75 protein-coding genes, 1 pseudogene and 1 riboswitch are annotated in these 83102 nt (G+C 71.3%); of the genes and pseudogenes, 40 read left to right on the top strand and 36 right to left on the bottom strand.

Annotated elements, in window-relative coordinates; genetic code table 11:
• Positions 1 to 1282, bottom strand: a 1282-nt coding sequence (locus ABZ857_RS36975) for an MFS transporter (protein ID WP_357053091.1), incomplete at its 3' end; no start/stop codon positions are given.
• Positions 1283 to 1510: 228 nt separating this feature from the next.
• Between ABZ857_RS36975 and ABZ857_RS36970 the strand changes: the two genes are divergently transcribed.
• The 3 genes from ABZ857_RS36970 to ABZ857_RS36960 all read left to right on the top strand — a co-directional run bounded on the left by ABZ857_RS36970 (position 1511) and on the right by ABZ857_RS36960 (position 7755).
• Entirely contained in the window at positions 1511 to 5125 is a 3615-nt protein-coding gene (locus tag ABZ857_RS36970; RefSeq protein WP_357053088.1) for a hydantoinase B/oxoprolinase family protein, read from the top strand.
• Positions 5126 to 5610: 485 nt separating this feature from the next.
• Positions 5611 to 6126 (top strand): WYL domain-containing protein, encoded by a 516-nt coding sequence (locus ABZ857_RS36965; protein WP_357053085.1) that lies wholly within the window; start codon positions 5611 to 5613, stop codon positions 6124 to 6126.
• A gap of 186 nt (positions 6127 to 6312) precedes the next feature.
• Positions 6313 to 7755: a hypothetical protein gene (locus tag ABZ857_RS36960; protein WP_357053082.1), complete on the top strand. Its 1443-nt coding sequence runs from the start codon at positions 6313 to 6315 to the stop codon at positions 7753 to 7755.
• An 869-nt stretch (positions 7756 to 8624) separates the two neighbouring features.
• On the opposite strand, the gene ABZ857_RS36955 is transcribed toward ABZ857_RS36960, so the two are convergent.
• The gene (locus tag ABZ857_RS36955) at positions 8625 to 9470 is read right to left on the bottom strand and encodes an HD domain-containing protein (RefSeq protein WP_357053080.1); all 846 of its coding nucleotides are present in this window, start codon (positions 9468 to 9470) and stop codon (positions 8625 to 8627) included.
• Between the two features lie 158 nt (positions 9471 to 9628).
• Complete coding sequence (locus tag ABZ857_RS36950) at positions 9629 to 10810, bottom strand: FAD-dependent monooxygenase (protein ID WP_357053077.1); 1182 nt, start codon at positions 10808 to 10810, stop codon at positions 9629 to 9631.
• A gap of 263 nt (positions 10811 to 11073) precedes the next feature.
• Between ABZ857_RS36950 and ABZ857_RS36945 the strand changes: the two are divergent.
• A pseudogene (locus tag ABZ857_RS36945) lies at positions 11074 to 12276 on the top strand (RNA-guided endonuclease TnpB family protein).
• A gap of 13 nt (positions 12277 to 12289) precedes the next feature.
• Here the strand turns inward: ABZ857_RS36945 and lpdA are convergent.
• Positions 12290 to 13690 (bottom strand): dihydrolipoyl dehydrogenase, encoded by a 1401-nt coding sequence (gene lpdA, locus ABZ857_RS36940; RefSeq protein ID WP_357053074.1) that lies wholly within the window; start codon positions 13688 to 13690, stop codon positions 12290 to 12292.
• A gap of 139 nt (positions 13691 to 13829) precedes the next feature.
• Here lpdA and ABZ857_RS36935 point away from each other — a divergent pair, with 139 nt between their 5' ends.
• Positions 13830 to 14228: an SRPBCC family protein gene (locus ABZ857_RS36935; RefSeq protein ID WP_357053071.1), complete on the top strand. Its 399-nt coding sequence runs from the start codon at positions 13830 to 13832 to the stop codon at positions 14226 to 14228.
• Positions 14229 to 14263: 35 nt separating this feature from the next.
• On the opposite strand, the gene ABZ857_RS36930 is transcribed toward ABZ857_RS36935, so the two are convergent.
• Both ABZ857_RS36930 and ABZ857_RS36925 read right to left on the bottom strand, forming a co-directional pair.
• Positions 14264 to 14548 carry a hypothetical protein gene (locus ABZ857_RS36930; protein ID WP_357053068.1) on the bottom strand — a complete coding sequence of 95 codons (285 nt, stop codon included), beginning with the start codon at positions 14546 to 14548 and terminating at the stop codon, positions 14264 to 14266.
• Between the two features lie 4 nt (positions 14549 to 14552).
• Positions 14553 to 15491: a TIGR03620 family F420-dependent LLM class oxidoreductase gene (locus ABZ857_RS36925; RefSeq protein WP_357053065.1), complete on the bottom strand. Its 939-nt coding sequence runs from the start codon at positions 15489 to 15491 to the stop codon at positions 14553 to 14555.
• 384 nt (positions 15492 to 15875) lie between these two features.
• On the opposite strand from ABZ857_RS36925, the gene ABZ857_RS36920 reads away from it, so the two are divergent.
• Positions 15876 to 16448: a hypothetical protein gene (locus ABZ857_RS36920; RefSeq protein ID WP_357053062.1), complete on the top strand. Its 573-nt coding sequence runs from the start codon at positions 15876 to 15878 to the stop codon at positions 16446 to 16448.
• A gap of 4 nt (positions 16449 to 16452) precedes the next feature.
• Here the strand turns inward: ABZ857_RS36920 and ABZ857_RS36915 are convergent, their stop codons facing one another.
• Positions 16453 to 16725, bottom strand: a complete 273-nt coding sequence (locus ABZ857_RS36915; protein ID WP_357053059.1) for a hypothetical protein — start codon at positions 16723 to 16725, stop codon at positions 16453 to 16455.
• 136 nt (positions 16726 to 16861) lie between these two features.
• Between ABZ857_RS36915 and ABZ857_RS36910 the strand changes: the two genes are divergently transcribed.
• The 7 genes from ABZ857_RS36910 to ABZ857_RS36880 all read left to right on the top strand — a co-directional run bounded on the left by ABZ857_RS36910 (position 16862) and on the right by ABZ857_RS36880 (position 21759).
• Positions 16862 to 17335 carry a GAF domain-containing protein gene (locus tag ABZ857_RS36910; RefSeq protein ID WP_357053055.1) on the top strand — a complete coding sequence of 158 codons (474 nt, stop codon included), beginning with the start codon at positions 16862 to 16864 and terminating at the stop codon, positions 17333 to 17335.
• Positions 17336 to 17401: 66 nt separating this feature from the next.
• Entirely contained in the window at positions 17402 to 18130 is a 729-nt protein-coding gene (locus ABZ857_RS36905) for a GAF and ANTAR domain-containing protein (RefSeq protein ID WP_357053053.1), read from the top strand.
• Positions 18102 to 18467: an STAS domain-containing protein gene (locus ABZ857_RS36900; RefSeq protein WP_357053050.1), complete on the top strand. Its 366-nt coding sequence runs from the start codon at positions 18102 to 18104 to the stop codon at positions 18465 to 18467. Before ABZ857_RS36905 ends, ABZ857_RS36900 begins: the two co-directional genes overlap by 29 nt.
• A 56-nt stretch (positions 18468 to 18523) precedes the next feature.
• Positions 18524 to 19576: a quinone-dependent dihydroorotate dehydrogenase gene (locus ABZ857_RS36895; protein ID WP_357053047.1), complete on the top strand. Its 1053-nt coding sequence runs from the start codon at positions 18524 to 18526 to the stop codon at positions 19574 to 19576.
• 29 nt (positions 19577 to 19605) lie between these two features.
• Positions 19606 to 19803 carry a cation transporter gene (locus ABZ857_RS36890; protein ID WP_142561071.1) on the top strand — a complete coding sequence of 66 codons (198 nt, stop codon included), beginning with the start codon at positions 19606 to 19608 and terminating at the stop codon, positions 19801 to 19803.
• 263 nt (positions 19804 to 20066) lie between these two features.
• Positions 20067 to 20537 (top strand): hypothetical protein, encoded by a 471-nt coding sequence (locus ABZ857_RS36885; RefSeq protein ID WP_357053044.1) that lies wholly within the window; start codon positions 20067 to 20069, stop codon positions 20535 to 20537.
• 94 nt (positions 20538 to 20631) lie between these two features.
• Positions 20632 to 21759, top strand: coding sequence for a DUF4037 domain-containing protein (locus ABZ857_RS36880; protein WP_357053041.1), 1128 nt, complete (start codon positions 20632 to 20634; stop codon positions 21757 to 21759).
• Here the strand turns inward: ABZ857_RS36880 and ABZ857_RS36875 are convergent.
• From ABZ857_RS36875 to ABZ857_RS36860, 4 genes are all read right to left on the bottom strand, one after another.
• On the bottom strand, positions 21722 to 23362 hold the full coding sequence (locus ABZ857_RS36875) for a beta-N-acetylhexosaminidase (RefSeq protein WP_357053038.1): 1641 nt from the start codon (positions 23360 to 23362) through the stop codon (positions 21722 to 21724). The genes ABZ857_RS36880 and ABZ857_RS36875 overlap by 38 nt on opposite strands.
• Positions 23363 to 23428: 66 nt before the next feature.
• On the bottom strand, positions 23429 to 24334 hold the full coding sequence (locus ABZ857_RS36870) for an N-acetylmuramoyl-L-alanine amidase (RefSeq protein WP_357053035.1): 906 nt from the start codon (positions 24332 to 24334) through the stop codon (positions 23429 to 23431).
• A gap of 66 nt (positions 24335 to 24400) precedes the next feature.
• Complete coding sequence (locus ABZ857_RS36865) at positions 24401 to 24667, bottom strand: hypothetical protein (RefSeq protein WP_357053032.1); 267 nt, start codon at positions 24665 to 24667, stop codon at positions 24401 to 24403.
• 115 nt (positions 24668 to 24782) lie between these two features.
• Positions 24783 to 25886, bottom strand: coding sequence for a LacI family DNA-binding transcriptional regulator (locus tag ABZ857_RS36860; RefSeq protein WP_357053029.1), 1104 nt, complete (start codon positions 25884 to 25886; stop codon positions 24783 to 24785).
• 221 nt (positions 25887 to 26107) lie between these two features.
• On the opposite strand from ABZ857_RS36860, the gene ABZ857_RS36855 reads away from it, so the two are divergent.
• Entirely contained in the window at positions 26108 to 26815 is a 708-nt protein-coding gene (locus tag ABZ857_RS36855) for a TetR/AcrR family transcriptional regulator (RefSeq protein ID WP_357053026.1), read from the top strand.
• A gap of 235 nt (positions 26816 to 27050) precedes the next feature.
• On the opposite strand, the gene bldC is transcribed toward ABZ857_RS36855, so the two are convergent.
• Entirely contained in the window at positions 27051 to 27254 is a 204-nt protein-coding gene (gene bldC, locus ABZ857_RS36850) for a developmental transcriptional regulator BldC (RefSeq protein WP_013133571.1), read from the bottom strand.
• A 529-nt stretch (positions 27255 to 27783) separates the two neighbouring features.
• Positions 27784 to 28650, bottom strand: a complete 867-nt coding sequence (locus ABZ857_RS36845) for a hypothetical protein (RefSeq protein WP_357053023.1) — start codon at positions 28648 to 28650, stop codon at positions 27784 to 27786.
• 134 nt (positions 28651 to 28784) lie between these two features.
• On the opposite strand from ABZ857_RS36845, the gene ABZ857_RS36840 reads away from it, so the two are divergent.
• On the top strand, positions 28785 to 29903 hold the full coding sequence (locus ABZ857_RS36840; protein WP_357053020.1) for a Glu/Leu/Phe/Val dehydrogenase dimerization domain-containing protein: 1119 nt from the start codon (positions 28785 to 28787) through the stop codon (positions 29901 to 29903).
• 151 nt (positions 29904 to 30054) lie between these two features.
• Positions 30055 to 30285, top strand: coding sequence for a DUF3073 domain-containing protein (locus ABZ857_RS36835; protein ID WP_079315184.1), 231 nt, complete (start codon positions 30055 to 30057; stop codon positions 30283 to 30285).
• A gap of 541 nt (positions 30286 to 30826) precedes the next feature.
• Here ABZ857_RS36835 and purM read toward each other — a convergent pair.
• On the bottom strand, positions 30827 to 31855 hold the full coding sequence (gene purM / locus ABZ857_RS36830) for a phosphoribosylformylglycinamidine cyclo-ligase (protein WP_357053017.1): 1029 nt from the start codon (positions 31853 to 31855) through the stop codon (positions 30827 to 30829).
• A complete protein-coding gene (gene purF, locus ABZ857_RS36825) occupies positions 31852 to 33288 on the bottom strand; it encodes an amidophosphoribosyltransferase (protein WP_357053014.1) in 1437 nt (478 codons plus the stop codon). Before purF ends, purM begins: the two co-directional genes overlap by 4 nt.
• Before the next feature lie 570 nt (positions 33289 to 33858).
• Between purF and ABZ857_RS36820 the strand changes: the two genes are divergently transcribed.
• Positions 33859 to 34152, top strand: coding sequence for a hypothetical protein (locus tag ABZ857_RS36820; protein ID WP_357053011.1), 294 nt, complete (start codon positions 33859 to 33861; stop codon positions 34150 to 34152).
• A 12-nt stretch (positions 34153 to 34164) separates the two neighbouring features.
• Here ABZ857_RS36820 and ABZ857_RS36815 read toward each other — a convergent pair whose 3' ends face one another.
• Entirely contained in the window at positions 34165 to 34605 is a 441-nt protein-coding gene (locus tag ABZ857_RS36815; protein WP_357053008.1) for a sterol carrier family protein, read from the bottom strand.
• Between the two features lie 119 nt (positions 34606 to 34724).
• Here ABZ857_RS36815 and ABZ857_RS36810 point away from each other — a divergent pair, with 119 nt between their 5' ends.
• A complete protein-coding gene (locus tag ABZ857_RS36810) occupies positions 34725 to 35273 on the top strand; it encodes a sigma-70 family RNA polymerase sigma factor (protein ID WP_357053006.1) in 549 nt (182 codons plus the stop codon).
• On the top strand, positions 35270 to 36250 hold the full coding sequence (locus tag ABZ857_RS36805) for a hypothetical protein (protein WP_357053003.1): 981 nt from the start codon (positions 35270 to 35272) through the stop codon (positions 36248 to 36250). The genes ABZ857_RS36810 and ABZ857_RS36805 overlap by 4 nt, the downstream gene beginning before the upstream one ends.
• Before the next feature lie 308 nt (positions 36251 to 36558).
• On the opposite strand, the gene ABZ857_RS36800 is transcribed toward ABZ857_RS36805, so the two are convergent.
• Entirely contained in the window at positions 36559 to 37644 is a 1086-nt protein-coding gene (locus ABZ857_RS36800) for an FAD-dependent monooxygenase (protein ID WP_357053000.1), read from the bottom strand.
• The gene (locus ABZ857_RS36795; protein ID WP_357052997.1) at positions 37641 to 37796 is read right to left on the bottom strand and encodes a hypothetical protein; all 156 of its coding nucleotides are present in this window, start codon (positions 37794 to 37796) and stop codon (positions 37641 to 37643) included. Before ABZ857_RS36795 ends, ABZ857_RS36800 begins: the two co-directional genes overlap by 4 nt.
• Positions 37797 to 37877: 81 nt before the next feature.
• Here ABZ857_RS36795 and ABZ857_RS36790 point away from each other — a divergent pair, with 81 nt between their 5' ends.
• On the top strand, positions 37878 to 38828 hold the full coding sequence (locus tag ABZ857_RS36790) for an AsnC family transcriptional regulator (protein ID WP_357052994.1): 951 nt from the start codon (positions 37878 to 37880) through the stop codon (positions 38826 to 38828).
• A 98-nt stretch (positions 38829 to 38926) separates the two neighbouring features.
• Here ABZ857_RS36790 and ABZ857_RS36785 read toward each other — a convergent pair whose 3' ends face one another.
• Positions 38927 to 40351: an MFS transporter gene (locus tag ABZ857_RS36785; protein WP_357052991.1), complete on the bottom strand. Its 1425-nt coding sequence runs from the start codon at positions 40349 to 40351 to the stop codon at positions 38927 to 38929.
• Between the two features lie 109 nt (positions 40352 to 40460).
• Between ABZ857_RS36785 and ABZ857_RS36780 the strand changes: the two genes are divergently transcribed.
• The gene (locus ABZ857_RS36780) at positions 40461 to 41156 is read left to right on the top strand and encodes a TetR/AcrR family transcriptional regulator C-terminal domain-containing protein (RefSeq protein ID WP_357052988.1); all 696 of its coding nucleotides are present in this window, start codon (positions 40461 to 40463) and stop codon (positions 41154 to 41156) included.
• Here the strand turns inward: ABZ857_RS36780 and ABZ857_RS36775 are convergent.
• The gene (locus ABZ857_RS36775) at positions 41063 to 42514 is read right to left on the bottom strand and encodes an MFS transporter (protein ID WP_357052985.1); all 1452 of its coding nucleotides are present in this window, start codon (positions 42512 to 42514) and stop codon (positions 41063 to 41065) included. The two genes, ABZ857_RS36780 and ABZ857_RS36775, sit on opposite strands and share 94 nt — an antisense overlap.
• Positions 42515 to 42770: 256 nt before the next feature.
• Here ABZ857_RS36775 and ABZ857_RS36770 point away from each other — a divergent pair, with 256 nt between their 5' ends.
• The 3 genes from ABZ857_RS36770 to ABZ857_RS36760 all read left to right on the top strand — a co-directional run bounded on the left by ABZ857_RS36770 (position 42771) and on the right by ABZ857_RS36760 (position 44988).
• Complete coding sequence (locus tag ABZ857_RS36770; protein WP_357052983.1) at positions 42771 to 43712, top strand: hypothetical protein; 942 nt, start codon at positions 42771 to 42773, stop codon at positions 43710 to 43712.
• 217 nt (positions 43713 to 43929) lie between these two features.
• Positions 43930 to 44586 (top strand): class I SAM-dependent methyltransferase, encoded by a 657-nt coding sequence (locus tag ABZ857_RS36765; RefSeq protein WP_357052980.1) that lies wholly within the window; start codon positions 43930 to 43932, stop codon positions 44584 to 44586.
• A 147-nt stretch (positions 44587 to 44733) separates the two neighbouring features.
• Complete coding sequence (locus tag ABZ857_RS36760) at positions 44734 to 44988, top strand: hypothetical protein (protein ID WP_357052977.1); 255 nt, start codon at positions 44734 to 44736, stop codon at positions 44986 to 44988.
• Here ABZ857_RS36760 and ABZ857_RS36755 read toward each other — a convergent pair.
• Together ABZ857_RS36755 and ABZ857_RS36750 are read right to left on the bottom strand one after the other, a co-directional pair.
• The gene (locus tag ABZ857_RS36755; RefSeq protein WP_357052974.1) at positions 44971 to 45153 is read right to left on the bottom strand and encodes a hypothetical protein; all 183 of its coding nucleotides are present in this window, start codon (positions 45151 to 45153) and stop codon (positions 44971 to 44973) included. The two genes, ABZ857_RS36760 and ABZ857_RS36755, sit on opposite strands and share 18 nt — an antisense overlap.
• 33 nt (positions 45154 to 45186) lie before the next feature.
• Positions 45187 to 46359, bottom strand: a complete 1173-nt coding sequence (locus tag ABZ857_RS36750) for a helix-turn-helix domain-containing protein (protein ID WP_357052971.1) — start codon at positions 46357 to 46359, stop codon at positions 45187 to 45189.
• Between the two features lie 105 nt (positions 46360 to 46464).
• Between ABZ857_RS36750 and ABZ857_RS36745 the strand changes: the two genes are divergently transcribed.
• Positions 46465 to 48573: a M6 family metalloprotease domain-containing protein gene (locus ABZ857_RS36745; protein WP_357052969.1), complete on the top strand. Its 2109-nt coding sequence runs from the start codon at positions 46465 to 46467 to the stop codon at positions 48571 to 48573.
• 86 nt (positions 48574 to 48659) lie between these two features.
• Here the strand turns inward: ABZ857_RS36745 and purL are convergent, their stop codons facing one another.
• The 5 genes from purL to ABZ857_RS36720 all read right to left on the bottom strand — a co-directional run bounded on the left by purL (position 48660) and on the right by ABZ857_RS36720 (position 54594).
• Complete coding sequence (purL, locus tag ABZ857_RS36740) at positions 48660 to 50915, bottom strand: phosphoribosylformylglycinamidine synthase subunit PurL (protein ID WP_357052966.1); 2256 nt, start codon at positions 50913 to 50915, stop codon at positions 48660 to 48662.
• Positions 50916 to 50946: 31 nt separating this feature from the next.
• Complete coding sequence (gene purQ, locus ABZ857_RS36735; protein WP_357052963.1) at positions 50947 to 51630, bottom strand: phosphoribosylformylglycinamidine synthase subunit PurQ; 684 nt, start codon at positions 51628 to 51630, stop codon at positions 50947 to 50949.
• Between the two features lie 173 nt (positions 51631 to 51803).
• Entirely contained in the window at positions 51804 to 52253 is a 450-nt protein-coding gene (locus ABZ857_RS36730) for an ATP-binding protein (RefSeq protein WP_357052960.1), read from the bottom strand.
• Between the two features lie 174 nt (positions 52254 to 52427).
• Positions 52428 to 52673, bottom strand: coding sequence for a phosphoribosylformylglycinamidine synthase subunit PurS (purS, locus tag ABZ857_RS36725; RefSeq protein WP_036324087.1), 246 nt, complete (start codon positions 52671 to 52673; stop codon positions 52428 to 52430).
• A 319-nt stretch (positions 52674 to 52992) separates the two neighbouring features.
• Positions 52993 to 54594 carry a PucR family transcriptional regulator gene (locus ABZ857_RS36720; RefSeq protein WP_357052957.1) on the bottom strand — a complete coding sequence of 534 codons (1602 nt, stop codon included), beginning with the start codon at positions 54592 to 54594 and terminating at the stop codon, positions 52993 to 52995.
• 118 nt (positions 54595 to 54712) lie between these two features.
• Here ABZ857_RS36720 and ABZ857_RS36715 point away from each other — a divergent pair, with 118 nt between their 5' ends.
• The 8 genes from ABZ857_RS36715 to ABZ857_RS36680 all read left to right on the top strand — a co-directional run bounded on the left by ABZ857_RS36715 (position 54713) and on the right by ABZ857_RS36680 (position 63175).
• The gene (locus tag ABZ857_RS36715; protein WP_357052954.1) at positions 54713 to 56029 is read left to right on the top strand and encodes an MFS transporter; all 1317 of its coding nucleotides are present in this window, start codon (positions 54713 to 54715) and stop codon (positions 56027 to 56029) included.
• Positions 56030 to 56048: 19 nt separating this feature from the next.
• A complete protein-coding gene (locus ABZ857_RS36710) occupies positions 56049 to 57662 on the top strand; it encodes an amidohydrolase (RefSeq protein WP_357052952.1) in 1614 nt (537 codons plus the stop codon).
• Between the two features lie 208 nt (positions 57663 to 57870).
• On the top strand, positions 57871 to 58962 hold the full coding sequence (gene pdhA / locus ABZ857_RS36705; protein ID WP_357052948.1) for a pyruvate dehydrogenase (acetyl-transferring) E1 component subunit alpha: 1092 nt from the start codon (positions 57871 to 57873) through the stop codon (positions 58960 to 58962).
• Positions 58959 to 59933, top strand: a complete 975-nt coding sequence (locus tag ABZ857_RS36700; RefSeq protein ID WP_357052946.1) for an alpha-ketoacid dehydrogenase subunit beta — start codon at positions 58959 to 58961, stop codon at positions 59931 to 59933. Before pdhA ends, ABZ857_RS36700 begins: the two co-directional genes overlap by 4 nt.
• A gap of 16 nt (positions 59934 to 59949) precedes the next feature.
• Complete coding sequence (locus ABZ857_RS36695) at positions 59950 to 61374, top strand: dihydrolipoamide acetyltransferase family protein (RefSeq protein ID WP_357052943.1); 1425 nt, start codon at positions 59950 to 59952, stop codon at positions 61372 to 61374.
• 161 nt (positions 61375 to 61535) lie between these two features.
• A complete protein-coding gene (locus tag ABZ857_RS36690) occupies positions 61536 to 61736 on the top strand; it encodes a hypothetical protein (protein ID WP_357052940.1) in 201 nt (66 codons plus the stop codon).
• Positions 61733 to 62752 carry a TIGR04500 family putative peptide maturation system protein gene (locus tag ABZ857_RS36685; RefSeq protein ID WP_357052937.1) on the top strand — a complete coding sequence of 340 codons (1020 nt, stop codon included), beginning with the start codon at positions 61733 to 61735 and terminating at the stop codon, positions 62750 to 62752. The genes ABZ857_RS36690 and ABZ857_RS36685 overlap by 4 nt, the downstream gene beginning before the upstream one ends.
• 69 nt (positions 62753 to 62821) lie before the next feature.
• A complete protein-coding gene (locus ABZ857_RS36680; RefSeq protein ID WP_357052934.1) occupies positions 62822 to 63175 on the top strand; it encodes a Dabb family protein in 354 nt (117 codons plus the stop codon).
• Here ABZ857_RS36680 and ABZ857_RS36675 read toward each other — a convergent pair.
• Entirely contained in the window at positions 63172 to 63627 is a 456-nt protein-coding gene (locus ABZ857_RS36675) for a MarR family transcriptional regulator (RefSeq protein ID WP_357052931.1), read from the bottom strand. The two genes, ABZ857_RS36680 and ABZ857_RS36675, sit on opposite strands and share 4 nt — an antisense overlap.
• A 136-nt stretch (positions 63628 to 63763) precedes the next feature.
• Between ABZ857_RS36675 and ABZ857_RS36670 the strand changes: the two genes are divergently transcribed.
• Positions 63764 to 64927, top strand: coding sequence for an MFS transporter (locus ABZ857_RS36670; RefSeq protein ID WP_357052928.1), 1164 nt, complete (start codon positions 63764 to 63766; stop codon positions 64925 to 64927).
• A gap of 392 nt (positions 64928 to 65319) precedes the next feature.
• Complete coding sequence (locus ABZ857_RS36665) at positions 65320 to 66831, top strand: sodium:solute symporter family protein (RefSeq protein ID WP_357052925.1); 1512 nt, start codon at positions 65320 to 65322, stop codon at positions 66829 to 66831.
• A 136-nt stretch (positions 66832 to 66967) separates the two neighbouring features.
• On the opposite strand, the gene ABZ857_RS36660 is transcribed toward ABZ857_RS36665, so the two are convergent.
• Positions 66968 to 68791, bottom strand: a complete 1824-nt coding sequence (locus ABZ857_RS36660) for an acyl-CoA dehydrogenase (protein WP_357052922.1) — start codon at positions 68789 to 68791, stop codon at positions 66968 to 66970.
• Positions 68792 to 68967: 176 nt separating this feature from the next.
• Positions 68968 to 69031: riboswitch (guanidine-III (ykkC-III) riboswitch) on the top strand.
• Positions 69032 to 69071: 40 nt separating this feature from the next.
• Between ABZ857_RS36660 and ABZ857_RS36655 the strand changes: the two genes are divergently transcribed.
• Both ABZ857_RS36655 and ABZ857_RS36650 read left to right on the top strand, forming a co-directional pair.
• Positions 69072 to 69398, top strand: coding sequence for a multidrug efflux SMR transporter (locus tag ABZ857_RS36655; RefSeq protein ID WP_357052919.1), 327 nt, complete (start codon positions 69072 to 69074; stop codon positions 69396 to 69398).
• A 64-nt stretch (positions 69399 to 69462) separates the two neighbouring features.
• Complete coding sequence (locus ABZ857_RS36650; RefSeq protein ID WP_357052916.1) at positions 69463 to 69840, top strand: VOC family protein; 378 nt, start codon at positions 69463 to 69465, stop codon at positions 69838 to 69840.
• A 2-nt stretch (positions 69841 to 69842) separates the two neighbouring features.
• Here ABZ857_RS36650 and ABZ857_RS36645 read toward each other — a convergent pair whose 3' ends face one another.
• A complete protein-coding gene (locus ABZ857_RS36645) occupies positions 69843 to 70292 on the bottom strand; it encodes a hypothetical protein (protein ID WP_357052913.1) in 450 nt (149 codons plus the stop codon).
• Positions 70293 to 70378: 86 nt separating this feature from the next.
• Here ABZ857_RS36645 and ABZ857_RS36640 point away from each other — a divergent pair, with 86 nt between their 5' ends.
• On the top strand, positions 70379 to 70840 hold the full coding sequence (locus ABZ857_RS36640; protein WP_357052911.1) for a GNAT family N-acetyltransferase: 462 nt from the start codon (positions 70379 to 70381) through the stop codon (positions 70838 to 70840).
• A 124-nt stretch (positions 70841 to 70964) separates the two neighbouring features.
• Positions 70965 to 72179: a lipase gene (locus ABZ857_RS36635; RefSeq protein ID WP_357052908.1), complete on the top strand. Its 1215-nt coding sequence runs from the start codon at positions 70965 to 70967 to the stop codon at positions 72177 to 72179.
• A gap of 48 nt (positions 72180 to 72227) precedes the next feature.
• Here the strand turns inward: ABZ857_RS36635 and ABZ857_RS36630 are convergent, their stop codons facing one another.
• The 4 genes from ABZ857_RS36630 to ABZ857_RS36615 form a co-directional block, all read right to left on the bottom strand.
• A complete protein-coding gene (locus tag ABZ857_RS36630) occupies positions 72228 to 72884 on the bottom strand; it encodes a response regulator transcription factor (protein ID WP_357052905.1) in 657 nt (218 codons plus the stop codon).
• On the bottom strand, positions 72881 to 74104 hold the full coding sequence (locus ABZ857_RS36625; RefSeq protein ID WP_357052902.1) for a sensor histidine kinase: 1224 nt from the start codon (positions 74102 to 74104) through the stop codon (positions 72881 to 72883). Before ABZ857_RS36625 ends, ABZ857_RS36630 begins: the two co-directional genes overlap by 4 nt.
• 72 nt (positions 74105 to 74176) lie before the next feature.
• Positions 74177 to 76198: a molybdopterin-dependent oxidoreductase gene (locus ABZ857_RS36620; protein WP_357052899.1), complete on the bottom strand. Its 2022-nt coding sequence runs from the start codon at positions 76196 to 76198 to the stop codon at positions 74177 to 74179.
• Positions 76199 to 76233: 35 nt separating this feature from the next.
• A complete protein-coding gene (locus ABZ857_RS36615; protein ID WP_357052896.1) occupies positions 76234 to 76671 on the bottom strand; it encodes an RpiB/LacA/LacB family sugar-phosphate isomerase in 438 nt (145 codons plus the stop codon).
• Positions 76672 to 76720: 49 nt separating this feature from the next.
• Between ABZ857_RS36615 and ABZ857_RS36610 the strand changes: the two genes are divergently transcribed.
• A complete protein-coding gene (locus ABZ857_RS36610; protein WP_357052893.1) occupies positions 76721 to 79126 on the top strand; it encodes a lysylphosphatidylglycerol synthase transmembrane domain-containing protein in 2406 nt (801 codons plus the stop codon).
• Positions 79127 to 79446: 320 nt separating this feature from the next.
• Here the strand turns inward: ABZ857_RS36610 and mgrA are convergent, their stop codons facing one another.
• Together mgrA and ABZ857_RS36600 are read right to left on the bottom strand one after the other, a co-directional pair.
• Entirely contained in the window at positions 79447 to 80472 is a 1026-nt protein-coding gene (gene mgrA / locus ABZ857_RS36605) for an L-glyceraldehyde 3-phosphate reductase (protein ID WP_357052890.1), read from the bottom strand.
• A complete protein-coding gene (locus ABZ857_RS36600) occupies positions 80469 to 82514 on the bottom strand; it encodes a S9 family peptidase (RefSeq protein WP_357053094.1) in 2046 nt (681 codons plus the stop codon). The genes mgrA and ABZ857_RS36600 overlap by 4 nt, the downstream gene beginning before the upstream one ends.
• Positions 82515 to 83102: the final 588 nt, after the last annotated feature.

The following is an 83102-nucleotide window of genomic DNA, read 5'->3' as shown; positions in this document are numbered from 1 at the left end:
ACCCCATTCTTTTGATGGGGCCAACATTGGGGGCTGGGTCCCCCCCCCGGGGCCTGGGCAGCGGTTTGGCCCCCGTTTTATTAACCGCGGCGAGGATCGGCCCGGCCAGCGCGGCCGCCGCGGCGCCCGCGTAGTTCATGCCGGCGTCGGTGGCGCCCTGCAGCGGCACCCGGACGTGGTCCGCGGCGGTGCCGGCGAGGAGCGCCGACGCGGAGATCATCGACGCCGACCAGCCGACGCCGAGCACGATCAGCGCGAGCGCGGTGAGGGTGCTGCCCTCCGAGGCGGACGCGGCCACGAAGCCCAGCACGACGGCCGCCCCGAGCATCAGCATCCCGGCGCACGCCGTGCGGACCGCGCCGATCCGGTCGGCCAGCCACCCGAAGACCGGGCTGAGGGCGTACATGCCGAGCACGTGCAGGCTGATCACCACGCCCACGAGCTGCAGCGACATGCCGTGGTGCTGCATGTGCAGCGGCGTCATCACCATGACCATGACCATCATCGCGTGCGCCACCGCGATGAGCACGACCGCGAACCGCGCCGCCGGGTCGGCCGCCGCCCAGCGCAGCGCCGCCACCGCCCCCACCGCCTGGATGCTCCTGCCCGCCTCGTCTGTGCCTGCCTCGTCTGTGCCTGCCTCGTTTGGGGCCGCCTCGTTCGGGGCCGGCGCGGACGACCGTACGGCGGGCCGGAGGAACACCGCCACCACCGCGCCCGCCAGGGCGAAGGACACGACCGAGAACACGTAGGGACCGGCGAGGCCGGGCAACCCGAGCCACCGGCCGAACCGGTCGGCGACCTCGCTGAGGTTGGGGCCCGCCACGGAACCGATCGTGGTCGCCCAGATGACGATCGACATCGCCCTCGCCCGGGCGCCGGGGGCCGCGCCGTCCGCGGCGGCGTACCGGGACTGGAGGTTCACCGCCTGCCCGACGCCGAACATGGCCAGCCCGGCCAGCAGCACGGCGAGCTGCGCGACGACGGCGGCCGTGACGATCAGCACGCCGCCGAGCACGGCGATCGCGTACCCGAGGGCGAGCGAACGGCGCCGCCCGTGCCGGGCCGCGACCCCGGCCAGCGGCACCGCGGCGACCGCCGCGCCGAGCACGCTCGCGGCCCTGCCGAGCCCCGCGACGGACGTGCCGCCCAGCCGCTCCAGGAGCAGCCCGCCGACCGCGATGCCGGAGGCGACCGCGACGCCGCCGAGCAGGTTTCCGGTGACGAGGACCCCGATGCGGCGGGCGCCGGACCGCGACCCGTCCGAATGGTCCCGGCTCATCGTCCGAACCCGCCGCGCGTCGTCGCCCGGCGTCTCGCGACGCCCTCACTGAGCTCCACACTCGGCACGGACAGCACTGCCGGAACCACCCTTCCCCCACGCCCGGTCCGGTGTGATCCGGAAAGCGACACCTGATGATATGTCCGTCATCCGGTGTCAATGGGTGCAGTGACTCGGCGGCGTGCGGCCTTGATAAAAGGGACGTACGGGCGTGCGGAGGGGGGTCCGATGCCTGGAGGCCGGTGGCAGTTCTGGGTGGACCGCGGCGGGACGTTCACCGACGTCGTCGCCCGGCGCCCGGACGGGCGGCTGGTGACGCGCAAGCTCCTGTCGGAGAACCCGGCGCGCTACCCCGACGCGGCGGTGGCGGGCATCCGCGCCCTGCTGGACGTCCCCGCGGGCGAGCCGATCCCGGTCGAGCGGATCGAGTCGGTGCGGATGGGCACCACGGTCGCCACCAACGCCCTGCTGGAACGCCGGGGCGAGCGCACCGCTCTAGTGATCACCAAGGGGTTCGGCGACGCGCTGCGCATCGGCTACCAGAACCGTCCGCGCATCTTCGACCGGCGGATCGTGCTGCCGGAGACGCTGTACGAGCGCGTGGTGGAGGTGGACGAGCGCATCACCGCGGACGGCGTGGTGCTGCGGCCGCCCGACCTCGAAGGGCTCGCGCCGCGACTGCGGCGGCTCCGCGAGGAGGGCGTCCGCGCGGTCGCGGTGGTCTGCCTGCACAGCCACCTGCACCCGGCGCACGAACGCGCGATCGGGAGCCTGGCCAGGCGCACGGGCTTCGCCCAGGTGTCGTGCTCCAGCGAGGTCAGCCCGCTGATGAAGCTGGTGCCGCGCGGCGACACCACCGTGGTCGACGCCTACCTCTCGCCCGTCCTGCGCCGGTACGTCGAGGCGGTGGCGCGGCAACTGCCCGGCGTACGGCTGATGTTCATGCAGTCGAACGGCGGGCTGGCGGAGGCCGGGCACTTCCGCGGCAAGGACGCGATACTGTCCGGCCCGGCAGGCGGCATCGTGGGCATGGCGCGCATGTCCCGGCTGGCCGGTCTCGACAAGGTGATCGGCTTCGACATGGGCGGCACCTCGACCGACGTGTCCCACTACGCGGGCGCGTACGAGCGGGTGGTCCAGACCCAGGTGGCCGGCGTACGGCTGTCCGCGCCGATGATCGCCATTCACACGGTGGCGGCGGGCGGCGGGTCCGTCCTGCGCTTCGACGGCGGGCGCTACCGGGTCGGACCGGACTCCGCCGGGGCCGACCCCGGCCCGGCCTGCTACCGCAACGGAGGCCCGCTGTGCCTCACCGACGCCAACGTGATGCTCGGCCGCATCCAGCCCGGCCACTTCCCCGAGGTCTTCGGCCCGGACGGCGACCTGCCGCTGGACGTGGACGAGGTGCGGCGGCGGTTCGCGGAGACCGCGGCGGACATCCGTGCGCGGACCGGCGACGAGCGCGACCCCGAGCAGGTCGCCGAGGGCTACCTGCGGGTCGCGGTCGAGAACATCGCCGGCGCGATCAAACAGATCTCCGTGCGGAAGGGCCGCGACGTCACCGAATACGCCCTCACCACGTTCGGCGGCGCCGGAGGGCAGCACGCCTGCGCGGTGGCCGACGCGCTCGGCGTCCGCACCGTGCTGGTGCCGCCGATGGCGGGGGTGCTGTCCGCCCTGGGCATCGGACTGGCCGACACGACCGTGATGCGGGAGCAGTCGGCCGAGGCCCGGCTGGAGCCCGCCGCGGCGCGGCGCCTGACCGGCCTCGCCGACGCCCTGGAGGCGACGGCCCGCCGCGAACTGTGGGACGAGGGGGTGCCGGACCGGCGGATCCGGGTGACCCGGCGGGTGCGGCTGCGCTACGACGGCACCGACACGTCGCTGCCGGTGGACCTGGCGGGGACGGACGCCATGGTGACCGCGTTCGAAGCCGCCCACCTGCGGACGTACTCCTTCCTCATGGACCGGCCGCTGGTCGCGGAGGCGGTCTCCGTCGAGGCGGTGGGCCTGACCGAGCAGCCCGACCTTTCGGACCTCGCCACCGGATCCGGTGCGGCTGAGGCGGGGCCGGTGGACACCGTGCGGATGTACACGGGCGGCGCGTGGCGTGAGGTGCCGCTCTACCGGCGGGAACGGCTGCGCCCCGGCGACACGCTCAGCGGCCCGGCGATCGTGGCCGAGGCCGACGCGACCACGGTGGTCGACGACGGCTGGCGGGCCGGGGTGACGCCGTACGGGCACCTGCTCCTTGAGCGGGTGGGGGCGCGCCCCCGCGCCGCCGGCGTGAGCACCGAGGCCGACCCCGTGATGCTGGAGGTCTTCAACAACCTCTTCATGTCCGTCGCCGAGCAGATGGGCGCCCGGCTGGGGGCCACCGCGCAGTCGGTGAACATCCGGGAGCGGCTCGACTTCTCCTGCGCGCTGTTCGACTCCGGCGGCGACCTGATCGCCAACGCGCCGCACATCCCGGTGCACCTCGGGTCGATGGGCGCGAGCGTCAAGGAGGTGGTCCGCCGCCGGGGCGACGGGATGCGGCCCGGGGACGTGTACGCGATCAACGACCCCTACCACGGCGGCACCCACCTGCCGGACATCACGGTCGTCACCCCCGTCTTCGACGAGGCGGGCCGGGAGATCCTGTTCTTCGTGGCCTCCCGCGGCCATCACGCGGAGATCGGCGGGCTGACCCCCGGCTCGATGCCCGCGAGCAGCAGGAGCGTGCACGAGGAGGGCGTGCTGTTCGACTGCCGGCTGCTCGCGGACCGGGACGGCTTACGCGAGAAGGAGACGTGGCGGCTGCTCACCGGGGGGCCGTACCCGTCCAGGGACCCCGCGACCAACCTGGCCGACCTGCGCGCGCAGATCGCCGCGAACGTCAAGGGCGTCGAGGAGGTCGGCGCGATGATCGGCCACTTCGGCCTCGACGTCGTGCGGGCCTACATGCGGCACGTGCAGGACAACGCCGAGAGCGCGGTCCGCGCGGTGATCGACGCCCTCAGCGAGGGCCGGTGCCGCTACGAGACGGACTGCGGCGCCGTGATCTCGGTGCGTGTCTCGGTGGACCGCGCCCGCCGTACCGCCACGATCGACTTCACCGGCACCTCGCCCCAGCTCGACGGCAACCTCAACGCGCCGTCGGCCGTGGTCACCGCCGCCGTGCTGTACGTCTTCCGCACCCTGGTGGCCGACGACATCCCGCTCAACGACGGCTGCCTGCGGCCCCTGCGCATCGTCGTGCCGGAGGGGTCGATGCTGGCCCCGGCGTACCCCGCGGCCGTGGTCGCGGGCAACGTCGAGACCTCGCAGGCGGTCACCGGGGCGATCTACGCCGCGCTGGGCGTCCAGGCCGAAGGGTCGGGGACGATGAACAACGTCAGCTTCGGCGACGAACGGCACCAGTACTACGAGACCGTCGCCTCGGGGTCCGGAGCGGGGGACGGGTTCGACGGGGCCCCGGCGGTGCAGACCCACATGACGAACTCCCGGCTGACCGACCCCGAGGTGCTGGAGTGGCGGTTCCCCGTGCTGCTGGAGGAGTTCGCGATCCGGCGCGGCAGCGGCGGCGCCGGACGGTGGCGCGGCGGGGACGGGGCGGTGCGCCGCATCCGGTTCCGTGCGCCGATGACGGTGAGCGTGCTGTCCGGCCACCGCCGGGTGCCGCCGTACGGCATGGCCGGCGGCGCCTCCGGCGCCCTGGGCGCCAACCGGGTGCGGCGCGCGGACGGAAGCGTCGTCCACCTGGCGGGGTGCGACTCGGTCCGGGTGGAGCCGGGCGACGTGCTGGAGATCGAGACGCCCGGCGGCGGTGGATACGGCCCCCCGGACGGCGGTCCCTTCTGAGCCGTGCTCTCTTCTGAACCGTGCTGCCCCTGAACGGTGCTCCCTCCGGCAACCGCGCTTCCTCGATGGAGGCTCCGCCCTCCTCGGCCCTTGGCGGCGAGGAGGGCGGGCTTCCAACGGTTTCGCCGTTACCACACCGGGCGGCTTTTATCTGGCGATGAGCCGCGGGGTTTGCACCTGACACGGCAGGCGCTTGCTGAGAAGTCTCTCATTCGGCCCCCAAACGCCGGATTCTGCCGCGTGCAAGACAGTGCCATGGTCGCTTCAAGGATCCGGCGTCATCGGCGGTCTCCCGTCGTGCCCTCGGGCAGCGTGTCGGCGAGGTAGGCGTCGAGGTAGGCGTCGAGGTCGGGGTGGTCGGGGGCGAGCATGTGCCGATCTCCGGGTCGATGCCGGCCGGGTCGGCGGTGACGTGGTAGCGCTTGACGTGGTAGCCGCTCACCTCGATCGGAGGCGGCACGAACAACAGTTTCTCCGCGAAGGCCATGACGGGTCGGCGCTCTGCTGGCCGCGGCGGAGTTGAAGATCGAGGCCGCGGCGTCCTGAAGGCGGGGAAGTGGTATCTCGTGGCGCGATGCGACGGCGCGTTGCGGACCTACCGCGTCGGCCAGATCCTCGCGCTCACGGTGACCGGTGAGACGTTCGAGCGCCCGGAGGGCTTCGATCTGGCGGGACACTGGCGCGAGCACCTGGCCGGCTTCCGGTCGCGGCTGTTCCAAGGGCACGCGGTGATCCGGCTGTCGTCGCGGGGCCGGGAGCGGTTCACGGAGGTCATGAGCTCGGCCGTCGCCCGCGCCGTGGACGAGACGGCGGGCCCGCCGGACGAGCGGGGATGGATCACCGCCACCGTGCCCATCGAGTCGCTCACACACGCGCGGACGGAGTTCCTCAAGCTCGGGGCCGAGGTGGAAGTCCTGGAACCGGTCGAGCTGCGGCGCGAGATGGCGGCGGCCGCGCACGACCTCGCGGCCCTCTATCCGCCGCCTTCGCGGCTCCAATGAAAAGCAGCCGCAATTGCGGCGGGTCCGATAAAAGCGATACCAACTCGGCGAGCGCCCTGACAGGGTGCGCTTCGAGTTCTATCCTTGACGGCGTCACTGACAAGATTCTCGCGGATTGCGGGAGAAGAAGTGCCCAGAACCACGCGTACGCCGCGAAGGGAGAAAGCGCGAAGCGAGGGCGCGCGAGTGGACGGGCTTCGTGATCCGGATGTCGAGACCTTCGTCGGCGCGATGGGGACGCGCATCCGCGCGGACGCCGAGACGGTCGGAGTCGACCTCCGGACCCTGGAGATCCAGGTAAGACTGCACCTGCCCCGGTTGAGCAGGCCGGCCATCGCCGGCTGGTCTCCGGACAAGGTGTACGAGGAGATACGGCTGCAGGCGGTCGTCCGGGCGGCCCAGGTGCGCCAGTCCGCCGAGGACGCGGCGTACCAGGCCCATGCCTCCGTCCTCCTCAACGTGAACAAGGCGCACCGCGACCTGAGCCTGTCGTTCGGCGACGGCTACCGCACCCGCCTGCGCTTCGCCGAGGTCAGGCCCGGCGTCGGTCATCTGGTCCAGTCGAGACTGCACTACCTGCACAGTGAGAGGGCCGACACCGTCCTCCAGTTCGGGCTCTTCCTGCCGGGCGCGACGATGCCGATCACGTACGTCGCCTTCTCGCGGTGCGACCGCCAGTACGTCCTGGACGCGCTCACCGGGCACGGGCTGGACGTGAATCCGGACCGGATAATGGTCCTGACAAGAATGCACGGGCTGGCGGGAATTCCGGCGAACCTGATGAGCCTGACGATCGCCCGCGCGGTCCGGGAGATCAGGGCGGAAAACGCCGGGGATTATGTCATCACGGCATACAATCCCATGCTCGGTTTCGGCGGCACCTCGTTCCTCGCGTCGGGATTCACGCCGATCGCCCTGTCGCCCGTGGCCTATCGCTACGACGACAAAGGATTTTTCCAGACGCGCCGGATGTCCGGGGATTCGGTGCCCCAACTCCTGGACACGCCGGACAACGTGCTCATGGTCCTCGGCGCCACCGCGGCGGCGAAGCGGAGCGTCGGCGGGATCGGGGGCCTGATCAGGGTGTCGCGCCGGACCCACTCCGGCGGTGACCATGTGAGACCCGTCAATGCGGACTTCACCTCGCCGGAGTGGGCGGAGCGCCTGCTCGGCTACCGCCGGATGCTGGAGTCCTGCTGGTCGGACCGCACGGTCCATCCGCGGTATCAGGAGTCGCCGGTGGCGGCGGGCGACCCCCGGGGCCAGTGCGGCGTCACCTCCGTCTGGCTCGCCCGCAGGCTCCGCGCCGACCTGCTGCTCGAACCCGTCTACTGCTACGGGCGCCTGCGGGTCGGCCGCGACGACGCCGAGGACGTGAGCCACCACTGCTGGGTGGAGATCGGCCCGTCCCACGATCCGCGGCGGTTCGTCATCGACCTGACCGGCGACCAGTCGGACGGCGTACACGAGCCGATCATCCTGGGCGAGCACCGGGCGCTGGCGAACCGGGGGCTGCGGTACGAGACCGCGGCCGGCCTGCGCCTCGACGAACTGCCGAGGGACCGGGTGTGGCCGCGCTTCCTCGCCCTGGAGGACCGCCTGAGCGGCGTGGAAGGGGGACGGACATGACCGCGGACATGAGCGGGGTCCGGCCCTCGATGCTGCTGCTGTCCTCCAACAGCAGGCGGAGGTACGCGGAGGACGTCCTGACGGCGCTGGCGCTGCCCAGAGGAGCGATCATCCAGTTCCGCTACGAGACCGACTACGTGGCGGGCGCCCTGCAGCAGGCGATCGCGAACGGCTCCGCCGTCGGCCGCCGGTGCCTCGTGGCCTTCCTGGCCGACCGGGAGTCGCCCGAAATGGAGCCGTTCGTCGTGCCCGTGCGCTTCGCCACGGTCGTGACGACCGCCTGCGTGGCCGACATGGCCGTGTTCCGGCTGCGGGTGGACGACTACGCGAACCTGGAGGAGTTTCCGCTGACCGAGGCCGAGATCAGGGCCAAGGGCGGCTGGTTCGTGGACAGGCTCGCGGAGGCCAACGGCGGGCGCTGGTATCCGGCCACCACCCGCTTCCCCGACCTCCACCTGCATGAGCGGCCGGGTGACGACCCGGACGCGTGGCTCGGGGTGGCCCGGCGGCTCGCCCGGCACCCCACCTACAGGTCCTCCTACTTCGTGCGCACCGAGGAACCGCTGCTGGGCAGGGACAGGACGGGCACGCTCGACGCCGAGGGCCGGCTGCACCTGAGCGACGGCGACTCGGTGAAGATGCGGGTCAGCTTCTACTCCGACGGTTACACGCCGACCGCGAAGCGGCTCGTCTGCGCGACCGACGGCACCTTCCTGAAGATCGCGTCTGACGACTCCTACGACGTGGCGTCGCGGTACGACACCGTGGAGTTCTGGCTGCGGCCCGAGATGCTGGGCTTCGACGCGCTCGCGCGGGTCGGGATCACGCTGGCCGTCGACACCCGGGCGGGCCCGCTGCCGGGAGGCGACTCACTGACGACGAGCGCCGGGTTTCCCGTGGTCGTGCGCCGCTCGCGGTCGCGCCTCCTCACGCGGGTGTCGGCCAGCGCGGCCGGGGCCTTCCTCGTCGCCCTGCCCGCCGTGCTCGGGCCGGGCGTCGACCTGCCCCTGAGGGTGCTGTGCGCCGTCTGCGGAGCGGCCCTGCTCGCCGTCGCGAACATCGTCATCTCCCACGCCAGGTGACACCCCACCGGAGAACAGGTGCGGGCGCCGCGCGAACTCCCGGCACAGCTCGTCGAACAACGGCAGCAGTGCCGGGAAGCTCATGCGTATCTTCCGCCTGGCCGCGATCTCGGTGCGCCTGTACGCCGCCCAGGTCGGCCGCAGCGGGTGGTGGTCGGCCAGCAGCACGTTGACGTGGGGGAGCAGCTTGTCCAGCGCGTAGACGAACCTGCTCTCCGGGTCACGCTGCGCCTTGTAGCCGTACAGGTCCTCGACGAGCCAGGGGAACGTCCCGCCGAAGTCCCGGGTGATGATCTCCCGTGCCTCCTCCTCGCGTACGGCCTTCTTCTCCCGTTCCGCCGGGTCGGCGTAGACCGACACGTCCCCCGCGTGGATCTCCGGCAGGTCGTGGACCAGCGCGTACCTGGCGATCCGGCCCGGGTCGAGGGTCTCGTCGACCAGCGGGGCGAGGCAGACCGCGGCCAGGCCCAGGGCGAAGGAGTGCTCCGCGTCGTTCTCGTGCCGGGTGACGTCCTGCGGCACGACCGAGGACCGCTCGATCACGCACGGTGGGAAGACCAGTTCGCGCATGAGGGCCATCAGAGTGCTCGCCCCGGCCCGGGAGCCGGTGTTTTTCGCGTCGTCCCTCGCCATCGGGCCGCCCTCGCATTGTTCGCCCGTACGCGGCCACGGCGTTTCGCGCACGGCCGGATTTCCAGCGTAGCCGACCATTCATTGACGCCGTGGGAAGTGTTTCCTAGTGAATAGTCGCGCAAGCCGAATGCCTGTTCGGTAATCGGCATTTCCGCATTTCAGGCCGCATAGTCCTTGAGTGTTATCGAGGTGGCCGCCTTGGTGCTCATCTTGTCGAGCACGCGCATCAGCGGCCCGGCCGTGAGCACCCGGTAGGCCAGATCGCGCCGCCGGATCGCGCCCCGCGTCGCCGGGGCGAGGAAGGAGCCCGCGTTGCCCGCGACCCGCTGGCACGCCTTGGCGAACCCTCTGATGAGCTGCTCGTACTCGGGGAACGCGGCGCGGTGGTCGCCGCGGGCGGCGGCCAGTTCGCCCGCCAGCACGTACGCGGCCACGACGGCCATGCCGGCCCCCATGCCGCCGCAGGTGGCGCCGTAGCCGGCGTCGCCCAGCAGGGCGATCCGCCCGCGGGTGTAGTGGTCCATGTGGACGAGGCTGATCGAGTCGAAGTAGAAGTCGGACGCGTCCGGGACGGCTTCCAGCAGGCGGGAGACCTCCCAGCCCGCTCCGGCGTACTCGTCCAGGACGATCTTCTTCTGCTGCGCCACGTCGCGGTGGTCGAACTCCAGCCCCGGGGCCCGGAAGACGCACATCACCCCGGCGGTCGCCCCGTCCCTGGCGCCCGCGGCCGCCACTCCGCGGCCGGGCTCGTTGTAGAGCAGCGTGTCGCGGCCGAGCCCCAGGTGGTCGGGCGCGCTGAAGATCGCGACGTGGTGGCCGGACGGCCGCACGAACCGCGACTCGGGGCCGAAGGCCAGCCGCCGCACGTTCGAGTGCAGGCCGTCCGCGCCGATCACGAGGTCGAACGTCCGGGGCGCGCCACGCTCGAAGGTCACCTCCACCCCGTCCGGGGTCTCGGTCATGGACGCGATGGAGTCGCCGAAGACGTACTCCACGTTGTCCCTGGTGAGGTTGTACAGCACGCGGGCGAGGTCGCCGCGCAGGATTTCCACCTCGCCGCCGGTGAACTCGGCGGGCAGCGCGACGACCTGCTCGCCGCGCCAGTCGACCACCCGCAGCGGGCCGGGATCGGTGCGCAGGCGGCGGATCTCGTCCAGGACCCCCATCCGCCGCAGCACGTTCATGTGGACCGCCCCCCGGAAGTCGACCGCCTGGCCGCCCTCGCGCAGGGCCGGGGCCCGCTCGACCACTGTGGGGGCGAAGCCGTGCCGACGCAGCCAGTAGGCGACGGCGGGCCCGGCGATGCTCGCGCCGGAGATCAGGACGGACGGGGTCGTCATGTGCGCTCCTCTGGATCCGAGACCGCGTGCTGTCGCGGCCACGGGAAGAGCGTCGGCCCCGGCGCTGACGGACCGCCCACCGGCGGCTGACCGGCGCTTACCAGATCATCGAATCCTCCGGAGAAAACCCGGTCCTTCAGGGCCGGGAGGAATCCGGATCGCCCAAGGGGTGGCCCGCCGTAGGCGGGACAGCCCAGAGCGCGAAGCGCTCATGACCTTCTCTTTTCGCTTACAGATCAGGCAATGGGTTAGTAAATGCGAACATGCGTACGGGCTACAAGGTGCGGGTCTACCCCACCCCCGAACAGGCCGCGGTCCTGAACCGCACCTTCGGCTGCGTACGCCTGGTCTGGAACACGGTCCTGGCGTGGCGGCACGCCCGCTACCACACCGAGCGCGCGAAAACCTCCTACGCACAGACCGACCGGTACCTGACCGAGCTGAAACGCGACGGAGACCACGACTTCCTGTACGAGGTGTCCTCCGTGCCGTTGCAGCAAGCTTTGCGGCACCAGTACACGGCGTTCGTGAACTTCTTCGCAGGACGCGCCAAATACCCCAGGTTCAAGTCCCGGCGCAGCCGCCAGTCCGCGACCTACACCCGCTCGGCATTCCGCTGACGCGACGGGCGACTGTGGCTGGCGAAGATGGATGGCCCGATCGCGTTCGTGTGGTCCTGGCCCGAGGTCGACCCCGCCACGATCAACCCGACCACGGTAACCATCTCCCGCGACAGCGATGGCCGCTGGTACGCATCCCTGTCCGTGGAGGAGACCACCGGGCCCGAGCCGCTGCCCGCCACCGGATCGCAGGTCGGCATCGACCTCGGGGTGAGCGACTTCGCCGTCCTGTCCACCGGCGAGAAGATCCCCAACCCGCGCCATCTGGAGCGCAAGGCCAGGAACCTGGCCCGCTACCAGCGGCGCATGGCCCGCAAACAGCGCGGATCGGCCAACCAAACCAAGGCCAAGGCGAAGGTCGCCCGCGCCCACACCACAGTGCGGGACACCCGCGCCGACTTCCTGCACCGCACCTCCACCCGGCTGGTCCGGGAAAACGACATGATCGTGATCGAAGACCTCAACGTCAAAGGCATGGTGCGGAACCGGTCCCTGGCACGGGTCATCTCCGACTGCGGGTGGGGCGAGTTCCGCCGCCAGCTGGAGTACAAGACCGCGCGGTACGGGCGGCGCCTGGTCGTGATCGACCGCTGGTATCCCAGATCGAAGACGTGCAGCGCGTGCGGGCACCTGCTCGCCGCGTTGCCTCTCGGGACACGTCGCTGGACGTGCCCCGGCTGCGGCACCCTGCACGACAGGGACGTGAACGCCGCGATGAACATCCTGGCCGCTGGTCGAGCGGTGTCGGCCTGTGGAGCTGACGTGAGTCCGCAAGGGTCCTCCTTTCGGCGGTCGGCGGTGAAGCAGGAAGCCCAGCCCGTGAGGGCGGGAATCCCCCGCCTTTAGGCGGGGGAGGAAGTCAAATGTTGATCATGTGTCCGGCCAGGCCGTGGATCGCCTCCTTCACCGCCTCGCCCAGGGTCGGGTGGGCGTGGACGTTGCGCGCCACCTCGTGCACCGTGAGGTCCCACTGCTGGGCCAGGGTCAGCTCGGGCAGCAGCTCGGTCACCTCGGGCCCGATGAGGTGGGCGCCGAGGATCTCGCCGTACTTCGCGTCGCTCAGGACCTTGACGAACCCGCTGGGGTCGCCCAGGCCGTGCGCCTTGCCGTTGGCCGTGAACGGGAACTTGACCACCTTCACGTCGAAGCCCTGCTCGCGCGCCTGGGCCTCGGTGTAGCCGAAGCTCGCGATCTGCGGCTGGCAGTAGGTGGCCCGGGGGATCATCACGTAGTCGAGCTCCATCGTCTCCGCGCCCGCGATCGTCTCGGCGGCGATGATGCCCATCGACTCGGCGGCGTGGGCCAGCATGAGCTTCGCGGTGACGTCCCCGATGGCGAAGATGTGCGGCACGCTGGTGCGGCAGCGGCCGTCGACGGCGATCGCGCCCCGCTCGGTCAGCCGTACGCCGGTGTTCTCCAGGCCGTATCCCTCGACGCGCGGCTGGAAGCCGATGGCCTGCAGCACCTTGTCGGCCTCCAGCACGGAGGTCTCGCCGTTCCTGGAGACCGTGACCCGCACCTTCTCGCCGCTGTCGTCGATCGACTCGACCCGGGTGGAGGTCAGCACGTCGATGCCGAGCCGCCGGTAGCGCCGCGCCAGCTCCGCCGACACCTCCTGGTCCTCCAGCGGGACCATCCGGTCGAGGAACTCGACGATCGTGACCTTCACGCCGTAGTTGTGCAGCACGTACGCGAACTCGACGCCGATCGCCCCGGCGCCCGCGATGATCACGCTCCCGGGCAGCGTCTCGCTGAGGATCTGCTCCTCGTACGTCACCACCCGCTCGGACAGGGACGTCCCCGGCAGCAGGCGGGTCGTCGCCCCGGCCGCGATGATGCAGTGGTCGAACGTCACCGTGCGCACCGAGCCGTCCGCGCCGCGCACCTCCATGGCGTCCGGGCCGGTGAAGGTGCCCCGGCCGTCATACTCGGTGATGCCGTTCTTCTTCATCAGGTAGTGGACGCCCTTGACCCGCCCGTCCGCGACCTGGCGGCTGCGGCGGAAGGCCGCGCCGTAGTCGAGGGTGATCGGGCCGTCCGCCTGGATGCCGAACGTCTTGGTCTCGTTTGTCAGGATGTGAGCGAGTTCGGCGTTGCGCAGCAGGGCCTTGGAGGGGATGCAGCCCACGTTGAGGCAGACACCGCCCCAGTAGCGCTCCTCGACGACCGCCGTGCTGAGCCCGAGCTGGGCCGAACGGACCGCGGCGGTGTAGCCGCCGGGTCCGGCGCCGAGGACCACGACATCGTAATGATCGGTCATGCACCGGACCCTACGCCGCCGTGCGCACCCCGCCGGGGAGGGGGTGCCCGCTGGACGGCCTCGCCTGGTGAGACGGAGGATGGACCGGACCGCGGCGGGTAGGGGCTCCCTACGTCGACAGTGGGAGGAGTGACGGACCATGACCGAGTTCGAGCGGTCCCGCCGGATGCCCGCACCGGCCGACCAGGTGTTCCGCCAGGCGTGCGACGTCGGAAAACTCGATCTCTGGATGCCCCGCGACCTGCACGTACGCGCGGAGGAGCCGCCGGCGGTCACCGTCCACGAGGACGAGACGGGCCAGGACGAACGCGCGCTGCTGCGGGCCGAGCAGGACCAGCTGCGGATGGAGTGGGGCACCCGCGACGTGGACCGGTACGCCGGATGGCTGCAGGTCGCCGGCATCGACGACGACAGCAGCGACGTGACGGTCCACCTGTCCTTCTTCGACGAGCGGCACGCGCCCCCGGCAGAGGCGGTGGAGCAGGCGCTGGACGAGAGCCTCGAACGGCTGGCCGAGCAGGTGCGTCAGGCCGCCTGACGCACCTGACCGCCCGGCCTCCCTCCCGGCCCGGCCTAGAGCTGGTCGGCCGTCCCGCCCGTGTCCTGGCCGTCCGCGTCCTCCGCGTGGCCCCGGCCGGCGGACGGAGCGGGAGGCAGGGGCGGGGTGAACGCGGAGGCACGGGCGCCGGCCAGGCCGAGAACCTGGCGTATCCACGCCTCCAGGCCCGTCGGGTCCGGCGGGGCAAGAGGAGGGTCCTGCCCGCCCTGCACGCTCTGCCCGCCCTGCACGCTCTGCCCGCCCTGCACGCTCTGCCCGCCCTGCTCCCTGCGCCCCCGCCCGGGAGCCGCCGCGGTCACGCCGTCACCCCAGGAGGGCGGGGGCCAGCAGCCGCAGGTGCTCGATCTGCGTGCCGACCGAGTCCGCGAGCGGCTGGACGCACACGTGGTCGGCGCCCGCGTCGTGGTGGGCGCGCACCCGCTCGGCGATCGTCTCCGGCTCGCCCCAGACCACGATCGCGTCGATGAGCCGGTCGCTTCCCCCGCCCGCGAAGTCGTCGTCGGAGAATCCCAGCTCACGGAGGTTGTTCACGTAGTTGGGCAGGGCCAGGTAGAGGGCGGCGTACCGGCGGGCGGTCTCCCGCGCGCGGTCCGCGTCCTTCTCGACCACCACGGCCTGCTCCGGGGCGAGGACCGGGTCCGGGCCGAGGATCTCGCGGGCCCTCGCGGTGTGCTCGGGCGGCACGAAGTAGGTGTGCGCTCCCTGGGTGCGCCGCGCCGCCAGTTCGAGCATCCGGCGCCGGAGCGCCGCGAGCACCCGGGGCGGCGTCTCCGCCTGCGGCACCTGGATCGAAGCCCTGTCCATACCGTCGAGATAGTCCCGCATGTACTCGAGCGGCGCGGAGTAGTCGTGACCGCGAGGGGTGACCAGCGGCTTGTGGCTGACGCCGAGGCCGAGCACGAACCGCTGGTCCCACGCCTCCGCGAGGGTCGCGGCGCCGTTGGCCGCGGCGACGGGGTCACGGCCGTAGACGTTGGCGATGCCCGTCGCCACCCGCAGCCGCCGGGTCGCCGACAGCAACAGCGCGGCATGCGTGAACGCCTCCCGCCCGGCCGGGCTCTCCCCGATCCACAGCGCCGGGTATCCGAGCTCCTCGATCTCCGCCGCGGCCTTCCTGGCCTCTGCCGCCGGGGTCGCCGCCAGAGAGGAGAGCCATACTCCCGTACGGCCGAGGCGGCGCCTCAGCTCGGCCGGTTCCACGATGGGCGGTTCCACAGTGGACGATTGCGTGCGCTCGGCCATCCGGACGCTCCTTGTCTGTCGCGAGATCGGGCGAAGGGGGTGGTTCGCCAGGGACGTCGCCCCCACGAGGCCGGACGGCTTCGCCGGCGGGACGTCGCAGCCTCAGCATCGCATCGCACGTGCGGGGGACCTCGGCACCTCCCTCCCGCGATCGGTTCGCGTGTCGGCGCGCACCGCCGCGGCCGTACGGCTTACCCCCGATTTCCCCGAATCTGACGGTTCATCCGCAGAGGTCCCTGATTCGCCGGAGGGCGGCGAGTGGTCCGTGAGGCGGAACCCAGGAAACGGCAAAGCCCTGTCCCGGATCTTCGCGTCCGGGCGGCGGTGCCACCGTCGCCGCGTGTCTCCTGGGAGCCGACTCGCTCACTTCCCAGGAGGCCGAACATGAGGAAACTGCTGTATGCCGGCGCGGTCGCGATCAGCCTGCTGGCCGCCGGATGCGGCGGTGCCGGCGACGAGGACGCCAGCCGCGTCGCCAACGACCAGCTCAACGAGTCGCAGACGCCCGAGCCCTCCGAGCATCCCTCGGGGACGACGCCGTCCGCCACCGGATACTCGGCGTCGCCGACGTCCCCCGTCCAGGCGTCCCCCACGGGGCCCGCGCGCATCGACGCGGCGCCCACCTCGCTCGGCAGCGTGCTGGTCGGCGTGGACGGCCGCACGGTGTACCTGTTCACCAAGGACAAGGGCGGCGCCTCCGCCTGCACCCAGGCGTGCGCCGCCGCGTGGCCGCCCGTGCTCACCGCGGGCGCGCCCCAGGCCGGCACGGGCGCGCACGCGAACCTGCTCGGGACGCTGCACCGGGAGGACGGCACCACGCAGGTGACCTACAACAAGCACCCGCTCTACTACTACGCGAAGGACCAGAAGGCCGGGGACGTGCTCGGCCAGGACCTGAAGGACTTCGGCGGCGAGTGGTACGCCGTCACCCCCGAGGGCAAGAAGGCCAAGCGCTGACCCCTCACGCGTCTCGGAGCGCGGCCATGCTGTGCGGCAGCCGGGCGAGCAGGGCCGGCAACTGCTCCCGCTCGTCCGGCGACGGCAGCGCCGGGAGCGACTCCAGCCCCCCGCACGTGGTCCTCGGCACCGCGTTCGGGCGCGCCCGCCGGCATCCCCTCCCCGCCGGGGTAGAGAGCGTGGCCGGCACGTCGAACTCCCCGCGGTTGAGCCCGTTCGCCCCTTCCCTCGCCCATTCCTGATCCGCCTTCCCCGTACGGGAGGGCGGATTTGTCATGTCCTCTCCAGCCCAGTCGGCGTGCGCGCGGGTCAACCCCGGGGATCACCTGGCTTCCACTGCTCAGGGACCACTAGGCTTAGGGGCACTCCGCCCTGTGTCCGCGGCCGCTTGATCGTTTGAAAGTGGGCTCGCGATGGCATCGGACGCGTCGTCTCTTCTCGAGAACGTCCTCACCGGCATGGCCGACCTCTTCGGGGTCGACGGCGCCGCGTTGATGCTGCTCGACGGCCAGGACCGCCTCCGCGCGATCGGGGCGACCGACGACGACGGCGTACTGCTGGAGTCCGCCCAGGAGTCCGTGGGCGACGGTCCCGCCATCGAGAGCGCCGCCAGCGGCGGCCTCGTCGCGATCCACGATCTGCACGCCGCGAGGCCCATGGGGTTCCCGCACGTGGCCGTCCACGCCCCGCCGGTCCGGGCCGTCCTCTCCGTACCCCTCATCGAGGACTGCGAGCTCATCGGCGTCCTGGACTTCTACGCCCGGGACGGGCGCGTCTGGGACCGCGGGGAGGCGGAGGCCGGTTCCCGCCTCGGCGAGCTGATGGTCATCGTTCTTCAGGTCCTGGCAGAGAGCAGGACTGATCGAGCCCCTGACGGGCAGTTGTGATGGCCGAATCGGCGCCTCTCCCACAGGCCACGGTGGTGCGAGGTGAGGTTCACGAGAGGATACGGAATGACCCATATCGATCCTGAGGCTCTTGTCGCCAGCCTGCGACGTCTGCAGAAGGACAGGTCGGCGACCGGGATCGTGCACCACCTTGAGCGCATCGTCCAAGTGGTCGACCGGCTTTTCGGATACTCCGGCGCCGGCCTGATGTTCGCCGAGGAGGACCGCACACTCCGCTACCTCTTCGCCACGGACGAGCGTGGCCGTAGCCTTGAGCGTGCCCAGGCGGTGACGGGCCAGGGCCCGTGCGTGGCGGCGTACGCGGGCGACACCGCGGTGACGACCGTCGACGTGCGGACCGACCGGCGGTGGCCGGCCCTGCGTGAACTGCTGCACCCCGAGGTGCGCGGGGTGGCGGGAGTGCCGATCCGGCTCGGCGGCGTGCCGGTGGGCACCCTGAACGTCTACCAGGACGCGCCCCACGAGTGGCAGGAGAGCGACACCCAGGCCCTCCACGCGTACGCCCACGTGATCGAGCAGGTCCTCGTGGCGTCGATGGAGGCGGACGAGAAGGCGGTGCTCGCCGACCAGCTCCAGTACGCCCTGGACTACCGCGTCGTGATCGAGCGGGCCATCGGCTATCTCATGGGCAAGCACGACCTGACGGCCTCGCAGGCGTTCACCGGACTGCGCAAGCAGGCCAGGGACAGCAGACGGAAGGTGTCCGAGCTCGCGGCGGAACTGCTGGGCGAGCAGGGCCAGAGGAATGTTGCGAATCCAGACCACGTCGTCTGAGACCGGCATCCGGATGGCCCTGAACGGCGACCTCGACGTGTCGGGGGCGCCGGAGTTCCGTGCCTGCCTGCGGCAGGTGCTGGCGACCTACCGGCCCGGACACGTCGAGGTCGACCTGGCCGGGGTCGGCTTCCTCGACTGCGCGGGCGCGCGGAGCCTCCTGTGGGCCGACGCGCGGGTGCGGGAGTGGGGCGGCGGCGTGACCTTCGTCCGCCCCGCCCCGCTGGTGCTGCGGCTGCTGCGGCTGCTGGGCTTCGACTCCGGGCTGTCCATCCGTACGGCGTCGCACGTGCCGCTGCCCCAGCCCACGGCCGAGGCCCGCCCCCGGCCCAACTGACCGGACGTACGGCGGTGGGCCGAGGTGGGGCGTGACCGGGCGATAGTCTTGCCGTGATGTATCGACTCGTGTTCACGCAGGTCCTGAGCCGCCTCGACGCGGAGGCCGTCCACCACCTCACGATCAGGCTGCTCCGCCTGCTCGGGATGTTCCCGCCCCTCGTGCGGCTGCTGCACCGGCTGCTCGCGCCGAGGGCGGAGTCGCTGCGCGTCCAGGCGTTCGGCGTCCACTTCGCCTCGCCGTTCGGGCTCGCCGCCGGGTTCGACAAGGACGCCGGGTGCGCCGAGCCGCTGTCGGCGCTCGGGTTCGGGTACGTCGAGGTCGGCACGATCACCGCGCACGCCCAGCCCGGCAACCCCCGGCCGCGGCTGTTCCGCCTGCCCGAGAGCCGGGCGATCGTCAACCGGATGGGCTTCAACAACGCCGGGGCGGCGGCCGCGGCCAAGCGGCTGAGCAGGGTGCGGCACATCCCGGCCGTGGTCGGCGTCAACATCGGCAAGACCAAGGTCGTGCCCGAGTCCGAGGCGGTGCGCGACTACGTCGACAGCGCCCGCAGGCTCGCGCCGCTCGCCGACTACCTCGTGGTCAACGTGAGCTCGCCCAACACCCCGGGCCTGCGCGACCTGCAGGCCGTGGACCGCCTGCGGCCGCTGCTGTCGGCGGTGAAGGAGGCGGCCGGGCGCACGCCGCTCCTCGTGAAGATCGCGCCGGACCTGGCGGACGAGGACGTGGACGCCGTGGCCGAGCTCGCCGCCGAGCTCGGGCTGGCGGGCGTCATCGCGACCAACACCACGATCAGCCGTGAGGGCGTCGCGAGCACCGAGGCGGGCGGCCTGTCCGGACGGCCGCTCAAGGCCCGCTCGCTGGAGGTGCTGCGCCGCCTGCGCCAGAAGGCCGGCGACCGGCTCACGCTCGTCTCCGTCGGCGGCGTGGAGGACGTCGACGACGTCTGGGAGCGGCTGCTGGCCGGCGCCACCCTCGTGCAGGGATACACCGGCCTGATCTACGAGGGCCCCCTGTGGCCGTCCCGGATCAACCGCCAGCTCGCCCGCAGGTTGCGGCGGCACGGCTACGGCTCGGTCCGCGAGATCGTCGGCCGCACCGCATGAATCCCCGTCTCCCGGAATTGGAGAGCGTCATGAGCGTCAAGACCTACACCGTGCAGGGCATGACCTGCGGCCACTGCGTGAGCTCGGTCAAGGAGGAGGTCGGCGAGATCCCCGGCGTCACGGGCGTCGAGGTCGACCTGGACAGCGGCCGCCTCGATGTCTCGGGCGACGTCGCCGACGACGCCGTGCGCAAGGCCGTCGAGGAGGCCGGCTACACCCTCGTGTGACCCCCGGACGGCGAGGGGCCGGTCATGGAGCGCATGGCGTCCGAGACCGCCGCGGCGCTCCGCCACGCACCCGCCCGTGTCGCCGCCGCTCCTCCGGGCTCGGCCGGAGGCCGAACCTGCCGGACGTGCTCACGCCGGCCGTCCGCCGTGGCCCTTGCCCGGGAAAAGGCGGATCACGATCATTCGCTCCGAAAGTACGAGATCATGCATGGGCGGAGTCTCGCAGCCCGCCCCGACGAATCTCCTAAGCGAGCGACCCCCCCATGAGCGCCATCTACGACCAGGCCGACGGCGAGCGGATCGCCGTGGCCGACAGCGGTGATTCCGTGAGCATCATCAACCGCTCCGGGAGGATCGTCGTCGCCAAGAAGGACGTCCGCAGGCTCGCCGAGCGGGTCCTCGCGGCGGCGGGCAGGATGGCCGTCGTCCTGTTCCCGCCGGCCCTGCGGAAGGACACCCTGTCGGCCTCGGGCCCGTCAGGACGGTGGAAGGTCCGCGTCTCGCCGAAGAACGGCGCTCGCGTCCTCGTCGAGGTCGATCCGCAGGGTCTCGGGCCGGCCGAGGCCTACGAGCTCGCCGCCGCCGTCGCGGTGGCCGGGCGCCACATCGGCGACGCCGCACAGGCCGACCTGCGCCTGACCGCGAGGATCCGCGAGGTGATCGACGCCCACCAGGGCCTGGACGCGGAGAAGATCGCCGCCGCCATCGTCGCCGAGGTCCTCGACGGAACGTGACACCCGGTCCCGCCGCATCTCCACCGGCACCTGCGCGTGACGGGTGGTGGCGCGGGGAAAAGCCGGTTGCCCCGCGCCGCGGGGCCCGCGGAGGATGTCGGCTGTGGGAGACGGGCACGTACGCGGGCTGGAGCTGTCGCGGCGGTTCTACCAGGAGGCGGTGGCACCGCTGCTGGCGCGGCGCTTCGGCGGCCTCACGCACACGGCGGCCCTCGTCGGTCCCGGCTCCGAGGTGCTCGGATACGACACCGAGCGGTCCACCGACCACGACTGGGGGCCGCGGCTGCAACTGTTCCTCCGCCCTGAGGACGCCGTCCACGCCGAGGCCGTGGACGGCGTGCTCGCCGTGAGCCTGCCGCCGCGGTTCCTCGGTTATCCCACGAACTTCGGCCCGTCAGGGGCCGACGGCACCCGGCGCATGGAGACGACGGACGGGCCGCTCCGGCACGGGGTGGTGGTGGCCGACCTGACCGCATGGCTCACCGGGCACCTCGGGTTCGACCCGATCGCGGGCGTGGGTCTGTCCGACTGGCTGGCGACGCCCACCCAGACCCTCGCGGAGATCACGGCGGGAGAGGTCTTCCACGACGGCCTGGGCCTGCTCCTGCCGGTCCGCCGGCGCCTCGCCTGGTATCCCGACGACGTCTGGCGCTACGTCCTGGCCTGCCAGTGGCGGCGGATATGCCAGGAGGAGGCGCTCACAGGCCGGGCCGGCGAGGCCGGTGACGAACTGGGCTCCGCCGTCACCTGCGCCCGTCTGGTGCGGGACCTCATCCGGCTCGCCCTGCTCATGCACCGCCGCTATCCGCCGTACGGCAAGTGGCTGGGCAGCGCCTTCGCCGCCCTGCCGTGCGGGCCGGATCTGGCGCCCGTGTTCAGGGCGGCGGTGTCGGCCGCGGACTGGCGGGACCGCGAGCGCCACCTCGCCACCGCCTACGAGGCTCTCGGGGCCCTGCACAACGACCTCGGCCTCACCGCGCCCGTCGATCCGCGCACCCGCCCGTACCACACCCGGCCCTACCGGGTGCTGCGCGCCGAGCGCTTCACCGAGGCGCTGCTGGAGACCATCGCCGACCCGCGGGTGCGGCGGCTGCCCCTCACCGGCGCGGTGGACCAGTACGTCGACAGCACCGACGTGCTGTGCGACCGCGCCCGCGTGCGGCGCGTCGCCGAGGCGACACGACCTAAAGGCTGGGCCGGGTGGAGTCGGCCGACAGGCTGAGCTCGTGCAGGTGGCGCATCACGTCGTGCACCGCGACGACGCCCGGACGGTGGCGACGCCAGCCGGTGCCGCCCCGCTGCCAGGGCCGGGGCCCGGACAGCGGGCGATACTCCACGCCGAACGCGTCCAGCCGCGCCAGGTGGGCGTCGAGGCGGCGGAAGAAGTCCTCGGGCCCGGCCGGGCCGCCGGTCCACGCGACCTCGGCCGCCGCACAGCCCCGGGGCCAGGCGCGGTAGTCGAGCGTCCGGCCGTCCGGGATGCGCTCGCTCCACAGCTGGAACTGGACGCCGATCACCCGGGCACGCTCCTCCTCGGGCCACTCGGACGGCGCGGGCGCGAAGGCCGCCACGTCGGCCACGGTGATCGCGTCCCCCAGGCCGACCGGCTCCTCGGGCGAGGCCGCCTCGGCGTAGTCGAAGTACATCGGGAAGACCGGCGTCGCCACCACCTCGTGCCCCGCCGCGGCGGCCCGGCGGGCGACGTGCTCGCCGCGCCACGGCATCACGATCGTGTCCGGCCTCAGCCTGCCGCTGACGAACGCCTCGTCCCACACCACCGTGCGGCTGCCGCGTTCGGCCAGCGCGTCGGCGAGCCGCCGCAGGAACCACGCGTGCAGGTCACCCGTGCTCTCCAGGCCCAGCGAGGCCTGGTACGCCGAGATCTCGGCCGACGCCGCCCAGTCGTCCAGCACGCACTCGTCGCCGCCGATGTGGAAGTACGGCACCTCGCCCAGCGCGTCGGCGATCTCGGCGAACACGGTGGTCAGGAAGTCGACGGTCGCCGGGAGCGGGGACAGGATCGCCGACGAGATGCCCCACCGGTCCAGCACCTCGTAGCGCTCCTGCGGCCGGGACGCCAGCGCGGGATAGGCCGCGAGCACGGCGGAGGCGTGTCCCGGCACGTCGATCTCCGGCACGACGACGACCGCCCGCGCCCGGGCGTACGCCGCGATCTCGGTCAGGTCGGCGAGCGTGTAGTGGCCGCCGTGGGGGACGCCGTCGAAGGCGAGGTCCTCGCCCTTGTGGCTGGTGACCGTCCGCGGGCGGTGCGAACCCACCTCGTGCAGCAGCGGGAACGCCCTGCTCTCCACCCGCCAGCCCTGGTCGTCGGCCAGGTGGAGGTGCAGCCGGTTCAGCTTGTGCAGCGCCATCAGGTCGATCATCCGCAGCACCTCCCGCTTCGGCAGGAAGCTGCGCGCCACGTCGAGGTGCGCGCCGCGCCAGGAGAACCCCGGCGCGTCCTCCACCCGTCCGCAGGGGATTGTCCAGGACGCCCCGGGCAGGAGGGCCGACCGGAACGCCTCGGCCGGCAGGAGCTGCCGCAGCGTCTGCCCGGCGTAGAAGGCGCCCGCCCGGCCCCCGGCCGTGATCCGCACGCCGTCGCCCGCGATCGTCATCGCGTACGCCTCCGGCCCGAGCCGGGGGTCCTCCTCCACCCGCACGGCCGCCGTGCCGGCGTCTCCGGGCCTCAGGTCGAGAACGGGGAGCGCGAGCCGTACGGCGTCGGTGAGCGGGGCCGGGCCCGACACGACGGAGCCGGGCGCGATCTCGGCCGGCTCCGAGCCCGTCTCGACGAACCTCGGCAGGGGAAGGAGATGGTCCATGCCGCCGATGATGCCAAACCTCACCGACAGCCCGGCACCCCGTCCACAGTCCCCTGAGAGCCGCCGTCAGCGGGCGGCGGTGAGATACGTCTCCAGGCCCTTCGCGAGGGAGTCCGCGATGCGCTGGCGGAACGCCGGGTCCTTGAACTCGGCGGCCTCCTTGGCGTTGCGCATGTTGCCGCACTCGATGAAGATCTTCGGCACCGTCGACAGGTTGAGCCCGCCGAGGTCGCTGCGGAAGTTCAGCGCCTTGCTGCCGATGTAGGTCGAGTACGGCAGGCCTGTGCCGCTGTGGAAGGCGTCGCGGACCGCGACGCCCAGCTTCCTGGACTCGCCGACGACCGGGTCGACCGGCCCGCCGATCTTCTTCGGCATGATGACGTGGAACCCGTGGGCGCTCGGCGCGGCCCCGTCGGCGTGGACGGAGATCGCCGCGTCCGCCTTGGCCCTGTTCCCGATGGCGGCCCGCTGGTTGATGCACGGCCCGGTGCCCTTGTTGTCGGGGCGGGTGAGCTTGACCGTCGCCCCCTGGGCCCGCAGCAGCCGTACGAGCCGGGTGGACACGTCCCAGGTGAAGGCCGCCTCGCTGTAGCCGTCGTTCGTCGAGGTGCCGGTGGTGTCGCAGGCCTTCTTCTGGTTGGAGATGTTGACCTGCCTGTTGATGATCTCCGGGTGCTTCCAGTTGCCCCCGTTGTGGCCGGGGTCGATCACGATGACCCGCCCGGCCAGCGGTCGTGCCTGCGTCTCGGAGGCGGTCGCCGTACGCGTGGTCGGGACGCCCGTCTCGGATGACGCCGTCTCGGACGATGACGCCGCGTCGGCCGCCCGGTCCTGGCTCGCGGCAGGCTGTCCGAGCCGGGGCGAGGCGGCGGGGGCGGAGGCCCCCGTGTCGGAGACCTCAGCGCCGCCGCAGGCGACGGCTCCGACCCCGCACAGGGCCAGGGCTGCGGCGGCGAGTGGTCGTCTGATCACGGTCGAGATCCCTTCCCGGAAGTGTGGTCTCCCCAACCTAACCGGAACGGAGTCGTGATCAGACCGTTATGCCGGAAACCTGCCCACCCACGCCGGCTCGGGAACCTCCTGCCGATGCAGGAGAGCGGCCAGCTCACGGGCGTCCTCGGCGTCGAGGCCGAGCACCACGCGGGGCCGTCCCCACGGATGGTCGATCGAGTGGGCGACGTAGCTCGCCACCGACTCGGCGATGTCCTCGCTGCCCAGCCCCCGGCTCTCCCTCCAGTGCGCCCAGGCCCGTTCCAGTTCGCCGGCGGCCCGCTGAGCGCAGGAGACCAACTCAGGATCACGCATGAATCCCCCCGATGTCCCGGTCGCCGGCCCGCGGGCAGCCCTTCCGCGACCCGCCGGGGGCCGGCGCCACGGCTGAAGTCAACACCGGCCGCGAGGGGACACGTCGGTGATTGACCTAGCTTTTGGCACCACTTGGAGCGGGCCCGGTGCTGCGCCGTACGACGAGCTGCGGGCTCACCTGCCGCAGCCGGGCGGTCTTGCCCGGCTCGGTGATGCGGTCGCTCAGCAGCGCCGCCGCCGAGCGGCCCATGGCCCGCCGGGGCTGGTCCACGCTGGTCAGCGAGATGTGGGTGACGGCCGCGAGATGCGTGTTGTCGTATCCGACGACCGACAGGTCCTCGGGCACCCGCAGCCCCAGCTCGCTCGCCGCGGTCAGCACGCCCATGGCCACGATGTCGTTCGCCGCGAAGATCGCCGTCGGCCGGGGTTCGCGCTTGAGCAGCGCCAGCGCCGCGCGCCGGCCGCCCTCCTCGCTGAAGTCGCCGTGCTCGACCATGATGTACGGCGCCAGCGCGTGGCGGCGCATCGCCACCAGGTAGCCCTCGCAGCGGCAGCGGGCGGCCGACGACGGGGCGCCCTCGATGTGGGCGATGCGCCGGTGGCCCAGTTCCACGAGGTGATCGACGGCGAAGCGGGCGCCGAGCTGGTCGTCGTCGACGACGATGTCCACGCCCTCGAGTTCGACGTCGCGCTCGCCGACCACCACGGTCGGCGTGTAGGCCGCGGCCTCGGCCAGCGTGTCGCTGGACGGTGCGACCCCGAGCAGGACCAGTCCGTCCACCCGCAGCTCCAGGAAGGCCTCGACGGCCTCGTCCTCGAACGCCGGGTCCCAGCGGCCGCTGCCGATCAGCAGCCGCAGCCCGTCACCGTGCAGGCTCTCCTGCAGGCCGTCGAGGAACTCCGCGTAGAAAGGGTTGTGCAGGTCGGCCACGAGCGCGCCCACCAGGTGGGTCCGCCCCTCGACCAGGCTGCGGGCGACCGCGTTCGGGCGGTAGCCGAGCTCCCGGGCGGCCTGGAGGACCGCCTCCCTGCGGTGCTCGCTCACGTGCGGGGAGCCCCGCAGCACGAGAGACACCAGCGACTTGGAGACTCCTGCCCGCTCGGCCACGTTGCGGATAGTCGGGCGTGGCCGCGGGCTGAACCCGTCGGGCAGTCCGCCGGTGGGGATCGCGACCCCGACGTCTTTCCGGGCAGTGGTCTGCATGGACGGTCCTGACATGGTTCTCCCCACGATGCGTGGACGTGCACCTGACACACCAAACGATCGAGTTGCCCAGAGGGTACGGGTTGATCGCGGTAAGACAGGATCCTTCCTTCAATCGGGCGTTGGGAAGGTTAGCCGGACCACGGGTAGGGCGGCGGAGCCGGGAGGGGGGTTCGGGGGAACCCTTGATCCTGCCGATCCTCCTCTCAGGGGGCCGATTCGCTAGGGTGCGGGGTGTGGGTGCCACACGCCAAGCGGAAGAAGGCGCACGGCCGGCGCGCCGCAGGCTCAGCGTGGACCGGCGGCGGGAAGAGCTCATCGCCGCCGCGCTCGAGCTGTTCAGCAGGCACGATGCCGAGGACGTCTCGATCGACGACGTGGCGGCTTCCGCGGGCGCGTCCAGGGCGCTCGTCTACCACTACTTCGGCGGCAAGCAGGAGCTCTACGTGGCGGCCCTGCGCAGCGCGGCGGCGGAACTGCAGGCGCGGTTACAGTCGCAGGGCGAGGGCGGGCCGCTGGAGCAGCTCAGTTCGGGCCTGACGCGTTACTTCGACTTCGTCGAGGAGCACGCGGCCGGTTTCGCCGCGTTGCTCAGGGGAGGCCCGGCCAACCGCGCCGGGGAGATCGGCGAGATCGTCGACGGGGTGCGGCAGCGCATGCTGCGCATGATCGTTCATCAGATGGGGGTCGACGCGCCCGGTCCGGCGTTGCGCGTCACGTTGAGGTCGTGGGTCGCCTCGGTGGAGACGGCCGGCCTCGACTGGCTGGAGCACCGCGACATGGAGCGGGCCGAACTGGAGCGCCTTCTGGTGGACCAGATGGTCGCGCTCCTGCGGGCGGCGGGCGGGCATGATCCCGGGGTGCGGGTGCTGCTGGAGACCCTGCTGCCCGTGCACCCTGCAAGTGAGAACCTTGCGTCTGAGAACCGTGAGGTCGTTCCCTGAACCCCTCACTGCGTTCGCGAGACGCTCCAAGGCGCGAAGACCAAGGCGTACGCATGGGGGGACGGGGGAACCGCCGGGGGTGGACGGACCTGGCGTTCACGCGGGGAGGCGCCGGGCGGGCGGCGCCGACCCCAGATCCCTCCCGTGACCCGTAGTGGTCACGGGAGCTTGGTGGACGCGCTCACATCCCCGACGCGAGCGCGCCGTTGCTCCCCCGTGGCGTGACGGTCACGTCCTACTCGGACCGCTGCTGCGGAATCCCCGCGAGCAGTGCCCGGACCTCGGTCTCCCGATACCGCCGGTGACCGCCGAGGGTGCGGATGGACGTCAACTTGCCCGCCTTCGCCCACCGGGTGACGGTCTTGGGGTCGACACGGAACATCGTGGCGACCTCCGCCGGGGTGAGCAGTGGCTCGGCCTCGGGTGTACGAGCTGACATTTGTGCGGCCTCTCCTCCGTGTGGACCGCCGGCAGCGATCCTGCGACTTGTCTGGCGCAAGTGCCCCTCCCGCCAATCCTTGCCCCGTCGCGTCGGCCAGAGGGCGCCTCGCGGCGTTGTCGCCTCACCCGCGAGAACTCCTCGCAGGCTCGGGCTTCCCGCCGGGCCCGGAGTCGTCGCCGATAGCGCTTTATCGGCTCCTCCTCCGCCGTGCGATGCACCACTCTGGACACCGCTTCGTTCGGGCAAATCCTGTCGGTCGCGGCACTGTCACGGATGTCCTTCAATGATCCAAAACGTGCGGTTTCTAGGACCATTTACGGCATCACCCGATGTGACCATACAGCCACGTAGCGCGATTGGCGAGCCCTCTGGGCACAACGTCTCGACCACGGGTTGATGTCACGCTCGGTGATTCTAGCGACACGTTTCGTGGTATCGCAGTGAAAACGGCAAACTACTCAGTTCGTAGATGTGAGATCGACTATGCCATGACCAGAATCGGCAGGTCACGGCATGTTCATGACCGTCAGTTTGCCGATTCGAGGGCGCGGACAGACCTCCAGCGGACGATCACGCGCTGATACATCGCGAAGGCAAGTTCTTCCTGACCGTTGTCCAAACCCGCGAGGGCCGTCGCCACCTCGGCGACGGACTGGTCGCCCTGGAGGGTCCGGTCGTCCATCAGATGGACGAGGCCGCCGTAGTCGAGCTCCACCAGCGAGTGGGGGTGGAACTCCTCCAGCCAGCGGCCCACCTCCTCGACCTCGGTGAGGGCCGCCACCTGCCCGACGTGCCTGCGGATCACCACCAGCGCCCGGGCCACCCGGCGCCGGGCCTGTGCCATCGAGGTGACGTACAGCATGTTCCTGGGCGGGGCGGCGGTGGTCTGCGCGCCCGGCTCGGCCGGCTGCTCCGAGCCCAGCACGAGCCAGCGCTCGGCCGAGTCGAACGGCACGAACCACGCGATCGGCACGTGCCAGGTGCTCGTGCGGATGTGGGTGCGCAGGGACTGCTCCCCGCGCTTGAACCGGTCGAAGTCGTCGGCGGTCTGCTCCGCGATGGCCTGGGGCACGAACCGGGAGGCGAGCTTGACCGGGACGCTCCCCCGGAACGACGCGAACGCCAGCCACGACCGCAGCCTGCTCTGCCAGGGGCAGACGTACAGCGTCTCCTCCACCCGGCGCAGGTACGCGTTGGGGCTCTCCCGCTCGGGCGCCGGCAGCGGCGGGACCGACAGCAGGCGGCGGACCGCCTCGCCGTGTTCGACCTCGAGTGCGCCCGCCCGGCGCGGTCGGTCGCGCGAGTCGGCGTACCGGGCCCACCGAGCCTGATCCTCGGGGGCGAAAGCGGTCAGCGGCTCGTACACACGGAGATAGGCGGCGTAGGGGAGCACACCAGAATCGTGCCATGTCGCCGGACACATGTGCAGCACCGTCCCACGTTTTCATGATCGTTTCGTGGGTGCATCGGATAAGCTGAAGGCCGATCGCCGCAACGAGGCGGCGTACACGATCAGGAGTCACCACCGTGACCGACGTTTTCGGGCTGTCCCACAAGGATTCCGGCTCCGGCGACGACGCGAACCCCGTCCAGCCGGTGCGGCATGAACAGGTCGTCTTCTGCTCCGACGAGCGCAGCGGCCTGTACGCGATCATCGCGATCTACAGCACCGCCCTCGGACCGGGGCTCGGCGGCACCCGGTTCTATCCCTACCAGAGCGAGCAGGCCGCGCTCGCCGACGTGCTCAATCTCTCCCGGGCCATGGCGTACAAGAACGCGCTGGCCGGACTCGACCTCGGCGGCGCCAAGGCCGTCATCATCGGCGACCCCGCGACCGACAAGAGCGAGGCCCTGCTGCGGGCCTACGGCAGGTTCGTCCAGTCGCTCGGCGGGCGCTACTACACGGCCTGTGACGTGGGCACCTACAGCGAGGACATGGACGTGGTGGCGCGCGAGTGCTCCTACGTCACCGGCCGCACCCCGGCGCACGGCGGCGCCGGGGACTCCTCCATCCTCACCGCCTTCGGCGTGTTCCAGGGCATGCGGGCCGCCGCCGACCACGTGTACGGCACCTCCTCCCTGAGCGGCAGGCGGGTCGGGGTCGAGGGGGTCGGCAAGGTCGGCCACCGCCTGGTCGACCACCTGATCGAGGACGGGGCCGAGGTCGTGGTCTGCGACGTCGACGAGCAGGCCGTCGAACGGGTGCGGCAGCGCCACCCCGCCGTCGAGGTCGTGCCCGACGCCGCCACGCTCGCGGCCTCCGACATCGACGTGTACGCGCCCTGCGCCCTCGGCGGCGCGCTGGACGACGAGACCGTCCCCCGGCTCAAGGCGAGGATCGTCTGCGGCGGGGCCAACAACCAGCTCGCCCATCCCGGCGTCGAGAAGCAGCTCGCCGAGCGGGGCGTCCTGTACGCCCCGGACTACGTGGTGAACTCCGGCGGGGTCATCCAGGTGGCCGACGAGATCGAGGGCTTCGACATGGACCGCGCCCGGGCGCGGGCGGCCAAGATCTTCGACACGACCTTGAAGATCTTCAGGTCGGCCGAGGAGGAAGGCGTCCCTCCCGCCGTCGCAGCGGATAGGCTGGCAGAGCGGAGAATGTCAGAAATCGGTCGGCTAAGGGGTATTTGGCTCCGGCGCTGACCGCCGCCGCTCGTACGACGTACCGAGCGGCGCACAAACCAGGTACGGTAATAGGCGAACGAGAGACTGACGCCTGAAGTCAGGTGGCGTCGGTGCGCGGTGCGTTAGTGACGAGGGGTCGGGCACGGCCCCGCATGAGGGGGTCGAGCCAATGGGGCGCGGCCGAGCCAAGGCCAAGCAGGTCAAGGTCGCCCGTCAGCTGAAGTACAACAGCGGCGGTACGGATCTTGAGCGCCTGCGCGCGGAGCTCGGAGTCGTGGACGCCGACGATTCCGGCCACAGTGACGAGCATGACCCTTACGACGAGTTGGCTGATCGCTACGCCGATTACGCGGCCGTCGACGACGACGACGGCGACGACGACCGCCGTGGGCGGCGTTGACCCGGTTCTGATCGCCAGGTGAGTGACCCGGCGGGGGACGTTCCCGCCGGGTTCTCTCACATGTCCGGGGGAGTCGCTCCCCGTGAGTTTCGCCTCCGGCACGGAGACGGGCGCGCGGGTGAGAGCCGGCCGACAGCCGGCAGGGGTGACAGCAGCCATGTGGCGTCGGCGTGTTCCACCGCCGTCGAGCGGGCCAGGCCGGGACCATCGGGCCGAGGCCCCCGCGAGCCGGGTGACCGCCGTCGCACGGGGTGCCATGGCCGAGCCGTCGTGATCGCCATGACGGGATGATGTCGCTCGCGCGCTCGCAGCGGTGAACCCGGGAGAGGCCGCCGACCGCGGTCGCCATGGCCGCATCCCGTGCATGTCACGGGACGGGGCGCGCTTCAGGCGACGACGCGCGTTCGGAGACCGGACACGCCCGGCCCTCGGCGAGGGAACGGGCGGGCCACCGCGGCGCGACCGCCCGGCCGCCGGAGCTCCGGGCGACCGGCGGCGGCCGTCACGCCACGACCTTCCATCCGGCCCTGCGGCCCGACCCTCACTGACGGAAACGGGCTCGCCCCTCGCCCGGGACGACCTCGCCCAGCACCCAGGCGGGCAGGCCGCGACCGGCCAGCAACGCGAGTGCCTTGTCCGCATCCGCCGCCGGGACGATCGCGCACATGCCCACGCCGAGGTTGAACGTCTTGTCCATCTCCTCCTGGGGCACGCCGCCGTGCCCGGCCAGCACCTCGAAGATCGCGGGCGGGGTCCAGGAGTTCCGGTCGAGAAGGGCGTCCACCGTGCCGGGAAGGGATCTGGCCAGGTTGGCCGCCAGCCCGCCACCGGTGATGTGAGCCAGGGCGTGCACCTCGGTCTCCCGGATGAGCGCGAGGCAGTCGAGCGAATAGACGCGGGTGGGCTCCAGCAGTTCCTCGCCGAGCGTGCGGCCCAGCTCGGGCAGCTCCTGCTCCAGGCCCAGCCCGGCGGTCCTGATCACATGCCTGACCAGCGAGTAGCCGTTGGAGTGCACGCCGCTGGAGGCCAGCCCGAGCACCACGTCTCCCGGCGCGACCCGGTCGGGACCGAGCATCTCGTCCGCCTCGACGACCCCGGTGCCGGCGCCCGCGAGGTCGTACTCGTCGGGGCCCATCGCCCCGGGGTGCTCGGCGGTCTCCCCGCCGATCAGCGCGCAGCCCGCGAGCCTGCAGCCCTCGGCCACGCCGCCCACGATGTCGGCGATCCGCTCGGGCACGACCTTGCCGCACGCGATGTAGTCGGTCATGAACAGCGGCTCGGCCCCGCAGACCACGAGGTCGTCCACGACCATGCCGACGAGGTCGATGCCGATCGTGTCGTGCTTGCCGAGTCGCTGGGCCAGCATGACCTTGGTGCCCACGCCGTCGGTGGACGTGGCCAGCAGCGGCCTGCGGTAGCGCAGGAACGCCGAGGCGTCGAAGAGCCCGGCGAATCCGCTGGCGTCGTCCACGACCTCCGGGCGCCGGGAGCGCGCCACCCGCGACTTCATCAGCTCGACCGCGCGGTCGCCGGCCTCGATGTCGACGCCTGCCTCGGCGTAGCTGGTCATCGCTGAGCCTCCAGCACGAACTTGCCCACCCTGTCGTCCTCGATCGGAATGGGGTACTCACCGGTGAAGCACGCGCGGCAGAGCCGGTCGGCCGGCAGCGTCGTCGCCCGGGTGAGCCCCTCAAGAGAGATGTACCCGAGGGAGTCGGCGCCGAGCGAGGAGCGGATCTCCTCGACCGACAGCGACCCCGCGATCAGCTCCGCGCGGGTGGCGAAGTCGATGCCGTAGAAGCACGGCCAGGCGACCGGGGGCGAGGAGATCCGGACGTGCACCTCGGTGGCACCGGCCTCGCGCAGCATCTTCACGATGGCCCGCTGGGTGTTGCCGCGGACGATCGAGTCGTCCACGACCACTAGGCGCTTGCCCTCGATGACCTCGCGCAGCGGGTTGAGCTTGAGGCGGATGCCGAGCTGGCGGATGGTCTGCGACGGCTGGATGAACGTCCGGCCGACGTAGGAGTTCTTCACCAGGCCCTGGCCGTACGGGATGCCGCTCTGCTCGGCGTAGCCGATCGCGGCGGGGGTGCCGGACTCGGGTGTGGGGATCACGAGGTCGGCGTCCACCGGGTGCTCGCGGGCCAGCACGCGGCCGACCTCGACCCGGGTGGACTGCACGCCGCGCCCGGCGATCGTGGTGTCGGGCCGGGCGAGGTAGACGTACTCGAACAGGCAGCCCTTGGGCTCGGCCGGCGCGAAGCGGCGCGAGCGGACCCCGCGCTCGTCGATGGTCAGCATTTCGCCGGGCTCGATCTCGCGGATGAACGACGCGCCGACGATGTCGAGGGCGGCGGTCTCGGACGCGACCACCCAGCCGCGCTCCAGCCGGCCCAGCACGAGCGGGCGGATGCCCTGCGGGTCGCGGGCGGCGAACAGCGTCGTCTCGTTCATCCAGACGAGCGAGTAGGCGCCCTTGACCTCCGGGAGCAGCTCGGCCGCCACGTCATCGACGGGTCGCGAGGAGTCCTGTGCCAGGAGAGCGGTGAGCACCTCGGTGTCGGTCGTCGCCCGGGTGGAGCCCGGCGCGAGCCGCTCGGCGAGGTGGGCGGTGTTGATCAGGTTGCCGTTGTGGGCGAGCGCCAGCCCGCCGCCGTCGCTGGAGTTGAGCGTGGGCTGCGCGTTCTCCCATACGCTCGATCCGGTCGTGGAGTAACGGCAGTGCCCGATGGACAGGTGCCCCCGCAGGGTGCCGAGGATCGACTCGTCGAAGACCTGGGCCACCAGGCCCATGTCCTTGTAGACGAGGATGCGGCTGCCCTCGCTGACCGCGATGCCCGCGGACTCCTGCCCGCGGTGCTGCAGCGCGTAGAGGCCGTAGTAGGTGAGTTTGGAGACGTCCTCCCCGGGCGCCCATACGCCGAAGACGCCACAGGCGTCCTTCGGAGCGCGGTCCTGGGGGTCGAGGTCATGGCCCAGCCGGCCGTCGCCCTTCAACACGTACTTGAGTCTATTTGGGCGTTGGTGCTGCTCAAACCGGGGCATGCCCGTCAGGCGTCCGAAGCATCACCCGCCCTTTGCCGTGTCGCCCCTGCTCACATGCGGAATTCGGGGGAGCCTGGGCTTTCGGACAGGCCCCAAGAATCGGATATGGGCCAGACCGGTACGGGAGGGATGATCGTGGCGACACCCGACGACCCCGGGCGCCCGCGGGAGTCGTACGGCCCGGGGACGCCGGAGGAGCGGGAGCCGCCGGCGGGGGCGCCTGAAGGACCCGCCGGAGCGCCCCGCCGGCCTCACGAGCCCCCGGAGCATGGAGAACCGGCCAGGGGACCGTACGGCGAGCCTCCGATCCCGGGAACGCCGGCCGAGGGCCCGTACGGAGGGGCGCCGGGAGGACCCGCGGGCCCGCCCTACGGAGGCCCGCCCTACGATCGGCCTCCTTATGGACAGCCTCCCTGCGGCCAGCCGCCGTACGGGGGGCCGCTGCCGCCGCCTCCGGGACCTGGTGGACCTCCCGGCGGGCCCTGGGGGCCGCAGCCGGGCGGTGGGCTCGGGACCGCCGCGCTGGTGCTCGGGATCTGCTCGATCGTCCTGCTGCTGGTCTGCGGCGTCGGCACGCTCGTGGCGGTCGTCGGGCTCGTCCTCGGCATCGTGGCGATCGCCAGGAACTCCAACAGGCGCAGGGCGGCCGGGGGAGTGGTGCTGAGCACGCTGACCCTGCTGCTCGCCCTGATCATGAGCGTGGTGTTCTACAACTGGTTCCAGAGCAGGCATGTCGGCGAGTGCTTCGACCGCCGGCTCTACCCCACGCAGGAGGACGCCCAGCGCTGCGTGCAGAACAAGCTCGCCGGGTTCCGGTAACCGGGGCGAAGGTCACCAGAGAGGCAGCAGCGCGGACAGGTCGGCCCGGGAGCCACTGGCCGCGATCTTTCCGGCGCCGGAGGCGTCGGCCCAGGACAGGCGGCCGGTGGCCAGTTCGAGCCAGGTGCGGGGGTCGGTCTCGATGACGTTGGGCGGGGTGCCCCGCGTGTGCCGGGGCCCCTCCACGCACTGCACCGCGGCGTACGGGGGGACCCGCACCTCCACCGACCGTCCCGGCGCCCGCGTGGCCAGCTCCTCCAGCAGGTGCCGTACGGCGACGCGGGCGGCGGCCCTGACGGGCGTGAGCCCGGTCTCGTAGGCGTCCAGCACGGCCAGCACGCACGCGTTCCCGGCGGCGTTCCCGGGACCGTCGAACGGCGGCCGTCCGAGATCGGCGAGCTGGGCGTCGAGCGCCTCTCTGATCTTCCCTGGGTCGAGTCTGCGTGCCGGCACCGGCCCATTGTCCCGGATCCCGATCCCGCTCGATCTCTCGGGAAATGATGGGCGGTCTCCGTACATGAGAGGGGTGTCCGCAGGAGCACCGACAAGGGGAACGATCATGAGGACCGCCCGTGGATGACGAACCGTCGGCCAGGTTCGAGGCCGTCTACCGGGAGACGTACGGCCGGATCACCGCGTACGCCGCGCGCCGCTGCGACTCGCCCCAGGACGCGGCCGACGTGGTGGCCGAGGTCTTCACCGTCGCCTGGCGGCGGATGGACGACTTACCGGCGGGAGACGAGGCCGTCCTGTGGCTGTACGGCGTGGCCCGCAACGTGGTGGCCAACCACCGCCGGGGCGAGGCACGCCGCCGGGCGCGCATCGCCGAGTTGGACGCCGAGCTGGCCGACCTGTACGGAGACTCCGCCGAGAGCGGGGTCGAGCTGGCCGCGATCAGCGAGGCGTTCCTGAGCCTGTCCGACGACGACCGCGAGTTGCTGTCGCTGGTCGCCTGGGAGGGGCTGGGCCGCGAGGAGATCGCCACGGCGCTCGGCCTGTCGCGCAACGCCGTACGCATCCGGCTCTACCGCGCCCGAAGGCGTTTTTCCCGGGCGCTCGCCGAGGCGGGCGTCCATCTCAGGTCGCACAACCGGCTGGCGCCGGCGGGGAGGTCGCTGTGAAGGACATCGAGAAGATGATCGGGCCGCTGGCCCGGGTCGAACCCGGCACGCCGGGTGGCCGCCCGTCCGGCGCGGGGGCGCGGGCGTTGCTGGCCTCCATCACGGCCGAGCCGCCCGGCGGCGGCGCGGCCCTACCGGCCCGTTCCAGGCGTCGTGGCCCGAAGCGACTGGCACTGGGCCTGGCTGCCGCCGCCGTGGCCGCCGCGGGCATCGTCGTCGGCCCGAGCCTGCTCGACGACGGAACCCTCACCACGCCCTCCTACGCCGTGACCAAGGACTCCAACGGGGTCGTATGGGTCAAGGTCCGCGACTTCCGCGACATCGCGGGGCTGACGAAGCAGCTGCGCGACCTGGGGGTCCCCGCCATCGTCGACTACGCGCCCGTGGGAAAGAAGTGCCGGGAGCCGCGCGCCGCCTATGTGAAGGACATCCCGCAGGGCCTCTACGACCCGCCGACGAGCATCCCCGGGGAGAAGGAGGGCTGGCAGATGCGGATCGACACCAGGCTGTTCAGGCCCGGCGAGACCTTCGTCTGGACCCTCACGGCCCTGCCCGGCGGGCAGACCGGCACCAGCACGATCCTCATGGAGGACCCGGTGGCGCCCTGCGTGCTCGTGCCCGACGACACGAAGAGTGTGATCGTCGAGAACCCTCCGTATCGCGTCGCGACTCTCAAGGGCCGTTCGCTCGCCGGATACCGGGTGGACGGGAAGACGGTGGGCGAGGTCGTGCCGGAGATCGAGAAGCGCGGCCTGAAGGTCACCTTCACGATCATCGAGCCGAACCCCCGGAACCTCGGCGGCTTCGCCATTGATCCGCACAAACAGGACATTCCGGTCGGGAAGGACTGGACCGTCTGGGAGGCGGAGGAGTCCACCCGGAAGCCCAAGCTGATCCGCCTGCTCGTCACCAAGGAACACCTCGACTGGAATCCGCTCTACGCGGGCGGTACGCGGGACGCCGTCGTCGAGGAGTAGGTCCCCTCAGAACCTGCGGGGCCGTCGTGGGCGCACAGAGCCCGTCGCCAGGTGGCACAGAGCCCGTCGCCAGGTGGCACAGAGCCCATCGCCGGGTGGCACAGAGCCCATCGCCGGGTGGCACAGGGCCCATCGCCAGGTGGCACAGGGCCCATCGCCGCGTCCATCACCCGGCGGCCACCCGTCACGGCATCCGGATAACCGGAGTCGCCGGCCGAAGCAGGCGCGTTGCTCCACCCGGCGTGCTTGCGGCGACTGGCCGACGGGGACTTCGCCAGGAGTCCTCAGGCGCGGAGCCGTACGGGGACTCAGGCGATCGGCTCGCCCTCGTGACCGGCTGGGAGCGGGTCCTGGCCGAGGATCCGGGCGCCGTTGGCGGCGGAGGCGCGGACCGCGGCGAAGCCGGAGTCGATCATCTCGCGTTCGTACGAACGCAGTCGCGGGATCAGGGGACGGCCACCGGCGAGGGCGGCGGCGAGGCTCGCGGCGTCCCGGAGGGCGAGGTTGGCCCCGGCTCCCCCCGCCGGGCTCATCGCGTGGGCCGCGTCGCCGAGCAGCGTGACGCGGGTGGTGTCCCACGGGGCGACCGGGACGCTGGTGCGCAGTGCGAGCGGGAAGATCTCCCGCCAGTCGGCGAGCATCCGCCGGATGCGGGGATGCCAGCCGGACGTCATCTCCATGACCAGGGATTTGAGCTGCCTCTCGGTCATGAGGTGCGGCTCCGGCGGCAGGTCCTCGGTGCGGGCGCCGAAGGAGAAGGTGGCGTAGTCGCGGGTGTGGGCGACGCCCACCACACGGTGGCGGGGCCCGGTGACCGCGCTGAAGACGTGGTCCAGATCCTCGGCCGACTCTCGCGGGATCTTGCCGTAGAGCTGGGTGAGACCGGTGCCGACGACGCGGGCGTGCGGCAGGTGCTGCCGGCGGACGGCGGAGCCGACGCCGTCGGCGCCCACCAGCACGTCGCCGGTGGCCGTGGTGCCGTCGTCGAAACGCGCGGTCACATACCCGGCCTCCGCCTGGAAGGCGGTGAGGCGCTTGCCGTAGGCGACCAGCCCCTTCACGTCGGCCAGCAGCGTGTCGCGCAGCTCCTGCCGGTCGACCGACAGGTGCCGGCCGCCGAAATCGTGCTCTTCCAGCACCCGCAGTGCCGGGTCGAGACGGACGAACCGCGCCTCGGGCGTGTGGGCGGCGGCCAGGAACGCGGCCGAGCGCTCCGGCGCGAGCACGGATGCCAGCGCGTCGATGCCCACGTCGCCGAGATGGAGGCGGTATCCCTGCCCACGGATCACGGGCGAGGCGTCGCGTTCGTAGACGGCCACGTCGACGCCGGTCCCGCGCAGTCCGTTGGCCAGGGCCAGGCCACCCAGGCCGGCTCCGATCACGATGACCCTCATCGGGGCTCACCGCCGAAGTCGGCCGAGTGCTGCTCGGGGGCCACCCCGGGGCGTGCGCCGCCACCCGTCATGAAGACGACCCGGCGGGCGAGCCGCTCCACCACCCGCCGGCCGACGTTTCCCGTGCCGCCGTAAACCAGGTAAGTGCTCATGCCCCCACGATCGCCGCGGACCGGCGGCACCCGCAGGTCGGCGACTTATCGGCGGTGGAAAATCGCATGAGATCCTGAAATATGGCGCAAATCAGCGTGCTGGACGACATCGATCGTGCTCTCGTGCACGCGCTCCAGATCGACGGCCGGGCCTCCTTCCGCCGGATCGCCGAGGTCGTCGGCGCCTCCGAGCACACCATCGCGCGCCGCTACCGCAGGCTGCGCTCTCAGGGGCTCCTGCGGGTGGTCGGCATGCTCGACGGCACCCGCTTCGGGCAGACCTCCTGGGCCGTGCGTCTGGTCTGCACGCCCGACGCCGCCGGGCCGGTGGCCGAGGCGCTGGCCCGGCGCGAGGACACCGTCTGGGTGCGCCTGCTGTCCGGCGGCACCGAGATCGCCTGCGGCGTCCAGGCCGGCGGGGAGGGAGACGACCTGCTGCTGAAGAAGCTCCCCAGAACGCCGCGCGTCGTCTCGATGTCGGCGCACGCCACGCTGCACATGTTCGCCGGATGGCGCAGCCGGGCAGCCGTGCTCTCGGACGAGCAGGCCGCACGCCTGCGCCCGGATCACGTGGACGAGCACGAGATCAGCCTGGACGACGAGGACCGTGCCCTGCTGCGGGTGCTGGCTCGGGACGGCCGGGCCGGCTTCGGCGAACTGGCGGCGGCGGCCGGGTGTTCGCAGACCACGGCCCGCCGGCGGCTGGAGCAGCTGCGCGCCGGCGGCGCGCTGCGCTTCGACGTCGAGATCCCCGCCCGGGCGCTCGGCTACCACGCGGAGGCCTGGTTGTGGATGAAGGTCGAGCCGCGGGCCCTGACCGCGGTCGGCGCGGCCATGGCCGGGCACCCCGAGGCCGACGTGGTGGCCGCCACCACCGGCCCCACCAACCTGATGGCAGGGGTGACCTGCCGTGACACCCGGGCCCTCTACCGCTACCTGACAGAGCGGGTGGCGACGCTGGACGGAGTGCGCGAGGTGGAGACCGCCCCGGTGATCCGCACCGTCAAGCGGGCGGGCGCGCTGCTGCTCTGAAGTCCGGGACTCAGGGCCCCGCTGCGCTGGGCTCCCTTGCGCTGGGCCCTTTGCGCTGGGCCCCTTGCGCTGGGCTCCCTTGCCCTGGGTCCCGGGATTCAGGCGACGGGCTCGGCCACGGCGGACTCGGCGGGCTCGGCGGAGGCGGCGGCGGCCCGGGTGCGGCGCAGGGAGTACACGCTGACCGGGACGCCGACCAGCACGATCGCCGCCGCGATCACCAGCGTGAACCGGTACGCCTCCAGGAAGGCGTGCAGCGGAGCGCCGCCGACCGCGCTCTGCCTGGCGCTGAGGATCGCGCCCAGGATCGTGATGCCCAGCAGGCCGAAGACCTCGCGGGAGACGTTGAGCACGCCCGAGGCCACGCCCGCCCTCGTCGGGGGCATCGCGTTCAGCACGACGTTCGTCAGCGGGACGAGCAGGCCGGCGCCCGCGCCGTACAGCAGGAACCAGGGGAGCAGGTCGCCGTAGTGGGAGCCCTCGCCCGCGCTCGACAGGCCGCCGATGGCCACCGCCATCAGGCCGAGGCCGGCGGCGACCGTGCCCGCACTGCCGAAACGCTCGGCGATCCGCGGCGAGACGCTCGCGATCACGGCCATGAGCAGCGCCATCGGCACGAAGCCCGCGCCCGCCTCGGTCGGGGAGAACCCGAGCGCGCTCTGCAGGTAGAGCGCGGTGAAGAAGTAGATGCCGAAGACGCCGAACGACCACAAACCCATCGACAGCAGGCCGCCGCTGAAGACCCGCTCCCGGAACAGCGTGAGGTCGATCATCGGCTGCGCCGTACGGGACTCGACGACCAGGAACGCGGCGGCGGCCACCGCGAAGACCGCGAACGCGCCGAGGATCGGCGCCGAGGTCCACCCACGCGACTCGCCCTCGATGAGCGCGTAGGTGAGGGCGAACAGCGCCACGGCCGAGGTGGCCAGGCCCGGCAGGTCGAGGGACACCCGCCCGGACGCGGCCCGCTCGACCCTGATCGAACGCAGGCCGATCACGGCCGCGACCACGCCGATCGGCAGGTTGATCAGGAAGATCCAGCCCCAGTCGGCGTTCTCGCTGAGGAACCCGCCGGTGAGCGGGCCGATCGCGAGGGCCAGCGCGCCGACCGCGCTCCAGATGCCCACGGCCGTCGCCCGCTCGCGCGGATCGGGGAAGATCCGCGGCAGCAGGGCCAGCGTCGACGGTGTCACCATGGCCGCGCCGAGCCCCTGCACCGCACGCGCCGCGATCAGCGTCTCCTGGCTCCCGGCGAGGCCCGCCGCCACCGATGCGAGCGTGAAGACCGCCAGGCCGCCGAAGAACGCCGTGCGTGGGCCGAAGACGTCCGCCAGGCGCCCGCCGGCGAGCAGCAGGCCCGCGAACACCAGGATGTACGCGCTCACGATCCACTCCAGGCCGGAGATCGTCAGCGCCAGGTCCCGCTGGATCGTCGGCAGCGCCACGTTGACCACGTTGTTGTCCAAATAGGTCATGAAAGTCGCGAGCGCCACCGCGACGAGCGCCCACCACCGTCCGGACATGTGTCCTCCTCTTGTACGGAGTACATGTACGGCGTACATGTACGATGCATAGGAGACCTTGTACGGCGTATAGTTGTCAAGTGCCGAGGAGGTAGGGAGGCTGCGGGCCATGGCGAACGCGGAGCGGCTGAGCCGCCGGAGTTTGGTCGAGAAGGCCGTCGAGCTGGCCGACGCCGAGAACCTGGAGTCGGTCACGGTGCGGCGGCTCGCCCAGGAGCTCGGCGTCACACCGATGGCCCTCTACTGGCACGTCAAGAGCAAGGACCAGTTGCTCGTCTGCCTCGCCGACCACCTGCTCGCCGAGGTCACTCCCGAGTTCGACCCCGCCGCGCCGTGGAACCTGCGGCTGCGGGCGATGGCCGAGGCGCTGATCGGAGTGATGCGGCGGCACCGATACATGCCGGGGCTGTTCGCGATGGTCGAGAAGCGGGAGCTTCCGAGCTTCAGCCGCGCGACCGACACCGCGCTCGACCTGCTCTCCCAGGCGGGTTTCACGCTGAGCGAGGGCTACGCCGTCTCCACATACCTGCTGCACGGCGCGATGGCTCTGGTCGACAACGAGCCCGGCTGCCCCGGCGCGTTCACCGCCGCCGAGGCGGCCGAGTTGCGCCGGCAGAGGCGGCTGGCCCTGGAACGGCTCCCTGCCGACGAGTTCCCCCGCATCGTCGAGTACGCCAAGACGATGGAGGAGGAGCCCGATCTCGACGCCTACTACGCGTTCGGCCTGGATCTCCTGATGTCCGGGGTCGAGGCCATCGCCGCGAAGAGGACGCCGAGCAGCGCGACGCAGGACAACACGAGGTAGGTGCTGCGGAATCCCGCCATGAGCTGCCGCAGCGCGACCGGGGACACCTGTGACAACGTCCCCGCGTAGACCTGGTCGCGCAGCTCCGGCGCTACCGAGGCGGTCAGCACGCTCAGCGTCGTCGCGACACTGAGCACGACGCCGACGTTCATGATCATCATGCGGAAACCGTTCACCACTCCGCGGCTCTCCTCCGGCAGCGCGCTCATGACCTGCGTCGTGTTGCCGGTGAGAAAGGCTCCACTGCCGCACCCGCACACGAAGAGCCCGATCCCGATCACCCAGTACGGCGTGGCCGGGCCGGCCGAGAGCGTGAGGACGAGCAGCCCCGACGCCGTGAGCACGCACCCGCCGACCGACAGCGCGTACGGGCTCACCCTGCGGCCAAGCGCGCCCGCCAGGGGAGAGGCGATGGTCATGCCCACGGGGACCGGCAGCACGCCCACGCCGGCGGCCAGCGCGTCGGCCCCGCGCGCGGCCTGGAAGTAGAGTCCGGCGAGCAGGATCAGCGACGAGCGCGCCAGCGCGTTGGCGAACGACGCCAGATTGGCGCACAGCAGCATCCGGCCGCCGAACAACGTGAGGTTAAGCACCGGGTTGCGCGCCCTGCGCTCCACCGCGAACAGCGCGGGGACGAGCGCGGCGGCGGCCACGCCGGGCAACGGCTCGCCCTGGCTGATCGCGATCAGTACGGCCGACAGCGCGGCGAACACGATCAGGTTGCCCAGCGCGTCCACGGACTGCCGGGGACCGGCAGGGACCTTCCGCAGCACGGCCGCGCCCCAGACGAGCGCGACCACCCCCGCCGGGACGTTGATCCAGAAGATCCACCGCCAGCCGAGCGTGTCCGCGATCAGGCCGCCGAGGGTGGGCCCCGCGAGCTGGGCCACCGAGAACGTGGCCATGTAGACGCCCATCCCCTGGCTGAGCCGGTCGGGCGGGAAGGCGGCCGTGACGATCACCGTGCCGTTGGCCAGGATCATGGCCGCAGCGAGCCCCTGGACCGACCGCAGGGCGATGAGCACGCCGACGTCCGGCGCGATCCCGGCGAGCAGCGACGCGCCGGTGAAGAGGGCGAACCCGACGAGGTAGACCTCCCGCCTGCCGAGCAGGTCCGCGACGCGGCCGAAGAACACCAGCGTCGCGGTGCTGATCAGCAGGTGCGCGAGCAGGATCCAGCTCGACGCCAGGGGCCCGGCGTCGAAATGCCGTACGACCGCGGGGAGGGCGACGTTCAGTGTGCTGGAGCTGAGCCCGATGAGCACGAGACCGAGCCCGGTGACGGAGCAGACCCTCCAGGCGTACCGGAGGGCCTTCGCATGCTCGGGGGAGCCAGGCTCTCGGGGGGTGTCGGCCATGCCGTCGATTCTGACGTACGCCGTACGTCTGAATTGCGGCGGAACCACTCAGTGGGTGGGAAAGAGCGGCTCGGTGCCGGAATGCCCGTCCGACGACGCCGTCGAATGGGACCCTTTTTGACCATCGGTGCTTACTGGTAGCGGAGATGCACATACGTGATGTGTAGCGTGCCAACCGGAATATCTCCCGGCGCGTGACTCACATGTACAACTTCTGCGCTCACGGCGCTTCGTGCGCCTCAGAAAGGGAAGTCCCGTGGCTATCAAGTTGCCGGGCGGACGCACCATCGGCCTGATGACGGCTGGTGCTCTGGCTGGATCGGTCCTGGTCCTGGGTGGCGCGGCCACCGCTTCGTCGGCGAGTGACGCCGTTTTCTACGCGTGTGTGAACAAGAGCACGCGGTATATGCGCCTGGTCAACGCCACGACGACGTGTAAGGCGACCGAGACCAAGGTGTCGTGGAACAAGACCGGTCCGCAGGGCCCGGCGGGGGTCGGTTCCCTCGGCCAGCAGGGGCCGGCCGGTCCGCAGGGCCCGCGTGGCCTTCAAGGCGCCCGCGGCCTCCAGGGCCTGAAGGGCGACAAGGGCGACACCGGCCCCAAGGGTGACAAGGGCGACACCGGCCCGCAGGGCCCCAAGGGCGCCGACGGCAACGACGGTAAGGACGGTAAGGACGGTAAGGACGGCGCCACCGGTCCGCAGGGTCCGAAGGGTGACGACGGCCCGCGCGGCCCCGAAGGCCCGAAGGGCGACACCGGTCCTCGTGGCCTGCCCGGCGAAAACGGCAGGCCCGGCAAGGACGGCGAGGACGGCAAGAGCGCCTGCGACATCTGGAAGAAGCGCACCTGCTCCCCCAAGGACGAGGCCGACTTCGTCGAGTGGCTCAAGAACCAGGGCGGCTCGGGCGGCAGCGGCGGAGTTGCCCTGGCTACGCGGACCGTGACTGCGACCTTCTCGGCGAGCGGCGGCTCCGCCTCCTGCGGCAATGGGGAGAAGGTCACGGGCGGCGGTTACAAGATCAGCTCGGTCAAGAACTACGTGGTGACCGGCAGTTACCCGAGCGGTAACGGATGGGCCGTGGACGTGGAGAAGCAGAACAACGGGCAGGACGAGAGGGCGGTTGCCGCTCAGGGGGGTAACCAGGGTAGCGGCTCGATCAGCGGCACCGTTTACGCCATCTGCGCGAAGGTGGCGTAACCCGGCTTCCTGGCGTGGGCCGATGGAGTCCGTGGGGGCTCCACCAAAGCCCGCCGCCCATGCTTGCCGTATGCGATGAGGCGTTGGCGTACGGCACTGCGAAGGCCCTTCCGGAGGGGTTACCGGAAGGGCCTTCGTCGGTTCTTCGGGAACCGCCGGCTCCGGAGCCGGCGGTTCCCGGTGGAATCGTCGGTTCCGGGGGCTAGGGTGCCGGGTCATGACCGAGCCCTCCTACATCCGGGTCGCCCGGGCGGCCTACGACGCCGTCGCCGCGGATTACGCCGATCGCCTCCGGCGCCGACTGGACGACGAGCCGTTCGAGCGCGCGATGCTCGCCGCGTACGCCGAACTCGTGCGAGCGTCGGGCGTCCCCGGCCCGGTGGCCGACGTCGGCTGCGGGCCCGGCCGGATCACGGCGCACCTGCACTCGCTCGGCCTGGACGTCTTCGGCGTCGACCTGTCGCCGGGAATGATCGCGGTGGCCCGGCGCGACCATCCGGGCCTGCGGTTCGAGGAGGGGTCGATGGGGGCCCTGGACATCGCCGACGAGGCACTCGGCGGCGTCGTCGCCTGGTACTCGATCATTCACACCCCGCCCGAGCGGCAACCGGCGGTGCTGGCCGAGTTCCATCGGGTGCTGGCCCCGGGCGGGCATCTGCTGCTCGCCTTCCAGGTCGGTGACGAGCCGTTCCACGCGACGGAGGTGTTCGGCCGCCAGGTCGGGCTCGACTTCCATCGCCTGTCGCCGGACCGTGCGGCGACGATGCTGGCAGAGGTGGGACTGCCGATGGTCGCGCAACTGAAGACCGAACGCCGCGAGTTCGAGCGAACCCCCCAGGCGTACCTCATCGCCCGCAAACCAGCGACCATCTGAGCGCAGGCTCAGGGGAGCAACGTCAGCGCGGCGCAATGGCGAGGGCGGATGACGTGTCGCCGCGATGAGCGGCGGCCACGAGTGGGCCGGTATCAAGCAGGGTTGTCACACTGGTCTAGTAAAGTGCTCGCGAAGATAGTCCTCAGCATGTTCAGCCAGATCCGCTGGGCCGTCGTCGAGAATTCCGGCGAATGCAATGCGTCGGCGAGATTCCCGGCCCGGTACAGGCCTTTCCTCGCCATGGGGCTTGAGCGTCTCGGGCATATAGTCGGCCAACTCGGGATCGGTCTCGACCAGACGAAGAAGGCGACGCGCCTGGTCGGGCGGGAGCTGGTCGACCAGGTGATGCAGTTCGTTGTGCGCAGGAGTCGCCACCCCCTGAGTTTACGGCAGAAGCTGTGACACACCGAGGCGCTTGCGCATCTCCGCGAGTTGGGCCCCGCGCAGCTCTGCCCGTAGTTGCTCCCGGCTGGCTTCCCGGGCGGCGGCGCGTTCCGGCGAGTCCCAGTCAGGATCGATCTCCCTGACGCGGGCCTTGGTGTCGGACGACTTCACGAACTCGCTCACCCCAGTTCCTCCTTCTCGGCACGCTACCTGGCATCAGTGGCCGGGGCTTTCGGCCTCGACGGGGAGAGGGGAAGGGCGGTAGCGGCCGGAGAGGCGGGCGAGTTTGAGGCTGAGATGCAGGCTCAGCCGCTCCTCGCCGTCCCTGAGGTCGGTCTCCGCCAGTTCCTCGACGCGGCGGAGCCGGTAGTAGAGCGACGTACGGTGCAGGCGGAGCCGGCGGGAGACGGCCTGGGCGTTGCCGGCCAGGTCCAGGTAGATCTCCAGGGTCTCCAGCAGCGGCCGGTGCTGGGCCTCGTCCAGCAGCCGTGCCAGCCCCGGATGGAGGTTGCCGTGCGGCATTCCGGACAGCATGCGGTAGACGCCGAGGCGGTTCCACTCCGCCGATCGCCCGAACTCCGGCACCTTCGCGACGACATCGGCGGCGTGCAACGCCTCCTCGTACGACTCGGCGGCGAGGGAGAGCGAGGGGCGTGGCGAGCCGATCCCGACCACGATCGGCGTCCCGAGGGCCGCGTGCATCTCCTCAGGGAAGGCGCGGGTGCCCGCGGTGAGCAGTACGGCGTGGTCGTAGCGCACCAGGTGCAGGGGATGGTGCCTGGCCAGGCGCCGCCGCAGGGCCAGCAGGCCGCGCTCCAGCGTCAGCCGCAGGGTCTCGTCGGCCTCGCCGCGGACGGGCCTGGCGACGGCCACGGTCACGGGCACACCATGAGGAAACGCGCCCGCCTCGATCAGGGTCCTGTCGGCGTCGGGCTCGCGCAGCAGCAGCCCGGTGACGGCCTCCAGTTCGCGGCGCGAGGCGAGCTCGGAGGCCAGGCTCTCGTGGAACAGGGACAGCGCCAGGGTGGGCGCGGCCTCCATCGCGACGGCGATCTCCGGCTCGGTCATGGCCGGGGCGGCGTCGATGAACCAGAGGAAGCCGAGCGGCAGGCCGTCGTGCCGTACGGGGACGCAGACCCGGGGCAGCAGCCCCAGCTCGGGGGCGCCGGGGGTGCGCAGTGGCTTGGTCGCCTCGTGGATGCCCGCGGCGCGCAGGAAGTCGCGCACGTCGGGGGTGGTGTGGCGGCGCAGGATCGAGTGGCGGCGGACGTCGTCCATCGGCCCGTCCTGCTCGCTGTAGGCGACGACGCGCTGACGGCCGTCCTCGAGCAGCAGAGGTCTTTCCAGACGAAGGGCGAGATCGTCCACGATTCGCTGCAGATCCAGCACTCGGCCTCCACCTGGACGCTTCGACATCTGTAGGAGAAGGGTCCGCTGGTCTTCCCTACAAGTGACCGATGATCTGCGTTAATAGTCTCGTTAGCGTCATAATTCGTGAAACTCTCAAAAACGCTGTTCCCGGGCATAGCGGCGGTCATTGCGCTCGCCCCGCTCGCGCTGACGGCGGCCCCCGCCTCCGCGGCCCCCGGCGGAGACCCCGATCTCCCCTGGCGTCGTGACCACTGGCCCCAGATCCAGCCCTGGCAGCGCGACCAGCCGGACGACGCGCAGGCCCTGCACGGCCGCGCGTCCCGGGTCGTCGCGCCGATCGATCCGCAGAACTGGAAGAACCCCGACCACATGACGTGGGCGGACTACAAGAAGATCCCGGGCACCGACTGGGCGAACCCCGCCACCAAGGGTTCCGTGCGCACCTTCAAGGGCGCGCTGGTGCTGGTCGACTACCCCAACCAGCCGTTCGTGGTCACCCAGCCACAGAACTCGACCGTCTTCGGCAACCCCAGCGCCCAGGCCCACGACATCCCGCGCGACAAGGTCGCCAAGTTCTACCAGGACTTCCTCAACACCCCCAACCAGCTCAACAAGGGCCACACCCTGCACGAGTACTGGATGGAGGACTCCGGCGGCCGGTACGGCGTCGACCTCACCGCGTTCGGCCCGTACCGCATGCCGGGCAAGTCGCACGAGTACGCAATGGAGTACCAGCGTGACGCCTGCCCGGCGGGGGACAACTGCAACAGGAACCTGCGCGCCGACGGCAACGCCGCCTGGCTCGCCGACGTCGGCAAGGACGTCGCCTCCCAGTTCGACTTCGTCTTCTACCTGAGCGCCGGCCAGGACGAGTCGTCGACCTGGCAGGAGTTCGGCATGATGAAGTTCCCCACCAAGGAGGCCGTCACCGACGACTTCGGGCCGCCGGACCCGAACCTGCCCAACTGGTCCAGGACCCGCTATGTGGAATGGACGTCCTGGGCCGCCGGCTCGACGTTCTGGCCCAACGCGAACATCGGCGTCGACTCCGTTCAGGCCGAGAGCTCCGGCCAGGGGGTCTTCGCCCACGAGTTCAGCCACATCCTGGGCGTCCTGGACAACTACAACAACCCGTACGGCAACCCGCCGGTCCGGGCCTACACCGGCATCTGGGAGATGCTCAGCCGCGGCAGCTTCAACGGCCCCGGCGGCCCGCACAGCCGCTGGCTGATCCCGCCCACGGCGGGCGCGTCGATGGGCGCCCAGCACATGCTGCGCAACAAGATCAAGCTGGGCATGGTCGACGAGGAGAACGTCCTGCGTCTGTCGCGTGAGGCCCTCCGCGACTCCGGCCTGGTGGTCGCCAAGGTGACCGCACGCGAGATCCAGCCGGGCAAGGGCGGGCTGACCGGCGTCAACATCTCCTTCGACACCGGCGACAAGTCCACCGGGTCGTGCAGCCAGCGGACCGACCCGCTCTGCGACGGCGGCAACTACGACAACTACACCGTCGAGGTCGTCGACCGGATCGGCAGCGACTCCTTCACCCCCGACTCCGGTGTGCTCCTGGCGAAGACCAAGAACCAGGACCGGGCGCCGTTCGAGTGGGTGATCGACGCCAACCCGCAGGACATCCAGATGACCGACTACGTGCTGCCCGACGGCACCAAGGTCCCGATCACGATCGGCGACTACCGCCAGCTCGCCGACGCCCTCTTCCACGCGGGCACCGACTCGGGCAGCGAGTACGAGTACGTCGACCAGGCCAACCGCCTGCACTTCTACGTCACAGACGTGCGGCGCGACGCCAAGGGGACCCTGTCGTACACGGTGGCGATCAGGTCCCTCGACGGCGCGGGCCCGCAGAAGCGGGGCGTGAAGCTGCTGCCGGGCGCCGGCGTGCCCGCCGCCCAGAAGGGCGTGTCGATGTGCAGCTTCCCGCTGTTCAACACCGGCAAGGCCGCCTCCGCCCAGGGGCAGCACCCCGAGGACGTCAGCGCGTACCTGAACAGTGACGTCTACCGGCTGAAGGCCGAGGTCGAGGGGAACGGCTGGACCACGATCACGCCCAACGCCCTCGCGGCCGTCGACTTCGGCGGCAAGGAGACCGTCACCGTCTTCGCCCAGCAGTCCGCGGGCGGCAGCCGTCACGCCACGGTGAAGCTCACGGCCACCTCCGAGAGCGACCCGTCCACGACGATGACCGCCACCTGCCACGTCAACGCCGTCTGACGGCACGCGAGAGGCGAGCAGGCCGCGTGACATGAGAAGGCCCTTCCGGACGGTCCGTCCGGAAGGGCCCTTTCACTGGATCGGAATCAGCCGAAGATACGAGGCAGCGCAGAGGCGTGGACCTCGCGGAGCTCCTCGACCGGGACGTCGAGGACGCCCTCGACGGTGAGCGCGGAACCGCCGGTGAGGCCGAGCCCGGAGCAGGGGACCTCGTGACGGGCGCACAGGTCGGCCACGGCGTCGAACGCCTCGGGCCGCACGCATACCAGCGCCCGCCCGGCCGACTCGCTGAACAGCTCGACGAAGGCGTCCTCACCCGGCAGGGTCACCGTGCAGCCGACGCCCTGGGCCAGGCACGACTCCGCCAGGGCGACCGCGAGACCGCCGTCGGACAGGTCGTGCGAGCCCTCCAGCAGCCCGCGGGCCGCCGCCTCGGTCAGCACCGCCGCCAGGCCGCGCTCGGCCTCCAGGTCCGCCTGCGGTGGCAGGCCGCCCAGGTGGCCGTGGACGACGTGCGCCCACTCCGAGCCGCCGAACTCCTCGCGGGTCTCGCCCAGCAGGAGGACGCGCAGGCCGGGGGCCGTGAAGCCGGGCCTGACCCGCTGCGCCACGTCGTCGATCACGCCGAGCACGCCGACCACCGGCGTCGGGTTGATCGCGGTCGAGCCGGTCTGGTTGTAGAACGACACGTTGCCGCCGGTCACCGGCACGCCCAGGGTCCGGCAGGCGTCGGCGAGCCCGCGTACGGCCTCGGAGAACTGCCACATGACCTCGGGGTCCTCCGGCGAGCCGAAGTTGAGGCAGTTGGTGACGGCGAGCGGCTTCGCGCCGGTCACCGCCACGTTGCGGTACGCCTCCGCCAGCGCGAGCTGGGCCCCCGTGTACGGATCGAGCTTCGCGTAGCGGCCGTTGCCGTCGGTGGCGAGCGCGATGCCACGCGTGGTCTCCTGCGCGCCCGGCATGGCCTCGGAGATGCGCAGCATGCCGGAGTCTGCGGGCTGGGCCAGCACCGTGTTGCCCCGGACGTACCGGTCGTACTGCGAGGTCACCCACTCCTTCGACCCGAGGTTGGGCGAGCCGAGCAGGGTGAGCAGGGTCTCCCGCAGGTCCTCGGGCCTCGGCAGGCGCTCGGGACCGTCGGCGTTGAGCGCCGCCTGCCCGGCGGGCTCGTGGAACGGCCGCTCGTAGACCGGGCCCTCGTCGGCGGCCGTGCCCGGCGGGATGTCGACGATGACCTCGCCGTCCCACGTCATGACGAGCCTGCCGCTGTCGGTGACCTCACCGATCACGGTCGCCGGGACGTCCCACTTGTCGCAGATCGCCATGAAGGCCGGGATGTCGTCGGGCGCGACGACGGCCATCATGCGCTCCTGCGACTCGCTCATCAGGATCTCCTCGGGCCGCAGCGTGGGATCGCGCAGCGGGACGAGGTTGAGGTTCACCTCCATGCCGCCGGTGCCCTTGGCGGCCAGCTCGGTCGTGGCGCAGGACACGCCGGCCGCGCCGAGGTCCTGGATGCCGACGACCACGTCCGCCTGGTACAGCTCCAGGCAGCACTCGATGAGCAGCTTCTCCATGAAGGGGTCGCCGACCTGCACGGCGGGCCGCTTGGCCTGCGACTCGTCCTCGAAGGTGGCCGACGCGAGCACCGACGCGCCGCCGATGCCGTCCGCGCCGGTGCGGGCGCCGAACAGCACGACCTTGTTGCCGGGGCCGGGCGCGGTGGCGAGCTTGATCTGGTCCTTGCGCAGCAGGCCGACGCACAGGGCGTTGACCAGCGGGTTGCCGATGTAGCAGGGGTCGAAGACGACCTCGCCGCCGATGTTGGGCAGGCCGAGGCAGTTGCCGTAGTGGCTGATGCCCTCGACCACGCCCGGCAGCACGCGGCGCGTGTCGGGCTGGTCGGCCCCGCCGAACCGCAGCGAGTCCATCACCGCGACCGGCCGGGCGCCCATCGACATGATGTCGCGCACGATGCCGCCGACACCGGTCGCGGCGCCCTGGTGCGGCTCGACGTACGACGGGTGGTTGTGCGACTCGATCTTGAAGGTGGCGGCCCAGCCGTCGCCGATGTCGACCACGCCGGCGTTCTCGCCCATGCCGACGAGCAGGGCCTCCGACTTGGGCGCCTTGGTCCCGAACTGCCGCAGGTGCACCTTCGACGACTTGTAGGAGCAGTGCTCGCTCCACATCACCGAGTAGATCGCCAGCTCGGAGCTGGTCGGCCGGCGCCCGAGGATCTCGCGTACGCGCTGGTACTCGTCGTCCTTCATGCCCAGCTCGGCGTACGGCTGGCGCTCGTCCGGCGTTTCCTGGGCGCGCCTCACACTGTCGGTGTTCATCGGTCGCTCACCGCTCCTCGTTCGCTCCGGGTCATGCGTTCACCAGCCGCTTCAGGATGGAGGTGAAGAAACCGCGGCCGTCCACGCTCGGCGCGCCGGTCAGGTCCTCGACCGCGTGCTCGGGGTGGGGCATGAGGCCGACGATGTTCCCGGCCTCGTTGGTGATCCCGGCGATGTCGTTGAGCGAGCCGTTCGGGTTGCCGCCCGCGTAGCGGAAGACCACGCGGCCCTCGCCCTCCAGCGCCGCCAGCGTGTCCGCGTCGGCCACGTAACGGCCCTCGCCGTGCTTGATCGGCAGCACGATCTCCTGGCCGTCCGCGAAGTCCGCCGTCCACGCCGTACGCGTGCTCTCCACGCGGATGCGCTGGTCGCGGCAGATGTAGTGGAGACCCTCGTTGCGGGTCAGCGCGCCCGGCAGCAGATGGGCCTCGCAGAGGATCTGGAATCCGTTGCAGGTGCCGAGCACGGGCAGCCCGGCCTGGGCGGCCGGGATCAGCTCGGTCATGAGAGGGGAGAACCGGGAGATCGCCCCGCAGCGAAGATAGTCGCCGTAGGAGAACCCGCCGGGCAGGAAGACGGCGTCGACTCCCTTGAGGTCGTGATCGGCGTGCCACAGGGGCACCGCCTCCGCTCCGGCCAGCCGTACGGCTCGCGCGGCGTCCTGGTCGTCGAGTGTTCCGGGGAAGGTGACGACGCCCACCCGGGCAGCGCTCATGACAGTAATCCCTCCAAGGATCCCCGCCAGGCCGGACGCCACCGTCTCATGTGCCGGACGGCGGTCAGTGGCGGTACACCTCAGGGTATCGGAGCCGCCAAATCGGCTTCCCTCGCGGAGGCCCCTCCCGATCACCCGTCACGCCGGGGTTCCCCGAAGCCCGGCGTGAGCCTTCAAACCCCGGCGAGGTCGCGATCGAGGGTGAGGTGGTGGGCGATGGCGTCCTCGTCCCAGTCGAGTTCCTTGGACAGGCGCACGGTCGTGCCGCGCCCGGGCGTGATGTCGAACGAGAGATCGTCCACGACGGCGCGCATGATCAGGATGCCCCGGCCGTTCTCGGTCTCGGCCGGTGGGTACTGGCGAGGGATCATGTGCAGTCCCTCGCCCTCGTCGGCGACGCGCAACTCGCAGCGGCCGTTGCCTATGGTGGCCATGACCTCGTAACGGTTGGCGGGACCACCGTGCCGCACCGCGTTGGCGCACGCCTCGGACGTGGCCAGGAGTATGTCGGACACACACTGCTCGGTCACCCCGAGAGACCGGAGCGCGTCTCCCACCACCCGGCGGACCATCGGGATGCCGATCGCGTCCCGTGGCATCGCCAGCGAGAACTCAATATCCACCGGACCCCTCCCCGGTGTCGAAGGTCACCAAGGTAGGCTTCCCCGATGAATCAGGGCTAACCGCAAAATCACGTCCCTGTTATTCAGGACGCACCGTATAGGTGGGTTCGAGACGGACCGATGCCCGATTAGGGGTGGAAAAGCTGAGGGAGTAGTGGTGTGAAATGCGCCACTTCACCCTTCGACGCGGATCGAGAAGTCCTCGATGACCGTGTTGGCGAGCAGGGTTTCGGCCATCTTTCGGACGTCCGAAAGTGCGGCCTCGTCGGCCGGGCCGTCCAGCTCCAGCTCGAACCGCTTGCCCTGCCGCACCCCGGAGACCCCGGAGAAGCCGAGTCGCGGCAGCGCCCGGGCGATCGCCTGGCCCTGCGGGTCGAGGATCTCCGGCTTGAGCATGACGTCGACGATGACGCGCGCCACGACGTTCCTCCAATTCGCATAGGGCCCGCCCGTTCGGGAAGGGCCCGCCGGTTCGGGAAGGTCCGCCCGTTCGGGGGTCCGTTCGGGTCAAGCCTAGTGCCGCCCCACCGGCGCGTTCCCGACGGGCCGGGGCGCCGCGCCGGGCGGCCCGGCCACAACCCGCTCGGCCACAACCCGGCCCGGCCACAACCCGGCCCGGCCACAACCCGGCCCGGCCACGACCCGCTCGGCCATAACCCGGCCCGGCCACGACCCGCTCGGCCGCAACCCGCCCATCCGCCCGGCGCGGTTCCGCGCCTTGCGCGGTTTCCCGGCCTGCTCAGTTCCTGCGGCCTGGCGGGACGAACTCGTCCAGGGACAGGGCGAGCCACAACTCCAGGCGGTCGCGCGCCTTGCCGAGGTCGCGCCCGCAGACGCGCTCGGCCGTCTGCAGCCGGGTCCGCATGGTGTTCCTGTGCACGCCGAGACGTCTCGCCGCGGCCTCGACGCTCGCGCCGCAGTCGAGGAAGGTCCGGACGGAGGAGACGAGAGCGCCGCCGTGCCGCAGGTCGTGCTCCCGCAGCGGCTTGAGCACCACGTCGGCGAAGCGGGCCACGCCCTCGGGGTCCAGGGCATCGCGCAGCAGCGCCCACGGCTCGAGGTCGTCGACGTGGGTGTATCCCGAGCCGCCCGCGAGCGCCGTCGCGTGCCGTACGGCGGACGCGATCTCGCCGATGTCCCGCGCGCCGCACGCTCCCGCGGAGATGTCCAGGCCGGTGAGCGCGCCCAGCCGTTCGACCAGGGCGGGACCGAGCCGGGGATCGGTCTGCGGCACCACCAGGAGCAGGCCGCCGGCGCGCGGGCAGACGAACACGGTCTCCTCGGCGGCCGGGTCTCCCATGACGTCGCTCAACGCGTCCAGCGCGGGATCGGCCAGCGCCGGGGCCTCGCCCTCCGTACGGGCCACGGCCACGATCACCTCGTACGGCGGGGGCGGCATCGGGCAGATCTCGGCGAGCCGGTCGGCCGTGAACAGCGATGCCGCCGAGCCCGCGCCCGCGGCACGGTCGATCGCGGCACGGTCGACGGCACAGCCCAGGGCGGCGGAGTCGAGGACGGCGGTCAGCACGGCGGCGCGCTGGGCGTGCGCGCGGGCGCGGGCCCGGTGCAGCCCCACCAGTTCGATCGCCAGCAGGCTCGCCGCCTGGTTGGCCAGGATCCTGGTGTGCCACTCGGTGGACGCGCCGCGCAGGGCGAGCCAGCCGCGGGGCGGCCCGGTGAAGCCGAGGCTCTGCACCTGGAGGACACGGTCGCCCTTGTCGATCACCATGGAGCCGCGAGGCCCGGTGAGCTGGCCGACCGCCTCCGCCGCCTCCGCGTGCCACGGCCGGGCTCCCTCGGGGTGGGACACGCGGGGCCGTCCCCGCGGATCGAGCAGGAGCGTCTCGCAGTCGGTGTGCTCGGCGAGCGCGCGGAGGATGCCGAGCGAGCCGTGCCGCAGCGCGGCGCGGGCCATCGCCTCCTGCGCCGCCGCCGCCCGCCGCTCGCCGCGGACCCGCTCGTCGGCGTGCCATCGCGCCACCGCCTCCGCCACGGCGATGAACGGCGTCCTGCCGGTGATCTCCAGCAGGGGCAGCCCGAGGCGGGCCGCGGCCTCGACGATCTCGGGAGGTATCTCGGTCAGGTGCTCGTCCAGGGCGAAGGCCAGGGCGGCGCAGCCCGCCCGGCTCAGCCGTTCGACGTACTCGGCGCGGCCTCGCGCGGACGCGGGGAGCCCGAGCCCGACCGTCATGACCAGCTCGCCGCCGCGCAGCCAGGGCACGGGATCGGCCAGCTCGGTCGCGTGTGCCCACCTGACGTGGTTGCCCAGCCCGTCGCGGCCCGCGAGCAGGGTGATCTCCAGCATCGGCATCGCCAGCACGTCGGCGACGGTGAGCGGCATGACCTCTCCTGTGCGCTTCGCCCGAGAAAGCCTCGACGATAGTGCACATCGCCCACAGTGCTCGCGTCTGACCTGGTCTTACGGTCTCTCCAACCCCCAACCCCACCCGGAGGACCTCATGGACCGACGAACTCCCCGCCGGGCCGCGTTCGCGGCCTTCATCGGCACCACGATCGAGTGGTACGACTTCTACGTCTACGCGACCGCCGCCGCCCTCGTCTTCGGAGGCGTCTTCTTCCCGGCGTCCACCGATCCGCTGGTCGGTGTCATGGCGGCGTTCGCGACGTACGCCGTCGGGTTCTTCGCGCGTCCCCTGGGCGGCGTGGTGTTCGGCCACTTCGGCGACCGGCTCGGCCGCAAGTCGGCGCTGGTCGTCACGCTGCTGATGATGGGCGTGGCGACCTTCGCCGTCGGACTGCTGCCCACCTACGCCTCCGTCGGAGCGGCCGCGCCCGCGCTGCTGGTGCTGCTGCGGTTCGTCCAGGGCCTCGCCGTCGGCGGCGAGTGGGGCGGGGCGGCGCTGATGGCGGTCGAGCACGCCCCGGAGGGGAAGAAGACCTTCTACGGGTCGTTCGCCCAGCTCGGCAACTCCGCGGGCGCCCTGCTCGCGACCGGGGCGTTCAGCCTGATGACCTCGCTCGGCGACGAGGCTCTGCGCGAGTGGGCCTGGCGGGTGCCGTTCCTCGTCTCGGCGGTCCTGGTGCTCGTCGGCATGTTCATCCGGCTGCGGGTCGAGGAGTCGCCGGTCTTCGAGCAGGTCAGGCAGCGGCGTGAGAGCGCGCCCGCGGCCGCCGCGGAGCTTCCGATCAAGGCCGTGCTGCGGTCGTCGTGGCGGCCCGTGCTGCTCGGCATCGGGGCGCTCCCGGTGGCCATCGGCGGCTACTACATCGCGACGACCTTCCTGCTCGCGTACGCGACCGGCGCCGACGTCGGCGTCGACGAGCAGGTGGTGCTCAACGGGCTCAGTTTCGCCGCGTTCGTCGAACTCGTCGCCACGCTCGCCATCTCATGGCTGGGTGACAGGGTCGGCGGGCGGCGGGTCGTCATCGCCGGGCTGGTCGCGGTGGCCCTGCTGGCGGTGCCGCAGTTCACGGTCATGGGGACGCGCAACACGGTCCTCATCTTCCTGATGCTGGGCCTCATGCGGCTGGCCATGTCCGCGACGTACGGGCCGATGGCCACGCTGCTCGCGGAGATGTTCCCCCCGAACGTCCGCTACACGGGCATGTCGCTGGCCTACCAGGTGGCCGGGGCGATCTTCGGCGGGCTCTCGCCGCTGGCGGCGACCGCCCTCGTCCAGGCCGGCGGCGGGGGGCCCGCGCCCGCCATCGGGCTGCTGATCGGGATGTGCCTGCTCAGCGTGGTCTGCCTGGCCGTCGCGCCACGCCACCGCGACACCTCGGCCGTCTCCGGCGTTCCCGCCGTCTCCCAGTGATCCAGTAGTTGGAGGAGTCTTGTCCGCGATCGTCATCACCAACGCCAAGGTCCGCACCATGGACCCCGGTGCGCCCAGGGGAGAGTCCCTGGCCGTACGCGACGGCCGCGTCCTCGCCGTCGGCCGGGACGCGGACGTGTCGGCCGTGGCCGGACCCGGCGCCGAGGTGATCGACGCCGGCGGCCGCACGGTGCTGCCGGGGTTCATCGACCCGCACAACCACCTGCTGTCCACGGCCGAGTCCCTGGTGTCCGTCGACGCCCGTTACCCGGCCGTGGGGAGCGCCGCCGACCTGGTGGCGGTGATCGCCGCGGAGGCGGAGCGTACGCCGCCGGGCCAGTGGATCAGGGCGTTCGGCATGGACGACGCGAAGTTCCCCGGGGGCCGGCCCTCCCGCCGGGACCTGGACGAGGCGACGACCGAGCACCCCGTGATCGTCTACCACGTCTCCGGCCACCACGCCGTGGTCAACTCCGCCGCGCTGGCGTGGCGGGGCATCACCGCGGACGTGGCCGACCCGGTCGGCGGCGCCTTCCTGCGCGACGAGGGCGGCCGGCTCACCGGGATGGTGCTGGACTCCGCGATGCAGCTGCTGCTGCCGACCGCGGTGGACATCGGCTGTCACGGCCCCAACTTCCACACCGATCTCCCGGCGGAGCAGCTGCTGTCCTGGCTCGCCGCCGCCGGTGAGAGGTACCTGTCGGCGGGACTCACGACGGTGTGCGACCCCCAGGTGTCCCGCCGTGAGCTGTCGATCTACCGGGCCGCGCACGCCGCGGGCACGCTGCCGGTGCGCACGGTCTGCATGCCTTTGTCGCACATGCTGGACGACCTGGCCGCGCTCGGCCTGGCCGGTCCCTTCGGCGACGACATGCTGCGCCTGGGCGCGATGAAGTTCTACTGCGACGGCACGCTGCTCGGCGGCACCGCCCTGTTCAGCGAGCCGTACGGCGAGGGCGGGCAGTTCACCGGCTCCACCTATCACCGGCCCGAGCGCCTCACCGACCTCGTCCGCCGGGCGGCCGAGGCGGGCTGGCAGGTCGGCATCCACACGCAGGGCGATCTCGCGATGGCCTACACGCTCGACGCGATCAAGGCCGCGGTGGCCGTGTCGGGGGACGACGCCCGGCCGCGCATCGAGCACTGCGGCCACCCGACGCCCGACCAGGTGCGCGATTTCGCCGCGCTCGGCGTGATCCCGGTCAACCAGCCGAACTTCCTGCACGACAGCGGCAGGGACTTCGTACGGCGGCTGGGGGAGCGCCGCGCCCACCGGCTCCAGCCGATGCGCGAGGAGATCGACGCCGGGCTCCGCCCGGTGCTGTCGAGCGACTCGTTCGTGTCCTCGCTGCGGCCGATGGAGACCGTGGCCAACGCCGTGCGGCGGCGCACCCGGGAGGGCGACCCCATCGGCGCCGACCACGCCGTCACCCTGGACGAGGCGCTGCGCGCCCACACCGCCGACGCGGCGTACGCGCTGCGGATGGAGGACCGCATCGGCTCCCTGACGCCGGGCAAGCTGGCCGACGTCGTCGTCCTGGACCACGACCTCGACCGCCTCGGCGTGGACGAGCTGGCGGGGGTGGACGCGTGGCTGACGATGCTGGGCGGACGAGTGGTCCACCGCTCCTGAGGCGTGACGCAGGGGTGTGGCGTCTCACAGTCCGGGAATCGGAGAAGTGTGGACGGGCGGGCGGGGTCTTGCGCTAAGGGGTGTGACTTCTGCCACGATGTCCCCATATGCGCCCGGTCGCCCACCCCAGCGGCCGTACGCCAGACGACCCGGCCTTCCCGCGGGGGTGACCCCACCCGCGAGGGCCCGAGACGCACAGGAGTGGCACGTGACAGCCGACGCCCCTCGTGGTGTAGACGCACCCCCGGAGCTCGTCCAACTGCTCACCCCGGAAGGGGAGCGGGTCGAGCATCCCGACTACGACATCGAGCTGACCGCGGAGGAGGTCCGCTCCCTCTACCGTGACCTGGTCCTCGTCCGCCGCGTCGACCTGGAGGCCGTCGCGCTCCAGCGGCAGGGCGAGCTCGGCATCTGGGCGTCCCTGCTCGGGCAGGAGGCGGCCCAGATCGGCTCGGGCCGGGCGCTCACGGACGCCGACATGGTCTTCCCCACCTATCGAGAGCACGGCGTGGCCTGGTGCCGCGACGTCGACCCGGTCAAGCTGCTCGGCCTGTTCCGCGGCGTGAGCAACGGCGGATGGGACCCGGCCGAGCACAACTTCCACCTCTACACGATCGTCATCGGCTCCCAGACCCTGCACGCGGTCGGGTACGCCATGGGCATCCAGCGCGACGGCGCCGAGGCGGCCACGATCGTCTACTTCGGCGACGGCGCGACCTCCCAGGGCGACGTGAACGAGTCCTTCATCTGGGCCTCCGTGTTCAACGCCCCCATCGTGTTCTTCTGTCAGAACAACCAGTGGGCCATCTCCGAGCCGCTGGAGAAGCAGTCGAAGATCCCGCTCTACAAGAGGGCGTCCGGCTTCGGCTTCCCCGGGATCCGGGTGGACGGCAACGACGTGTTCGCCTGCCTCGCCGTGACCCGCCGCGCGCTGCGCAACGCCCGCGAGGGGCAGGGGCCGACGCTGATCGAGGCGTTCACCTACCGCATGGGCGCGCACACCACCTCCGACGACCCGACCCGCTACCGGCTGGCCGACGAGCTGGAGGCGTGGAAGCTGAAGGACCCCATCGAGCGGGTCAAGGCGTACCTGTTCAAGAACCAGCTCGCCGACCAGGAGTTCTTCGAGAAGATCGACGCCGAGGCCGACGCGCTCGGCAAGGACGTGCGAAGCCGGTGCCTTGCGCTGCCCGACCCGCCGCCCGGGGCTATCTTTGATCACGTGTACGCCGGTGCCCACCCACTCCTCGACGAGGAACGCGAGCAGTACCTGACCTACCTGGCGGGGTTCGAACGATGACCACACTGACCCTCGCCAAGGCGTTGAACGAGGGCCTCCGCCGCTCGATGGAGGACGACCCCAAGGTGCTCGTGATGGGAGAGGACGTCGGCAAGCTCGGCGGCGTCTTCCGCGTCACCGACGGCCTGCAGAAGGACTTCGGCGAGGACCGCGTGATCGACACGCCGCTCGCCGAGTCGGGCATCATCGGGACGGCGATCGGCCTGGCCCTGCGCGGCTACCGGCCGGTCTGCGAGATCCAGTTCGACGGGTTCGTGTTCCCGGCCGCCGACCAGATCATCACCCAGCTCGCCAAGATGCCGCTGCGGTCGCTCGGCACGCTCAAGCTGCCGGTCGTCGTACGCATCCCCTGCGGCGGCGGCATCGGGGCGGTCGAGCACCACTCCGAGTCGCCCGAGGTGTATTTCACCCACACCGCGGGCCTGCGGGTGGTCGCGTGCTCGAACCCCGTGGACGCGTACACGATGATCCAGGACGCCGTCCGCTGCGACGATCCGATCATCTTCTTCGAGCCCAAGCGCCGTTACTGGGACAAGGCCGACGTCGACCTCGCCGCCCCCGGCCTGCCGCTCGACCGCGCCCGCACCGTACGGCAGGGCCGCGACGTCACGCTGGTCGCGTACGGGCCGATGGTGAAGACCTGTCTGGAGGCCGCCGCGGCGGCGCAGGAGGACGGGCGGGACATCGAGGTCATCGACCTGCGCTCGCTCAACCCTCTCGACGTGGACGTCCTGACCGAGTCCGTGACGCGGACCGGGCGGTGCGTGGTCGTCCACGAGGCCCCCGTCTTCACCGGCTTCGGGGCCGAAATCGCCGCGCGCGTCACCGAGCGCTGCTTCTACAGCCTGGAGGCGCCCGTGCTGCGGGTGGGCGGGTTCTCCACGCCCTACCCGCCGTCCCGGCTGGAGGACCACTACCTGCCCGACCTGGACCGCGTGCTCGACGCCGTGGACCGCTCGTTCGCGTACTGAGGGGGAGGGACTTCTCATGCTCCGTGAGTTCAGGCTCCCCGACGTGGGCGAGGGACTGACCGAGGCCGAGATCGTCAAGTGGCACGTCGCCCCGGGCGACCCGGTGAAGATCAACCAGACGATCGTGGAGATCGAGACGGCCAAGGCCGTCGTCGAGCTGCCGTGCCCGTACGAGGGCACCGTCTCCGCCCTGATGGTCAGCGAGGGCCAGACCGTGGACGTCGGCGCCCCGATCATCTCGGTCGAGGACGGCGAGGGCGGTGGCGCCGACGCGGGCCGGGAGGCGCTGGCGGACGACATGGTGCCGGACCCGCGGAACGGCGCCCCGGCGAAGGAGGAGCGCCAGCCGGTGCTGGTCGGGTACGGCGTCAAGACGGCCGCCACCCGCCGCCGCCCCCGCAAGCTGGCCGCGTCGGCCCCGCCCGCCGCGTCCGCCCCGCCGGTCTCGTCTGCTCCACCGGTCTCGTCGGCTCCGCCGGTTGTGCCGGTTCCGCCCGTCCGGACCGCCGCGCCCCCGCCGACCCCTCCCGCTCCGGCCGGTGCCGTCCAGGGCGACGGCTCCGCGGCGCCTGCACGGGCACGCGTCCTGGCCAAGCCGCCGGTCCGCAAGCTCGCCAAGGACCTCGGCGTCGACCTGACCACCCTCACGGGCACCGGCCCCCAGGGGTCGATCACCCGGGCGGACGTGGAGGCCGCGGTGGCGGCGCCCGCCGCCGCTCCGGCCGCCGTGCGGCGGGAGGCCGGGGCGAGGGAGGAGCGCATCCCGGTCAGAGGGGTCAGGAAGGCGACCGCGCAGGCGATGGTGGCCAGCGCGTTCTCGGCCCCGCACGTGACCGAGTGGCTGCAGGTCGACGTGACCGAGACGATGGAGGCGGTCAGGCGGCTGCGCACGCTGCCGGAGTTCGCCGAGGTCAAGGTCTCCCCGCTGCTGCTCGTGGCGAAGGCCCTGATCACCGCGGTCAAGCGGCACCCGATGGTCAACGCCGCGTGGACCGGCGAGGAGATCGTGGTCAAGCACTACGTGAACCTCGGCATCGCCGCCGCCACCGACCGCGGGCTGATCGTGCCGAACGTCAAGGACGCCGACGCGATGTCGCTGCCCGAGCTCGCCCGGGCGCTCGGCGAGCTCACCGAGCGGGCGCGGGCCGGGAAGTGCCAGCCCGCCGAGCTGAGCGGCGGCACGATCACGATCACCAACGTGGGCGTCTTCGGCGTCGACGCGGGCACCCCGATCCTCAATCCCGGAGAGGTGGCGATCCTCGCCGTGGGCCAGATCAGGGACATGCCCTGGGTGGTCGACGGGCAGCTCGCGGTCCGCAAGGTCACCACGCTGGCGCTGTCGTTCGACCACCGCGTGGTCGACGGCGAGCTCGGCTCGTACGTCCTGCGCGACGTCGGCGCCATGCTGGAGGACCCTCTCCGCATGCTCGCCTGGAGCTGAGGAGGTACGAAGAAGCGCCCCGACGGCGAGTGGGAGAACGCCCCGCGAGCCGGAGGGGCGCCCCCGGCGCGGGCTGGGTCGTCGTGCGTTTCCGAGGCAACGCAAGCAGGATGCAAGATCCGAACCAGTGAGGTTCAAGCTCGGATTCCTACCGTTCGCTTGTGATCCTCATCCTGAGCGACCGGCAGGACACCACCGTGCGCCGCGTCATCCCGAAGATCGAGCGTCTGGGCGTCCCCGTGACCCGTTGGGACAGCGGTGAGTTTCCCGCCGGGTCACGGGTGACGGCGGCCCTCGCCCGCGGCCCCCGCCGGCCGGCCGCGGCCCCGGCCGGGGAGAGCACCGGGCGGTCGGCGGCATGACCGCCGTATCCGTGACCGCGTTCGCCGCGGTCCTCGCCGAAGCCGTCGAACTGCTGCGCGGCCTGCGCCGCCGCCGTGCGGCCGTTCCCGAGGCCAGGAGCCTGGCCGCGGCGTGGGCGGCCACCCACCCGGACGCGCGGGCCCAGCTCGTCGTCGGCCTGCGTCCGGACAGCCCGCTGGTCGACTACGACCTGCTCGTCGAACATCCGGAGGGCGGCACGGTGGCCCTGTCCGCCTCGCCGGACGTCGGCGTGCCCTGGACGGCCGAGTCCCCGGTCCACTGGGCCGCTGGAAATTGGGCCGCCGGAAACTGGGCCGCCGGATACCTGGTCACGGTCGACCGCGTGCGCCTGCGCGTCGCCGAGGCGCTCATGCTGCCGCGCCGGCGGCCGTACGGCGACCGCGACGTCCACGACGAGATCGTCGAGCAGTGCCTGCTGATGAACGAGACGCTGGAGGACGGCGAGCCCCTCGACGAGGCCGACATCCGGGCCGCCGCCGAGGAGTTCCGCGCCGGTCACGGCCTGCGCGACCGCGCCTCCACGCTGGCCTGGCTGGCGGAGATGTCGCTGTCCGGCGAGCAGTTCGAGGCGTTCATCGCCGGCATCGCGCGGCGGCGGCGCTTCCGGCGGCGCAAGGAGGCCGAGCTCGCACCGGCCCACCTCGCCGCCCACCGCTGCGACTTCGACCGCGTACGCGCCCTGTGGGTGTCGGGCTCGCAGCCGGTGAACGGGGAGCTGCTACGCGGCGTGGGCGGCCTGGTGGGCTGCGGGGAGGCCGTGGTGACCGTGGGTGAGCGGTGGGCCAGGGATCTGCCCGGGCCCCTGCGCCACGCCGCGCACGACACGCTGATCGGCCCGGTGGCGTACGGCGACGGCTATCTGACCGGGATCGTGCTGGAGCGCCGGGTGGCGCGGGACGACCCGGAGACGCTGGCCGCGGCGGGCGAGACCGCCTTCGGAGCGTGGCTCGCCGCACGGCGCAGGCGGGCCTCCATCGAGTGGCACTGGCTCTGAGACCAGTCAGCGGACGAGGTGGCGGCGTCCGCGGGGCGGGGTCCGCCCCGCGGCGCGGGGGATGAGAGGATGAGCGCCGTGAAGAGCGCGGCCGGTGGGGCCGCGCGGGTCGCGTCCCAGGGGGAGTGCATGTTCCGCCACGTCGTGCTGCTGAAGTGGACCGAGGACGCCACCGAGGAGCAGCGCGCCGAGGTGGCCAGGCGGCTGGGCGGGCTGCCGGATGTCATCCCCGAGCTGCGCGCCTACCAGATCGGCTCGGACGCGGGCGTCAACCAGGGCAACTTCTCCTTCGCCGTGGTCGCCGACTTCGACTCCGCGGAGGACTACGTCGTCTACCGCGACCACCCGGCCCACCGGGCCGTGATCGACGAGTGCATCACGCCGATCCTCGCCGCCCGCGCGGCCGTGCAGTACGTCCTCTAGTGCGCATGCAGTGACTCGACCGCTTCGACCAGAGGGGCGAGCCGGGGGTTCTCGGCCGCCTGGTCGAGTGCCTCCCGCAGGGCGGCGTCGTTCGTGGGCCGGGCCTCGGCGAGCAGCGCCAGGCCCGTCGGGCTGACGTCGGTGTAGATCCCACGGCGGTCGGTGGGGCACAGGTAGCGGGTGAGCAGTCCCCGCTCTTCGAGCCGGGTCACCAGGCGCGTCGTCGCGCTCTGGCTGAGCACCACGGCGTCGGCGACCTGCTTCATCTGCAGGTGGCCGCCGGGGCCGTCGTGCTGCCGACTGAGCGTCTCCAGCAGGGAGTACTCCCGCACGCTCAGGCCGTGCTTGCTCTGCAGGGCGCGTTCGATGTGCGCCTCGATCTTCTCGTGCAACAGGGAGAGCGCGCACCAGCCCTGCGCGAGTGCGGTGAGGGCGGGATCGGCGGCCGTCATCGACTCTCCCTCCGTACGCGTGTGACTGGGACGAGGATACCCCACCCATGCAATAGCCCGCGCTTGCAAGTATTCGGCGTCTGCAACTATTGTCGGCGCCTGTTAATTGCTCCTGCAATCGTTGGGGGACGTCCTCATGCCTCTCGCACTCGTAGCCCTCGCCATCGGGGCCTTCGGGATCGGGACCACCGAGTTCGTGATCACGGGGTTGCTCCCGCAGGTGGCGTCCGACCTCGGGGTCTCCATCCCGACCGTCGGCCTGCTCGTCACGGGGTACGCCCTGGGCGTGGTCGTCGGCGCCCCGCCGATGACCGTGCTGGGGACAGCCATGTCCCGCAAGCGCGTGCTGATGCTGCTGATGGGGCTGTTCATCGCCGGCAACCTGCTGTCGGCCCTCGCGCCGGGCTTCGGAGTGATGCTGGCGGGCCGGGTGATCGCCTCGCTGGCGCACGGCGCGTTCTTCGGCATCGGCTCCGTGGTCGCGGCCGAACTGGTCGCTCCGCATCGGAGGGCCGCGGCGATCGCGCTGATGTTCACCGGCCTGACCGTGGCCAACGTCGTGGGCGTGCCCCTGGGCACTCTGATCGGCCAGGTCGCCGGCTGGCGGACGACCTTCGCCGTGGTCGCCGGGCTCGGCGCCGTCGGCCTGATCGGCGTCGCCGCGCTCGTGCCCGAGATGCCGCGCCCGGAGGGCGTACGCCTGCGTCACGAAGTGGCCGCGCTCCGCGACGTCCAGGTGCTGCTGGCGATGGGCATGACCGTGCTCGGGTTCGGCGGCGTCTTCGCGGCCATCACGTACATCGCGCCGATGATGACCCGGGTGGCGGGCTACCCCGAAGGTGCGGTCACCTGGCTGCTGGTCCTCTTCGGCCTCGGCATGGTCGCCGGCAACCTCGTGGGCGGAAGGTTCGCCGACCGGGCGCTGATGCCGATGCTGTACGTCTCGCTGGGCGCCCTCGCGGTCGTCCTCGCCGCCTTCACGCTGACCGCGCACAGCAAGATCCTCGCCGCGGTGACCGTCACCCTGGTCGGGGCGCTCGGCTTCGCCACCGTGCCGCCGCTGCAGAAGCGCGTGCTCGACCTGGCCCACGGCGCGCCGACGCTGGCCTCGGCCGTCAACATCGGCGCCTTCAACCTCGGCAACGCCCTGAGCTCCTGGCTCGGCGGCCTCGTCATCGCGGCGGGTCTGGGCTACACCGCGCCCAACTGGGTGGGTGCCCTCCTCACCGCCTCCGCGCTCGTGCTCGCCGTCCTGTCGGCCGCCCTCGAACGCCGCTCCGCCGTGGTCGCGGCCGTCTGACCTTCTCCTTCACACTCCCGGGCATGCTCACGCGAAGGGCGAGCGGGCCGGCGCCCCTCGTCCTCCCGGTCGCGCACGTGCCATGCCGGACGATCACCGGTGCCAGGCGGTGACGGGTCCGTTCTGTGCCGCTTGCTGGAACCTCATTTCGCCGCACACTTTCACCCCCCGCCCCGTGCGAGATCAAGGCCACGCCTGATAACGATTCAGATACGCGAAGCTGGTTCAGAAACATGAACTGGCTATGACCTGCGTCACGGTCTCGATGTGGTCTCCAGTGCGTTCGTGACCTGCGTACCCGCCATTGACGGCGGACAGGGGACGGGCGCATCGTTACGAGGCCAGGCGGTTGTCGGTCCGGGTGCCGCCGTTCACCCGGAGGTACGACGCGCGTGAACCATTTGGACTGGTACGTTCTCGGCGCCTATTTCATCGTCATGGTGGGGATCGGCGTCTACTCGCACCGGCGCATCGGCAATATCAGTGACTTCTTCACCGCGGGGGGCAAGATGCCCTGGTGGCTGGCCGGCATCTCGCACCACATGTCCGGCTACAGCGCCGTCATGTTCACCGGGTACGCCGGCATCGCCTACCTCTACGGCGCCACCTCGTACGTCACCTGGGCCTTCCCGATCGCGATCGGCATCGCGATCGGCTCGGTGCTGTTCGCCCCGAGGCTGAACCGGATCCGCTCGAAGCTCAGGGTCAGCTCGCCGCTGGAGTTCCTCGCCAAGCGGTACAACGTGCCGACCCAGCAGGCGCTCGCCTGGTCCGGCGGCCTGCTGAAGATCGTGGATGTCGGCGCGAAGTGGGCCGCGATCGCCACGCTGCTGTCGACGTTCACCGGCCTGTCGCTCAACCAGGGCATCCTGATCACCGGCGTCGTCACCGCCGTCTACTGCACGGTCGGCGGGCTGTGGGCCGACGCGCTCACCGACTTCGGGCAGTTCGTCATCCAGCTCCTCGCCGGTGTCGTGATGCTCTTCGCCGTCCTCGCCAAGCTCGGCGGCATCGGCGCGGTGGGCGGCATGTGGGACCGGCTGCCGCCCGAGCACGCGCAGCCGCTGAACGGGCCGTTCACCGTGACGTTCCTGCTCGCGTTCCTGTTCATCAAGACGTTCGAGTACAACGGCGGCATGTGGAACCAGGCCCAGCGCTACATGGCCGCGCCGACGGCGGCCCAGGCGGCCCGCGGCGCCCGGCTGTCGGCCGTGCTGTGGGCGGTCTGGCCGCTGCTGCTGTTCTTCCCGATGTGGGCCGCGCCGCTGCTGGTCCACGCGACCAAGGCGGACGCGAGCGACTCGTACGCGCTGCTGACCACCCAGCTCATCCCGCACGGCCTGCTCGGCCTGGTGATCGCCGGCTTCTTCTCGCACACGATGGCGATGGCCTCCTCCGACGCCAACGCGATCGCCTCGGTCTTCACCCGCGACGTGATCCCGGTGCTGTCCCGCGCGGCGCGGGCCTGGGACACCAGGGCCGGCCTGGTCGCGGCCCGGGTCACCACGGTGGCGTTCATCGCGCTGTCGATGGCCGTGGCCACCCAGGTCAACAGCCCGGTGCTGAAGGACATCATCACGGTCGTCATCAAGTGGGTGGCCGGGCTCATGGGCCCGATCTCGATCCCGCTGCTGCTCGGCATGCTGCCGCTGTTCCGCAGGTCAGGCCCGACGGCCGCGCTCGTCTCGTGGGCGGCCGGCCTGTTCGTCTTCTGGCTCACCAACTACGGCATGAGCGACGTCTCGACCGCCGTGGCGACGGCCGCGCCGGTGGCCACCTCGCTGGTGCTTTTCACGATCATCGGCTTCGTCCGCCCGGAGAACACCCCCGAGCGCGAGGAACTGCTCCAGACCGTCAACACCGACGAGGACGGCGCCGCCCGGCCGCTTCCCGCGTCCGCCTGAGGGTGCGCGTGCCTCCACTGACCGCCGCACCGCTCCCCGCGTTCACCTGACCGGCCCGGGGAGCGGTGCGGCCCCGAAACGCGGTACGGCCGCCGCGCCAGATCGTGGGCGGCGGCCGTGCCGAACCAGAAGCAGATCAGAAGGACTCTTCCGGCAGCTCCATGAGGTCCTGGCCGGTGGCGGCGAGCACGCGGCGCTCGGCGGCCAGGCGGGGCAGCACGGTCTGCGCGAAGAACGAGGCCGCCCCGACCTTGCCCGTGTAGAACGCCTTGTCCTCCTCCGAGGCGGACAGGGCGTTCAGCGCGATCTCGGCCTGGCGCAGCAGCAGCCAGCCCAGCACCAGGTCGCCCAGCGCCATGAGGAACCGGGTGGTGTTGAGGCCGACCTTGTAGACCTCCTGCGGCGTCTCCATGGAGGCGATCGCCCAGCCGGCCATCGTGTCGGCCATCGCCTTGACCTCGTCGGCCGCCTCGTCGAGCAGGCCGCGCTCGACCTTCAGCCGTCCGTTGCCCGCCTCCGAGGCGGCGAACGTCTTGATCTCGCCGAGCAGCGCCCCCAGCGCCGCGCCCTGGTTCTTCAGGACCTTGCGGAAGAACAGGTCCTGGCCCTGGATCGCGGTCGTGCCCTCGTACAGCGAGTCGATCTTCGAGTCGCGGATGTACTGCTCGATCGGGTAGTCCTGCAGGAAGCCCGAGCCGCCGAGCGTCTGCAGCGAGCGGGCCAGCAGCTCGTACGACCGCTCGGAGCCGACGCCCTTGACCAGCGGGAGCAGCAGGTCGTTGAGCGCCTCGGCGGCCTCGTCGCGGCGGCCCTCGAACTCCGCGATCTGGATCTGGTCCTGGATGGTCGCCGTGTAGATGACCAGCGCCCGCATGGCCTCGGCGTACGACTTCTGCAGCATGAGCTCGCGGCGTACGTCGGGGTGGTGGGTGATCGGGACGCGCGGGGCGGTCTTGTCGCCCGAGCGGGTGAGGTCGGCGCCCTGGACGCGGTTCTTGGCGAAGTCGAGCGCGTTGAGGTAGCCGGTGGACAGCGTGGCGATGGCCTTGGCGCCCACCATCATGCGGGCGTGCTCGATCACCATGAACATCTGCCGGATGCCGTCGTGCACGTCGCCGACCAGGTAGCCGATGGCGGGGTGCTTCTCGCCGAGCGTGAGCTCGCAGGTCGTGGAGACCTTCAGGCCCATCTTCTTCTCGACGTTGGTGACGTACACGCCGTTGCGCTCGCCCAGCTCGCCGGTCTCCAGGTCCACCAGGTGCTTCGGCACGAGGAACATCGACAGGCCCTTGGTGCCGGGCCTGGCGCCCTCGGGCCGGGCCAGCACGAGGTGGAAGATGTTCTCGGCCATGTCGTGCTCGGCGCTGGTGATGAAGCGCTTGACGCCCTCGATGTGCCAGGTGCCGTCGGGCTGCCGGATCGCCTTCGTACGGCCGGCGCCCACGTCGGAGCCGGCGTCGGGCTCGGTCAGCACCATGGTCGCGCCCCAGCGCCGCTCGACGGCCATCTCGGCGAACCGCTTCTGCTCCGGGGTGCCGAGCTCGAACAGCAGGCGGGCGAAGGCGGGGCCGCAGGCGAACATCCACACGGCGGGGTTGGCGCCGAGCACCATCTCGGCCATGGCCCACACCAGGCTGCGCGGGGCGGGCGTGCCGCCGAGCTCCGGCTGCAGCTCCAGGCGCCACCACTCGGCGTCCACCCAGGCCTGGTAGGAGCGCTTGAAGCTCTCCGGCATGGTCACGCTGTGGGTGGCGGGGTCGAAGACGGGCGGGTGGCGGTCGGCGTCCTCGAACGAGTCGGCGATGGGGCCGGTGGCGAGCCGGTTCACCTCGTCCAGCACGCTTCGCGCGGTGTCCTCGTCCACCTCGGCGAACGGGCCGGTGCCGAGGATCTCCCTGCGCCCGAACACCTCGAAGAGGTTGAACTCCAGGTCGCGGAGGTTGCTCTTGTAGTGACCCATCTGTGTGCGCTCCTAGAACCATGGCGGGGAGTTACATACCGGTCAGTAACCCTGGGATGATGCTACCCACGAGTAACTAGCGATATGCAAGCCCTGTCATGGTTCGCACTGCCACCTCGGGCCGGTTGACCAGATGCGGAGACTTCGCGGACCCGATGCTGTGTTAGCTTTACGGCAGAGAGGCATCCGATGCCCTCCCGGACGAGACGCGCCGTACCCGGAAAGCGAAGACGACGCACTCCCTGCCCCAGGAAGTCAAGTCTCGTATCAGGAGAGAGCCATGGCCTGGATCCTTCTCGTCACTGCCGGTCTCTTCGAGGTCGCCATGGCGTACTCGCTCAAGATGAGCAGCGGTTTCTCGCACCTGTGGTGGTCCGGCACGTTTCTCGTCTTCGCGGTCGTCAGTTTCGCCCTGCTGTCGCTTTCGCTCAAGACCCTCGAAGTCGGTACGGCCTACGCCGTATGGACCGGCATCGGCGCGGTGGGCACGGCGATCGTCGGCATGATCCTGCTGGGTGACGACGCGTCGCCGATGAGGATCGCATCGATCGCCCTGATCGTGACCGGTGTGGTCGGGCTCAATCTCGCGGGAGGCGGAGCGCACTGACGCGGGGGCGAAGCGACCGAAAACCTGCTTGACGACTTTGGTGGTGTCGCGATTGGCTGGGCGCGTGATTGAGATCTACACGATGACGATCGACTGCGCCCGGCCGTACGAGCTGGCCCAGTGGTGGAGCGAGGCCCTGGGCCGGCCGCTCGTCGACTCCGAGCCGGAGGACGACGAGGTCATGCTGGAACGCCCGGACGGTTCCCCGCACCTGCTCTTCATCCGGGTGCCCGAGGGCAAGACGGTCAAGAACCGCCTGCACCTCGACGTCGTCCCCTCCGGGGACGGCACCCGCGACCAGGAGGTGGAGCGGCTGCTCGCGCTCGGGGCCAAGCCGTACGAGGACCACCGGACGCCGGACGGTGCCGGATGGGTCACTCTGCTCGACCCCGAGGGCAACGAGTTCTGCGTCTGCCGGAGCGCGGCGGAGCGGGGGGCCTGAGGTCAGACGCCCTTGGCCCGGCCGCGCATCGAGAACGTGAGGACGGCGGTGATCAGCAGCACGAGCGCGCCGCCCCACAGCGCGTCCCAGGCCGCGCCGAAGACGCCCTCACGGTCGACCACGAGCTGCACCGGGTACATGAGGGCCGCCGCGCCGAGGCCGGGATAGAGCGAGAAGCGCCAGGGGTGGCGCAGCGCCCAGAGGCGGGCCTGCCGGGTCACCCGGTCGCCGACGTCCGGCTTGGAGATCGCTCCGATCGCCGCGACGAGGGCGAACACGGTGATCCCCGCGCACAGGGCCCAGGTCAGGTCGGCCGGGCCGGGCAGGATCACGCCCAGGAGGAAGCTCGTGGCCGCGACCGCCCCACCGGACGTCGCCGCGGCGCGCCAGGGCGCGCCGCGCAGGGCCGCGCCGGCCAAGGACATCTCGTCCATGCGGGTCAGTTCGTTCATGACTACAGCGTGCCTTTTCGGGCGTTTCATCGGCATCGGGGAAGTCCCTGAGCCGCCCCTGACACCACCCGGTTAGGCTCCCCGGCATGTCGCTGCACTTCCGTACCGCCCGGCGTGAGGACGTCCCCGTCATCGTAGCCATGATCAACGATGACCCGATCACCGCCGCCCGCCCCTCTTCCGGGGAGCCGGACTACTACGCCGCCTTCGAAGCGGTGGACGCCGACCCGCGCAACGAGTTGATCGTCGTGGAGTCGGACGGCGAGGTGGTCGGGACCATGCAGATCACCTACATTCCCGGGCTGTCGCGGCGGGGCGGCGAGCGCGCGCAGGTCGAGGCGGTCCGGGTGGCGGTGCCGCACCGCAACCGGGGGATCGGCCGGGAGATGATGCGATGGGCGGTCGAGCGGGCCCGGGAGCGCGGTTGCGCGCTGGTGCAGCTCACCTCCGACAAGGCCCGCACCGAGGCCCACCGCTTCTACGGCTCGCTGGGCTTCGCCGCCTCACACGTGGGGTTCAAACTGAGCCTCGACCGGCTCGATCTCTGATCAGGCCTATCCCCCGAGGCAGACGCCGTCCTCACAAACGGGCCTTGAGGCAGACGACACCGGCGTCGCCCGCCGGGCAGTCTCGGACCACATCCCAGGCCGACGATTCCGAGGAGTGGATGTGGTGTCCCCACATGCGAAGACCGGGCTGCTGGCGTGCGCGGCAGCCGTACTCACCGTCGTGACGGCGGCTGCGGAGGTCGCGATCAACACGCCTGGCGCACATGGCGCCGCTGTCGCTCAGGCCGCTCGCGCGCCGCTCCAGCTGACCCTGCCGGCGCCGACCGGGCAGTACCGCCTTGGCACGGTCTCCCTGCACCTGGTCGACCCTTCCCGGCCGGACGCGCTGGCCGGCTCGCCGGCCCGGCGCGAGTTGATGATCAGCCTGACCTACCCGGCTCGGGACGTGTCGCGTCATCCGTCCGCCCCGTGGATCTCTCCCAAAGCCGGTGCCGAGTACCTGCGCGAGCAGGGTCTTCCTCCCGGCGCGGTGCTACTTCCCGTGACCCACGCACATGAGGGGGCACCCGCCGATCGGCGCCACGGCCGGCTTCCGGTCGTGCTCTACTCGCCGGGCAACAACGCGCCTCGCTCGACCAACACGATCGTGGTGGAGGATCTGGCCAGCCGTGGTTACGTGGTGGTGACGATCGGGCACACGTACGACGGCGTGGTCGAGTTCCCCGGCGGCCGGGTGGTGCCGCCCGCCCCCGACGGTCCTGCGACGGGGCCGGTGATATTCCGAGAACGCGTCGCCGACACCCGTTTCGTCCTGGACACGCTCGCGGTGCTCGACGCGGGCGGCAACCCAGACGCCGGGCATCGGCCGCTGCCCTCCGGGCTTCGAGGCCTGCTCGACCTGGGCAGGGTCGGCATGTTCGGGCACTCGGCGGGCGGGGCCACCGTCGCGTCCGCCATGTTCGAGGACCGGCGGATCAAGGCCGGGCTCAGTCTGGACGGCCCGATCGCGGGGCCCGTCGTCACCGCCGGACTCAAGCGGCCGTACATGCTGATGAGCGCCACCAAGGCCCTCAGGGAGGAACTGCCGGACCTGGCGACGTTCTGGTCCAAGCTGAAGGGCTGGAAGCTCAACATTCGGTCCAGGGACGTCGCGCACGGCTCCTACACCGATGCCGAGGTGCTCACCGCGCAGGCGGCACGGCCGCTCGGGCTGACGGAATCCGAGCTGGCCGCGCAGATCGGGACGCTCGCCCCCGAGCGCGTCACGGCGATCCAGCAGGCTTACCCGGCCGCGTTCTTCGATCTGCACCTCCGCCACCGTGGCCACCTCCTGGATGGTCCTTCGCCCAGGTTTCCCGAGGTGACGTTCGTTCCCTGACGGGCCGCCCAGCCCCCGGGTACGGATGACCTGGGGGCTCGACGGGGTTCAGGCAACGGTCACCAGGCCGGCACGGTAGGCGATGATCACGAGCTGCACACGGTCGCGGGCGCCGAGCTTGGTCAGCAGACGGCCCACGTGAGTCTTGGCGGTACCCGGCCCGATATGCAGATGATCGGCGATCTCACTGTTCGACAGGCCCTCGGCGACCAGTTCGAGGACCTGGCGTTCGCGTTCGGTGATGCCCCGGAGGGTAGGGGTCCGCGGCCGTTGTGGAGGCAGGGGGCGGGCCGCGAAGTCCCTGATCAGGCGTTTGGTGATCGTGGGGGCGAGCAAGGCGTCGCCGGCCGCGACGACCCGGATCGCGGTGAGCAGGTCCTGGGGCGGAGCGTCCTTGAGCAGGAAGCCGCTCGCTCCGCCGCGCATTGCCGCGTAGACGTATTCGTCCAGGTCGAACGTGGTGAGGATCAGCACCCTCGCGTCGCAGGACGAGGTGATCAGGCGGGTGGCCTCCAGGCCGTCCATGTCGGGCATCCGAATGTCCATGCAGACGACGTCCGGCCTGTGGGCGCGGACGAGTTCGACCGCTTCCAGGCCGGTCGCCGCCTCGCCGACGACGGTCAGGTCCGGCGCGGTCTCGATGATGCCGCGCAGGCCTGCCCGCAGGAGGGTCTGGTCGTCTGCCACCACCACGCGCACGCTCACGTGATCCGCTCCTCGTGTGGACAGGCGCCTGCGGGCGGGCCGTCCGGGCGAAGGGGGAGGCGAGCGGTCACCTTGAAGCCATGACCCGGCAGCGGTGCGGCCTGGAACGAGCCGCCGTAGAGGTTGACCCGCTCCCGCATGCCGACCAGACCGTGGCCGGCACGAGGCCGGTCGCCGTGACAGCCCCGTCCCTTGTCGGTGACCTCGATGAGGAGTTCGTCGGCTCGGTAATCCAGGGTCGCGCGGGCGCGGGGGACGCCGGCGTGCTTGACCACGTTGGTGAGCGCCTCCTGCAGGATGCGGTACGCCGACAGGTCGACCCCGGCGGGCAGGCCGCGCGGGCGACCGGTGATCTCGACGTCTACCTTCACTCCGGCCGCGGCCGTCTGCTTCACGAGCCGGTCCAGGTCGGCGAGCCTCGGGGAGGGCGAGAGCTCGGGTTCGCCGGTGGCGGTGGCGGGATCTTCCACCCGGAGCACGCCGAGCAGCCGTCGCAGTTCGGTCAGGGTCTCCCGGCCGGTGCTCGCGATCGCGCTCAAGGCGGCCCTGGCCTCATGGGGCCTGTCATCGATCACCATGGCGCCGAACCCGGCCTGCACGGTGATCACGCTCATGCTGTGCGCCACCACGTCGTGCAACTCGCGGGCGATTCGCATCCGCTCCTCCGCGACGCCCCGCCTCGCCTTCTCCAGTTCCGCCTCCGCGAGCGCGGCCTGGCTCCGCAGCAGGTCCTCCGTATGGCGGCGGTGCATGCCCACGGCGAAGCCGATCGTCCAGACGGCGACGTAGACGAGCGAGAACAGGACGGCCCCGCCCCGGTGCCGGAAGTCGGGAAGCGCGGTCGCCACGGCCCCGGCTGCCGACACGGCGAGCGCCACGACGGCCACGGACGGCCGACACGTCACGGCGACGGTGTAGAGGACGAAGGGCACCGAGACCAACCCCAGGGTGAGAGCCCTGGGTTCGATCAGCCCCACCACGAGCAGCCCGGACAGCACGAGGGCGAACGCGCCGATCGGGCGGCGCCGCCGTACGGCGATCGGCAGGCAGAACAGGACGAGGCCCGCGGGAACGGCGACTACCGCGGCAGGCCCCCTCACGGAGTTGAGCAGGAACGGCACCGCGACGAGGGAGTAGGCGGCCGCGGCCAGACAGTCCAGTGCCGGCCAGCGGCCGGGACTGACCCGCGTGATCAGCGGCAGACGCGGTCCCGGATGCACGCCCTCAGGCTAGGCCCGCGGCCGCCAACCCCACATCATCCGATCGGCGTATCCCTCGAGGCATACGCTTTCCTACAGCGGGGCGACGTCGACGAAGTTGTCGTGGTAGACCGCGCCCCGGCCCATGTCGGCGTCCCGCTCGTCCACGAGCGCGTTGGGGTTGGCGCCGGCCGACAGCTTCGGCCAGTGGCCCTTCGGCGCCGCCACCACCCCCGCCGCCACCCGGTCGCTGACCTCCACGTACGCCCGGAACTCGCCGTTGCCGTTGAAGACCCGGGCGGCCTGCCCGTCCACGAGCCCACGGGACGCCGCGTCGGCCGGGTTGACCAGCACCCGAGGGCCCTTCGACCGCCTGCGCAGCTCCGCGTTGTTGGCGAACTGGGTGTTCAGGAACGTGTGCGCGGCCGGAGTGATCATCACGAGCGGGTGCGGCCGGTCGGCGGGAGCCGTACGGGCGGTGAGCGAGGGCACGTAGCCCGCCACGCGCGGCAGCCCGGCGGCCTCGGCCTTCTCGGAGGCGAACTCCAGCCGCCCGCTCGTCGTCGGGAAGCCCTCGGTGAACGGCACGAACGGGTCGGCCACCGGAAGCCGGGCCCAGCCCTGCTTGCGGATCTCCTCGACGGAGATACCCGCCTGGGCGAGCGTCTGCTCGGCCAGTTCGAGGTCGCTGTCATACAGGGACGGCTCGGTCAGGCCCATCAGCCGGGCGAGCCGGCGGAAGGTCTCCGTCGTGGACAGGCACTCGCCCGGCGGCTCGACGGCGGGCTCGTTCCACACCATGTACATGTGCCCGTAGCCGTGGTGCACGTCCAGGTGCTCGATCTGCATGGTCGCGGGCAGCACGTAGTCGGCGTAGTCGACGGTGTCGGTCGGGAACTGCTCCATCACCACCGTGAGCAGGTCCTCGCGCGCCAGCGCCGCCCTGATCCGGTTCTGGTCGGACGTGGAGCCCAGCGGGTTGGCCGCGTAGACCCACAGGCATTTGACCGACTCGTCCAGCCCGTCGGCCAGCCGGGTCATCGTGAGCGTACGCACGGGGTGGGGGAGCAGGTCGTCGCGCGGATCGGGGCCGGTGGGGGCGTATCCCGAGGTGGAGTAGGCCACGCCGCCGCCCGGATACCGCCAGTCGCCGGTCACCCCCGGGATGCAGGCGATCGTCCGCATCGCGGCCCCGCCGCCCGCGTGCCGCTGGATGCCCATCGTGGCCCGGATGCCGGTCGGCCGGGTGTGCGCGAGCCGTACGCCGAGGGCGCGGATCCGCTCCTCGGGCAGGCCGGTGATCTCCGCCACCAGCGCCGGGGGATGCCTGCGGATCTCGGCCTCGAACTCGTCCCAGCCGGTCGTGTGCTCCTCGATGTACGCGCGGTCCTCCGCGCCCTCCTCCAGCACGACGTGCAGCAGTCCGAGGGCGAGCGCCGCGTCCGTGCCGGGCCGGATCGGCAGGTGCTCGTCCGCCTGGTCGGCCGTACGCGTGCGGACGGGGTCGATCGCCACGACGTACGCCCCGGCGGCGCGGGCGTCCTGGACGAACTTCCACAGGTGGTGGCCGCTGGTCAGCGTGTTGGTGCCCCACAGCAGGATGAGCCGCGACAACGCGAACGTCTCGGGGTCCATGCCGCCGGGAGTCCCGTTGACGTACCGCAGCCCGTCGTTGCCGGCCCGCGCGCAGATGTTGAGGTCGTGACGAGACGCGCCGAGGACGTTCCAGAACCGCCGCCCGGCCTGACCCGACTCGCCCTGGACGTACCCGAGCGTCCCGGTTCCCTGGTACGGCCAGATCGCCTCGCCGCCGTGCTCCTCGACGATCGAGGCCAGCTTGGCGGCGATCTCCGACAGCGCCTGGTCCAGGCTGATCCGCTCGAACCGCCCGGACCCCTTCGGCCCCACCCTCTTCAACGGGTGCAGGATGCGGTCGGCCGACCGGACCTGCTCCAGGTAGCGGTTGACCTTCACGCACAGGGCCCCGCGCGTGTAGGGGTGGTCGTGGTTGCCGCGCAGCCCGACGGCCTCGCCGTCGCGTACGGTGACGACCCAGGAGCAGGTGTCGGGGCAGTCGAGCGGGCAGGCGCCCAGGACGGGTAGCGACGTGCTCATGGCATCGACGTTAGCGTGCCTCCCGCGGGTGGTCTCTACCGGATTTCCCGCACGTACGCGATGTTCGCGGCGTCCTCGGGATCGGTGCTTGGCGTGCCGGCGAACCACGCGTCCAGAATCTCCGTCAAAACCTGCTCGGAGGTGAGGCGGAGGCTGAGCGCGAGCACGTTGGCGTCGTTCCACTTGCGGGCGCCCGCGGCGGTGGCGGCGTCGGCGCACAGCGCCGCCCGCACTCCCGCTACCTTGTTGGCCGCGATGGACGCGCCGGTTCCAGTCCAGCAGCAGACCACGGCCTGGTCCGATCTGCCCTCCGCGACGTCTCTCGCCGCGGCGGAGCAGCACCAGGCCCAGTCGGCCCGGTCGCCGGGGGCCAGCGCTCCATAGAGTGTGACTGAATGGCCGCGCCGTTCCACCTCGGCCGCAAGCCTCGACGCGATCCCGTCGAGGCTGTCCGAGGCCAGGGATATACGCATGCCGTCAATTGTGGACACCGAGTGCGAAGATCGCACAGAATCGCTGGTGGTGAGAGGCATCAAGGAGCAGGACCTAACGCTGGACACTCCTGGCCAAGGAGCTGTCCTCGTCGTCGAGCCTCTGCTGCCGCAGCGGATCCGCCGTCCTTCCGACGCCCTGCGGTTCCTGCTCACGCTGCTGGCCCTCGGCGCCGTCGTGTTGCTGGCTCTGGCCCTGCAACGCACCCTGAACGGCCTGGAGACCGACGTCCAGGCGGGCACCACCCGGGCCCCCGACGTGCTGTCGGGCGCCGCCGGGCTGCTGGGCGGTGTCGCCGTGCTCATCGTCCCGGTCGCGTTCGCCGTCGAGCGGGTCTTCCACCGCGACGGCATGCGCGTCACCCAGGGGCTGATCGCCGCGATCCTCGCCCTGCTCGTGTCGTACGCGCTGGACGAGTGGCTGGTCCAGGCGGGCCCGGCCGATCTGGTGCAGCTGCTCACCGGCGGCAGGGAGGTCGAGCCGCTCAACAGCGTGCTCACCCCCGCCATCGCGTACGCCACGGCCGTGCGGATGTCCCGGCGCCCCAACTGGCGGGCGCTCATGTGGGTCGCGCTCGGCCTCGACGTGTTCGCGCTCTTCACCGCCACGAAGGTCACCGCGCTCGGTGTGATCCTGACGTACATCGTCGGCCTCGCCGTCGGGTTCGGCACGCTCTACGGCATCGGCAGCGCCAACACCCGGCCGCCCGGCAGCGCCGTGCTGGCCGCGCTGCGCAGGCTCGGCTTCACGCCGGTGAGCGCCAGGCGGGTGGAGGACGACAGCTCGGGCAGCCGCCGCTACCTGGTCGGCCTGGCCGACGACCGGCGGATCGACGTGACCGTGCTCGACCGGGACCGGCAGGTGGCGGGCGTCCTCTACCGGCTCTGGCGGCGCTTCCTGCTCAACAACGAGACCCGGCGCAGGGCCATCCGCTCGCTGCGCGCCGAGCTGGAGCGCGAGGCGCTGATGGCGTACGCCGCGCAGGCGGCCGGGGTGCGGCTGCCGCGCCTGCTCGCCACGAGCGAGGTCGGCACCGAGGCCGCGCTGCTCGCCTATGAGCACGTGGACACCCGGCCGGTGAGCGACCTGCGCGACGAGGACTTCGACGACGAACTGCTGGCGCGGATGTGGGAGCAGGTCCGGCTGCTGCACGCGCACCGCCTGGCCCACCGCCACCTCACCGGTGAGAGCATCCACGTCGATGCCCGGCGGAACGTCTACCTCGTGGACGCCCGCAGCGGCGAGATCGCGGCCGGCGACCTGCTGCTGCGGCTCGACATCGCCCAGCTCCTCGCCTACCTCGGCACCCGCGTGGGAGCCGAGCGCTCCGTCGGGTCGGCGGCGAAGGTGCTCGGGGAGGACACGCTGGCCGGGGCGATGCCGCTGCTCCAGCGGATCGCGCTGAGCAGGGACACCCGGACGGCCGCCCGCCGGGACAGGAAGCTCCTGCCCGCCATCCGCGAGCAGATCGTCGCGCTGAAGCCGAAGGTCGAGGTGGAGGAGGTACGCCTCGAGCGGTTCCGCCCCCGGACTCTCGTGACGATCATCCTCAGCGTGATCGCGGCGTACCTGCTGCTTCCCCAGCTCAGCAAGGTCAACCTGGTCTCCGTCGTGACCACCGCCAACTGGGCGTGGAGCGGGGTGGCGCTGGCCGCGGCCGCGCTGAGCTACGTCGCGGCGGCGATCATGCTGCGCGGGTTCGTCCCCGAGCCGCTGCCGCTCGGCCGCACGGTGCTGGCCCAGCTCGCCGGGTCGTTCGTGAAGCTGGTCGCCCCCGCCGCCGTCGGCGGCGTGGCGATCAACACCCGCTACCTGCAGAAGCGCGGCGTGCCGCCCGGCGCCGCCGTCGCGAGCGTCGGCGCGTCGCAGCTCGTCGGCCTGGCCATGCACATCATGCTGCTGCTGCTGTTCGGCTACCTCACGGGAACGCAGGCCGCGCCGTCCCTCACCCCGTCGCGGGGGCTGCTGATGGTGCTGCTGGGCGTGGCCGTGCTCTTCTTGATCGTCCTCGCCGTACGGCCGCTGCGGCGGGTGATCACCTCCCGAGTACGCGCGATGTTCTCGGGCGTGATCCCCCGGCTGCTCGACGTCGTGCAGTCGCCACGGAAGATCACCGAGGCGGTCATCGGCACGCTGCTGCTCACGCTCAGCTTCGTGATCTGCCTGGCGGCGTGCGTACGCGCCTTCGGGGGCGAGGCGTCCTTCACGGCGGTCGCCGTCGTGTTCCTCGCCGGCAACGCGATCGGCTCGGCCGCTCCCACCCCGGGCGGCCTGGGGGCGGTGGAGGCGTCGCTGTCGCTCGGCCTCACGGTCGCAGGCCTGCCCTACACGGTCGCCACCTCGGCCGTGCTGCTGTTCCGGTTGATGACCTTCTGGCTGCCCGTCCTCCCCGGCTGGGCCTCCTTCGCCTACCTCCAGCGCCAGAACGCCCTCTGAACCGCCGACGGCCGCGGTGTCCGGCGGGCTGTTCCGTGGTCTGTTCCGTGGCCCCGGACCACGACGGGTCGTGGTCCGGGGACAGGCGCGGCGCCCGGCTGCTGCGCCGCGCGAGGCCGCCGGGCCACTCGCCGGGCCATGCTGGGCCGCAGGGCCACACGAGGCCGCCGGGCCGCGGCCCATGCGTCAAAGCATCCGGCAGAGGTCATGAGCCGCGGTCATGAGCCGGGTCACGAGCCGCGGTCATGAGCCGGGTCACGAGCCGTGGTCACGAGCCGCGGTTCGGGCGCGTCGGCGCGTGCGCCGCGGCTCGTGGATGCTCATTCCGCGCTGGAAGCGGCCCAGAGATTGATGCCGCACTCGACCGCGTCCTTGTCGATCGCGTCCAGCTCGTCCTGGGTGAAGTCGAGCCGGTTGATCGCGTCGAGGTTGTCGTCGAGTTGCTCGACGCTGCTCGCGCCGATCAGCACAGACGTCACTCGCCGGTCGCGCAGCGCCCAGGCCAGGGCCATCTGCGCCAGCGACTGCCCGCGCTGCCCGGCGATCTCGTTGAGCCGCCGGACGTGACGCAGGCTCTCCTCCGTCAGCAGGGACGGATCGAGCGACTTGCCCTGGGCCGCCCGCGAGTCCTTCGGGATTCCGTTCAGGTAGCGGTCGGTCAGCATGCCCTGTGCCAGCGGCGAGAAGGCGATGCAGCCGGCGCCCTCCTCCTCCAGCACGTCGAGCAGCCCGTTCTCGATCCATCGGTTGAGCATGGAGTAGGAGGGCTGGTGGATGAGCAACGGCGTGCCCAGGTCCCGCAGGATCGCCGCGGCCTGCCGGGTCCGCTCCGGGGAGTAGGACGAGATGCCCGCGTAGAGCGCCTTGCCCGAGCGGACCGCGTGGGCGAGCGCCCCCATGGTCTCCTCCAGGGGCGTCTCCGGATCGAAGCGGTGGCTGTAGAAGATGTCCACGTAGTCGAGGCCCATCCGCTTCAGCGACTGGTCGAGGCTCGCAAGCAGGTACTTGCGCGATCCCCAGTTGCCGTACGGGCCGGGCCACATGTCGTACCCCGCCTTGGTGGAGATCACCAGCTCGTCGCGGTATCTGGCGAAATCCTGCTGGTAGAGGTGCCCGAAGTTGATCTCCGCGGAGCCGTACGGCGGGCCGTAGTTGTTGGCGAGGTCGAAATGGGTGACTCCGCGGTCGAAGGCCCGGCGGAGGATGGCCCGCTGGGTCTCGATCGGCTTGTCGTCGCCGAAGTTGTGCCACAACCCGAGCGACACCGCGGGCAGCCTCAGCCCGCTCCGTCCGGTCCGGTTGTACGGCATGGGCCCGTAGCGGCCCTCGGCAGCCACATAGCTCACTCGGTCACTCCAACTCGGTCGAGGATCCAGGAGAGCGCGAACGCCTCCTCACGCCAGGCGTCGTAACGGCCGCTGCGGCCTCCGTGGCCGGCGCCCATCTCGGTCTTCAACAGGAACGGGCCGCCCTGCGCGGTGGCGCGGAGCCGGGCGATCCACTTGGCCGGCTCGTGGTAGAGCACCCGAGTGTCGTTGAGGCTGGTGGTCGCCAGGGTCGGGGGGTACGGCCGGCCGTCGACGTTCTCGTAGGGCGAGTAGGACTTCATGTACGCGTAGACCTCGGGGTCGTGCAGCGGATCGCCCCACTCGTCCCACTCGGTCACCGTCAACGGCAACGACGGGTCGAGGATCGTGTTCAGCGCGTCCACGAACGGGACCTCGGCGACGATCCCCGCGAACTCCTCCGGCGCGAGGTTGGCGACCGCGCCCATGAGCAGACCGCCGGCTGAGCCGCCCCTGGCGATGATCTCGCCGGACCATCCCTTGGCCTTGAGATGCCGCGCGGAGGCCACGAAGTCCGTGAAGCTGTTCTTCTTCCTGGTCAGCTTGCCGTCCTCGTACCAGCGGCGGCCCATCTCGCCGCCTCCGCGCACGTGCGCGATCGCGAACACGAATCCCCGGTCGAGCAGCGAGAGCCGGGCCACCGAGAAGTAGGGATCGATGGACGACTCATAGCTGCCGTAGCCGTAGAGCAGGGTGGGGGCGGGGCGGTTCGTATCCTTGCGGACCACGATCGAGATCGGGATCCTGGTGCCGTCCGGGGCGGTGGCCCACTCTCGGAACTGCTCGTAGTCGGCCGGGTCGTAGCCGCCGAGCACCGCCCTCTGCTTGAGCAGGATCAGCTCCCGCGAACGCAGGTCGTAGTCGTACACGGACGGCGGGGTGACCATGGACGTGTAGCTGAGGCGCAGCCGGCTGGTCTCGAACTCCGCGTTGCCGGTCGGGACGACGTCGTACAGCGGCTCCGGGAAGGAGATCTCGTACGGCTCGCCACCGTCGCCTGGCAGGATCCGGACGCCGGTGAGGCCGTCACGACGGAAGTGCACGCTGACGTAGTCCTTGAACGCGTCCACGTCGAGCAGTCGCGTGTCGTCTCTGTGCTCGATCAGCGGAGTCCAGCTCCCCGGATCGTCGATGGGAGCAGTGGCAAGCTCGAAGTTAACGGCGCCGTCGTTGTGCAGGATGAGGAAGCGGTCGGCCGCGTGCTCCACCGCGTACTCCACGCCGGTCTGCCGGGGCCGCACCACCGCGAACTCGCCTTCCGGGGTGTTCGCGTCGAGGACCCGGACCTCGCTGGTGATCTTGCTGCCCGAGGTCAGCACCAGGTAGCGCTGACTGCGAGTCAGCCCGACGCCCACCCAGAAGCGCTCGTCGTCCTCCTGGTAGACGACGACATCCTCGGTCGAGCCGAGCGTGTGCCGATGAATCCGGTACGGACGCCAGGCCTCGTCGACGGTCGTGTAGAAGAAGGTGGAGTCGTCGGCAGACCAGGCGCCGCCGTAGAAGACACCCGGAATCTCGTCCGGGAGCAGTGCGCCCGTCTCCAGATCCTTGAACCGGAGGGTGAAGCGCTCGTCGCCGGAGAAGTCGGTCGAGTAGGCGAGCTTCGTGCCGTCGGGGCTGACCGCGCTCGTGCCCATGGAGAAGAACGGACTGTCTCCGGCGAGCTCGTTGCCGTCAAGAATCACCTGTTCGCCCGGGAGCGACGTGCCCGGCTCCAGTTGCGGCGGGTTGTCGCCGTCGGCGGCCACCCGGCACTGGATGCCGTACTGCTTGCCCTCTTCGGTCCGGGAGTAGTACCACCAGGCGCCCTTGCGGGTGGGCACCGACAGGTCCGTCTCCAGCGTCCTGCCCTTGATCTCCTTGAAGATGCTCTCCTGGAGGTCCTGCAGGTGGCCGGTCATCTCCTGGGTGTAGGCGTTCTCCGCCTCCAGGTACGCGATGGTGTCGGGGTCGTCCTTCTTGAGCAGCCACGCATACTCGTCGACCACGGTGTCACCGTGATGCGTGCGCTCCAGGGGAACCTTCTTCGCTACAGGCGGCATGTCGCTCACCCGCCAAAGTCTATGTTCGGCATGGTCCCGCCAAGCCTCCTCGCTGCGGCCTGTGGATAACTCGTGACGGGGAACGACCGGCCCGCGGCCGGCGCGTCGCAGGCCTGAGGCGGCCCCGGGCCTGAGGCGGCCGGAATACATCCGGGGGCCCCAGGCGTTCGTCTCAAGTTGGGTCATGGTGGTGCCGGACCCTGGTAATCTTGTGGTGTCGGCGCGGTTCGGCGCACTCCTCTTCGATCACTTCGGTGGTTGTCTTGTGTGTGCGCGGGCTGGTTGTCGGCGGCTCCTTGTGCTTTTCGATCTTCTGGGTCGGTGGTTTTGCGCCGGGCTGGGGGTTCGGGTAAGTTAGAGGGGTTGCCCCGGAAACGGGGGGTCGAATTCCTGTCGGTCGGCGGGTTTCGGGTCAAGTAAGTCCCGGTGGGGCGGATTTGACACGGAAGAGCCGGTCGGGAAGAATTAAGACCAGCAAGACAAAAGAAAGACAAACGGTGAAACGCCCCGGAGCGTGGGACCTTCTCGGAGGTTTCGGGTGATGGTGGTCGCGTCCGTTTCTTGAGAACTCAACAGTGTGCTAAAAGC

Origin of the sequence: Microbispora sp. NPDC046933 (genome assembly GCF_040644635.1) — a bacterium.
Taxonomy (GTDB): Bacteria; Actinomycetota; Actinomycetes; order Streptosporangiales; family Streptosporangiaceae; genus Microbispora.
Note: the sequence above shows the minus strand (reverse complement) of the source record. Positions and strands in the feature narration are given on the sequence as shown.

Excerpts from the sequence above, each read along its gene's own strand:
- ABZ857_RS36965 (WP_357053085.1), top strand. The coding sequence starts at position 5,611 with ATGACGGGTCGGCGCTCTGCTGGCCGCGGCGGAGTTGAAGATCGAGGC.
- ABZ857_RS36910 (WP_357053055.1), top strand. The coding sequence starts at position 16,862 with ATGGCATCGGACGCGTCGTCTCTTCTCGAGAACGTCCTCACCGGCATG.
- ABZ857_RS36655 (WP_357052919.1), top strand. The coding sequence starts at position 69,072 with ATGGCCTGGATCCTTCTCGTCACTGCCGGTCTCTTCGAGGTCGCCATG.
- ABZ857_RS36865 (WP_357053032.1), bottom strand. The coding sequence starts at position 24,667 with ATGCGTGATCCTGAGTTGGTCTCCTGCGCTCAGCGGGCCGCCGGCGAA.
- ABZ857_RS36835 (WP_079315184.1), top strand. The coding sequence starts at position 30,055 with ATGGGGCGCGGCCGAGCCAAGGCCAAGCAGGTCAAGGTCGCCCGTCAG.
- ABZ857_RS36970 (WP_357053088.1), top strand. The coding sequence starts at position 1,511 with ATGCCTGGAGGCCGGTGGCAGTTCTGGGTGGACCGCGGCGGGACGTTC.
- ABZ857_RS36875 (WP_357053038.1), bottom strand. The coding sequence starts at position 23,362 with ATGGACCATCTCCTTCCCCTGCCGAGGTTCGTCGAGACGGGCTCGGAG.
- ABZ857_RS36645 (WP_357052913.1), bottom strand. The coding sequence starts at position 70,292 with ATGAACGAACTGACCCGCATGGACGAGATGTCCTTGGCCGGCGCGGCC.
- ABZ857_RS36880 (WP_357053041.1), top strand. The coding sequence starts at position 20,632 with ATGTCGGCTGTGGGAGACGGGCACGTACGCGGGCTGGAGCTGTCGCGG.
- ABZ857_RS36785 (WP_357052991.1), bottom strand. The coding sequence starts at position 40,351 with ATGTCCGGACGGTGGTGGGCGCTCGTCGCGGTGGCGCTCGCGACTTTC.
- ABZ857_RS36905 (WP_357053053.1), top strand. The coding sequence starts at position 17,402 with ATGACCCATATCGATCCTGAGGCTCTTGTCGCCAGCCTGCGACGTCTG.
- ABZ857_RS36950 (WP_357053077.1), bottom strand. The coding sequence starts at position 10,810 with ATGACGACCCCGTCCGTCCTGATCTCCGGCGCGAGCATCGCCGGGCCC.
- ABZ857_RS36675 (WP_357052931.1), bottom strand. The coding sequence starts at position 63,627 with ATGACGGCCGCCGATCCCGCCCTCACCGCACTCGCGCAGGGCTGGTGC.
- ABZ857_RS36780 (WP_357052988.1), top strand. The coding sequence starts at position 40,461 with ATGGCGAACGCGGAGCGGCTGAGCCGCCGGAGTTTGGTCGAGAAGGCC.
- ABZ857_RS36700 (WP_357052946.1), top strand. The coding sequence starts at position 58,959 with ATGACCACACTGACCCTCGCCAAGGCGTTGAACGAGGGCCTCCGCCGC.
- ABZ857_RS36765 (WP_357052980.1), top strand. The coding sequence starts at position 43,930 with ATGACCGAGCCCTCCTACATCCGGGTCGCCCGGGCGGCCTACGACGCC.
- ABZ857_RS36890 (WP_142561071.1), top strand. The coding sequence starts at position 19,606 with ATGAGCGTCAAGACCTACACCGTGCAGGGCATGACCTGCGGCCACTGC.
- ABZ857_RS36915 (WP_357053059.1), bottom strand. The coding sequence starts at position 16,725 with ATGACAAATCCGCCCTCCCGTACGGGGAAGGCGGATCAGGAATGGGCG.
- ABZ857_RS36760 (WP_357052977.1), top strand. The coding sequence starts at position 44,734 with ATGTTCAGCCAGATCCGCTGGGCCGTCGTCGAGAATTCCGGCGAATGC.
- ABZ857_RS36680 (WP_357052934.1), top strand. The coding sequence starts at position 62,822 with ATGAGCGCCGTGAAGAGCGCGGCCGGTGGGGCCGCGCGGGTCGCGTCC.
- ABZ857_RS36615 (WP_357052896.1), bottom strand. The coding sequence starts at position 76,671 with ATGCGTATATCCCTGGCCTCGGACAGCCTCGACGGGATCGCGTCGAGG.
- ABZ857_RS36620 (WP_357052899.1), bottom strand. The coding sequence starts at position 76,198 with ATGAGCACGTCGCTACCCGTCCTGGGCGCCTGCCCGCTCGACTGCCCC.
- ABZ857_RS36790 (WP_357052994.1), top strand. The coding sequence starts at position 37,878 with ATGGCGCAAATCAGCGTGCTGGACGACATCGATCGTGCTCTCGTGCAC.
- lpdA (WP_357053074.1), bottom strand. The coding sequence starts at position 13,690 with ATGACCGATCATTACGATGTCGTGGTCCTCGGCGCCGGACCCGGCGGC.
- ABZ857_RS36955 (WP_357053080.1), bottom strand. The coding sequence starts at position 9,470 with ATGGCGAGGGACGACGCGAAAAACACCGGCTCCCGGGCCGGGGCGAGC.
- ABZ857_RS36895 (WP_357053047.1), top strand. The coding sequence starts at position 18,524 with ATGTATCGACTCGTGTTCACGCAGGTCCTGAGCCGCCTCGACGCGGAG.
- ABZ857_RS36860 (WP_357053029.1), bottom strand. The coding sequence starts at position 25,886 with ATGTCAGGACCGTCCATGCAGACCACTGCCCGGAAAGACGTCGGGGTC.
- ABZ857_RS36900 (WP_357053050.1), top strand. The coding sequence starts at position 18,102 with ATGTTGCGAATCCAGACCACGTCGTCTGAGACCGGCATCCGGATGGCC.
- ABZ857_RS36925 (WP_357053065.1), bottom strand. The coding sequence starts at position 15,491 with ATGGCCGAGCGCACGCAATCGTCCACTGTGGAACCGCCCATCGTGGAA.
- ABZ857_RS36715 (WP_357052954.1), top strand. The coding sequence starts at position 54,713 with ATGGACCGACGAACTCCCCGCCGGGCCGCGTTCGCGGCCTTCATCGGC.
- ABZ857_RS36935 (WP_357053071.1), top strand. The coding sequence starts at position 13,830 with ATGACCGAGTTCGAGCGGTCCCGCCGGATGCCCGCACCGGCCGACCAG.
- purQ (WP_357052963.1), bottom strand. The coding sequence starts at position 51,630 with ATGAGCGCTGCCCGGGTGGGCGTCGTCACCTTCCCCGGAACACTCGAC.
- ABZ857_RS36800 (WP_357053000.1), bottom strand. The coding sequence starts at position 37,644 with ATGAGGGTCATCGTGATCGGAGCCGGCCTGGGTGGCCTGGCCCTGGCC.
- ABZ857_RS36795 (WP_357052997.1), bottom strand. The coding sequence starts at position 37,796 with ATGAGCACTTACCTGGTTTACGGCGGCACGGGAAACGTCGGCCGGCGG.
- ABZ857_RS36885 (WP_357053044.1), top strand. The coding sequence starts at position 20,067 with ATGAGCGCCATCTACGACCAGGCCGACGGCGAGCGGATCGCCGTGGCC.
- ABZ857_RS36775 (WP_357052985.1), bottom strand. The coding sequence starts at position 42,514 with ATGGCCGACACCCCCCGAGAGCCTGGCTCCCCCGAGCATGCGAAGGCC.
- bldC (WP_013133571.1), bottom strand. The coding sequence starts at position 27,254 with ATGTCAGCTCGTACACCCGAGGCCGAGCCACTGCTCACCCCGGCGGAG.
- ABZ857_RS36685 (WP_357052937.1), top strand. The coding sequence starts at position 61,733 with ATGACCGCCGTATCCGTGACCGCGTTCGCCGCGGTCCTCGCCGAAGCC.
- ABZ857_RS36920 (WP_357053062.1), top strand. The coding sequence starts at position 15,876 with ATGAGGAAACTGCTGTATGCCGGCGCGGTCGCGATCAGCCTGCTGGCC.
- purL (WP_357052966.1), bottom strand. The coding sequence starts at position 50,915 with ATGAACACCGACAGTGTGAGGCGCGCCCAGGAAACGCCGGACGAGCGC.
- ABZ857_RS36720 (WP_357052957.1), bottom strand. The coding sequence starts at position 54,594 with ATGCCGCTCACCGTCGCCGACGTGCTGGCGATGCCGATGCTGGAGATC.
- purM (WP_357053017.1), bottom strand. The coding sequence starts at position 31,855 with ATGACCAGCTACGCCGAGGCAGGCGTCGACATCGAGGCCGGCGACCGC.
- ABZ857_RS36660 (WP_357052922.1), bottom strand. The coding sequence starts at position 68,791 with ATGGGTCACTACAAGAGCAACCTCCGCGACCTGGAGTTCAACCTCTTC.
- ABZ857_RS36695 (WP_357052943.1), top strand. The coding sequence starts at position 59,950 with ATGCTCCGTGAGTTCAGGCTCCCCGACGTGGGCGAGGGACTGACCGAG.
- ABZ857_RS36640 (WP_357052911.1), top strand. The coding sequence starts at position 70,379 with ATGTCGCTGCACTTCCGTACCGCCCGGCGTGAGGACGTCCCCGTCATC.
- ABZ857_RS36600 (WP_357053094.1), bottom strand. The coding sequence starts at position 82,514 with ATGCCGCCTGTAGCGAAGAAGGTTCCCCTGGAGCGCACGCATCACGGT.
- ABZ857_RS36670 (WP_357052928.1), top strand. The coding sequence starts at position 63,764 with ATGCCTCTCGCACTCGTAGCCCTCGCCATCGGGGCCTTCGGGATCGGG.